Origin of the sequence: Pseudomonas sp. B19125, assembly GCF_044218855.1 — a bacterium.
GTDB classification, from domain to species: domain Bacteria; phylum Pseudomonadota; class Gammaproteobacteria; order Pseudomonadales; family Pseudomonadaceae; genus Aquipseudomonas; species Aquipseudomonas edaphica.
Window position 1 is genome coordinate 2,872,388 of record NZ_CP162589.1, and the last position, 113,564, is coordinate 2,985,951.

A 113,564-nucleotide genomic window follows, 5' to 3' on the forward strand; every position below is an offset into this window, starting at 1 on the left:
CGGCCCGCGTCTGGATGACCCGGCCGGGCCTCTGAGTGCGGCGCTTATCAGCCAGCGCCAACCGCGCCTGGAGTGCAACCCCGACACCCCTTACCAACTGCGCGTTGACGGCGGCCTGCATGGCGGCAGCGGCGAAGTGCGCTACCTGAGTGCTGCGACGCCCTCGAGCAAACCGATTCCCTATCGTATCTATGCCGATGCCGCGCGGCGTATCGCCTTGCCGGTCAATGAACCGCTGAGCGGGCGTGTGCCCGACTCCGGCAGTGTCGACCTGCCGCTGTATGGGCGCATTGAGCCGCTCAAGGACATCCCGGCGGTCGGTCGCTACACCGACCTGCTCAAGGTCACCGTCACATGGTAAGCCGCAGCTTGGCCCTGGCGGCCATGGGCGGCCTGTTGCTGCTGGCCGATGACGCCCAAGCGGCGGTCGCCGGGCAGATCCACGCTCGGCTGGTCATCACCGCCAGTTGCCAGGTGAGCAAAGACATCGAGAGCGCGCCGGTGAGCCCCGCCGGCGGTAGTGCGCTACTGGATTTCGGCACCCAGGGGCCTACATGGAGCCACCCGTTGGGTGCGGGTGTTACCGATGGCAGCAAGGCGCCGCTGTCGGTGTCCTGCAACCCCTCGGTGGTCAGCAGCTTCACCGTGACCATCGACGGCGGCGCCCATGGTGATGGCACCACAAGGCGCCTGAGTAACGGGCGCCAGACCATTCCCTATCAACTGTCGGCTGACTCGCTCGGCCGGCGCAGCTACAGCATTGGCGAGCAACGCAATTTCGTCGTGACCAAGGGCACACAAGTACCGATCCCGGTATTCGGCTCGGTGGTGGCGAATACCAGGGCCTTACCGGCCGGCATCTACACAGACACCCTGACGGTGACTCTGGATTGGTAAACGATGAGGATGGACATCATGCATGCACTTATAGCAAAGGCGGTTTTTCCATTGATGGCGTTGGCGTGGGTGTCGGGCGCACAGGCGGCGACGGTGGCCGGTACGGTCAGCGCCACCCTGGTGCTCACCAGCAGCTGCCAGGTCAACGGCGCCGCAGCCACCGGCGGGATGAGCTTCGGTAACTTGAACTTCGGTACCGCCAACAGCCTGTTCACCGAAGCCGACGGCCAGGTGCTGGGCGGCGGTGGCGGGGCGTTGTCGATCCTGTGTTCGGCGGGTACTTCACCGACGTTGACGGTGTCTGCCGGTGCCCACGACGGCCAGTCCGTGGGCGGTGGTCGCGCGCTGTATGACGGGGTGGCCAATTACGTGCCGTATGACCTCTACACCGACAGCGGCCACTCGACGCTGCTGGCCATCGGCGGGGTGATCAACCTGGCGCCGAGCACTGGCGTGGCCCAGGCCGTGAATATCTACGGCAAGGCCAATGGCAAGGCGGGCTTACCGGCCGGTACTTACACCGACACGGTTAACGTGACCCTGACGTTCTAAGGGCCATGGGCCGGGCAGGGTGTGCGGCGTTGGCGGTGTGCATCGGCTGGGGAATGCCGTTGTCGCTGTTGGCGGTGACCAGCCAGTCGTTCCAGGTCAGCGCGACGATCACGCCAGGTTGCCTGGTGGTCGGCGGCGGTACCAATTACGGCAGCCTGGCGTTCGGCACCTATTCGGCGTTGGCCACCAGCACGGCGTCTGTCGCGCTGACGGGCGGCGTGACCCTGCAATGCACGCCGGGGGTGGCGCTGAGCATGAGTGTCGATGGCGGGTTGCATAACAACAGCGGACGGCGGATGCAGCTCAATAGCGGCACCGCCCAGGTGGTTTATCAGTTGTTTCGGGACGCGGCGTTCAGCCAGAGCCTGGGGATCAGCCAAAGCGTGAGCGTGGCCTACAGCGACGCCAACAACATCACCTTGCCGATTTATGGGCGAGTGCAATTACCGGGTAACCAGCCTGGGGGGACGTACAGCGACACGTTGCAGGTGCAGCTGTCGTGGTAAGGCGATCGGTATAAGGAGTGAGATCTATGTGTGCAGCTTCCCGGCACGGGTGGGCAGCGGGTTTGAGCGGGTTGTTGATGTTGGCGGCGGGGCAGGCCCAGGCGGCCAGCTCGGTGCTGATCTGGCCGATTGACCCGGTGCTGGAAGCCGATCAACAGGCCAGCGCACTGTGGCTGGAGAACCGCGGCACCGAGACCGCCAACCTGCAGATCCGCGTGTTTGCCTGGACCCAGAGCGGTTTTGATGAGCAATACCAGAACCAGCGCGATGTGATTGGCAGCCCGCCGGTGGCGAAAATCGAGCCTGGGCAAAAGCAATTGGTGCGCCTGACTCGAACCAAAGAAGTGCCGCCCGGCCAGGAGCTGGCCTATCGCATCATCATCGATGAGATCCCTTCGGCCACACCACCGCCGGCTCCGGCGGATGGCAAGACCGCCGCTGCTATCCGCTTCCAGATGCGTTATTCGGTGCCATTGTTTGCCTACGGTCCAGGCCTGTGGAGCAAGGTCGACGGCACCCGTGACCGTGACCCGAAAACCGCCGGCAAGCCGGATTTAAGCTGGAAAAAAGTCACCGTGGGCGGGCGCAACTACGTCGAGATGCGCAACCAGGGCGCCGTGCATGCGCGCCTCACCGATGCCACCTTCAAGCAGGGCGGCCAGCCGCGGCCCTTGGTAGAGGGCTTGATGGGCTATGTGCTGCCGGGCGCGACCATGCGCTGGCCGGTGCCGGATGGTTTGCCGGCCGATCAGCCGCTGCAGGTGCGCATCAATGGGGCAACGCAAGTGGAGAATCTCGTGCCAGGACGCTAACTCAGTGTGGCAGGGCATGGAGTAGGCCCTGGTGTTAACAACGGATGGAGATGTCCATTGATGGGCACAAAGCCTTGGTGAGCCAGGATCGGGCTCGATGTCTATGGCGATCGGTGTGGGTGGTGGGCGGCTTGTCTGGCTGGGTGCTGGCGCCGCCGGGCTTCGCTGCGCCGTTGCCGCCCCCGCCCAGCAGTATGGAGGCTGTTGCCGATGCGCAGTTGTTCCTGGAACTGGTGGTCAACCAGATGGACACCGGCCGTGTGGTCGCCGTCAATCAGCGTGCCGGGCAGTTGTTTTTGCCTGCGTCGGTGTTGCAGGAAGTCGGTGTGAAGCTGCCTGGTGCCGTGCCTGGCGAAGTCGCGCTGGAAAGCTTTCCTGGCCTGCACACCGATTACGACAGCCAGGGCCAGCGCCTGGTACTGAGCGTGCCGCCGGCCTGGCTGCCGGAGCAATTTATCGGTAGCCGCAACAACTACCCACGCACCCAGGCGCTGACCAGCTTCGGCGCGTTGCTCAACTATGACGCCTACCTGAACAACACGGACGATGCGGGCACCTACCTCGGTATCTTCAACGAAGTGCGGCTATTCGATACATGGGGCACGTTGTCCAACACCGGCCAATACCGCACCACCATTGGCCGGGAAACCGCTGGCAGTTCGCTCGACAACGGCTATCGGCGCTATGACACCACCTGGCGGTTCTCCGACGATGAGCGCCTGTTGACCTATGAAGCCGGCGATGTGATCAGCGGCGCCTTGCCCTGGAGCACCTCGGTGCGCCTGGGCGGTGTGCAGCTGTCGCGGGACTTTGGCGTGCGCCCGGACCTGGTCACCTACCCGCTGCCGCAGTTTGCCGGGGAGGCGGCGGTGCCGTCTTCGGTGGACCTGTTTATCAATGGCTATAAATCCAGCAGTGCTGATCTGCAGCCGGGGCCGTACACCCTCACCAACGTGCCGTTTATCAACGGCGCCGGCGAGGCGGTGGTGGTCACCACCGATGCGCTGGGCCGGCAGGTGTCGACCACGGTGCCGTTCTATGTCACCAGTACCTTGCTGCAAAAGGGCTTGTCGGACTTCTCGGTGGCGGCGGGTAATTTGCGCCGCGACTACACCATACGGGACTTTGGCTATGGCCCTGGCGTGGCCAGCGGCACCTTTCGCTACGGCATCTCGGATGCATTTACCCTCGAAAGCCATGCCGAAGCCTCCAGTGACCTGTCCCTGGGCGGTGTCGGCGGCAACCTGCGGGTCGGTAACTTCGGCGTGCTCAATACCGCCGTCAGCCAAAGCCAGTACGACGGCAGGACCGGCCAGCAACTGAGCCTGGGCTACCAATACAGCAACCAGCGCTACAGCCTCTCGTATCAACGGGTCGAGCGCCGTGAGCAATACGCCGACTTGAGCCTGATCGACACGCCTTACGCCAGCCTCAGCAAGCGCAGCCAGCAGGCGACCTTGAGCCTGAACCTGAACAATTTTGGCAGCCTGGGCGTCGGCTATTTCGATGTGCAGGCGGCGGATGATTCGCGCACCCGCCTGGTGAACCTGACCTGGAGCAAGCCGTTGTGGCGCAACAGCAGTTTTTACCTGTCGGCCAACCATGAAGTGGGTGATAGCAGCTGGGCGGTGCAGGCGCAGGTGGTGGTGCCGTTCGACGTCTACGGCAGCCTCAGCGTGGGCACCGAGCGCAGTAAAACCGGCGCGAGCCAGCAGCGCGTCAACTACAGCCGAGCAGTGCCGGCCGAAGGCGGCGTGGGCTTCAACCTGGGTTACGCCAGCGGTGATGGGCCGGCTTATCGCCAGGCTGACCTGACCTGGCGCCTGCAGTCGGTGCAGTTGCAGGCCGGCGTGTACGGCAGCAGCGACGCGGAAACTCGGTGGGCGGACGCCAGTGGTTCGTTGGTGTGGATGGACAATCAAATGTTTGCCGCCAACCGCGTCAACGATGCGTTTGTGGTGGTAAGCACCGATGGGGTCAGTGGTGTACCGGTGCGCTACGAGAACCAGGTGGTGGGCGAAACCGACCGCAACGGGCACTTGCTGGTGCCGTGGACCAGTGCTTACTACCGCGCCAAATATGAGATCGACCCACTGAACCTGCCATCGAACGTGCAGGTGCCCAACGTCGAGCAACGGGTGGCCGTGCGCCGTGGCAGTGGCTACTTGCTGGAATTCCCGGTGCGCCAGGTGATCGCGGCGAGCATCACCTTGGTCGACGCCCAGCACCAGGACTTGCCACTGGGCAGCCAGGTGCGACACGAGCAAAGCGGCGCGCAGGCGGTGGTGGGGTGGGACGGCCTGGTGTACCTGGAGAACCTGGCCGCCCATAACACCTTGCAGGTCACCTTGGGTGACGGCCAGACCTGCCAGGCAATGTTCGAGCTGGATACCACCCAGGCCCAGGTGCCACTGATCGGGCCACTGGTGTGCCAATGACATAAGGAGTGTGCGTGTGCGGGTCAAGGAATGGCTGTTGCGGTGCCTGTTGCTGGCAAGCCTGGGCGTGTCGGCGCAGGTGCAGGCCGTGTGCTCGGTGGTGGCCAGCGTACCGGCCAGCTTTGGCACGACGGTGAGTTCGATGACCGTGCGCACCACCTCTCAGCCCAGTTCGACCACCAATGCCGGCTTCAGCTGCACGCCGGCGCTATTGTCGGTGTTGGCCTCCAATGACCATTTTTACGCGACCGTCAGTGGTTCGCCCCAAGGTGGCCTGGTGGGGCCGACCGGTGATGTCATCAACTATACGATCTATGCCAACAACACCACGGCGTTCCCGATGACACGCGGCACCGCGTTCGATTTTGGCGGCAGTGGCGGCATTGCCGCCTCCCTTGGCCTGGTGTTCGGGCCGGGCACCAAAGTCGTGCCGCTGTACTTCGCCACCACCCTTGGCAGCAACGTGGCGTCGGGGGTGTACAGCGAAACCCTGAGTATTTTCTGGAACTGGAACTATTGCTCGGGCATTGGTATTGCTGGGGCCTGTCTGGGCCGTGAGATCAACAACGGCACCACGACCTTGAACGTCAGCATGACGGTGGTCAACGACTGCCAGATCACCACGCCGCCGATTGCCTTCGGCAGTGCGCCGGTGGTCAGCGCCTTCGCCACCGTCAACGGCCAGGCCAGTGTGGCCTGCACCAAGGGCAGTGCCTACACCGTCGGCCTCAGTGATGGGCAGAACCCGGTGAGCGTGGGCGGACGGCGGCGGATGATTTCCGGCGGTAGCTTCCTGGCCTACGACATCTTCATGAGTGCCGGCACCACACGCTGGGGCAGTGTGGGCGCAGCACGGCGGGCCAGTTCCTCGGCCGAGATCAACCCCGGCAACGGCCTGGGCACCGGCAGCCAAGTGTTCAACTACAACGCCAAGATCTACACTGACCAAGCCACGCCGCCGGGCGGCACCTACATTGATAATGTGGTGCTGGATGTGGGCTTTTAACGCCGCGTCCGTTGAAGGTCCACGCGGTCAAAATGTGGGGGCTTGCCCGCTCCCACAAAAGCCGGTCTTGATCCTCTAGAACTTGAGCAAGTGCGTAGCCGCCTGATCCACCGGGCTGACCATCGCATAGTTGTACCCTCCACCGGACCAGTAATCGGCCTGCAACCCATCTTCGCTGCGGCTGCCGCGCGGCAAAAAGCCGTTTTCCGGTCCCGGTGGGCGGATGTAAAAGCTGATGCGATGGCCATGCTGATCCTCGTACAACACCATCGCCGCCGCACCTTGCTCAGTGGTGAGCAGGCGCCCGCTCACGGGCTTGAAACCGGCCTGGCTCAAATCGGGCAGGCGATGGGCCTGGTTGAAATAGCGATCCAGCCAGGCTTGCATAGTGCCGCCATCTTCGGTGCTGAAGTCGGCGGGCATGATGCCGTCCTGGGCAAACAGGCGAAACGCCTGCATGGCGTCGGCCATCGGCAACATCGATGGTTGGGTCGCTTCGCGCGCGTGCCAACCGCCAAGCCCGCCGAGGCAGACTGCGATCAGCAGCACGGCGGCGCTGGCCAGGTGGCGGCGCGATTGATGCCGAATGCGTTGGCGAATCAGTGCCGGGTCGAGGTCGGGGTTGGCCGGTTGCTGCAAGGTTCCGCTCAAGGCGGCGCGCAGGGCTTGTGCATCCTGTTGCCAGGCATGTACCTGGGCGGCCCTTTCAGGGTGGGCAGCCAACCAGGTTTCAAGCACACGGCGGTCGCTCTCGGGCAGTTGGTGATCGACGTAGGCATGCAAATCGTGTTCGCTGGGGGGCAGGCTGATCATTTGAGTATCCGCAGGGCAGGGCTGGTAATTTCGCCTTCGCTGAGTTGACGCAAGGCCTGGCGCGCACGGGACAGGCGCGACATCACGGTGCCTACCGGTACCGCCAGGATCTCGGCGACTTCCTTGTAACTTAACCCTTCGACCGACACCCACAGCAGCAGTGCACGTTGCTCGGTGTTGAGTTGGTCGAAGGCGTGCAGGGTCGATTGGGCCATCACTGTGCGCTCCACCGAGGGTTGTGCATCGTCACGGCCGGTGAAGAACTCGAGCATGCGTGCATAACGGCGGCTGCGCCGGTGGGCGTCGAGGAACTGGCGGTAGAGGATCGAGAACAGCCAGGCGCGCAGGTCGCCTTCCAGGCGTTTGTCGGCCCAGCTGATGAGCGCCCGCTCGAGCGTGGACTGCACCAGGTCGTCGGCGCTGCTGGCGTTACGCGTCAGGGACACGGCAAAACGTCGCAGCCTGGGGATGAGTTCACGTAACGGTTCGTCGAGTTCGTGCATGGGCGTGGGTTCTGGTCAATTGTGCAGAGGAAGACGCCGGCCGACGTAGGTTATTCCATCAATAACTATAGGAAGATTGCGCTCTTTTGTAGGGGATATCTGCAATGCACTCGGGCCTGTAATACCGCTCCCACACCTCAATCAACCCTCGTAACAACCGCGAACAATTTCTGCGGTTAATTGATGAGGGTGCAGGCATGACCATTTCTCCGACCGATAAACAGTTTTATCGCCGCCCCGCGCTGGCTCACTTACCTGCCGCGCAGCGGATCGTGTTTGAACAATGGGGGGGCGGGCCATCGGCCAAGCCGGGCCACGACCGCGTACACCAGGCCATCGAGGTGCAAGCGGCGTTGACGCCACAAGCGATTGCGGCGGTGTGGGCGGGACAGCGTATCAGTTATGAACAACTCAACCGTCAAGCCAATCGATTGGCCGTGCGCCTGATTGATCTGGGCGTGAAGCGCGGCGACACAGTGGGGCTGTTTGTCGAGCGTTCGATTCCCATGCTGGTAGGGCTTCTGGCGGTGTTGAAGGTGGGCGCTGCGTATGTGCCTCAAGACGCCAGAATCGTGCCGACGCTGCAATTGGGCATGGTGCTGGAGTCGTTGACCAGTCCGGTGATTATGACCTTGTCGAACCTGGCCGATCGCCTGCCGGCCGATGCGACGCAGCGCAGTGTATGCCTGGACACGTTCCTGGCCGAAGAGCCCTGGGTCGCCGAGGACAACACTCAGGTGTTCGCCGCTGCCGACACCGATGACCTGTGTTTCGTGCTGTTCACCTCCGGCACGACCGGGCGGCCCAACGGTGTGTGTGTCAGCCACCGCAACGTGTGCAATATCTTGCTCACGCAGCCGGGGCAGATGGGCATGGCGCCGGGTCGTAACGTGGGGCAAATCCTCAATATCGGTTTTGATATGGCCGCCTGGGAAATCCTCGGTTGCTTGGCCCATGGGGCGACCTTGCTGATTCGTGATAAAGACATTGCGCAAACCGCTGCGCAATGCCACGTGCTGATCGCCACCCCCTCGATACTGGCGAACCTTGACCCGGCGCAGTGTCCTGACCTGAAGGTGGTTGCGGTGGCAGGTGAGCCCTGTTCTCAAGCGCTGGCCGAGCGTTGGGCCGAACATTGCACGTTCTACAACGGCTGCGGGCCTACCGAAACCACCATCGTCAACACGTTGCACCGGCATGTGCCCGGCACGTTGTTGACCATCGGCAAACCGACTCCGAATAACACCGTGTATGTCCTCGACGAACACGGTCGCGCCTGTGAACTGGGTGAGATCGGTGAAATGTGGGCCGGCGGCGTCGGGGTAACGGCCGGTTACTTGAACAATACCGAGCTGACCCAGGAGCGCTATCGCCCGGACCCTTTTATGGGCGGTGACGCAATGATGTTTCGCACGCGGGACCTGGGGCGCTGGACGGCAGACGGTCAACTGGAACACTTGGGGCGCGTCGATGATCAGGTGAAGGTGCGTGGCTTTCGTGTGGAACTGGACGCTGTGTCTACGGCCCTGGAGGCGGGCGATGGCTGCATGCGGGCGGTCACTTTGAAGCTGGACAGCCGTAACCTGGTGGCTTTCGTCTCGCCCGTCAGTGCCGACGTCGAGTCGTGCCGAGCCCGCTGCCAGGAGCGCCTGGCCTACTACTGCGTGCCGACATCCATCTACGCGGTGGAGGCTTTTCCGCTGACCGCCAGGGGCAAAATCGACAAGGCCTTGTTGCTGCAACAGGCATTCGCGGCCGAGGTGGCTCGCCATGCTTGATGCACTGACCCGTGCCGTTGTGCCACCCAAACCGGCGTTGTGGCGTCGCTGGACTGCACTGCCGGTGTTTTCCTACTACAACCGCCTGGTGGCACTGGTGTTGTTGGTTAATGCCGTGTTTGTACTGTTGGCGGTCGATTTTGCTGCCATTACGGTTGAAAGGCTTTCGGACATGGTGCTGATCAACCTGTCGCTGGCCATCCTGATTCGTCAGCATTACCTGATCAATGCACTGTTCTGGCTGGCAACCCGTGTGCCAGTCACCTGGCCGTTGCGTGTGCGGCGCAGCGCGGCCAAGGTTTACCACTTCGGCGGGCTGCACAGTGGCGCGGCCCTGGCGGCGACCGCGTGGTTTATAGCGATGGTCGGCGTTCAGGTTGCACGCTATCTGCGCCAGCCCGATAGCGTGTCGTCAGCCTGGTTGTGGCTCACGGGTGTGTTGCTCGGGCTGTTGCTGTTGATGGTGAGCATGGCGCAGCCGTGGATTCGCAGCCGATTCCATAATGGCTTCGAGCGGGTCCATCGGTTTGCCGGCTGGAGCGCGCTGCTACTGTTCTGGGCGTTGACTTTACTGGCGTCCAGCGAGACTTCGACCAGCTTATTACACAGTGGATCATTCTGGATGCTGGTGCTGCTGACGTTGAGTATTGCCCTGCCATGGTTGCGTCTGCGCAAGGTCGCCGTTGAACACACACGGCCTTCCGGGCATGCGGTGATTACGCGCTTCAAGCACACCACGCCGTTCGCCGGTTCATCCACTGCGATCAGCCGCAACCCTCTGCTGGAGTGGCATTCGTTTGCCAATATTCCTGCACCAGAGGCGGCGGGGTTTCGCCTGATCATATCGCGTGCGGGCGATTGGACTGGGCGCTTCATCGAAGACCTGCCCAGCCACGTGTGGGTCAAAGGCATCACCACGGCGGGCGTGGCTAATGTGGAAACCCTGTTCAAGTCAGTGGTGTATATCGCCACCGGCAGTGGGATCGGCCCGGTCATGCCGCATTTGCTGGCCGCCCAAGTGCCGATCCAGTTGATCTGGTCTACCCGCAGCCCGCGCAAAACCTATGGCGATGAACTGGTGGACGAAATCCTGCGTGCTCAGCCCGGGGCATTGATCTGGGACACCGATGAGCGTGGTAAACCGGACTTGGTGCAATTGGCCTACGGCGCGGTGCAAACCTTCGGTGCAGAAGCGGTGATCTGTATCGCCAACCAGGCGTTGACCGAGCGCGTGGTGCATGAAATGGAAGCCCGTGGCATACCGGCTTATGGCGCGATCTGGGATTCCTGAAACCGCGGCATTGAGGCACAACATTAATCAGCAGAGGTTTTTATGAATGTATTAATAGAACGTCATGGCCGAGTGGTACTGGTCAGGCTTAATCGCCCCCAGGTCAAGAATGCGTTGAGTTCGGCGCTGATGACGGAGTTGATCAGCCGTCTGGAAGTGCTGGACCAGGACCCGCAGGTCGGCTGTTTCGTCATCACCGGCACGCCTGAATACTTCGCCGCTGGGGCCGATATTAAGGAGATGAGTACCAAGTCCTACCTGGACATGCTCGATGAGGATTACTTCGTCGGCTGGGAAGCCTTTACCCGCCGGCGCACGCCAACGATTGCCGCAGTGGCCGGCTATGCGTTCGGCGGCGGCTGTGAGCTGGCGATGATGTGCGACATGATTTTCGCCGCCGATACGGCGACCTTTGCCCAGCCGGAAATCAAACTGGGCGTTATTCCGGGCATGGGTGCGACCCAGCGCTTGACCGGGCTGGTCGGCAAGGCCAAGACCATGGACATGGTGTTGACCGGACGGCCGATGATGGCTCAAGAGGCGCTCCAGGCCGGGTTAGTGTCGCGTGTGTACCCGGCGGCAGACTTGATGGAGCAGACGCTGGCGGTGGCTGCACAGATTGCCGGGTTCTCGCGCACCGCCACACGGGCGGCGCGGGAGGCAGTTGAGCAAGCCTTGGAACTTGGGTTGCACGATGGCGTGCGCCTGGAGCGCCGACTGTTTCATGGGCTGTTCGCGACGCCGGATCAGCAGGAGGGCATGCAGGCGTTTATAAACAAGCGCCCGGCAGTCTTCAACGCGGTTTAGAAGAACGCTCGGTTTGGCAACGCATCTGCTCTGAAAAAACTACAGTGAAAAGGGAATAGACCTACGTGGGATTCGTCTCATAGTTCATTTTCCCTGTGGCCACGTGCCCTGGAGTTTTTCATGGTAGATCACTCATCGCCGCCACGTACGCCCCTCAGTACCGCCAGTTTGTTAGTCAGGCTGGCGTGTATTGGCAGTGTAGTGGCGGTTGTTGCCGGGGCATTCGCCTACGTCAACGGCACGCTTGACCCACAGCGCCTGCGTCCCAAAACCCTGGTCAATGCCCTGGAAACCAACAACGGTGTACACCCTGGGTTTCGGCGTAACCATGCCAAGGGCGTGTGTGTGGCCGGTTACTTCGAGAGCAGCCCCGAGGCGCGCGCTTACTCCAGTGCCCAGGTGTTCAGCGCGGCGAAAACCCCGGTGATCGGCCGATTCGCCTTGCCCAGCGGCAACCCCTACGCGCCGGACAGCAGTGTGCCGATCCGCAGTTTCGCGGTGCAGTTCAGCCAGGCCAACGGCCAGCAATGGCGTACGGGGATGAACAGCATGCCGGTGTTCCCGGTGGGCACGCCTGAGGCGTTTTACCAGATGCTCAAGGCCGGCGCACCCGAGCCGGCCACCGGCAAGCCGAACCCGGCCAGTATGCCGGCGTTTTTTGCCGCGCACCCCGAGACGGCGCCGTTCCTGGCGTGGGTCAAGACTGCCAAGCCCTCGGCCAGTTACGCGACCGAAACCTACAACGGCATCAATGCCTTTTACCTGGTAAACGCCGATGGCCAGCGCCAGGCGGTGCGTTGGGGCGTAGTGCCACAGAGCCAGGATGCGACGGGTGACACCGCGCCGCCTGGCGCTGACTTTCTCGAAAAGGATTTGGTGCAGCGTCTGGCTTCCGGGCCGCTGCGTTGGCAGCTGAACCTGACCCTGGCCAACCCCGGCGATCCGCTGGACGACGCCAGCAAAGCCTGGACCGGCGAGCACAAGGTGCTCAACGCCGGCACCCTGGTGCTGCAAAGCAGCCAACCGCAGGCTGACGGCGATTGCCGCGATATCAACTTTGACCCGCTGATTCTGCCCAGCGGTATCCAAGCCTCCAATGACCCGCTGCTGGCTGCACGCTCGGCGGCTTATGCCAGTTCCTACGTACGCCGCGCTGGCGAAGTCAGCCCGCTGCACAGTGCCCCTCAGGAGTCGAAACCATGAATGCCCAACCACGGTTTTTCGCGCCTCTGGCTCGCCTGCTGCATTGGCTGATGGCGTTGATGGTCATTGCCATGTTGTTTATCGGCGCGGGCATGGCGGCGTCGGTGTCGGAGCGTCACGAGTGGCTGATTCATCTGCACAAGCCACTGGGTATCGCGATTCTGGCGTTGGTGATCGTGCGGCTGGTGGTGCGCTTTTCCACCCGTCAGCCGCCGTTGCCGGCTGACCTGCCACTGTGGCAAGTGCTGGCCGCCAAAGCGTCCCATGTCGTGTTATATGCGTTGATGCTGGTGCTGCCGCTGCTGGGCTGGGCGATGATTTCGGCGGCCGGTGACCCGGTGATGCTCAGCAGTTCGGTGCAATTGCCGGCGTTGGTAGCGGCCAATGCACCGTTATTTGCGCTGCTGCGCAAGGCCCATGGCTACCTGGCCTACCTGTTGTTCCTGACAGTACTGTTACACCTGGCGGCGGCGCTGTTTCACGGGTTGATTCGTCGCGACGGTGTGCTGCAAAGCATGACCGGCACCAAAGGCTGATGCCGGGGGGGCAGGGCGGGTCAGCGCAGGGTGGTGACGATATCGGCCACGGTGCTCAACACGTCCTTGCCCAGTTGCCTGGAGCGCTCACCGGACCAACCGGTTTTCGGGTTGGGGGCGTCGTCGTTGTCCTTGAAGGGCATCTCGAGGGTCAGCGACAGGCAGTCGTATTGCTGGCCAACGGCATTGCAGGCCAGGGTCATGTTGGCTTCGCCCGGCAGGTCGCGGGTGTAGCCGTGGGTGGTCTGGAAATCGCGGGTCAGGGCGCTCAAGTGCCTGCGGAAGTGTTTTTCCAGCGCTTCGATACGCGGGGTGTAACCGGGGTTGCCTTCGCAGCCTGCGGTGAAGACGTAGGGGATTTCTTCATCGCCATGGATATCGAGGAACAGGTCGACGCCGTATTTCTCCATCTGCTGCTGGGCGAACAGCACTTCCGGGCTGAGCGCCTCGCTGGCGTTCTGCCAGGCACGGTTGAGGTCCTGGCCCATGGCGTTGGTGCGCAGGTGCCCGTGAAAGGCGCCATCGGGGTTCATGTTGGGGATCAGGTACAGGTCGGCGACGGCCAGGAGTTTTTTCAGCTCGGCATCACCGTCCTGTTGCAGGCGCTCGATGACGCCTTCCATAAACCATTCAGCCATGTGTTCGCCGGGATGCTGCTGGGCGATGATCCACACCTTGCGCTGGCCTTCGCCACCTTTGCCGCGGCGTAGCAGCTGGATATCACGGCCCTCGACGCTTTTGCCGGTGGCGAGCAGTTGGGTACCGGCGCGGTTCAGGGCCTGTTCGATCAGCCAGTCGTGACGCTCACGGCTATACGGTTCGAAGTAGGCGAACCAGGCTTGCTTCTCGCGGGTTTGCAGGCTGATGTGCAATGTATCGCCATCAAAACGCGTGGGCACGCGGAACCAGTTGACGTGGTCGTAGGACGCCACGGCGTTGTAACCACTCCAGGCATTTTTATATGACGAATGGCTGGCGTTGCTCAGGCGGAAGGTGTGGGTATGGCCCACATGCATGCCTTCGGCCTTGAAGTGGAACCATTGGAAATGTGCGCTGCGAGTATCGGGTTTGATCGCCAGCAACAACTGATAAGCGTCGCTGGCATCCAGGACCTGGATGTTGCCGCTGTCGAAGTCGGTGCTGATCTTGATGGAGGTCAAGGCCACTGTCATGGGCTGGCTGCCTGCGTAGGATTGTTGTGGCAGATATCTTACACAGGAGTGAGGCAAAATCTTGGTGCAAAATTGTTGCACGGGGAAGGGGGCGTCGTCCTTGACGCCGAGGCAGCTTAGATTCTATGAGATTGATTCTCAAGCGCTATTTCGCAAAGATCCGGGCTAGAGCGTTCGATCGGCTTTCTTTTGGCGATGCTCTTTTGCTACCATGCGCGCCATCAAGCAACACACAGTCTTCATTAGCCTGAAGCCACGCCAGAAAAACTGGCAAAAAAAAGACCCGGCCAAAGAGCCGGGTCAAAAACCGTGATTAGCCTGATGAGGAGATATTCCAAGAGTCCGACCTAAGGTCCCTTGGTCTATCGACTGATCTCGCGATCAGCTGAGCCCAATAATAATCATTATCATTTGCAAGTCAAATGTTTTTATCCGTGTGATAGAAATATTTTTCTTACGTGCCTGTCAGGCGTCCGCCTGGGCAGCAGGCACCTGCACTGCCTGTTCCACCATCGCTTTGGCCATATCAATCAAATACACCACCGAAAAGGCCAGGTCCCGCTGGTTGCCCTGCCGGTTGCTTGCCGATTCATAGGCGGCTGCCGCCGCACTGCGTAGCAGGTCCGATGCGTGCACCAGGGCGTCTTCCTGGCTGATGCCGGGCCTGATGTCGAAAAACGCGGCGTCAGGCGTGGGCGCCCACACATCTTCTTTCAGGTAATAGTCGAGTGCCCGTTGCGCGGCGCCACTGCTGCGCAGGGTCAGCAGTTCGTCGGTTTCGGGCGTGCAAGGCAGGTGATTCGGGAGGGTCATCATGAGGGCGATTACTCTGGCTGGACGTTGAAAACCTGCACCTGATAGTAATACGAATCGTATTTATGTCATTTGATGGATTACTACAAACTGTTTATTGTCGTGGCAATTGCGCAACGTATGGTCAGGCTCCATGGACAACTGGATAGCGTTGGTCAAAGCCAACATGAAAGACCGCAAGGTCACGCAGGATGAACTGGCCGAACGCTTGGGCATGTCCCAGGGCGGCGTCGGTCATTGGCTCAATAAGCGCCGCGTGCCCAGTCTTGCGGACATGAACCGGGTGCTGGACGAGCTGGGGCTCGGCTATCTGGAAGTCGCGCTGGAGATTCGCGAAAAGGCCGACCCAACACCCGCGCTGGAAAAACACTACAACCCGTATTTCCGCTACCCGGTCAGCGACTGGAAAGGCGTCTGCGAAATCCGCGAAGAGCGCCCGACCTACGGCGCGGCCCGTTTTGAACTGAGCGATTACCATGCCCAGGGCGAAGCCTTCTGGCTGCCCGTAACGGGCGATGCCATGACCGCGCCCAGCGGCCTGAGCATCGGTGCGGGCATGATGATTCTGGTGGACCCGGCCATCGAGCCCGAACCCGGCAAGCTGGTGGTTGCGCAATGGGCCGACAGCACCCAGGCGACCTTTCGCCAATTGATGGAAGAGAGCGGCCAGCTTTACCTGGTGCCGCTCAATCCGACTTATCCCAAGCAGCTTTTCACCGATGCGTGCCGAATCCTCGGGGTAGTGGTGCAAGCCACGGCGAAGTTCTAGTCCGTGGTCTCAAGTTCCACCAGGGCGCTGCCTTCGGCGACCATTTCGCCTTCCTGGCAAAACACTGCCTTGACCGCCCCGGCGTGAGGCGCGCGGATACTGTGCTCCATCTTCATGGCCTCGAGCACCACCAGCTGAGTGCCAGCCTCCACGTGTTGACCGACTTCTACCAGCACCCGCACGATGCTGCCGTTCATCGGCGCTGTGAGGCCGCCTTGAGGAGTCTGGTTGGCCTCGACTGCAGCAATCGGGTCATACAAGCTGACGGCCTGCATCTGGCCGTCCCAGCGCAGATACAGGATGCCTTCGCTGCGTACCGCCAGATAAGCGCGGCGCACGCCATGGTGTTCGATCAGTAGTTGCTCGCCGCGCAATTGCGCAGTGCCCGCTACCAGCTTCACCAGCCGGTCCTGCCCGGCGCAACTCAAGTGCAACGACACGTCGCTCGGCAACCCGGCACGAAAGCCTCGGTTATCCGCCCACGGGCCTTCACCGGCGGGCTGGCTCTGCATAAACGCCGCCCCTGCCGCCTGCCAGAACTCATCGCTCAAAGCACCAGGTGCTGGCAGCAGTTCATCCTGATAGCGCGGAATAAACCCGGTATCGAGTTCAGCCGCCGCAAACGCCGGATGGCCGATGATGCGCCGCAAAAAGCCGAGGTTGGTCTTGACTCCGCCGACCGCAAACTCATCGAGCATGCTCAACAACCGCAGGCGCGCCTGTTCGCGGTCTTCACCCCAGGCAATCAGTTTGCCGAGCATCGGGTCGTAGAAGGGCGAAACGTTGTCGCCTTGTGCTACGCCACTGTCCACACGGCGCCCCGGGCCTGGAGTAGATTCGCGGTACAGCGCCAGGTGCCCGGTGGCTGGCAGGAAATCATTGGCCGGGTCTTCGGCATACAAGCGCACTTCAATCGCATGGCCCACCAACGGCACCTGATCCTGAGTGATCGGCAGCGGTTCACCCTGAGCTACACGAATCTGCCAGGCTACCAAATCAAGGCCGGTAATCGCCTCGGTCACTGGATGCTCCACTTGCAGCCGCGTGTTCATCTCCATGAAGAAGAACTCGCCACGCGCGTCCAGCAAAAACTCCACGGTGCCGGCGCCCACATAGCCGATTGCCTGGGCCGCACGCACGGCCGCCTCACCCATGGCTCTACGCTGCTCGGCACTCAAGCCCGGTGCGGGTGCTTCTTCCACCACCTTTTGATGGCGACGTTGAATAGAACAGTCGCGCTCATTGAGGTACAGGCAATGGCCGTGTTGGTCGGCAAACACCTGAATCTCCACGTGGCGTGGCTTGAGCAGGTACTTCTCCACCAGCATTTGCCCATTGCCGAAGGACGACAGCGCCTCACGCTGGGCCGAGGCCAGGGCTTCGGCCAACTGGCTGACGTCCTCGACCACCTTCATGCCCTTGCCGCCACCACCTGCCGTGGCCTTGAGCAGTACCGGGTAACCGATACGTTCGCAGGCATCGCGGAAAGTTTCCAGGTCCTGGTCCGCGCCGTGATAACCCGGCACCAACGGCACCCCGGCAGTTTCCATCAACGCCTTGGCCGCCGATTTGCTGCCCATGGCATCGATGGCCGAGGCGGGCGGACCCAGGAAAACAAGACCGGCGGCTTCAATCGCACGAGCAAAGCCGGCGTTCTCCGACAGAAAGCCGTAACCCGGATGGATCGCCTGGGCGCCACTGGCTTGGGCGGCGGCGATCAGTTTGTCGATTTGCAGGTAACTGTCGGTGGCCTTGCTGCCACCCAGGTCAACCCGAATGTCGGCCTCGCGGCTATGGCGCGCATCGCGGTCGGTGGCGCTGTGGACCGCCACGGTGGTCAACCCCATCGCCTTGGCGGTGCGCATTACCCGGCAGGCGATTTCGCCACGGTTGGCCACCAGCACAGTGGTCAGTGTGCTCATGAACGTGGCTCCTGCGCTTGCCAGCTGGGCGGGCGTTTTTGCAGGAACGCGCGCAAGCCTTCCTGGCCCTCGGCGCTGACGCGAATCCGCGCGATAGCATTTTCGCAATACCGACGCAGCGCCGGGGTGAGGGCGCCGTTGCCGACTTCGCGCAGCAAATCCTTGCTGGCGCGCATGGCAGCCGGGCTGTTTTGCAACAGGTTGGCGATCCACAGTTCCACTTGCGCATCCAGCTCGGTGGCCGGGTAACTTTCCGCCAGCAGGCCAATGTCGCGTGCACGCTGGCCGCCAAAACGCTCGGCCGTCAGCGCATAGCGCCGCGCGGCCCGCTCGCCGATGGCCTGTACCACGAACGGGCTGATCACCGCCGGTGCCAGGCCGATGCGCACTTCCGACAGGCAGAACTGCGCGTCATCGGCGCCAATCGCCATGTCGCAGCAACTGATCAAGCCCAGCGCGCCCCCGTAGGCTGCGCCTTGCACCACTGCCAGGGTCGGGATTTTCAGCTTGGCCAGGTTGTACATCAACTCGGCCAGCTCGCGCGCGTCGTCCAGGTTGGTGTGGTAATCCAGCTCGGCCGATTGCTGCATCCAGGCCAGGTCTGCGCCGGCGCTGAAGTGCTTGCCACGTGCGCGCAACACTAAAAAACGCAGGGACGCATCGGCCTGCACCTGGTCGAGGGCGATGATCAACTCGCGGATCATCTGCGCATTGAACGCGTTGTTCTTGGCTTCACGACTGAGCCACAGCGTGGCAAAACCACGGCTGTCGGTGACCAGTTCGAGGGTGTTGAAATCGCTCATGGGGTACAGCTCCATTTACATGCGGAACACGCCGAAGCGGCTCGGCTCGATGGGGGCATTCAGCGCGGCGGACAACGCCAGCGCCAGCACGTCACGGGTCTGCTGCGGGTCAATCACACCGTCATCCCACAAACGTGCGCTGGAGTAGTAGGGATGGCCCTGGGTTTCGTACTGGTCGAGAATCGGCTGCTTGATCGCGGCTTCTTCTTCGGCACTGAACGCATTGCCCGCGCGCTCGGCCTGTTCACGCTTGACCTGCACCAGCACGCCGGCGGCCTGTTCGGCACCCATCACGCCGATGCGTGCATTCGGCCACATCCACAAAAAGCGCGGGTCATAGGCGCGGCCGCACATGCCGTAGTTACCGGCACCAAAGCTGCCGCCGATGATCACCGTGAACTTGGGCACCTTGGCGCAGGCCACCGCCGTGACCAGCTTGGCGCCGTGCTTGGCGATGCCGCCGGCTTCGTATTTCTGGCCGACCATAAACCCGGTGATGTTCTGCAAGAACAGCAACGGAATCCCGCGCTGGCAGGCCAGTTCGATAAAGTGCGCGCCTTTTTGCGCGGCTTCTGCGAACAGAATCCCGTTGTTGGCCAGGATCGCAATCGGGTAGCCGTGCAGGTGCGCAAAACCACACACCAGCGTGGTGCCAAACAGCGCCTTGAACTCATCGAATACCGAGCCATCCACCAGCCGCGCGATCACTTCGCGCACATCAAATGGCTGCTTGGCATCGGCCGGGATCACGCCATAAAGTTCTTCGCTGCTGTACAACGGCGCCACCGGCGGGCGTTGCACTAACTGACCCTGCTTGCGCCAGTTGAGGTTGGCCACACTGCGTCGGGCCAGGGCGAGCGCATGTTCATCGCTGTCGGCATAGTGGTCGGCTACGCCGGAGATCTTGCAGTGCACATCGGCACCGCCCAGGTCTTCGGCGCTGACCACTTCGCCGGTCGCGGCTTTTACCAGCGGCGGCCCGGCGAGGAAGATCGTGGCTTGCTGGCGCACCATGATCGCTTCGTCGGCCATGGCGGGTACGTAGGCGCCACCGGCGGTGCAGGAGCCCATCACCACGGCGATTTGCGGGATGCCCTGGGCGCTCATGTTGGCCTGGTTGAAGAAGATCCGCCCGAAGTGTTCGCGATCAGGAAATACCTCATCCTGACGCGGCAGGTTGGCGCCACCGGAGTCCACCAGGTAAATGCACGGCAGGCGGTTCTGCTCGGCGATGGTCTGGGCCCGCAGGTGTTTTTTTACCGTGAGCGGGTAGTACGAGCCGCCTTTGACCGTGGCGTCGTTGGCGACAATCATGCATTCGACGCCTTCCACACGGCCGATTCCGGCGATCACGCCAGCGGCGGGCACGTCCTCGCCGTACACCTGGTGAGCCGCCAGTTGGCTGAGTTCCAGGAACGGTGAGCCAGGGTCGAGCAAGCGGTTGATACGCTCACGGGGCAGCAGTTTGCCGCGCGAGGTGTGCCGTTCCTGGGCCTTGGCGCCGCCGCCTTGCTGCACATGGGCGAGCAGGCTGTGCAGGGCGTCGACCTGTTGGCGCATCGCCGTGCTGTTGGCGGCGAACTCCGCTGAACGCGGGTTTAGCTGGGTATGCAAGGTGGCCATGGGGGCGCTCCTTCAGCGGGTTTCGTTGAAGAGTTCGCGACCGATCAGCATCCGCCGAATCTCACTGGTGCCAGCACCGATTTCGTACAGCTTGGCATCACGCAACAGGCGCCCGGCGGGGAATTCATTGATGTAGCCATTGCCGCCGAGAATCTGGATCGCGTCCAGGGCCATTTGCGTGGCGCGCTCGGCACTGTAGAGGATCACCCCGGCGGCGTCCTTGCGCGTGGTTTCGCCACGTTCGCAGGCCTGGGCCACCGCGTAGAGATAGGCGCGGCTGGCGTTGAGCTGGGTGTACATGTCGGCGACCTTGCCCTGGATCAGCTGGAATTCGCCGATGCTCTGGCCGAACTGCTTGCGGTCATGGATGTAGGGCACGATCAGGTCCATGCACGCTTGCATGATCCCGGTCGGGCCGCCCGAGAGCACCACGCGCTCGTAGTCCAGGCCGCTCATCAGCACTTTGACGCCGCCATTGAGCACACCAAGGATGTTTTCTTCGGGCACCTCGACGTCATCGAAAAACAGTTCGCAGGTGTTGGAGCCGCGCATGCCCAGCTTGTCGAACTTGTTGCTGCGGCTGAAGCCTTTGTAGTCGCGCTCGACGATAAACGCGGTGATGCCGTGAGGGCCTTTTTCCAGGTCGGTCTTGGCGTAGATCACGTAGGTGTTGGCGTCGGGGCCATTGGTGATCCAGGTCTTGCTGCCGTTGAGCACGTAGTGGTCACCACGTTTGTCGGCGCGCAGCTTCATCGAGACCACGTCGGAGCCAGCATTCGGTTCGCTCATGGCCAGGGCGCCGATGTGCTCGCCGCTGATCAACTTGGGCAGGTACTTGAGTTTTTGTTCGTGATTACCGTTGCGGTTGATCTGGTTGACGCACAGGTTGGAGTGCGCGCCGTAGGACAGCGCCACTGACGCCGAACCACGGCTGATTTCTTCCATGCTCACCACGTGCGCCAGGTAACCCAGGCCGGCGCCGCCGTACTCTTCCGGCACGGTGATGCCCAAGAGGCCCATGTCCCCGAACTTGCGCCACAGGTCGGCAGGGAACAGGTTGTCGATGTCGATCTGCGCCGCGCGGGGCGCGATCTCCTTCGCCACGAACGACTGCACCTGGTCGCGCAGCATGTCGATGGTTTCACCGAGGGCGAAGTTCAGGGACGGGTAACTCATGGACAGGCACCTTAATGTGAGCTTTGTTGTTGTGTGGGTGGGGCGCGGAGGAGGGCGCTCACCTTTACGTTAACGTAAGCTTGCGTTACGGCGCTGTCAATCGTAGTTTACGTTTACGTCAACCTACAAAAAAGACAACAGGGGTCGTTATGGATCAACCGCACCCGAGCTACAGCCGTGGCTCCCAGGACAAGACCTTGCTGGCCATGACCATCGGTCAGGCTTTCGATCGCACCGTTGCGCACTACCCCGATGGCGAAGCCTTGGTGGTGCGCCATCAGCAACGCCGTTACACCTGGCGGGAGTTGGCCGAGACGGTGGATTTGCATGCCCGCGCCTTCATGGCTTTGGGCATGCAAACCGGCGATCGCCTGGGCATCTGGGCGCCGAATTGTGCCGAGTGGTGCATCACTCAAATAGCCAGCGCCAAGCTCGGGGTGATCCTGGTGAATATCAACCCGGCCTACCGCAGCAGCGAATTGGACTACGTACTCAAACAGTCCGGCTGCGCATGGCTGGTGTGTGCCGGCTCATTCAAGAGCTCCGATTACCACGCGATGTTGCAGGAACTGCACCCCGACGTGCGCGGCCTCATCAGCCTGGACCCCAGCCCGCCAGCGGAATTTATGCCCTGGTCGCAGTTGGCGGCCCTCGGTGCTGGCATCCCGCCCGAGCAGCTTTATAGTCGCCAAGCCAGCCTGCACTTCGATCAAGCCGTCAACATCCAGTACACCTCCGGCACTACGGGCTTCCCCAAGGGCGCCACCCTCAGTCACCACAACATCCTCAATAACGGTTACATGGTCGGCGAAAGCCTGGGCCTCACCGCGCAGGACCGCCTGGTGATCCCGGTGCCGCTGTACCACTGCTTTGGCATGGTCATGGGCAACCTCGGCTGTATCACCCACGGCACCACCATGATTTACCCCAATGACGGTTTCGACCCGCTGCTGACGCTCACCGCCGTCGCGCAAGAACGCGCCACCGGCCTGTACGGCGTGCCGACCATGTTTATTGCGCTGCTGGATCACCCACGTCGCAGCGAATTCGACCTGGCCACCTTGCGCACCGGCATCATGGCCGGCGCCACGTGCCCCATCGAAGTGATGCGTCGGGTCATCAGCGAGTTGCACATGGGCGAAGTGCAGATTGCCTATGGCATGACCGAAACCAGCCCGGTGTCATTGCAGACCGGCGCCGATGACGACCTGGAGCGGCGCGTCACCACCGTTGGCCGCACCCAGCCCCAGCTCGAAAACAAAATTATCGACGAGGCCGGTAACACCGTGCCCCGTGGCCAGATCGGTGAACTCTGCACCCGTGGCTACAGCGTGATGCTCGGCTACTGGAACAACCCCGAAGGCACCCGCGACGCGATTGATGACGCAGGCTGGATGCATACCGGCGACCTGGCGAGCATGGATGAACACGGCTACGTGTGCATCGCCGGGCGCAACAAGGACATGATCATTCGTGGCGGTGAGAACGTGTACCCGCGCGAGCTGGAGGAGTTTTTCTTCACTCACCCGGCGGTGGCCGATGTGCAGATCATTGGCATTCCGGATGAGCGTTACGGCGAAGAGATCGTTGCCTGGGTCAAATTCCATCCCGGCCATGTGGCCAACGAACTGGAGCTGCAAACCTGGTGCAAGGGCCGCATTGCGCACTTCAAGACGCCCAAGCACTTCAAGTTCGTGGATGAGTTTCCGATGACAGTGACGGGCAAGATCCAGAAGTTTCGCATGCGCGAAATTTCGATCGAGGAGCTGCGAACCCAATCCAACTGACAGCACAGGCTTATGTGGGAGCTGGCAAGCCAGCTTCCACAGAAAGCACAAAGGGGACCCGAAGGTCCCCTTTAATTTGTCGTTGCGTGCTCTTTTTTTATTATTGAGGGGCGGTCTATTGTTGTTTTTGGCAACCGTTACCCTTTACCGCTGTTTTTTTGCGACCCCCATCCGGGATCAAGAGCAAACGTATTTTTTTGAACGCTGATCTGCTTCTTCGTTAACGATCCAACCAGTGGCAGCTACCTGAGGTAGTTTTATTTTTCTCTAACCGGTTGCGGGTGTCGGCACGCCGTACCCTGCGAAGCACATCTTCTTCAAAAAAATCTGTTAGCTGCGTCTCTGCCGTGTTGTTTTTGTTATGTCAGAGTCGTTTCGTCTTATTTTTATTAGGTTTGGCGCTTTTTATTCTTGTTATGCCATAGAGATAGCAGGAGCCGTGCCAACTTTTAAAAGTCATTTAAAATCAATGGTTTAACTTTTGTGTAGGGTTTTGCCTACGGCAAATTCGACAAAATATGTTCCCGTGTTACTCGATGTGTATGCGTGCGGTAACACATTGTCACGGCTAAGCTACTCAACCGGCGTTACGTGCCTTGGCGACTCGCGAACCCGTCGGCCGACCCAGCACGTTACTGATCTGCAGGCCTGCACGAATCAATGCCTCCAGATCGATACCGGTGTCGATACCCAGACCATTGAGCAGGTACACCACATCTTCGGTGGCGACGTTACCGCTGGCGCCCTTGGCGTAAGGGCAGCCGCCCAGGCCCGCAATAGAGCTGTCGAACACCGTGATGCCTTCGAGCAGGCTGGCGTAGATATTCGCGATTGCCTGGCCATAGGTGTCATGGAAATGCCCGGCCAGCTTGTCCCGTGGCACCTGCGCGCCGACCACTTCGAACAACCGTCGTGTGGCGCCTGCGGTACCGGTGCCGATGGTGTCGCCCAGCGACACTTCATAACAGCCCATGGCATACAACTCACGTGCTACTGCGGCGACTTGTTCCGGCGCAATCTGGCCTTCGTAAGGGCAACCCAACACACACGACACATAGCCGCGCACGCTGATGCCGTGTTGCTTGGCGGCCGTCATGATCGGCGCAAAGCGCTCCAGGCTGTCGCTGATGGAGCAGTTGATATTGCGCTGCGAAAACGCCTCGGACGCCGCCGCAAATACCGCGACTTCCTTTACGCCAGCCGCCAGCGCATCTTCAAAGCCGCGCAGGTTTGGCGCCAGCGCGCCGTAGGTGACGCCGGGCGTGCGCTGGATCTGCGCAAACACCTCGGCGGAGCCAGCCATCTGCGGCACCCATTTGGGCGAGACAAAACTGCCGACTTCGATATAACTCAAGCCGGCTGAGCTGAGTGCGTCCACCAGTTGAACCTTGTCGGCCACGCTGATCGGCTGGGCTTCGTTCTGCAAACCGTCGCGCGGGCCGACTTCCACCAGGCGCACATAAGAGGGGAGAGACATGGGCAGCTACCTTGTGTTTATGGACCAACCGGGTTCATGGTCTGCGCCAGCGCCTGGGTGCAGCGCTCTTCGGCGGTGTCCAGTTCCAGCTTCATCTGTTCGATATCAAGCATCTGTTGCTCGAGCTGCTCACGGCGCTCGGCGATTTTCGCGAGCATGCTGTTGAGCTGGATGTGGTTGCCGCTGGTGGGGTCGTAGAGTTCGATCAGCTCACGGCATTCGGCCAGGGAAAAACCGATGCGCTTGCCGCGCAGGATCAACTTGAGGCTGACCTTGTCGCGCGCCGAGTAGATGCGCTCCTGGCCCCGGCGCTCCGGGGCCAGCAGGCCTTGTTCTTCGTAGAAACGAATGGCGCGGGTGGTGATGTCGAGCTCGCGGGCGAGGTCAGAGATGCTGTAGGTCGTGCTCATGGTGGCGCTCAAGAAGGTCTTGGCGCTAAGCTAAAGGCAGGTTGACGTTTACGTCAAGCAAATAGCCTGGATTGACTCACACCCTGTGGCGAGGGAGCTTGCTGTGGCAAGCCTGCTCACCAGAGCTTAGGCTTGCTTGCCATCCAGTTTCTTTTCGTGCGCGGTGACTTGCTGGCACAACTCGATCATCTGCTCACGCATCCAGCGGTTGGCCGGGTCCTGGTCGGTGCTTTCGTGCCAGTACAGGTGGGTTTCCACCGGCGGCACATCGTTGACCGGCAGGTTGAACCAATGCAGCTCATGGCGGCGGGCAAAGCGTTCGGGCACGGTCATCACCATGTCGGTCTGCTGCAACACTTGCGAAGCCATCAGGTAATGCTGGGAACGCAGGGCGATCTTGCGCTGGATGCCCATCTTGCCCAGCGCCAGGTCAACGTGGCCCAGGCCGTTGCGGCGGCTGGAGATATGAATGTGAGTCAGCGACAGGTAGTCATCCAGCGTGAACTTGTCCTTGCCCGCCATCGGATGGCCCTTGCGCATGGCGCATACATAGCGATCTTCCATCAGTTTGACGTGGCGCACTTGCGGGTCGGTGTTGAGCGGTGCGTCCACGGCAAAGTCCAGGCGCCCGGCGGCCAGTTCCTTGGTGGTTTCGCGGCGTTTGGACAAGAAACTCTCGATCACCACGGTCGGCGCCAGGCGGCGCAGGCGCTGGAACAGCAGCGGCAGAATCACCGCCTCGGTGAGGTCGGTCATGCTGATGCGATAAGTCTTGGCCGCCTGTTGCGGGTTGAAAATTCGGCTTTCCTGCACCGACACCCGCAGCAACGACAACGCGTTGCGCACCGGGCCGATGATGTTCTGCGCCATGGGCGTGGGCACCATGCCCTGGGCGGTGCGCACGAACAGCGGGTCGTTGAAGGTTTCGCGCAAGCGTGCCAAGGCGTTGGAAACAGCTGGCTGGGTGATACCAACGATCTGCCCGGCGCGGGTCAGGTTGGCTTCGGTGTAGATCGCGTCGAAGACGATAAATAGGTTGAGGTCGACCTTGCTCAGATTCATTTCGTTGCGCTCTTATTTTCAGGTGGCGATTTATCAGGTGCTCATACGCCGATCATATATCGGTGATGAATGTTAATACACGCCGAGAATAGGCTAGGTAAATTATCAGCGCTGTTCTAGCATCGATTGCATGACCTAAACAACCTCTCAGAGAAGGGAGCTGCTCATGGATTTCGCCTATTCGCCCAAGGTTCAGGAACTGCGTGAACGCGTCACTGCGTTCATGGACGCTTACGTTTACCCGGCCGAGCCGGTGTTCGAACGCCAGGTCAGCGAAGGTGACCGCTGGCAGCCCACCGCGATCATGGAAGAGCTCAAAGCCCGTGCCAAAGCCGAAGGCCTATGGAACCTGTTCCTGCCCGAATCCGAGCTGGGCGCCGGGCTGACCAACCTCGAATATGCGCCATTGGCCGAAATCATGGGCCGCTCGCTGTTAGGCCCGGAGCCGTTCAACTGTTCCGCCCCCGACACTGGCAACATGGAAGTGCTGGTGCGTTACGCCAATGAAGAACAGAAGCAACGCTGGCTCGAACCGCTGCTGCGCGGCGAGATTCGCTCGGCGTTCGCCATGACCGAACCGGACGTGGCCTCATCCGACGCCACCAACATGGCCGCCCGCGCCGAGCGTCAAGGCGATGAGTGGGTGATTAATGGCAAGAAGTGGTGGACCTCCGGCGCCTGCGACCCACGCTGCAAGATCCTGATCTTCATGGGCCTGAGCAACCCGGACGCGCCGCGCCACCAGCAGCACTCGATGATCCTGGTGCCGGTAGACACGCCAGGGGTAAAAATCGTACGACCACTGCCGGTGTTCGGCTACGACGACGCACCCCACGGCCACGCTGAAGTACTGTTCGACAACGTGCGTGTGCCGTATGAAAACGTACTGCTGGGTGAAGGCCGTGGCTTCGAAATCGCCCAGGGCCGCCTTGGCCCAGGCCGCATACACCACTGCATGCGCTCCGTCGGCATGGCCGAGCGTGCGCTGGAACTGATGTGCAAACGCTCCGTCAGCCGCACCGCGTTCGGCAAGCCATTGGCGCGCCTGGGCGGTAATATCGACAAGATCGCCGACTCGCGGATGGAAATCGACATGGCGCGCCTGCTGACCCTGAAAGCGGCGTACATGATGGACACCGTCGGTAACAAAGTGGCGAAAAGCGAAATCGCGCAGATCAAGGTCGTGGCGCCGAACGTGGCCTTGAAGGTGATTGACCGGGCGATTCAGATCCATGGTGGCGCCGGTGTTTCCAACGACTTCCCGCTGGCCTACATGTACGCCATGCAACGCACCCTGCGCCTGGCCGACGGCCCGGATGAAGTGCACCGTGCGGCGATTGGCAAGTTTGAGATTGGCAAGTATGTGCCTAAAGAGCTGATGCGCAGCGGGCAGTAACACCGAGGCGCCTGCATCGCAGGCAAGCCAGCTCCCACACTGGAATGCATTCCAAAGGTGGGAGCCGGGCTTGCCCGCGATGAGCATAGGTATCTACACAACTTTTGAAGGCAGCCAATTTCTCCTGTGGCGAGCAGGCTTGCCCTGCGTTGGCTGCGAAGCGGCCCAGTAAAGGCACTGCAATTTTCCTGAAAGAACTCAGCGACTGGGTTTGGGGCTGCTTCGCAGCCCAACGCAGGGCAAGCCTGCTCGCCACAACAGCCCACTTACAACACGAAACCCGAGGGGTCAGTACACCCAAACCTCCACCCGCCGATTCTTGATCCGCCCCTCATCCGCCGTGTTCGCCGCCACCGGCATCTGCGCGCCGAAGCCGCGAATATCCCGCAGCACCACGCCGCTCTTGACCAATTCCCGGCGCACCGCCATTGCCCGCAACTTTGACAACAGCGCCGCCCGCTGCGGGTCATTCTTGGCATCGCCAAACCCCACCAGCGTCACCTGCTTGTCGAGCTTGCCGTGGCTTTTTATATACGCCACCACCCGCTGCAAGTCCTGGCGCGCCTTGTTGTCCAGGCTGGCGCTGCCTTCTTCGAAACGAAAATTCACACTCAAGCGCTGGGCGTCACGGACGATGTTTTGATAGTCCTCGGGCATCGACGCCCGTGGCTCCACGGCAATCGCCTGCACCTGCTGGGCGATAAAGCCATTGGCGGCGACGATCGCCTGGCCTTTGCCACTTTGGGTAAAGTCCACCAGGGCTTTGGCCCACGGGTTGCGGTTCGACGGCGGCAGGTAAAAATACAAGCGGCGTGACAGCGGGTAATCCTCGGTGGCGATCAGGCTGGTCACCGGTAACATCGGCTGTGAGTCACCGTCGACAATTGCCAGCGCCTTGGCCTGGCGCACATACGGCAGGCCGATAAAACCAATGCCTTGCGGGTCATGGCTCACCGCATCGGACAACGCCTCGCTGGATTCGAAGCGCTTGGCGGCCACGGCCAGCGGTTTGCCGCGCCGGTTCAGCACCAGCTCTTTAAAGGTGTCATAGGTGCCGGACTGATCATCCCGGGCATACAGATGAATGGCGCCGTCGACGCCGCCCACATCCTCCCAGTGGCTGACTTCACCATTGAAAATCTGCGCCAGCTGCTCGGTGTTCAAGGTATTCAACGGGTTTTGCGGGTTGAGGATAATGGCCAGGCCGTCGATGGCAATCACGTGCTCGGCCTCTGGGCTTTTCAGGTCGCCCAGGGGTTCAAGGTCCACCAGTTCGCTGTCCTTGATCGGGCGCGAAGCAGCCGCAAGGTCAGCGTTGGATTTTTTCAGTGCGCTGAACCCGGTACTTGAACCGTGGGCTGCGACCTCCACCGTGACGGTTTTGCCCTGACGCGTCTTGCCGATCACCCGTTGTTCATTGGCGCCATCGCCGGGCTCGCTGTGCACCGCCTGCAAGCCCTGGTGCTCCAGCATGCCCTTGACCAACGCAGGTCCAAGCGCCGCACCAATGGTATTGGAACCCTGGATACGCAGGGCGGGGCCTTGGTCGGGAACGGGGAGGGCAGCGGCGGCAGCGTAGAGCGGCAGTATCAACAGGAACAGAACGCGCAGCATCATGCCGGCACCTTCTTAAGCCAAAGGGAGTGCCGCCAGATTAAGTCAGTGGGGTTTCAAAAATATGACTGACGCACAGCAAGTCAAAATGTGGGAGCTGGCTTGCCTGCGATAACGGTGTGTCAGCCAACCATTTGATGACTGGCCCACTGCAATCGCAGGCAAGCCAGCTCCCACATTGAAGTACACAAACCTTGAGGTCAGCTCAGCTCAAGCCAGATCGGCGCATGGTCCGACGGTTTTTCCAGCCCACGCAAGTCGTAATCCACCCCAGCATCCTTGACCCGCGACACCAGGCCGTTGGACGCCAGGATCACGTCAATGCGCAGCCCACGCTTGGGCTCATCTTCAAACCCACGGCTGCGGTAGTCGAACCAGCTGAAGCGGTCGGCCACGTCCGGGTTCAAGTGGCGGAAGCTGTCCACCAGGCCCCAGTTTTTAAGGCGGGCCATCCACTCGCGCTCTTCCGGCAGGAAGCTGCACTTGCCGGTTTTGAGCCAGCGCTTGGCATTGTCGGCGCCGATGCCGATGTCGATATCTTCCGGCGAAATATTGATGTCGCCCATCACTACCAGCGGCTGGTCATTGCTGAACTGGCTTTCCAGCAGTTGCTGCAAATCTTCGTAGAAGCGTTGTTTGGCCGGGAACTTGGTCGGGTGGTCGCGGCTTTCGCCCTGGGGGAAGTAGCCGTTCATCACGGTGATCGACTGGCCATGCTCGTCGGCGAAAGTGCCCCAGATAAAGCGACGCTGGGCGTCTTCTTCGTCGCTGGCAAACCCTTTGTGCAGGCTCAACGCCGGCTTGCGCGACAGCAGGGCCACGCCGTAATGGCCTTTTTGCCCGTGGTAGTACACGTGATAGCCAAGGGCCTGCACTTCGGCCAGCGGGAACTGGTCATCGTGCACCTTGGTTTCCTGCAGGCCGATCACGTCGGGTTGATGCTTTTCAATCAGCGCCGCCAGCTGATGGGGGCGGGCGCGCAGCCCGTTGATATTGAAGGAGACGATTTTCATGGTCGGCAGTCCAGTCTGGCAAAAGGCCGATGCTAGCCGACAAGTCGGACGGGGGCCAGCGTGGCGGTAGGGCGCATGCACTGCTAATGTCTGGGAACGACTGGTGCTGCACAGGTTCGTACCCATAAGAACGCCATCGTTTGAGTGGCGCCCAGGGAGATTGACTGTATGCCGGACACTGCCACTGCCATTGCCGAAATTCGCCTGCTCAACAGCGGCTATTCCCGCGAGGCCCGTTCCTTGTTGTATCAGGCCTATCGGCATGAACCGACCTTTGCCTACATCTTCGAGGCTGAGCGGTCGGGGTACGAACAGCGGGTGCGCGCCACCGTGCGTGAGCTGGTCAAGCAGCATTTTTTCCAGAAGCTGCCTGCCATCGGCCTGTTCGTCAACGACCGGCTGATCGGCATCGCTTTGATTGCGCCACCGCAACGGCGCCTGGGCATCACCGAGAGCTGGGCCTGGCAGTTGCGTATGTGGCTGAGCACCGGCGTACGCGGCACCCGGCGTTACTTGGATTACCATTACGCGGTGCTGGCGTGCCTGCCGAACGAGTCGGTGCATGTGTTGCCGCTGCTGGGTATTCACCCGCAATTTCAGGGCAAACACTACGGCGAGAAACTGTTGCAGGCCGTGCACAACTGGTGTGCCGAAGACCCGCATTCATCGGGCGTGGTGCTCGACACCGGCAACTCGCGCTATCTGGATTTTTACAAGCGCCAGGGCTATGAGGAAATCGGTGAAGTGGCGGTAGGACCTGTCCTGGAACATGTGTTTTTTCATCCCAATCCCCAGGCGTTACATGCTGCAACGGCTTGAGACAGAATTATTCAGACAATTCCGGGTTCAAAGAGTCCCCCCAGCTGTGTAGCATCCGCGCCTATGAAGCTTCCAGGAAGATTTACCAGCGGCTTGGTTCTGCTGTTCACAAGCTGCGGCGTATTTGCGCAAAGCGAATTGGACGTGCGCATCAAGCCATCAAACGACGCGTTGAAAGCCAACATCGAAGGCTATATCGGCGGGGTTGGCGATCGTGATGAAGAAGCCTTGCTGCGGTTCAGCCGTGGCGCCGAGGAGCAGGCCCGCAAGGCGGCCCAGGCTCTGGGCTTCTATCAGCCGCAGATTTCCAGTGACGTGAAGGGCGGCAAGAACCCGCGCCTGACCCTCACCATCGACCCCGGCGAGCCGGTGCACCTGCGCAACGTGACCATTCGGGTCGACGGCCCGGCCGCGAGCCTCAAAGCCTTTCGCGTGCCTGCCAGCGACGACCTCAAATCGGGCGCCGTGCTCAACCACGGCAACTACGAAGACGCCAAGCGGCTGATTCAGAATCAGGCTTCGCGCTACGGTTTTTTCAATGGGCGTTTCAGCAGCCAGAAGCTGCTGGTGGACCCGCAAGCCGGTGTCGCCGATATCGAACTCATCTACGACAGCGGCCCGCGCTACACCTTGGGCAAAGTCGGGTTTACCGGCGATACGCCGTTCGATGAAGACCTGCTGCAACGCATGGTGCCGTTCAAAAGCGGCGCCCCTTACGACTCCGAACTGATCGCCGAACTCAACCAGAACCTGCAATCAAGCGGCTTCTTCGAAGGCGTACGCGTGGACGCCAGCCCAACCGCCTCGACCAACGATGTGATCCCGGTGGCGGTCCAGCTCGATACCCGCAAGCCACGCACCATGGGCCTGGGCCTGGGTTACTCGACCGACGTCGGCCCGCGCGGCAAAGCCAACTGGACCCGCCATTGGGTCAACCCGCAAGGCCACAGCTATGGCTGGGAGGCCGAACTGTCGGCGCCACGCCAGAACGTCGGCCTGTGGTATGACATCCCGCTCGACCCGCCGTTGACCGACAAGTTGCGCTTCGCCGGCGGTTACCAGAACGAAGAAATCGCCAACACCGACACCCTGAGTAAATTGCTCACCCTCGGCCCCGAATGGCACAGCAAGCTGCCCAGCGGCTGGACGCGGGTGATCTCGCTCAAATACCAGCGTGAAGAGTATCGCCTGGGCAATGACTCGGGCTTGAGCAACCTGGTGATGCCGGGCATCAACTATTCCTACCTGCGCAGCGATAACCGCATTGACCCGCACAATGGCTATCGCCTGATGTTCGACGCCAAGGTCGCCAAGGAAGGGCTCGGCTCCGACACCAACTTGCTGTACGGCACCGCCACCATCAAGGGCTTGACCACTTTGTGGGACAACCACCGTTTCCTCGGCCGTGCGCAGTTCGGCGGCAGTGCCACCAATGGCTACAAGTCGGTGCCGCCGTCGCTGCGCTTCTTTGCCGGTGGTGACCAGAGCGTGCGCGGCTACGAGTACCAGACGCTGTCACCCGAAAACGATCGCGGTGACCGCATTGGCGGGCGCTATATGGTGGCCCTGAGCGCCGAGTACCAATATTCCATCGCCGAAAAATGGCGCATCGCGACCTTTATCGACCAAGGCAACTCCTTCAACACCCTGGAAATGCCCAGCCTGAAAACCGGCGTGGGTGTCGGTGTGCGCTGGGTGTCGCCAGTGGGGCCGATTCGCCTTGACCTGGCCCATGCCCTCGAAGATCCGGGCGGCATTCGTTTGCACTTTTCCATGGGGCCTGAGCTGTGATGCGTGGTTTGAAAATAGCAGGGCTGGCCCTTGTGGCGGTCCTCATGCTGCTGCTGTTGGCGCTGTGGACAGTGCTCGGTACTCAAGCAGGCAGCCGTTGGGCCTTGAGCCAGGTGCCGGGTTTGAGCGTGGAAAATTACCAGGGCCACCTGGGTGGCCAATGGAGCGCCGACCATCTGCTATGGCAGCAGGACGCGAGTCGGGTAGAACTCAATGCTCCGAAGTTTGATTGGTCACCAGGCTGCCTGTTGCGCATGACCCTGTGCATCAACCAATTGGACGTGGAGCAGGTCAACCTGCAATTCCCGCCGAGCAATGAACCGAGCAGTGGCCCGATCACGTTGCCGGATCTGAAGTTGCCGGTTGCCATCCAGTTGGGCGACGTTCGCGTCGGCAGCCTGCTGTTTAATGGCAGTGAAGAACTTAAGGGCCTGCAACTGGCGGCGCACTGGACGGCCGCCGGTCTGCAGATTGATTCGGTGCACCTGCAACGCGATGACCTGGTGCTGGACCTCAACGGCTTGCTGCAACCCACCGGCAACTGGCCGCTGAGCGCCACCGGCAATCTGAGCCTGCCGTATGCTCCGGGCGGCGCGCCGTGGCAGATTGCGCTCAAGGTTGACGGCGACCTGCTCAAGACCCTCAAGCTTGATGCCGACAGCAGCGGCTACCTGCCCGCGAAGCTCAGCGGCGAGCTGCAACCTTTGGTGGAGAACCTGCCCGCGCAGTTGCACATCACGGCGGATGGCTTCAAGCCCAGCGCCGATTTGCCCGACACCTTGCAGCTCAATCAATTGGACCTCACCGCAAAGGGCGACCTGAGCAGCGGCTACCAGTTGCTTGGCCGGGCCGTGCTGCCCGCAGAAAAAGGCCCGGTGGCCTTGCTGTTGCAAGGCAAGGTCGACGCCAAGGGCGCACAGATCGCCGGCCTCGACCTGACTGCCGGCGACCAGCAAAGCCTCAAGCTCAGCGCCAATCTGGACTGGCAGCAAGGGTTCAGCGCCGACGCGAAAATCGACTGGCTGGATTTCCCCTGGCATCGCCTCTATCCATTGATTGATGAGCCGCAGGTCGCCTTGCGTACGTTCAACGGTGAAGTTTCCTATAAAGACGGCAACTACCTCGGCAATCTCAACGCTGACCTTGACGGCCCAGCGGGTAAATTCAATCTGGTCACGCCATTCAGCGGCGACCTCAAGCAAGTCTTCCTGCCCGAACTCAAACTGACTGCCGGTCAAGGCAAGGCCGAAGGGCACCTGAACCTGCAATTTGCCGACGGCATCGCCTGGGACACTGCGCTGGACTTGTCGGCACTCAACCCGGCGTACTGGGTCGCAGAATTGCCGGGCACCTTGGCCGGGCCATTGCGCAGCAAAGGCGAGTTCAAAAACGAGCAGCTTAAACTGAATGCCGACCTCGACCTCAAGGGCCATTTGCGCGGCCAGACCGCCGTGCTGGCGGCCAAGGCCGAAGGCGCGGGCGAGCAGTGGACCCTGGCCAACCTGGATATCCGACTGGGCGACAACCGCATCAATGGCAGTGGCAGTCTGCAGCAACGCCTGGCCGGGCAGATTGACATTAAACTGGCGCGCCTGGCCCAACTGTGGCCGCAGTTGCGCGGGCAAATCAACGGCCGCGTGGATGTAGCCGGTACGCTGAAGGCGCCGCAAGGCAAGCTCGACCTCAAAGGCCAGCAACTGGCGTTTGCGGATAATAAACTGCAAAGCCTCACCCTCGATGCGGCCCTTGACAACGCCCAGCGTGCGAAGATCGACCTCAAGGGCAGCGGCATTCAAGCCGGTGAAACCCAGGTCGGCATCCTGACCGCCAGCGCCCAGGGCGACATCAAGAGCCAGAAGGTGCAACTCGATCTGGCCGGGCCGCTGGTCAAACTCGCCCTGGCCCTGGATGGCAACCTCGACAAAGGCAACTGGCGTGGGCGCCTGGCCAGTGGTGATGTGCAGGCCGGCGGCCAGGATTGGAAGCTGCAAGCCCCGGCGAAAATCGAACGCCTGGCCGACGGCAAGCTGACCTTTGCCGCGCATTGCTGGGTGTCTGGCGGTTCCAGCTTGTGCGGTGAAGACCAGCGTCTGATGCCTGAACCCAAGCTGCGCTACCACCTCAAGCAATTCCCGATCGACAGCCTGGCGGCCTTCTTGCCCAAGGATTTCGCCTGGCAGGGCAAGCTCAACGCCGATGTGCAACTCGACCTGCCCAGCAGTGGCCCTAAAGGCGTGGTCGCGGTGGACGCCAGCGGCGGCACCTTGCGCGTGAAGGACAAAAATCAGTGGGTGGATTTCCCCTACGACACCTTGAAGCTGGAAACCACCCTCAACCCCAAGCGCATCGACACACAGCTGAATTTTCGCGGTGGCAAGCTCGGCGAGTTGCTGTTGCAGGCGCAGATCAACCCGTTGCCCAAGGACAAGCCGATTACCGGTACGTTCAGCCTCACCGGCCTGGACCTCGCTGTGGCGCGCCCGTTTGTGCCGATGGTGGAAACCCTCAATGGCAAGCTCAACGGTAACGGCCGTATCTCGGGTGGTCTGTTGGCGCCGCAGGTCAACGGCAATGTGAACCTGGTGGACGGCGAAATTTCCGGGCCTGAGCTGCCGATGAGCCTCGAGGGCTTGAATGTGCAGGCGCTGATTGCCGGTGAAAGTGTGCAGCTCAACGGTGGCTGGCGCAGTGGCAAAGACGGGCAGGGCAGCCTCAAGGGCCGCGTCGGCTGGGGCCAGGCCCTGGCGGTGGACCTGAGCCTGCAAGGCTCGAAATTGCCGGTCACGGTTGAGCCCTATGCCAAGCTGGAAGTGGCGCCGGACCTTAAGATCAGCCTCAAGGACGACAAGCTGGCGATTGCCGGTAAGGTGCACATCCCGCGCGGCGATATCACCGTGCGCGAACTGCCGCCGTCGACGGTCAAGGTCTCGGATGACACGGTGATCGTCGGCAGCCAGACCGAGGAGGGCAAGCCGCCGATGGCGATGGCCATGGACATCGACGTCGAGGTGGGTGAAGACCAGCTTAACTTTGCCGGCTTTGGCTTGACTGCCAAGGTTCAGGGCCATGTGCATATTGGCGACAACATGGACACCCGTGGTGAGTTGTGGCTCAACGACGGGCGTTACCGTGCCTACGGGCAGCGCCTCAATGTGCGGCGTGCGCGGCTGTTGTTTGCCGGTCCCTTGGATCAGCCGTTCCTGGATATCGAAGCGACACGGGTGGTCGTGGAAGACTCAAGGACTGTGACTGCCGGTATTCGCTTGAGCGGTAGCGCTGAGCAGCCGACGACGCAGATCTTCTCCGAGCCGTCGATGCCTCAGGAAGATGCGTTGTCGTACCTGGTGCTGGGGCGTTCGCGTAACAACACGGGCGAAGATAACAATATGCTTGCTGAGGCCGCTCTGGGCCTGGGTTTGATGGGCAGTGCGGGGGTGACTTCGGATATCGCCAACAAGCTGGGGATTCAGGATTTCGACCTTGACACCCAGGGCTCCGGGAACAAGACCGCAGTGGTGGCCAGTGGCAAGATTACCGAGAAGCTCAGCTTGCGCTATGGGGTGGGGGTGTTTGAGCCGGCCAATACCATTGCCTTGCGTTACTTGCTGAGCAAGAAGGTGTACCTGGAAGTGGCCAGTGGCGTGGCGAGTTCGTTGGATATCTTCTACAAGCGGGATTTCTAGGGGTTGTATAAGGTAAGAAGTCTGGGAGCTGGCTTGCCTGCGATGGCGGTTTGTCGGTGTGTATATCCGTTACTGCGGTAACGGCTGCTTATGGTTCCGCTCTTACAGCCATGCCTTTCAAGGTCTTGGTTTAAAATCCCCTAATCAATTCAGTCAGGACGACGAAGCTATGTGGGAAAAGGTTTTAGAACGGTTTGAAAAACAAGCACCAGCCAGTGTCATGACCAAGCTGGTCTTGGAGCAGGCCGTAGATGCCAAGTGGGTAGACAAGGTGTTCGATGATCATCGCCAGCGTCAGTACTCCCGTGAGCTTTTGTTTTCAACCGTTGTTGAGCTGATGTCCCTTGTTTCATTGGGCTTGAGGCCGTCATTACACGCGGCGGCGCGCAAGATGGAGGGCCTTTCGGTCAGCCTTGCAGCCCTCTATGACAAGATCAAGCGAACCGAACCCGAGCTTCTGCGCGCCCTCATTTCGGGCAGTGCCGAGCGTTTGATACCGACCGTAGAAACGCTTGGCCATTCATCGATCCTTCCCGGTTGGCAGTTGCGTATTGTTGATGGCAACCATCTGCCGGCCACTGAAAAACGTCTAGGTGCTCTGCGCAATGAGCGCGGCGCAGCACGCCCAGGATTTTCAGTAGTTGCCTACGATCCGGATCTGGATTTAGTCGTTGATCTTCAGCCGTGGGAAGATGCCTACGCCAGTGAGCGAGTCAGTGTTTTACCGCTACTGGCCCGCGCATGCGCGGGCCAGTTGTGGATGGCTGACCGGCTCTATTGCACGCTGCCCGTCTTGCAAGCCTGCGAGGACACGGGGGCTTCGTTCATCGTTCGCCAACCCAGCAAACATCCACGACTCGTCCAAGAAAGTGAGTGGCAAGATTCAGGAGCAGTCGATAGCGGCACCGTTCGCGAACAAATCATCGAAGTGACCAGTGGCCGCCGCTGGAGACGCGTTGAATTGAGCCTGCAAACAGCGAATGACTCAGGTGATGTGGTGATGTGGTTCTGGAGCAATTTGCCCGACACCATCAGTGCTCAACAGATAGCTGATTTGTACCGTCGTCGCTGGAGTATTGAAGGCATGTTCCAACGCCTTGAATCGGTACTGGAGAGTGAAATCACAAGCTTTGGCAGCCCGAAAGCCGCGCTGCTGGGCTTTGCCTCGGCGGTGCTGGCTTACAACGTTTTATCGGTTCTCAAACGTAGTGTTGAGCAGGCGCACCGGGAAACACAGCCAGAGGGTTGGGAAGCTTCGATTTTCCACTTGGCGGTGCATGTTCGCAGTGATTATCAGGGTTTGCAGATCGCATTGCCTGCGGAAAATTTCCCCCTTGAAAAGACCTCGCAAGGGCTGGCAGAGCGATTACTGGCCCTGGCGAGGTTGATCAAACCCAAGTCCGTCGCAAAGAGCCCTCGCGGCGCCAAAGTCGCTAAACCCAAGGAGTGGCTGGAAGGTAAGGCGGCACGGGCGCATGTCTCAACAGCTCGGGTGCTTAAGGCTGCCAAGGCGGATAAACAGGCCTAAACATGACGTTAAACGGACTCTTAAACATAGACCTTGAAAGGCATGGCTCTTACAGCGGGTCACTTTTGGCAAACGCCCCAAAAGTAACCAAAAGGTCTTCGCCCCACCACTCGGCACCTCGCCTAGGCTCGGTGTGCCCTCACTCCGGCTTGAATCCGTGGGCCGCCGCGATGGGCCATCCTTGGCCCAGCGCGGCTAACCCGGCGTCCTGCCGGGTTACCCACGGATTCAAGCCTGCGTTCGGCCAGCGTGGTTAACGGGGCGCCTCAGATCAAAAGCAGATCAAGATCAAGATCTACAGCACGGCGGCCTGAAAGCCGACCTGAGTGGTTAGATCAAAAGCGAAAGCGGATTTGCATACACCTGGGATCTGCTTTTCTGTGGGAGCTGGCTTGCCTGCGATGCAGACACCTCGGTACATCAGGCACACCGAGTTGATGCTATCGCAGGCAAGCCAGCTCCCACCTTTGACCGAGTATGGCTCTGCTGTTGCTGTTGCTGTTGCTGTTGCTGTTGCTGTTGCTGTTGCTGTTGCTGTTGCTGTTGCTGTTGCTGTTGCTGTTGCTGTTGCTGTTGCTGTTGCTGTTGCTGTTGCTGTTGCTGTTGCTGTTGCTGTTGCTGTTGCTGTTGCTCCGGCCCTTGCATCCTTTTCGATGACGAAGTCAGCGGTCTTTTGATCTGTGCTTTTGATCTTGATCTTGATCTGAAATCGCCCCGTTAAACACGATGGCCGCAATTCGACAGTGATTTGGGGGGTAAACCGGCAGGGATGCCGGTTTAGCCGCGCTGGGCCAAGGATGGCCCATCGCGGCGGCCCCCCAAATCACTGTCGGATTGCGGGCATGCCGAGCCACAGCGAGGCACCGAGTGTTGGGGCGAGGACCTTTTGCTTACTTTTCGGTCCTTCGAAAAGTGAGTCGCTGTAAGAGCGAAACCATAGGCCGCCGTTACCGCAGCAATGGATATGTACCCGACCAAACACCCCCCGGCCAAACCGCTATCGCAGGCAACCCAGCTCCCACAGTTATTTGTGTTTCAAGCCCACCTCTCGCGAAATTACCAAGCAAGCTAATAATTCCATTTGACATTCGCTGCCTAAGCAGTAACATCTTGTCATACATTCACTGCCTAGGCAGTAATAAGGTGACTTTCGATGACCCACTACACCCCTGACAGCTTTCGCAACTGCCACCTCGGCCTGTTGCTGGGCCGGGCGGCGCTGCTCAAGGACCGCATTATCGACACCCATATGGAACCCCACGGCGTCACCGCCGCGCAGTTCAAGGTGTTGATCATCATTGCCCAGTTCGACGTCGATACCCCGGCGGAGCTGTGCCGCCACCTGTCCCTCGACAGCGGCTCCATGACCCGCATGCTCGACCGTCTGGAGCAAAAGGGCCTGCTGGCGCGCAAGCGCTCCGAGCAGGACCGGCGCCAGGTGCAGTTAGTGCTCACCGAAGACGGCCAGCGCCTGGCCGACATGTTGCCGCATATCGGCGCGCAGTCGATGAATGAACTGGCCGGTGCCCTCGAGCCTGGTGAGTTGGAAACCCTGGAAAGAATCCTCAAGAAAATTCTGGTAGCTGCCGGTGACGCCATCGTCCTCCAGCGGGTAGGTAATCAATGAAAACGCGTGCACTCAGCCTGGTGCTGGTGGCGATGAGCATGGCCGGTTGTGCCAACTTCAGCGGCCTCGACACCCAGGGCCAACGTCTCGACGCCAACACGTTGCAAACCGGCAAATCCTTGAGCGGCGTGACCCTGTCCACGGCCGCCTGGCCCACCGCCGACTGGTGGAAAAGCCTCGGCGACCCGCAACTCGACGGTCTGATTCACGAAGCCCTGCAAAACAGCCCTGATATGCAAGTGGCCAGCGCCCGTGCGCACCAGGCCGAAGCCGCCGCTTATGCCGCCGATGCGGCGCGCATGCCAACCCTGGATGCCAGCGCCGGTGTGAGCCGTTCGCGCCTGGCCAAGGACCAGGACCCGCGCGGGCAGGGCGATGCCTATGCCACGGTGCGTAACATCGGCGCCAGCTTCAACTACAACTTCGACCTTTGGGGTGGCCAGCGCGCTGCCTGGGAAGCCGCGTTGGGCCAGGCGCGTGCAGCCGAAGTCGACCAGCAAGCCGCACGCCTGACCCTGGCCGCCAACGTCGCCAAGGCTTACAGCGATTTGGGCCAAGCGCATATCGTGCGTGACCTGGCCAATGACGACCTCAAGCGCACCCGCCAGATGCTCGACCTGAGCAAACGCCGCCTCAGCTCCGGCATCGACAGCGAATACCAGTACCAACAGACCGAAAGCCTGGAAGCCAGCTCCCAGTCGCAGTTGATCGACGCTGAAAAACAACTGCAAAGCGCCAAGATCGCCCTGGCGGTATTGCTCGGCAAAGGCCCGGACCGTGGCGGCGAGCTGACCCGCCCGAACGTATTGAAACCCAGTGCCGTCGCTGTGCCTTCAGTCTTGCCGGCCGAATTGCTGGGCCGTCGCCCGGACCTGATCGCCGCACGCTGGCGCGTGGAGGCCGCGAGTAAAAACGTGGCCGCGAGCAAAACCCGCTTCTACCCCAACCTCAACCTCAGTGCGAGCGCCGGGGCCGAGTCGTTGCTCGGTGATGCGATGTTTGGCTCGGCCAGCCGGTTCTTCAGCATTGCGCCGACCATCTCGTTGCCGATCTTTGACGGTGGCCGCTTGCGTGCCGACCTCGATGCTCGCGACGCCGATTACGACCTGGCCGTGGCCCAGTACAACAAAACCCTGGTGCAAGCCTTGGGCGATATCGGCAACACCCTGATGCAACTGCGCGAAACCGGGCGGCAGATCCAGGCGCAGCAACACGCTGCGGACATCGCCCAGCAGTCTTACGACACCGGCGTACAGCGTTACAGCTCCGGCATCGGTAACTACCTGGATGTGCTCAGCATCGAGCAGCAATTGCTGCAGGCCCAGCGTCAGCTGGCGACCTTGAATGCGGCGCAGATCGACCTGTCGATTCAATTGATGCAAGCCCTGGGTGGCGGATTCAACGCCGATAACGTGGCCGCGACCACGACCAGCCCTGCCACCCGTACGGAATAATTTGAGGTATTTGTCATGGCCACTGCCGAAAACAGCAACGCAACTGAAAAGCCCGATAACAACCCGCGCAAACGCAAAGTCATGCTGATCGGCCTGGCGCTGATCGTCATTCTTGGCGTGGTCGGCGTGTGGGGCTGGTATGAGTTCTACGGGCGCTTCAATGAAAGCACCGACGACGCCTATGTGAACGGCAACGTGGTGGAAATCACCCCGCTGGTCACCGGCACCGTGGTCAGTATCGGCGCCGACGACGGCGACCTGGTCCACGAAGGCCAGGTTCTGATCAACTTCGACCCGAATGACGCCGCCGTCGGCCTGCAAAGTGCCCAGGCCAACCTGGCCCGCACCGTGCGCCAGGTGCGTGGTTTGTACAGCAATGTCGATGGCATGAAAGCCCAGGTCAACGCACAGAAAGCTGACGTGCAAACCGCCCAGGACAACTTCAACCGCCGTAAGACGCTGGCCCAGGGCGGTGCGATCTCCCAGGAGGAACTGTCCCATGCCCGTGACAACCTGACCGCCGCCAAGAACGCCCTGACCAACCTTGAGCAGCAACTGAAAACCACCAATGCCTTGGTGGATGACACGGTGATTTCGTCCCACCCGGATGTGCAAGCCGCCGCCGCGCAACTGCGTCAGGCCTACCTGACCAACGCGCGCAGCACCTTGATCGCACCGGTCACCGGCTACGTGGCCAAGCGCACCGTGCAACTGGGCCAGCGCGTGCAACCCGGCACCGCGTTGATGGCGGTGATCCCGCTGGACCAGTTGTGGATCGACGCCAACTTCAAGGAAACCCAGCTGCGCGATATGCGCATTGGCCAGCCGGTGGACATCGAAGCGGACATCTATGGCAGTGACGTGAAATTCAGCGGCACCGTCGACAGCCTCGGCGCCGGCACCGGCAGCGCGTTTGCCCTGCTGCCTGCGCAGAATGCCACCGGCAACTGGATCAAGATCGTGCAACGGGTGCCAGTGCGCATCCACATCAACGCCGACGAGTTGGCCAAGAACCCGCTGCGGGTGGGCTTGAGCACTGTGGTCAACGTCGACCTGCACGACCAAAGCGGCCCGGTGCTGGCGCAACAGGCACCGCAAAAGGCCTCGTTCACCACCAACGTGTATGACCGCCAACTGGCCGAAGCCGATGCCATGATCACGCAGTTGATCCATGACAACAGCCTCGCCGCACCCAAGGCTGTGCAACGCTGATGAGCGCTAACGCCCCCGCGTCCTTTACGCCGCCAAGCTTGCTGATGGCCACTATTGGCCTATCGCTGGCGACCTTTATGCAGGTGCTCGACACCACCATCGCCAACGTGGCGTTGCCGACCATTTCCGGCAACCTGGGCGTGAGTTCGGAGCAGGGAACCTGGGTGATCACCTCGTTTGCGGTGAGCAACGCCATTGCCTTGCCGCTCACCGGCTGGCTGAGTCGCCGGTTTGGCGAGGTGAAGCTGTTTTTGTGGGCGACCATCCTGTTTGTATTGGCGTCGTTCCTCTGTGGTATTTCCACCTCGATGCCCGAGCTGATTGGCTTTCGGGTGCTGCAAGGCCTGGTCGCCGGGCCGTTGTACCCAATGACCCAGACGTTGCTGATCGCGGTTTACCCACCGGCCAGGCGCGGCATGGCCCTGGCGTTACTGGCGATGGTTACGGTGGTGGCGCCGATTGCCGGCCCCATCCTCGGCGGCTGGATCACCGACAGCTACAGCTGGCCGTGGATCTTCTTTATCAACGTGCCCATCGGCATCTTTGCGGTGATGGTGGTGCGTTCGCAATTGAAGAAACGCCCGGTGGTCACCAGTTACCAGCCGATGGATTATGTCGGGCTGCTGAGCTTGATCGTCGGTGTCGGCGCTTTGCAGATCATCCTCGACAAGGGCAATGACCTGGACTGGTTCGAATCCAACTTCATCATCATCGGTGCGGCGATTTCGGTGATTGCCCTGGCGGTGTTCATCATCTGGGAGCTGACCGACAAGCACCCGGTGGTTAACCTGCGGTTGTTTGCCTACCGCAACTTCCGTATCGGCACCATCGTGTTGATTTTGGGCTATGCGGGCTTCTTCGGGATCAACCTGATTCTGCCGCAATGGCTGCAAACCCAGATGGGCTACACCGCCACCTGGGCCGGCCTGGCGGTCGCGCCGATCGGTATTTTGCCGGTGCTGATGTCACCCTTTGTGGGCAAGTATGCGCACAAGTTCGATTTGCGCTTGCTGGCGGGCCTGGCGTTCCTGGCGATTGGCTTGAGCTGCTTTATGCGCGCAGGCTTTACCAATCAGGTGGATTTCACCCATATCGCTTTGGTGCAGTTGTTCATGGGGATCGGCGTGGCGTTGTTCTTTATGCCGACCTTGAGCATCCTGATGTCCGACTTGCCGCCGGCGCAAATCGCCGACGGCGCGGGTCTTGCGACCTTCCTGCGGACCCTGGGCGGTAGCTTTGCGGCCTCGCTGACCACCTGGATCTGGATTCGCCGCGCCGATCAGCACCACGCGTACATGAGCGAGAACATGACCACCTACGACTCCGCCACCCGCGATGCATTGCAGGCGCTAGGCGGGGCAGGGCACAAGGCCTATGCGCAGTTGGACCAGATCCTCACCAGCCAGGCGTACATGATGTCCACCGTGGATTACTTCACGTTGCTGGGGTGGATGTTCATGGGCTTGATGTTGCTGGTGTGGCTGGCCAAGCCGCCGTTTGGTGCGAAGGCCGGGCCGGAGGCATCGGGGCACTGACCGACTGGACTCAGTCAATGTGGGAGCTGGCTTGCCTGCGATAGCATCACCTGGGTATGCCTGATGTACCGAGGTGCTTGCATCGCAGGCAAGCCAGCTCCCACACAAGCCAGCTCCAACACAAGCCAAACCCCACACAAGCCAGCGTTCTGTGTCTCAGGGTTATGCGCCGGGCAACGCCAACTGTGGGTTGACGAAGTCAAACGCCGCCAGCGCAAACCCTTGCTCATCCACCTGCAACGCCCAACCCTGCTTGTCCCAATCCCCCAGCACAATACGCTTGGCCGCCTGGTCACCAATCTGCAGTTTATGAATGGCGGGGCGGTGCGTATGGCCGTGGACCAGGGTGCGCACGCCGAACTGCTGCATCACCCGTGGCACTTCCTCGGGCGTCACATCGACAATATCGTTGGCCTTCATGCGCGTTTGCGCACGGCTCTCGCTGCGCAGCTTGCGCGCCAGCTTGTGGCGGGTGCGCAACGGCAAGTGCCGCAGAATGAACAAAACAATCGGGTTGCGCAGAATGCGCCGCAGCTTCATATAGCCGACGTCGCGGGTGCAGAGGCTGTCGCCGTGCATCAACAGCACGGGCTCGCCATGTAACTGCACGACACTCGGGTCCTTGAGCAAGGTAGCGCCTGCGGCTTTGCAGAACGCCTTGCCGATCAGGAAATCGCGGTTGCCATGCATGATAAAAATCGGGGTGCCGCTGTTGCTCAGCTCGCGTAAAGCCTCGCAGATGGAACGCTGGAAGGCGGTCATCCCATCGTCGCCAATCCAGGCTTCAAAGAAGTCCCCCAGAATGTACAACGCCTGGGCGCCACGGGCGCGGCCGTGGAGCAGATCCAGAAACGCCCGGGTGATATCCGGGCGCTCCTCTTCCAGATGCAAGTCTGAAATCAGCAATATCACCCAACGATCTCGGCTTTCTGGACGATCACGTCTTCTGCTGGAACGTCCTGGTGACCGGCCTTGGAGGTGGTGGACACGCCTTTGATCTTGTCGACCACGTCCTGGCCTTCGGTGACTTTACCGAATACCGCGTAGCCCCAGCCCTGCACGTTCTTGCCGCTGTGGTTGAGGAAGGCGTTGTCGGCGACGTTGATGAAGAACTGCGCGGAGGCCGAATGCGGCTCCATGGTACGGGCCATGGCGACGGTGTACTTGTCGTTGGAAAGGCCGTTGTCCGCTTCGTTCTGGATGCTTGGACGCTTGTCTTTCTTTTCTTTCATGCCTGGCTCGAAACCGCCGCCCTGGATCATGAAGTTGCCGATGACACGGTGGAAAACGGTGTTTTCGTAGTGGCCGGCGTTCACGTACTCGATGAAGTTGGCGACGGTGATCGGCGCTTTCTCGGCGTTCAGCTCGATGACGATGTCACCGTGGTTGGTGGTCAGTTTGACTTGAGTCATGTTCACTACTCTTTTCAGGGAATTCGTGGGTTTGGACGCCAAGGCGCCGCTACCGGTTTGGCTAAATGTGTGCCAAGGCGCGCAGTTTAGCGTGCCCGGCAGGAATTTCGAGGTGGTTTTTTACCGCCGGTGCATTAAATGCAGCAGTTTTCGGTGCTGCTCTGTCAGGTACTTGACAGCATCGGCTATGATATCGCCTTTGTTTTATCTGGCCCCAACCGGCCACGAACCTGTCTGTTCAAGGATCCTATGAGCAAGCCCACTGTCGACCCTACCTCGAATTCCAAGGCCGGACCTGCCGTCCCGGTCAATTTCCTGCGCCCGATCATCCAGGCGGACCTGGATTCGGGCAAGCACACGCAGATCGTCACCCGCTTCCCGCCAGAGCCCAACGGCTACCTGCACATCGGTCACGCCAAGTCGATCTGTGTGAACTTCGGCCTGGCCCAGGAGTTCGGTGGCGTCACGCACCTGCGTTTCGACGACACCAACCCGGCCAAGGAAGACCAGGAATACATCGACGCCATCGAAAGCGACATCAAGTGGCTGGGCTTCGAATGGTCCGGTGAAGTGCGCTATGCGTCCAAGTATTTCGACCAGTTGTTCGACTGGGCCGTCGAGCTGATCAAGGCCGGCAAGGCCTACGTCGACGACCTGACCCCGGAGCAGGCCAAGGAATACCGTGGCACGCTGACCGAGCCGGGCAAGAACAGCCCGTTCCGTGACCGTTCGGTAGAAGAGAACCTCGACTGGTTCAACCGCATGCGCGCCGGTGAGTTCCCGGACGGTGCCCGCGTGCTGCGTGCCAAGATCGACATGGCCTCGCCGAACATGAACCTGCGCGACCCGATCATGTACCGCATCCGCCACGCCCATCACCACCAGACCGGTGACAAGTGGTGCATCTACCCGAACTATGACTTCACCCACGGTCAGTCGGACGCCATCGAAGGCATCACCCACTCCATCTGCACCCTGGAGTTCGAAAGCCATCGCCCGCTGTATGAGTGGTTCCTTGACAGCCTGCCGGTTCCGGCGCACCCGCGTCAGTACGAGTTCAGCCGCCTGAACCTGAACTACACCATCACCAGCAAGCGCAAGCTCAAGCAGTTGGTGGACGAAAAGCACGTGCATGGCTGGGATGACCCGCGCATGTCCACCCTGTCGGGTTTCCGCCGTCGCGGCTACACCCCGGCGTCGATCCGCAGCTTCTGCGACATGGTCGGCACCAACCGCTCCGACGGCGTGGTCGATTACGGCATGCTCGAGTTCAGCATCCGTCAGGACCTGGACGCCAACGCGCCGCGTGCCATGTGCGTATTGCGCCCGTTGAAAGTCGTGATCACCAACTACCCGGAAGACAAGGTCGACCACCTCGAACTGCCGCGTCACCCGCAGAAAGAAGAACTTGGCGTGCGCAAGCTGCCGTTCGCGCGTGAAATCTACATCGACCGTGATGACTTCATGGAAGAGCCGCCGAAAGGCTACAAGCGCCTGGAGCCTAACGGCGAAGTGCGCCTGCGCGGCAGCTACGTGATCCGTGCCGATGAAGCGATCAAGGACGCCGATGGCAACATCGTCGAACTGCGATGCTCCTACGACCCGGAAACCCTGGGCAAGAACCCTGAAGGCCGCAAGGTCAAAGGCGTCGTTCACTGGGTGCCGGCTGCTGCCAGCATCGAGTGCGAAGTGCGCCTGTACGATCGTCTGTTCCGTTCGCCGAACCCTGAGAAGGCTGAAGACAGCGCCAGCTTCCTGGACAACATCAACCCTGACTCCCTGCAAGTTCTCACGGGTTGTCGTGCCGAGCCATCGCTTGGCGACGCACAGCCGGAAGACCGTTTCCAGTTCGAGCGCGAAGGTTACTTCTGCGCGGATATCAAGGACTCGAAACCTGGTGCACCGGTATTCAACCGTACCGTGACCTTGCGTGATTCGTGGGGCCAGTGATTCTCTAAGGAAGCCGTTGTGCTAACGATCTACAACACACTCAGCAAGACCAAAGAAGTCTTCAAGCCGCTGGACGGCAACAAGGTGCGCATGTACGTGTGCGGCATGACCGTGTACGACTACTGCCACATCGGTCACGGCCGCAGCATGGTTGCCTTCGACCTGGTGACCCGCTGGTTGCGTTTCAGCGGCTATGACTTGACCTATGTGCGCAACATCACCGACATCGAAGACAAGATCATCAACCGGGCGCGCGAGAACGGCGAACCGTTCGATGTGCTGACCGAGCGCATGATCACCGCGATGCACGAGGATGAAGCGCGTCTGAACATCCTCAAACCGGACATGGAGCCGCGCGCCACGGATCACATTCCGGGCATGTTGAGCATGATCCAGACCCTGATCGACAAGGGTTACGCCTACGCCCCAGGCAATGGCGACGTGTACTACCGCGTCGCCAAGTTCATGGGCTACGGCAAGCTGTCGCGCAAGAAAATCGAAGACCTGCGCATCGGCGCACGTATCGAAGTCGACGAAGCCAAGCAGGATCCACTGGATTTTGTGCTGTGGAAAGGCACCAAGCCCGGCGAGCCGAGCTGGGAATCGCCGTGGGGCGCCGGGCGTCCGGGCTGGCACATCGAATGCTCGGTGATGTCCACCTGCTGCCTGGGCGAGACCTTCGATATTCATGGCGGCGGCAGCGACCTTGAGTTCCCGCACCACGAAAACGAAATCGCCCAAAGCGAAGCCGCCACCGGCAAGACCTACGCCAACGCCTGGATGCATTGCGGCATGATCCGCATCAATGGCGAGAAGATGTCCAAGTCCTTGAACAACTTCTTCACCATCCGCGATGTGCTGGAAAAGTACCACCCGGAAGTGGTGCGCTACCTGCTGGTGTCGAGCCACTACCGCAGCGCCATCAACTACTCGGAAGACAACCTCAAGGACGCCAAAGGCGCCCTGGAGCGTTTCTACCATGCGTTGAAAGGCCTGCCTGCCGTGGCGCCGGCCGGCGGCGAAGCCTTCGTGGCACGCTTTACCGAGGTCATGAACGACGACTTCGGCACGCCGGAAGCCTGCGCGGTGCTGTTCGAGATGGTGCGTGAGATCAACCGTCTGCGTGAGAGTGATCTTGATGCAGCCGCTGGTCTTGCTGCGCGCTTGAAAGAGCTGGCCAGCGTGTTGGGTGTACTGCAGATGGAAGCCGATGACTTCCTGCAAGCCGGCGCCGAAGGGCGTGTAGATGCCGCTGAAGTAGACGCGTTGATTCAAGCGCGCCTGGCTGCCCGTGCAGGCAAAGACTGGGCGGAGTCCGACCGTATCCGTGACCAACTGACCGCGATGGGTGTGGTGTTGGAAGACGGGAAGGGCGGCACGACGTGGCGGTTGGCTGATCAGGCTTGATCGGTAAATCCTGAATAAAAAACGCCCCGACTGGTTCGGGGCGTTTTTTATTGTGCAAGCGTGGCTCGTTCCCACGCTCTGCGTGGGAACGCCGCCCTGGACGCTCTGCGTCCTGCTTTTGGCAAACACCTCAAGCCCTGTGCAAGGTGACGCGGAGCGTCAAGGGATGCATTCCCACGCAGAGCGTGGGGACGATCAATGTGGGCTGTAACGCTAATGTTAATTTAATCCTCCGGTGTAATAAGCGAGTATTGCCAAATGTTACCCTGGGTTTTCCGGCGGCTGTCTGCGCCGCTTTTTTAGTGCGAGGCTGTATGCGAAGTTGGTTGAGCCGCTACCGTTACGTCATCCTTTTCTGGCTGTGCTTCGGCGTGTTCCGCACCTCCCTGGCCGACTGGAACCCCATCCCATCCGGGTCGATGCGCCCGACGTTGCTTGAGGGCGATGTGGTGCTGGTCAACCGCGTGGCGTATGACCTCAAGTTGCCGCTTACGGATATATCCCTGGCCAAGCTGGATGACCCTAAGCGCGGCGATGTGGTGACTTTCTCGTCACCCAAGGACGGCATGCGCTTGATCAAACGCATCGTCGGCATTCCCGGCGATACCCTGGAAATGAAAGATGAAGTGCTGTGGGTTAACGGCACGCCGGCTACCTACAGTGATGGCCAGGACATCAGCGAACCGATCGTGCCAGGCCAGACAGTGCCGGGTATCAAGCTGATCGAGCATGCGAGCAACAGTCAGCGCAGCATTCAGTTCATGCCCACGGTTCGGGCATTGCGAACTTTCGGCCCGGTCACTGTGCCGGCCGACAGTTATTTCATGCTGGGTGACAACCGCGACAACAGCGATGACTCGCGCTACATCGGCTTTGTGCCACGCCGCTTGTTGATCGGGCACGCGCATCATGTGCTGGCATCTGCGCAAATCCTCGATCATTGGATGCCGCGCTTGAACCGCTTCGGCGCGCCGATCCTGTAATTACGCCTTGGCGCCCAGTGCGCGAACTGCAAACCCTGCGATGTTAGCCAACTGCTCGACGCTAGCGCCGCCCTTACCGGCAATCTTCATGCCGCTAAGGGTGGCCATCAGAAAGTCGCAGGCGGCCGGCAAATCGGTGCCGGGAACGAGTTCACCCTGTTCCTGCGCACATCTCAGGGTCTGCTCAAATGCACGGCGCAAACGCTCGGCGCTGTGTGCGGTGAGCTGATTGATTTCCTCATCTTCCTGGCCAAACTCACAGATCGCATTGACGCCCATGCACCCGGCCGTGCCTTCGCGAAGGGCGCGGGTGGCGAAGGAGTTCAGGGTGTCGTGCAGGCCTTGCAGCGGTGTCGGGCCTTGGCCCAGACGCTCGATCAGGTCGTCGACGCCCGTGCGCTGATACTCGGCCATGGCCTGCAGGTACAACTGGCGTTTGTCGCCAAAGGTGTTGTACATGCTCTGGCGGCTCAGCCCCATGGCCTGCATCAGTTCTTCGGTTGAGGCGGCGGCAAAACCCTTGTCGCAAAATACGCGGATGGCGTGTTGCAGCACCTGGTCGCGGTCGAAGGCTCGGGGTCTTGCCATGGGGTACCTCTGGAAAGTGAAGGGTCAGGCCAGGTAGCCACCGTCGATGCTCAGGCTGGCGCCGGTCACAAAGGCAGCTTCTTCAGACGCGAGGTAGGCGACCATGCCGGCGATTTCGTCAGCCGTGCCTGTACGGCCCAAGGGCACCAGGCTTTTGATCAGGTCGGCATGCGGCGCGTCTGCCGGGTTCATGTCAGTGCTGGTCGGGCCGGGCTGGACGTTATTGACGGTGATGCCGCGCGGGGCAAAATCAATCGCCAGGCCGCGGATCATACCGGCGATCGCCGCCTTCGTCATGCTATAGACGCTGGAGCCCGGAAAGGCTGAGCGCTGCGCTACGACGCTGCCCACGCTGATGATCCTGTCACCACTGCGCATCACTGCTGACGCGGCTTTCGCGGCGGCGAATGTCGCGCGTACATTCACGGCGAACATGCGGTCGAAGTCTTCCAGGCTGAATTCGTCCACGCTGCCGAGCTGCAAGATCCCGGCATTGTTAACCAGGATATTCAGCGTGCCGAAATGCGCAACGGTAGTGGTCACGGCTCGGGCAATCGCCACCACATCGGCGCTGTCCGCCTGAATGGCCAGGGCTGTGCCGCCTTGGCTTTGAATCTGGCCGACCAGTGCCTGCGCCTTGTCAGCCGACGCGGAATAGGTGAAGGCCACTGCCGCGCCTTCAGCCGCCAGGCGCCGTACGATGGCTTCGCCGATGCCACGGGAGCCGCCGGTTACCAGGGCGACTTTGTCAGTAAAACGTGCGAGATGAGCGGTCATGGGTGTGCCTGTTTTTAGTGGATTAATAAATCCACTAAACCGTATCAGGCCAATTCCAATGCGCCAAGCTATTTATGGATTATTTAATCTTTAACTAGGGCGCGACATTTTTGCCTTACCTTTGGAGGCTCGGCTCGCACACTGAAACTGACGGTGAATTGAATGGATTGTATTTTCTGCAGCATTGTCCGCAAGACGTCCCCGGCCCATATCCTCTGGGAAGACGACCAGCATATGGCGTTCCTGTCGATCTTCCCCAATACGCCTGGTTTCAGCGTGGTGATCCCCAAACAGCATTACGGCAGCTACGCGTTCGCGCAGTCGGATGCGGTGTTGTCCGCGCTGATTGTGGCGACCAAGAAAACCGCACTGCTGATTGATCGGGCGTTTCCCGATGTGGCGCGCACGGGGATGATGCTCGAAGGCTACGGCGTGGACCATCTGCATGCGAAGCTGTTTCCCATGCACGGCACGGGGCAGGACAGCGCGTTCAAGCCCATCAGCTCCAAAGTCGACAAGTTTTTTGCGGCGTATGAGGGTTACATCTCATCCCACGATTTTGTGCGGGCCGATGATGGGGAACTGGCAGCGTTGGCGACGCACATCCGCTCGTTCGCCTGACGCAAAAACCAATGTGGGAGCTGGCTTGCCTGCGATGGGGGCCTATCAGTCACAGCAACATTGACTGATACACCGCTATCGCAGGCAAGCCAGCTCCCACAGATCAATCAGCGGCGGCTGCTGACCTCGGCAGGCACATCATCACCGGCCATGCGCTTGCGAAACAGCGCCGTGCGCGCCAACAGCAGTGTGGTAACAGGCACCGTGATCGCCAACAAAATCGGAATCAACCAGCCATGCAGCACCGGCCCGGACTTGAGCACCGAAAAGTAGATAATCGACGCCAGCGCCACGCACCACGCGCCCAGTGTGGAGGCCAGTGCCGGTGGGTGCATGCGCTGGAAGAAGTCCTTCATGCGCAACAACCCGATCGCGCCAATCAGCGCAAACAGGCTGCTGAGCACCAGCAACACGGCCACGATCACTTCAACCCATAACGGCATCATTCAATCACCTCGCCACGCAGCAGGAATTTCGCCAGGGCGAACGACCCGACAAAGCCAAACAGCGCAATCAGCAGCGCCGCTTCAAAGTAGGTGTCACTGGCATAACGAATGCCGAGCACCAGCATCATCAGCATCGCCAGGATGTACAGGTAGTCCAGCGCCAGAACCCGGTCTTGCGCGGACGGGCCTTTGAACAGGCGCACCAGCGTCAGCACCATCGCCAGCGAGAACAGGAACAGGCTGACCAGGATTGCATTGGAGAGCAGGGGGCTCATTCGAAGATCTCCATCAGGGGCCGTTCGTAGGCGCGTTTGAAGTGCTCGATAAACGGTGCTTCATCGTCCAGGTCGAACACGTGCAGCAGCAGGATGCTGCGGTCCAGGGCCAGTTCCGACCACACTGTGCCAGGCGTCACGCTGGTGATCATCGACAGGACGGCCAGGCCGTTGGGGTCACGCAGGTCGAGCGGGATTTTGATAAAACGTGAACGCGGCGGGCGGGATCCGCACGTCAGTACGCCCCAGGCCACGTGCAGGTTGGACACGATCACGTCGCGACCCACCACGAAGAACAAGCGAATGATGATGCCGGGGCGACGAATACGCACCGGCAGCGGGCGCAGCGGCGCCATCAGCAGCGGCGCGAGAAAGCCCAGCACCGCGCCCAGCAACAGGTTGCCGGGGCTGACCGACAGGTTCAACACCAGCCACAGCACCCACAATGCCAGCGATAGCCATGGGGCAGGGAACAGGCGCTTCATGGCTGCACCTCCAGGGCGGCGGCTCTGGACTCAGGGCTCAGCACCGGGCGCGTGGCCATCACCGCCATCACGTAATGCTCCGGGTTATTCAGGCTGTCGGCAGTGGCCTGGGTGTAGCGCATCAACGGTTCGGCCTTGAAGGTCAGGAGAATGCTCAGGCCGAGCAGGAAGAAGATCGGCACACATTCGTAGCGGCGCAGCAGCGGCGATGGGCGCTCCTCCGGCGTCCAGAAGCGCTGGATACCCAGGCGGGCGAAGGCGATCAGCGAAGCCAGGCCCGACAAGATCAACAGCGCCACCAAGCCCCAGGCCGCCGGGCGGATCGGCTCATCCACTGCGTTACCCAGGCCCATTGGGTTGACCAGCGCGCTCAACAGGCTGAGCTTGCCGATAAACCCGGACAACGGCGGCATGCCGATAATCAGCAGTGCGCAGGCGATAAAGCTCAAGCCCAGGAAGGCCATGGTCCAGGGGATCACCTGGCCGACCACGGCTTTCTGCTCGTCATCCAGGTTGACGCCGGGGCGTGGGTGCAACGACTCCATGGCCTTGGGCAGCGCGTCGATTTCTTCATCCAGCGGCAGATCATTGGCCGAGCGCGAACGCTCGATCAGCTCGGCCAGCAGGAACAGCGCGCTCAGCGCCAGGGTCGAGCTGACCAGATAGAACAGCGCCCCGGCGGTCAGGCTTGGCTGGGCAAAGCCCACCGACGACAGCAGGATCCCGGCCGACACCAGGATGCTCAGGCTGGCCATCCGCTCCAGGCGCTGCGCAGCCACCATGGCCAGCGCCGCGCAGACTATGGTCGCCATGCCGCCGTACACCAGCCAGTCGCCGCCAAACAGCGCCGATGCACCGGCTTGCCCGGAGAACAGCAAGGTCCACAGACGCAGCACGGTGTACACGCCGACCTTGGTCATGATCGCAAACATCGCCGCCACCGGTGCGCTGGCCGAGGAGTAGGCGGGTGCCAGCCAGAAGTTCAGTGGCCACATGCCGGCCTTGGCCAGGAATGCAGTGGCGAGGATCGCCGCGCCAGCATGCAACAGGCCGCGATCGGCTTGCGGTACCAGCGGGATTTTCAGCGCCAGGTCAGCAAAGTTCAGCGTGCCGGTGACCCCGTAGATCATCGCCGCGCCAATCAGGAAAAGCGACGACGCCAACAGGTTGATCGCAATGTAATGCAGCCCCGACGACACCCGCGCGCGGCCAGAGCCGTGCAGCATCAAGCCATAGGACGCCGCCAGCAGCACCTCGAAGAACACGAACAGGTTGAACAGGTCCGCCGTCAGGAATGCACCGTACAAACCCATCAGCTGGATCTGGAACAGCGCGTGGAAACTGGTGCCGGCGCGATCCCAACGGGCCATGGCGAACAGCAGCGCGCTCACACCGATAATGCCGGTGAGCACCAGCATCATCGCCGACAGTTGGTCCACCACCAGCACAATGCCGAAGGGCACCTGCCAGTTGCCCGGCAGGTACACGCCAATCGAGCCGGGGCCGCCTTGTTGCGTCCAGTACAGCAGCAGGATGGCGACACCCAGGCCGATGATGCTGGAGAACAGGTTGATCCTGGCTTTCAACGGGCGGCGTTTTTCGCCGAGCATCAGCATCAGCGCGGCGGTCAGCAACGGCAGCAGGATCGGCGCGACGATCATTTGATTCATCCACGTCATTCCTTTGGCTCCCGACCGTCCACATGGTCAGTGCCGGTCAGCCCACGGGAGGCCAGCAGCACCACCAGAAACAAGGCCGTCATGGCGAAGCTGATCACGATGGCCGTGAGTACCAGGGCCTGGGGCAGCGGATCGGTGTAGTTGAGCAGGTCTTGCGGCACGCCGTCCTTGATGATCGGCTCTTTACCGATGAACAGGCTGCCCATGCTGAAAATGAACAGGTTGACTCCATACGACAGCAGGCACAGGCCCATGACGACCTGGAACGTTCGTGGGCGCAGGATCAGCCAGACGCCGGAGGCCGCCAGCACTCCAATGGCAATTGCGATGACTTCTTCCATCAGGCGGCTCCTTCGGTTGCGGCAACGGCCTTGGGCTGGTTGCTCGGTTTATGCGCTCGCACCGACTGGTGACCGAGGGCGGTGAGCATCAACAGCGTGGAGCCGACGACCATGGCGTACACGCCAACGTCGAAGAACAACGCGCTGGCAATGTGGATATCGCCCAGCAGCGGCAGGCTGAAGTGCCAGGTGTGGGTGGTGAGGAACGGGTAACCGACGAACAGCGCGCCGAGCCCGGTCAAGGTGGCCGAAAGCAGGCCGAAGCCCATCCAGCGCATCGGCCTCAGGCTCATCTGCGCTTCGACCCATTGGGTGCCGGCGACCATGTATTGCAGGATAAACGCCACCGACATCACCAACCCCGCGACGAAACCGCCGCCCGGCTGGTTGTGGCCGCGCATGAACAGGTAGAACGACACCACCAGTGCAATCGGCAGCAGCAGGCGCACCAGTACCGCCGGCACCATCATAAAGCCCAGGGCGGTATCGCTGGCCTGGCGCGGGTTGACCAGGTCGGTGGCCACGTCCGGCGCCAATTGGCGCTGTTGTGGCGGCAACTCCATGCTTTCCTTGGACGGGCGGAAGCGGCGCAGCAGGGCGTAGACGGTCAGCGCCACGGCGCCGAGCACGGTGATTTCGCCCAAGGTATCAAAGCCCCGGAAGTCCACCAGCATCACGTTCACCACATTGCTGCCGCCACCTTCGGGCAGGGCGCGGCTCAGGTAAAACGAGGAGATATCGTTGGGCGTCTGGCGGGTCAGCATTGCGTAGGAGAGCAGCGCCATGCCGCCACCGACCACGGTGGACAACAGGAAGTCGCGCAGGCGACGGATGCGCGCCTTGCGCAACGAGCTCGGCAGTGGCGAGACTTCTTCGATCCGTCGTGGCAGCCAACGCAGGCCCAGCAAAATCAGCACGGTGGTGACCACTTCGACCACCAGTTGCGTCAGGGCCAGGTCCGGCGCCGAGAACCACACGAAGGTCACGCAGGTGACCATGCCGCACACACTGACCATGGTCAGGGCTGCCAGCCGGTGGTACTTGGCTTGCCAGGCGGCGCCCAGCGCACAGGCGATGGCCAGCAACCACAGGGTCACGAACACGATGGAGCCGGGGATCTTCGGCCGGTCGCCCCAACTGAGGCCGCTGTTGAGCATCGGGATCAACCCGGCAACCACCGCTGCCAGCACCAGCAGGAACAATTGGGTTTGCAGGCGTTTGGTGCTGATGCGTTTTTCGATACGGCGCACGCCGCGCATCATTACCACCAGGCTGCGCTCGAACATGCGCTTGCCGTTGAAGTAACTGATGATCGGCGGGTATTTGAAACGGCCACGCTTGAGCTGTTTGCGCAGCAACAGGTACAGCACGATGCCGCCAGACATGGCCACCAGGCTCATGATCATCGGCGCGTTCCAGCCGTGCCAGATGGCCAGGCTGTATTCGGGCAGTACCCCGCCGACCACCGGCAGTGCAGCGGCGGCGAGGATCGAACCGACCACCTGGGCCGGGAAGATGCCCACCAGCAGGCAGGTAAACACCAGCAGCTCGACCGGCGCGCGCATCCAGCGCGGTGGCTCGTGGGGCGTGTGGGGCAGGTCGGTCGCGGGCGGGCCGAAGAACACGTCGACGGTAAAGCGCAGGGCATAGGCCACGCTGAACGTACCGGCGATGGTCGCGATCACCGGCAGGGCGATTTCTACCCACTTTGTCGCCGAGATAAATACCGTTTCGGCGAAGAACATCTCTTTGGACAGGAAACCATTGAGCAACGGCACGCCGGCCATGGACGCACTGGCCACCATCGCCAGGGTCGCAGTAAACGGGATCAGCCGCACCAGGCCACTGAGCTTGCGGATATCCCGCGTGCCGCTTTCGTGGTCGATGATGCCGGCGGCCATGAACAGCGAGGCCTTGAAAGTGGCGTGGTTGAGGATATGGAACACCGCAGCGACGGCGGCCAGCGGGCTGTTGAGGCCCAGCAGCAGGGTGATCAGCCCGAGGTGGCTGATGGTGGAATAGGCCAGCAGGCCTTTGAGATCATTCTGAAACATGGCGCAGTAAGCGCCGAGGAGGAGGGTGAGTGCGCCGGCACCGCCGACGATCCAGAACCATTCTTCGCTGCCGGACAACGACGGCCACAGGCGGGCCAGCAGGAACACGCCGGCCTTCACCATCGTCGCCGAGTGCAGGTAGGCCGAAACCGGCGTGGGTGCCGCCATGGCGTGGGGCAGCCAGAAGTGGAAAGGGAACTGCGCGCTCTTGCTCAAGGCGCCGATCAGCACCAACGCGAGCATCACCGGGTACAGCGAATGCGCGCGAATCTGATCGCCCGCCGCCAGCACCAGGTCCAGGTCATAGCTGCCGACGATATGCCCCAGCAGCATCACACCTGCCAGCAGGCACAAGCCGCCGGCGCCGGTGACCATCAGCGCCATATAGGCGCCGCGCCTGGCATCGGCGCGGTGGTGCCAATAGCCGATCAGCAGGAACGAGAACAGACTGGTCAGTTCCCAGAAGAACACGATCTGGATCAGGTTGCCGGAGATCACCAGCCCGAGCATGGCGCCCATAAACGCCAGGAAAAACGCAAAGAAGCGCGGCACCGGGTCATCCGGCGACATGTAATAGCGCGCATACAGCGCCACCAGTGTGCCGATGCCCAGCACCAGCATCGAGAACAACCAGGCAAACCCGTCCATGCGCAGCACGAAGTTGAGCCCGAGGCTGGGCAACCACATGAATTCTTCGCGGATCACGCCACCGTGGGCGATCTGAGGGTAGAGCAAAGCGACTTGAATGGTGCCGACCAGGGCCACAAGGCCGGCCAACAGGGATTCGGTGTTACGTGCATTATGCGGCAGCAAGGCCGCCAGACAGCTGCCGATAAAAGGCAGAAGCAGTAGAACTATCAGGGACATAGGCTTCTAATCTGCGGGAGTTTGGGATGCATCATACGTGCCGCTTTCTCGATCACCAAACGGCAAGATGTGGCAGGATCCTACAAGGTAGGCCGAAACCTCCCGTTTGGCATTGTTTCGGGCCTGATCATTCCCACGCTCTGAGTGGGAATGCCGCCCTGGACGCTCCGCGTCCCAACTGCTTATGCAGCCGTGAGCCTTGCGCAAGGGTGACGCGGAGCGTCACAGGATGCATGCCCACGCAGAGCGTGGGAACGATCGGACCTGACGGGTCAGGGGGCTTCCTGTTCCAGTTCGATTGATTTTTCAGCTTCTCGCTGATTGCGTGTCTTCATCTCACTCACAATCACCGCCGCCACAATCAACGCCGCACCGACCATCGCAATCGGCGGAAAACGCTCCCCGGCAATCCGCCCGATCACGCCGGCCCATACCGGTTCGCCGGCATAGATCAACGTGGCACGGGTTGGCGAAACACTCTGCTGCGCCCAGTTCATCGCCACCTGAATCACCGCACTGGTCAAACCCAGGCCCACTGCACTGAACAACAGTAACCAGGAGAAGCCCGGCAGCGCCTCGCCCATCGGCACCACCATCAGGAACGACAGCAACGAGGCCGTGGCCAGTTGCACCACGGTCACTCGCCGCACATCCACCTGCCCGGCATAGGCGCCAATGAGGATAATTTCGGCGGCCACCGCGATTGCGCAGATCAGTGTGGCAATTTCACCGGGGCTGAAGTTCAGAGAGGCACCCGTCGGGCCTGTAAGCAGCATCAACCCGGTAAACGCCAACATGATGCCAATGCTCGGCATCAGGCCTGGGCGACGCCCCAGCACCAGCCACTGCAACAGCGGTACGCAAGGTACATAAAGCGCTGTAATGAACGCCGACTGGCTGCTTGGAATGGTCTGCAGGCCAATGGTCTGCATGCCGTAGCCGAACATGATCGAGGTGCCGATGAATGCGCCGGCTTTCAACTCGAATAAGGTCAGGCCACGCAACGTGCGCAACGAAAAGAACCCCACCACAATCGCCGCCGCCGCAAACCGCAGGCCCACGAAAAACATCGGCCCGCTGACGGTCATGGCGTGTTGCACGAGCAAAAACGTGCCGCCCCAGATCATGGTGATCACCACCAGGATGCATTCGGCTTTGCTGAAACGGTTGAAACGTGGGGCGGCGTTCGGGGCGGTCATGGCGGCTCGGTCTTGCAAGGGAAAGGCACGGACCGCACAATGCGCCGCACGCTGGGCAGTATACTGCGCACACCCACCCATTGAGCAATATAGTGCACAAAGAAAATCCACAACGGGCCTCGGTCCTGCAACACGTCAGCCAGAACGTCCGCCGGCTGCGCCATGCTGCGGATCTGAGCCAGACCGCACTCTCGGAAAAGTCCGGGGTCAGCCGGCGCATGCTGGTGGCCATCGAGGCGGGCGAGAAGAATGTCAGCCTGTCCACGCTGGACCGCGTCGCCGAAGCCTTGGACGTGGCCTTCAGCGACCTTATCCAGGCCCCGGATGCCGGTGATCACAGCCGCATCAACGAGCTGGCCTGGGCCGGCGATATCCCCGGCAGTAAAGCGGTGCTACTGGCCAAGGCCACGGCGCGGCGTGAAGTCGAGTTGTGGGAGATGCACCTGGAACCGGGTGATCGCTACAGCCCCGACCCCGACCCGGACGGCTGGAGCGTGCAGCTGTTCGTGTTCGAAGGCTGCCTGACCTTGCTGGTGGGCGAGGAACAAAAACACGTGGCGGCCGGTGAGTTCTACATGTTCGCCAGCCGCAACGTGCACGGCTATCGCAATGACGGCGACGTGGCCGTGCGGTTTGTGCGTAACGTGGTGATCTAACTGTTGGCCTGGCAACAGTGGATGCACACTTTGTTGGTTTGAAACGCGTTCAACAACCTCTTAAAGCCAGCAACCGCCTGATTTTGCTGACGATTAAATTCAGGCATGACTCCTGCAATTGCTCCGGTAACCCATCGGAGCCTGGAGTCGGCCCATGTCAGCCCACCCTCAACAACCTGCCCATATCATCCGCTCGGATGCCGAAGCCATTGAAGTCGCGACGCGCTTGGCCGCGCGGTTTGCCGTTGACGCCAGCGTGCGCGACCGCGAGCGGCGCCTGCCGGTGGCCGAGCTTGATGAGTTTTCTGCCAGCGGCCTCTGGGGCATCACTATTCCCAAGGCCTACGGCGGCGCCGAGGTGTCTTATGTAACGGTGGCCGAGGTGATCAAGTTGATCTCCGCCGCCGACCCGTCGCTGGGGCAAATCCCGCAAAACCACCTGGGCGTGGTGGACATCCTGCTGCAAACCGCCAGCGAGGAACAAAAGCGTCACTATTTCGGCAAGGTTCTGGCCGGCTATCGTTTCGGTAATGCCTTTTCTGAAGCCAAGAGCAAAAACGCCGGCACCTTCGACACTCAGATTCGTTTTGACGGCGACACGGCCTCTATCAACGGCGAGAAGTTCTACTGCACCGGCGCGCTGTTTGCCCACCTCGTGCCCACGGTCGGCAACAACGAGAACGGCCAGGCGTTTATTGCCTTTGTCGAACGCGATGCGCCGGGCCTAACCGTGATTGATAGCTGGGACGGCTTCGGCCAGCGCACCACCGCCAGTGGCGGCGTGACCCTCGACGGCGTCAGTGTGCCCCTTAGCGCGATCATTCCTGCGCACCAAGCCTTCGACCAGCCCACCGCCAACGGCCCGATCTCGCAGATTATCCAGGCCGCCGTCGACACCGGCATCGCCCTGGAGGCCCTCGAACAGGCAAAAATCTACGCACGCCAAGCTCGCCCCTGGATCGACAGCCAACAGGACCACGGCTGGCAAGACCCGTTCACCATCGCCGCCATCGGCGACCTGCAATGGCGCGTGCATGGCACCGAAGCGATCCTCGCCAAGGCCGGCAAGGCCGTCGACCTGGCCCTGGCCGAGCCCAACGAAGACACCGTCGCCAACGCCTCGCTGGTGGTTGCCCAGGCCAAAGTGCTGTCGGCCGAAACCGCCTTGCTTGCCAGCAGCAAACTGTTCGAACTGGCCGGCACCCGCTCGGTCACCGGCAAGCACAACCTCGACCGCTTCTGGCGCAACGCGCGCACCCACACCCTGCACGACCCGGCCCGCTGGAAATACCACCTGATCGGCAACTTCGTGCTCAACGGCGTGAAGCCTGCGCGCCACGCCTGGAACTGAGGATATTTATTCATGACCGCCCTGAATCAAGCGCGCCAACTGCTGGAAAGTACCCGACGGTTTGTACACGCCAGCGATGACCCGTACGTGATCAGCCGCTTTGGCGACTTGCAGATCCGCGTCGACGTAGCCGCCGCCTTGTTTGAACGCGCTGAAACCCACCCAAGCCCGGTGGCGTTGACCGAAGCACAAATCGCCGCTGCCGAAGCCTTGATTGCCGCCAGTAATGCCGAATTTGAACTCACCGGCCAACGTACCGCGCTGGCGTCGACCCTCGACGACCCACTGCGGCGCAAATATCAGATCGTCGGCAACTACCACCTCAACGGAGTGCTTTGATGTCCCGTGAAATCCGCTTGAATGCCTTCGACATGAACTGCGTAGGCCATCAATCTCCCGGCTTGTGGGCGCACCCGCGTGACCGCTCGTGGCAGTACAAGGATCTGGAGTACTGGACGGACCTCGCCAAAATTCTTGAGCGTGGCAAGTTTGACGGCCTGTTTATCGCCGACGTGCTGGGCATCTACGACGTGTACAACGGCAATGGCGACGCGGCGATTCGCCAGGCTGCACAAGTGCCGGTCAACGACCCGCTGTCGCTGATTGCGCCGATGGCGTTGGTCACCGAACACCTGGGGTTTGGCCTGACCGCTTCTTTGTCATTTGAACATCCGTATCCGTTCGCCCGCAGGCTCTCGACCCTCGACCACCTGACCAAAGGGCGTGTCGGCTGGAACATCGTCACGTCCTACCTGGAAAGCGGCGCCAAGAACCTCGGTCAGAAAGCCCAGACCGAACACGATGCGCGCTACGACTATGCCGAGGAATACCTGGAGGTTTGCTACAAACTCTGGGAAGGCAGTTGGGAAGAGGGCGCCGTGCTGCGTGATCGCGAGCGTCGCATTTTCAGCGACCCGAGCAAAATCCACGAGATACGCCATGTCGGCAAACACTTCCAGGTGCCCGGCATTCACCTCTGCGAGCCGTCGCCGCAACGCACGCCGGTGTTGTACCAGGCTGGTGCCTCCAGCCGTGGCAAGCAGTTTGCCGCCGAACAGGCCGAGTGCGTGTTCGTGGCTGCACCGTCCAAGGTGCTGCTGAAAAAAACCGTCGCCGACATCCGCCGCCGAGCCGCTGAGGCCGGGCGAGATCCGAAGAAAATCCTGATCTTCAACTTGCAAACGGTGATCGTTGGCGAGACCGATGCCAAGGCCAAAGCCAAGTTTGACGAATACAAATCCTACGTCAGCTACGAGGGCGCAATGGCGCTGATCTCCGGCTGGACCGGCATCGACTTCAGCCAGTTCAAGCCCGATGAGCCGCTCAAGCATGTACACACCAACGCGATTCAATCGGCGGTAGAAGCCTTCTCCACGGCGGACCCGAACAAGGTCTGGACGCCCAATGAACTGGCCGATTGGGTTGGCATCGGCGGCTTTGGCCCGTTGTTCGTGGGCGGCCCGGAAACCGTGGCCGACCTGTTGCAGGAGTGGGTCGAAGAGACCGACGTGGATGGTTTTAACCTGGCCTACGCGCTGACCCATGAAACCTTCATCGACGCCGTGGACCTGCTCGTGCCGGAGTTGCAAAAGCGCGGCGTATACAAGACCGAGTACGCCCAGGGCACCCTGCGCGAAAAGTTATTCGGCGACGGTGCGCGGCTGGCCCCAAACCATCCGGGTGCAAGCTACCGCGACCTCAAAGCCACTGCAATCTAACTGAAGCACCTCGGTCAATGTGGGAGCTGGCTTGCCTGCGAAAGCGCTGGGTCAGCCAGAAATGAGCCAGCTGACACGCCGCCATCGCAGGCAAGCCAGCTCCCACAGTTGATTGCTGTTGATCCACCTGACTAGGCCAGCGGACCACCGCGACCTCAAAGCCAGCGCAATCTAACTGAAGCACCTCGGTCCATGTGGGAGCTGGCTTGCCTGCGAAAGCGTTAGATCAGTTAGAGATGAGCCAGCTGACACGCCGCCATCGCAGGCAAGCCAGCTCCCACAGTTGATTGGTGTTGATCCACCTGACTAGGCCAGCGGGCTACCGCGACCTCAAAGCCACTGCAATCTAACTGAAGCACCTCGGTCCATGTGGGAGCTGGCTTGCCTGCGAAAGCGGTGGGTCAGCCAGAAATGAGCCAGCTGACACGCCGCCATCGCAGGCAAGCCAGCTCCCACAGTTGATTGGTGTTGATCCACTTAACCTGGCCAGCGGACCACCGCGACCTCAAAACCAGCGCAATCTAACTGAAGCACCTCGGTCAATGTGGGAGCTGGCTTGCCACAGTTGATCGGTTTTGAACCACCTGACCTGGCCAGCGGACCACCGCACGCACACTACTTGAATAGGAGCGTTACCCCTATGAGCGTGCACGAACTCAAACGTCCGCAGGCGCTGGAATGGCCTGCCGAACTGCTCGGCAACCTGCCCGAAGCCCTGGAGCATTTGCAGCACTGGGCGCAGCTCACCCCGCTGCACATCGCCCTGCGTCACAAGCGCCAGGGGCAGTGGTATGCCTGGCGCTGGATCGACGTGTTGCGCGACGTCGAGCGCCTGGCCGATGGTTTGCGCCAGCAAGGTTTCAGCGCGCAATCACGCTTGGCCTTAAGCGGCACGTTCGAGCCTGACCTGCTGCTGTTGGCGCTGGCCGCGCAGTCTGCCGGCGGGCAGGTGTTGACCCTGGCCGATGACCTGGAGCCAGAAGCCCTGTACCAACAGCTATGGCGCATTCACCCCAGCCATTCGTATACCCAGGGGCGGCAGCAGGTGCGGCACTGGCAGTCTGCCAATCTGTTGGATTTCACCCAATTGCTCGGCCCGGCAGACCCGGCGCAACACCTGCAGCGCTGGTGGCAACCGAGCGGTGAAACCGTGTTGTGGAGCGAGGAGGGCACCCACTGGCAAGGCGGCCTGGCGGTAGTCCTGGAGCAATGGTTGAACAGCGGCCACGGCCTGGCTTTTCCGGAAAGCCCGGCCTCGGCCCGACGTGATCGCGGTGAGGTCGCGCCGACCGGCCTGCTGCTGTCCCCCGAGCGTTTACAGCACCTGGCCGACGATATCGAAAGCCGCCTGGCGCCCCACGGCACCTGGCGCCGACGCGTGTGTGAGTGGGCCATCGCTCACCCGCAAAGTGGCCTGCGGCGCCTGTTGAAAAATCGTGTACGCAGGCTGCTGGGCTTCCAACGGTTGACCTATATCTGGCAGCCAGCCAGCGCGCAAAAAACCAGCCGCGATCCAGCATGGCTGGCTGAATTCAAACGGGACATCGCATGAGCCAGACCATTCTCCAGGTGCGCGAGATCTCGCTGTCGTTCAAAGGCGTCAAGGCCATCAATGCCTTGTCCTTTGAGGTGCAGCGCGGCGAAATCTGTGCGCTGATCGGCCCCAACGGCGCCGGTAAAAGTTCGCTGCTCAATGTGCTTAACGGCGTGTACCGCTTCGATGCCGGTGAGATTGTGTTTGAGCAACAACACTTGCACCGCATCGACCCTTTGGGTGCGGCGCGTCGAGGTATCGGGCGTACTTTTCAGAACAACGCACTGTTCAAGAAAATGAGCGTGCTCGACAACATCCTTACCGGCCTGTCGCGGCATATGCGCACCAGCTTTATCGAGCAAGCCCTGGGCTTGCCCCGCGCCCGCCGTGAGGCCGAAGCCTTTCGCCTGCGCGGCCAAGGCATCCTCGAGTTCCTCGAACTGCAAGCGCACCGCGATGTGCTGGTGGGCAACCTCTCTTACGGTTTGCAAAAGCGCGTAGAGCTGGGCCGTGCCTTGATCGCCGGCCCCAGCCTGTTGCTGCTGGACGAGCCCATGGCCGGGATGAACGCCGAGGAAAAACAGGACATGGCGCGCTTTGTCGCCGACGTCAACCGCGACCTCGGCACCACCGTGGTGTTGATCGAACACGACATCGGCGTGGTGATGGGCCTGTCCGACCATGTGGTGGTGCTCGACTACGGGCGCAAAGTCGGCGACGGCACACCTGCGCAGGTACAGGCCGACCCCGAGGTGATCGCGGCGTACCTGGGAGTCGCACACTGATGACGTTCTTCTTTGAAACCCTGCTCGGCGGCCTGCTCGCCGGCACCATGTACTCGCTGGTGGCCATCGGTTTCGTGCTGATCTACAAGGCCAGCGGCGTGTTCAATTTCGCCCAGGGCTCGATGCTGCTGTTTGCCGCGCTGACCTTTGTCAGCCTGCATGACCAGGGCGTGCCCTTTGCCCTGGCGTTGCTGCTGACGGTAATCGTGATGATCATCGGCGCCTTGCTCATCGAGCGGCTGGTACTGCGCCCGCTGGTGAACCGCTCGCAGATCACCCTGTTCATGGCCACCTTGGGCCTGTCGTTCATCATCGAAGGCCTGGCCCAAGGGCTGATGGGCTCGCAGGTGCGTGCGCTGGACTTGGGCATCGACGACGTGCCGCTGTTTGTCGGGCCGCTGATGCTCAGCCAGTTTGATTTGATCGCCGCGGCGGCTGCCGTGGTGCTGGTAACCGTGCTGGCGTTGCTGTTCAACAAGACTCGCATCGGTGTGTCGTTGCGCGCCGTGGCGGATGACACCACGGCGGCGCTGTCCATCGGCATCAACCTCAACCGTATCTGGCAGATCGTCTGGGCCGTGGCCGGCATTGTCGGGTTGGTGGCGGGGTTGCTGTGGGGCGCACGCCAGGGCGTACAGTTTTCCCTTTCGCTGGTGGTGCTCAAGGCCTTGCCGGTGTTGATCATCGGGGGCTTTACCTCGATTGGCGGGGCGATTGTCGGCGGGCTGATTGTCGGTGCGGCGGAGAACCTCGCCGAGGTGTATGTCGGCCCCCTGATCGGTGGCGGTATCACGCCGTGGTTCGCTTATGTATTGGCCCTGGCCTTCCTGTATATCCGTCCCGCCGGCCTGTTCGGCGAGCGCGCCATCGAGCGAGTCTGAAACCATGTCGATACCCGTTGTTCAAGAAACCGCGCCGTTATTACTGATTCAGCGGCGTTTGCCCTGGGGTCTGATCGGCTTATTGGCCGTGGCCTTTATCGGGGTGCCGCTGTGGGGCAATGACTATTGGCTCAATGCGATCCTGATCCCGTTTCTGGTGCTGTCGCTGGCCGGGCTGGGCCTGAATCTGCTCACCGGCTATACCGGGCAAACCTCAGTGGGCGCGGCGGGTTTCATGGCCGTTGGCGCGTTTGCCACCTACGGTTTTCTGCTGCGTCTGCCCGAGCTCGGCCTGCCGGTGGCGCTGCTCGGCGGTGGGGTGATCAGCGCGGTCGTTGGGCTGCTGTTTGGTTTGCCCAGCTCGCGGATCAAAGGCTTCTACTTGATGGTCACCACGCTGGCGGCGCAGTTCTTTTTGGAGTGGCTGTTCGTCAAATTCCCGTGGTTCTACAACTACGGCTCCTCCGGGACCATTTCGGCGCCGAAGCTTTCGCTGTTCGGCCATGACCTCAATACGCCGCTGGGCCGTTACTGGCTGACGTTGGTCACGGTGCTGCTGTTGACCTGCACTGCCATCAACCTGGTGCGCAGCCAGGTAGGGCGTAACTGGATGGCAATCCGCGACATGGACACCGCCGCCGCTGTTGTCGGCATCCCGGTGGTGCGCTACAAGCGCCTGGCCTTCGCGGTCAGCTCGTTCTACTTAGGCATCGCCGGCGCGTTGTGGGCCTTCGCCTACCTGGGCACGGCCAGCGCCAGCAGCTTTGATATCAACCGCTCGTTCCAGATCCTGTTCATCATCATTATCGGCGGCATGGGCAGCATTGCCGGCAACTTTGTCGGTGCGGCATTTATCAGTTTGCTGCCGATTTTTCTCAGCCACGCCGGACAGGCGCTGTTCGGTGGCTCGGTGGATGCGGGGCAGTTGCAGAACCTGCAGAAAATCATTTTTGGCGTGTTGATCATCGTGTTCCTGATCAAGGAACCCGAAGGCTTGATTCGCCTCTTGCACAACCTGCGTGACCGTCTGCGGCAATGGCCGCTGCGTTTCTGACCTTGATGAGAACTCCTATGCGTACATCCTTGAAACGTTCCCTTGTCGGCGCTGCTTTTGCGTTGGCAGCTTTGGCCGGTGCTGTGCCCCAGGCAATCGCCTCGCCCGACCAGCAATTTATCCCGTTGGCCACCTACCGCGTCGGCGCCTATGCCTCCAGCGGCGTGCAGGTGTGGGCCGGGATGATCGACTACCTGCGTTATATCAACGAGGTCGAAGGCGGCATCAACGGCGTCAAGCTGGTGTGGCAGGAATGCGAGACCGAATGGACGGCAGAGAAGGGCATCGAGTGCTACGAGCGCTTCAAGAATGGCCTGGATGGCGCGCCGGTCGCGGTCTACCAGCCTAACGGCGCACCGGCGGCCTATGCGTTGAGCGAGCGTGCGGAAGTCGACAAGATCCCGTTGATTACCCTCGGTTATGGCCGCACCGAAGCCACCGACGGCACGGTGTTTCCGTATAACTTCCCGGTGATGCTGACCTTCTACAGCGAAGCGTCCACGCTGGTGAATTACATTGCCCAGCGCGAAGGCGGCTTCGACAAACTCAAGGGCAAGAAGATCGCCACCGTCTATCACGATTCGGCTTACGGTCGCGAAACCCTCGGCCCGTTAAAGTTGCTGGCTGAGAAGTACGGCTTTGAAAACATTCAGATCCCGGTGGCCGACCCGGGCAACGAGCAATCAGCGCAATGGCGTCAGGTGCGCCAAGCCAATCCGGACTGGGTGTTTTTGCGCACCTGGGGCGTGTCCACGCCGGTGGCGGTGAAAACGGCAGCGCGTTTCGGCTTCCCGGTTGACCATATCATTGGCGATATCTGGGCCAGCTCCAGCGAAGACGTGTTGCCCGCGGGCGCCGCCGCCAAAGGTTACCTGGCGCTCACGCCTTACCCGGCAGGCGCTGATTTCGAGATCCATAAACGCCTCAAACAGTACATCCTCGACAAGGGCCACAGCGACCTCAAGGACCTGAAAAACTTCGGCAGCGTCTACTACAACTCCGGCCTGGTGAACGCCGCCGTGGCGGTGGAAGCGATCCGTACCGCCCAGGCCAAGTTCGGCAAGCGCCCGCTTAATGGCGAAGAAGGCCGTTGGGGCCTGGAGCACTTGAATATCGATGATGCACGCCTTAAAGACATGGGCTATCTGGGCCTGATGCAGAACCTCAAGCTGTCGTGCCGCGACCACGAAGGCGGCGGCTCGGCGCGTGTGCAGCAGTGGGATGGCGCCAACTGGACGCTGATCAGCGACTGGATCGCCGCCGACCGTGCGCTGCTGCGCCCGCTGATCGATGAAAAGTCCGCCGCGTTCGCCAAGGAAAAAGGCCTGACGCCGCGTACCTGCACCGGGGATGAATAAGCCATGAGCCAGCCCGCCGCTCAACCTGCGAGCCCGTCACTGTTAAACGTCAATGACATCGAAGTGATCTACGACGGCGCCATACTGGCGGTGGCCGGGGTCTCGCTGCACGTGCCCAAGGGCGCCATCGTGGCGTTGCTGGGTGCCAACGGCGCCGGCAAAAGCACCACGCTCAAGGCCATTTCGGGGCTGGTACGCGCCGAGCGCGCCGAAGTCAGCCGTGGCGTGATCGAGTATGCCGGCCGCGACCTGGCCGGCATCGACCCCAGCCAACGGGTGCGCCAGGGCATGGTCCACGTATTGGAAGGCCGCCATGTGTTCGGCCAACTGAGCGTGGAAGACAACCTGCGCAGCGGCGGCTTCGTGCGGCGCCTGAGCCGCCAAGACATGGAGCACGACCTGGAGCGTATCTACGCCTGGTTCCCACGGCTCAAGACCAAGCGCCACACCCGCGCCGGGCTGACCTCCGGCGGCGAGCAGCAAATGGTCGCCATTGGCCGCGCCTTGATGACCCGGCCGACGTTGGTGTTACTCGACGAACCCTCCATGGGTTTGGCGCCGATGATCGTGCAGGAGATTTTCGCAATCATCGCCCAGCTTAACCGCGAGCAACAGGTGAGCTTCCTGATCGCCGAGCAGAACATCAATGTCGCGCTCAACTATGCCTCCCACGGCTATGTGCTGGATACTGGGCGCGTGGTTTTGAGCGGCAGTGCGGCTGAACTGCTGGCGCGGGGTGATTTGCATGATATTTATCTGGGCAAACAGTAAGGGCGAATGTGCATGACTGAATCCATCCGCAACGCTGATGTGCTGATCATCGGCGGCGGCTTGAGCGGCACCATGCTGGCGGTGCAACTGCTGCGCCAGCCTGGCAAGCGGCAGATCCTGGTGATTGAGCCACGCGAGGAGCTTGGCCGTGGCGAGGCCTACAGTGCCGTCGAACTGGGGCACACCCTGAACGGCAATGCGGCGCGCATGAGTGTCGACCCGGACAACCCCGATGACTTGACCCAATGGCTCACCGACTACATCGGTGCTGGGGGCTGGCCGGAGTCGAATCAGCAGCCTGTACCCATCAGTGAGTTGTTCCCGCCACGCGGGATTTTTGGCGTGTATGCGCAACAGCGTCTGGCTGAGGCCAAGGCGCTCTCGGCTTCCACGGTCGAGCATATTCGTGCCGAGGTGGTCGACCTGCAAGTGGATGCCGACTCAACTCGGCTGACGCTGGATAACGGCCAACAATTGCGCGGTGCTCAGGCCGTATTGGCCACTGGCATGTTCCCGGCGGCACGCACGCCGCAGACCGAATCCAGCGGCTTGAATGCAGCGGCAGTGGACCCGTGGGACGTCAAGGCCATGCGCCAGATCGAGCCGCAGTCGACGGTGCTGATCATCGGTTCCGGGTTGACCATGGTGGATGCCGTGGTGTCCCTGGAACAGGCCGGCCATCGTGGGCCAATCGAGATATTTTCGCGCCACGGCCTGCTGCCCCACGTACGCCGGCAACCGCCGAGCTGGGTGGACTTCCTCGCCGACGACCACAACCTGCGCAGCCCTCGACAGTTGCTGCGCGAGGTGCGGCGCCAATGCCAACTGTCGGTGGAGCAGGGCATTGATTGGCAAGCGCCGCTGGACACGGTGCGAGCGCATATCGGCCGCTTGTGGAGCCAGGCCAGTGAGCGCGAGAAACGCCAGTTCGTGCGCCATGTAAGGCCGTGGTGGGAGAGCCATCACCATCGCTCGCCGCCATTGAGCGCGCAGTTGGTGGCGCGGTTGCATGCAGAAGGACGGCTGCGGGTTCAGGCGGCGTCGTTCAGGGGGCTGGTGGCGTCGGACAGCGGCGTGACGATCAAGCTGCGACGGCGCGGCGAACAAGCTGTCACCCAGGTGTCGGGTGCTGCGTTGATTAACTCCAGCGGTATTGAGTACGACTGGCGGCGAGTGGCCAAACCGCTGCCGCAGCAGTTGCTCAAACGTGGGTTGATCAAGCCTGGGCCGTTGGCGTTGGGAATTGCGGCGGATACATCAGGTGCAGTGCTGGATGCTCAAGGCCAGGTCAGCCAACGCCTGTTTGCCATGGGCCCGCCGTTGCGCGGGATGTGGTGGGAGAGCACGGCAGTCACCGATGTGGCGCTCCAGGCCAAAGCCCTGGCCGCCAGACTCACCTGACTCTGAATGTGGGAGCTGGCTTGGCTGCGATGGCCATAGGCATCTACACAACTATTGGCGTCTGGGGTGTCGGGCTGTTTTATCTTGGGGGCATATCCGTTATTTAAGTCACGGCGGCTTATGGTTCCGCTCTTACAGCGGGTCACTTTTGCAAGGACCGGAATGCCGGCCCAGTCAAAAGTAACCAAAAGGTCCTCGCCCCACCACTCGGCCCCTCGCTTAGGCTCGGTGTGCCCTCACTCCGGCTTGAATCCGTGGGCCGCCGCGATGGGCCATCCTTGGCCCAGCGCGGCTAACCCGGCGTCCTGCCGGGTTACCCACGGATTCAAGCCTGCGTTCGGCCATCGTGGTTAACGGGGCGCCTCAGATCAAAAGCAAGATCAAAAGTAGAGCACGGCGGCCTGAAAGCCGACCTGAGTGGTTGAAGCAAGAGCGAGATCAAGTGCAAGGCAAAAGCCTATCTGAATACACTGAAGAGCTGCTTTTCTGTGGGAGCTGGCTTGCCTGCGATGCAGACACCTCGGTGTTTCAGGTACACAGAGTTGATGCAATCGCAGGCAAGCCAGCTCCCACCTTTGACCGAGTATGGCTCTGCTGTTGCTTTGCTGTTGCTGTTGCTCCGGCCCTTACATCCTTTTCGATGACGAAGTCAGCGGTCTTTTGATCTGCGCTTTTGATCTTGATCTGAAATCGCCCCGTCAAACACGATGGCCGGAATCTGACAGGGATTTGGGGGGTAAACCGGCAGGGATGCCGGTTTAGCCGCGCTGGGCCAAGGATGGCCCATCGCGGCGGCCCCCCAAATCACTGTCGGATTGCGGGCATGCCGAGCCACAGCGAGGCACCGAGTGTTGGGGCGAGGACCTTTTGGTTACTTTTGCGTCCTTGTGTACGGACCGGACACATGGTTGACGGGTGTGCGGGGACATGGTGGACACTTCTCGGCGAAGCCAGCTTCGCCGGGAGGCCATCATGCCCTGGAACACGAGAGACGCCATGAGCCTAAAACAAGAGTTTGTTTCCTTAGCAAAGAAACCCGGCAGTAATAAGCGAGAGCTGTGTCGACGATTTGGTATAAGTCCGCAAACCGCCTACAAGTGGCTAAAGCGTTACGAGGCCGGCGGCTCTGCAGGTTTGCAAGAGAAGTCACGCAGGCCCGCCAGCAGCCCCAAACTGACCCGGGCCGAGCTGGAGGCTGAGGTCGTTGCACTTCGCCAAGATCATCCGGCATGGGGCGGACGCACAATTAGCAGCATGCTGGACAAGCGAATTGCTCCCAGTACTGTCACTAATGTCCTGCACCGGCACAGCTTGATTAAGCCTTCAGAGAAAGAACCAGAGGCCCGGCTGAGATTTGAACATCCTGAGCCCAACGATCTTTGGCAGATGGATTTCAAAGGCCACTTTGCAATGCAGCAAGGCCGATGCCCCCCCTGACCATCCTGGACGATCATTCGCGGTTCAACCTGGCCATCCAAGCGTGTGATAACGAGCGAGGCACCACCGTAAAACAGAAGATGAGCGAGGTATTTGAAACTTACGGTTTACCGGCACGTATCAACGTCGACAATGGCGCGCCATGGGGCTCACCGCGTAATCCTGGCGAGATCACAGAGTTGAGTATTTGGCTGGTGCGTTTGGGAATTCGGATAAGTTTCAGTCGTCCCTACCATCCGCAAACAAATGGGAAAATCGAGCGTTTTCATCGATCACTCAAGGCAGAAGTCCTTAACGGGCGTCACTTTTCTACGCTAGCGGATGCTCAATCAGCATTCGATCAATGGCGTGAAATATACAACCTGCAACGTCCTCATCAGGCGCTGGAATACAAGGTGCCCATGGACCGCTATCGCAGCAGTCCTTGGGCTTATCCGCAAAAGCTACCTGAGTTTGAATACGGACCAGACGACGTGTTAGCCAAGGTTTATCACAGCCGTTTTCGCTTCCAAAAACGCTACTTCAGCATCGCAAAAGGCTTGGTAGGACAGCACATAGCAATCCGCCCGAACGCAGAAAGCGATGGTCTGTTCGACGTCTATTTCTGCCATCACTTTTTGCGAACAATCGACATTAGTAAGCCTGATTATGGTCAATAATGTGTCCACCATGTCCCCGCACATGTGTCAACCATGTGTCCGGTCCGTACATGTCTTTACAAAAGTGACCCGCTGTAAGAGCGGAACCCTACTCAGCCGTTACCGCAGCAATGGATATGCACCCCGACCGACCACCCTCCTGGTCAGCCAGCCCGTTAACGTTGTGTAGATACCCAAGCTGCGATGGTGGTGGGTCAGGCACAACTGTTTTAACTGACAGTCCGCCATCGCAGGCAAGCCAGCTCCCACCTTTGGATCTCCGGCTATTTTGATGTTTTTACAAACCCCGGCTTGAGCCCAAACACCTCGACACCTTCGGCGGTTGACTGTCCTGTGGTGACTTTCACCCGCTCAACCGGCTTATCCATCGCGGCCCGATATTCCACGCTCATGTCCGGCTGGATCGCCTGGCTCGGCACCACAATCGCCTGCGCATTGTTGTAGGTGACGATGGTCAACCGCGCACTCATCCCCAGCCGCACCCGCTGCAATTGCTGCGCAGTGAGCGTGGGGATCGACAAGGTGACCGGAAACTGCGCGCTGCCCTGGCTATCGCTGGCAATCGCCAGGCCGCTGACCACGCTGACGGAGCCGGTCAGGCGCTCGCCGTCAAAGCCATCACCCATCACTTCCACGGCCTGGCCCTGATGCAACTGGTTGATGTCCAGTTCCGACACCTTGGCGACAATTTTCAGCCGTTCGATATTGGCCAGCCCGAACAGCACCTGGCCCTGGCTGACCTTGCTGCCGGCCTGCACCGGTGCGTTGTTATTGGCTCCCCCTGGCGAGGAGTTATTGCTGCCCGGCGCCGGCACGACGATGCCGGAGAAGGGCGCCTTGACCTCTTGGCCGTCGAGCAGCTTGTGCAGGGCGTCGTATTTCACCGTGGCGTTGGTCAGCTCCATCTCGGCGATTTGTCGGTATTCGCCTTTGCCCTGATCTTGCGCCTGCTGCAGCTCGCTGCGGGCCGAGGCCAGGTCCAGTTGTTGCTGTTGGGTCTGCTGCTTGAGATCGTCCAGCTCGTTGCGCGGGATGATGCCGCGCTTGAACAGGTTTTCACTCTCGGTGAGTTTGCGCTGGGTGTTGCCGGCGGTCATTTCTGCGGTGCGCAGGCTGCGGCGTGCGCGGCTGACGGCGGGGCTGCTGTCCCAGTCTTGCATCTCTTGCACGGTGCGCCGGGCTTTGAGCTGGGCGGAGAGCGCGTCGCGCAGTTGCACTTCGAGGGTGGAGGGGTCCATGCGCAACAGTACCTGGCCGGCCTCGACGCGTTGGCCTTGTTCAACCAGGTTGACCAGCACATTGCCGTCGAACGGCGCGGTGAGGGTGATGGTGGTGTCGGGTTCGATCTTGCCCACCAGGCCTATCTGGTGCACCAACGGGTCGGGCTTGACTGCCAGCCATTGCTCGGTTGCGGCCGGCTGATCGGTAGCCGGGCTGCGCAGGGCAATGCCTGCGCCCGCCAACAGCACGACGATCACGGCACCCAGCAGGTATTTTTTATTAGTAGTCATTGAGGGCGATTTCCCAACTTTCCAGCGTCATGCCCAGGGTCAAATCGAGCTGGGTCTGGGCGTTCAGATAAGCGATCAGTGCATTGAGCCGCGCGTTTTCGGCGTTGCGCAGGTCAGTTTCGTAACTCAACACCTGGAAGTTGGTGGAGCGCCCGGCACTGAGTTTTTCCCGCTCGATTTCGATCTTGCGCCGCGACAGCTCGACGGCGCGCTGGGAAATTTCATATTGGCGCCAACGCGTGCCCAGGTCGCGCACCACGTCGTTGACACTGCGTTCCAGTTCCTGGCGCGCATCGGTGATACGGATCTCCTGGTCTTCCACATTGACCCGCGCGCGCACCTCGGCCTGGCGGGTGCTGATGTCGCCGATGGGAATCTGCACCTGCACCCCGGCGTAGCTGTTCCAGGTGCGGTTATTGTTGTTGCCGCTGTCATTGTTGCTGTAGGCATCGCGCAGCTGGTTGGCGCCCGCCACCAGGTCCACCTGCCAGCGCCCGGAGTCTTTGGCGATCACCAGGTTGAGGTCGGCCTGTTGGCTGCCGAGCAGGGCGGCGAGGTACTCCGGCTGCTGGGTCTGCGCCAGGCTGAAGGCCTGGCGTTTGTCGATGTTCATCGGCTTGGCTTCCAGGGCTTCGCTGGCGCGGATCGGCGTCGACAGGTCCAGCGCCAGCAGGCGCAGCAGGGCCAGGCGGCTGGTGTCGAGTTGGTTCTGGGCCTCTTCCACGCCCAATTGCTGGGTGGCGATATCGGCTTCGGTCTGCACGATTTCGAACTCAGCCATGCGCCCCGCGCTGATCAGCGCCTTGTTCACGTCCAGCAAGGTGTTGGAGCGTTTGAGTGCGTCCTGGACGATGCTCAACTGCTCTTGGGCGCGCAGCAGTTCGCGGTAGGTGGCGATGATCTGGCTGATGGTCTGCGCCACGGTGGCCTTGAGGTTCAGGCGGTTGGCCTGCTCCGACAGGCGCGACAGGCGCAGCGGCGCGGTGGTGGCGTCCCAGCCGCCGCCACGCATCAGCGGTTGGATCAGCGTGAGGTCGAGGCCGTCGCTGCGGTAGCGGCCGGCGCGGTCGGCGTTGTTCAGTTGTTGGGTCCAGGCCATGCTCAACTGGGTGCCGTACTCACTGAGCAAGGTCGCTCTCGGTGCCAGGTTGGCATTGCGAGCGTTGTCGGCCGAGCCGCGACTTTGGCGGTAGTAACTGTTGAGGGAGAGCTTGGGGTTGAAGGTGTCTTCGGCCACCCGCAGGTCGAACTTTTGCGCCACGCGTTGCAGGTACGCGCTGCGGATCGCCGGGTTTTTGCGCAGGCCCAGGTACACCGCATCACCCAGGGTCAGCGTCGTGACCTGGTTATTGAGCGACACACTGCGGTCATAGCCACTGCGGGTGGTGCTCGGCGCCGATGGGTTGATCACCACATCGGCGGCCATGGCTGGCAGGCTTGCCAGGGCGAGTAACCACAGCCATTTATTCATCGCGCAGGGCCTCCACCGGCTGCAGCCGCGAGGCCGAGACCGCCGGGTAGATGCCAAAGAACAAGCCCACCAGCAAGGTGCTGCCCACGCCCAGCGGCAGGGCGGCGGCGGCCAGGGCAAATTCCCAGCCCGACAGCCAGGCGTAGAGCCACGCGGCGGTCATGCCCAGCACCGCACCGCACAGCGCACCCACCGCCGTCAGCGTGACCGCTTCGAGCAAAAACAGATTGCGGATGTCACGCTGGCGCGCGCCCAGGGCCATGCGGATGCCGATTTCGCGGCGGCGCTCCGAGACATTCATCAGCATCACGTTCATCACGCCGACACCGCCACCGACCAGGGAAATCGCGCCCAGCGCCAGCAGCAAGTAGGCGAACGTGCGGCTTTGCCGGGTCATGCCATCGATCATTTGCTGGGGCACCTGAATGTCGACATCGTGGTCGGTGAGCTGGCTTTTCAGGGCAATCGCGGCCTCACGGGCGATGCGCTCCATGTCCTGGCCGGGTGCGGCGCGGATGATCACATTGCCGATCTGCGGCGTCGGGTAGATGCGCCGCATGCCTTCGGCGGGGATAAACAGCGATTCGTTGGCCTGCACCGGCATCAGCATCGCGCGGGGTTGGTTGTGCAGGATGCCCACCACCAGGAACAGGTAATCGTTGATACGCACACGGTCGCCCAGCTTCAGCGGGTTGCCCGGCGTGCCCAAGGCCTGGGCGACTTGATCGCCGATCACGCCGTAGGTTTCGTTGGCATCGAAGGCGGACAGAAATCGCCCCTCGCGCAGGGCCAGGCGCATGGCGTCCTTGATATCCGCGGTGCTGCCGACGAAGTTGGCGTTGGCCGTGCGGCCTTGGAACACCAGCGGCCCGCTGAACAGGCTGAGCGCGCCGATATGAGCAATGCCCGGCACCGCCTGGCGCACCGCGTCCAGGTCAAGGCTGGCGCGCATCGGTGCATTGCTGTTGCCTTTGGGCGGGAACTGGACGATCAGGGTGTCGGTGCCCATGTCCTTGAAAATCATCGCAGCGTCCACCGCCGCGTTATGGCCGATATTGATCAGGGCCACCACCGATGAGCTGCCGATCACAATGCCCAGCAACGCCAGGATCGAACGTTTGCCCAAGGTGCGCAGGCTCACAAAGGCTTCATGCAGCAGTTGGCTCAGGCTCTGTTCGACCCGCTGGCTCATAGGCGCCCAGCCTCATGCACCACGCCATTGCGCACGAGGATCTTGCGCTCCAGGCGCTCGGCGATGTGTGCATCGTGGGTGACGATAATCAGCGTCACCTGCTGCTCGCGGTTCAGGGCCAGGAGCAGGTCCATGATCTCCTGGGCAGTGGTGCTGTCGAGGTTGCCGGTGGGTTCGTCGGCGAGGATCACCGACGGCTTGCCGACCAGCGCGCGGGCGATCGCTACGCGTTGGCGCTGGCCACCGGAAAGATCGGCCGGGCGGTGGTGGGCGCGCTCGGCCAGGCCGACTTGCGCGAGCATGCGCAGCGCCTGTTCCACCGACTCATGGCGCGACACGCCACGGTAACTGAGGGGCAGGGCGACGTTGTCCAGGGCACTGAGGCGTGGCAGCAGGTTGAAACTCTGGAACACAAAGCCGATCTGCTGGTTGCGGATCGCCGCCAGCTCATCGGGTGTGGCGCTGAAGATATCGTGGTCGGCAAAGTGGTACTGGCCGCCGTCGGGCAAGTCCAGCAGGCCAAGAATATTGAGCAGGGTACTTTTGCCGGAGCCTGAGGCGCCGAGAATGCCGCAGCTGTCGCCGGGGGCGATGGACAGGCACACGTCATTGAGAATCGACAGGTGTTGCCCGGCGAGCTGATAGCTCTTGCCGATGCCTTGCAGGGAGATCAAGCCTGGGTGCGCGGGGGTATCTGTCATCATGACTACGCCTGCAGTCTCGACGCTATCGCCACGCCCCCGGCAAAGCCTTGTAACAAGTTCGGGAACTGCCTGATACGCGCCACGGACTGGTTTTATTTCTTGTTTTTAAAATATTGTTTGAATAGTAACCGCGATCAACGCGCTTCGCCAGCCATGGATGTAGAGCGGTTTCACCTCTTGTGACGATTTGCCGGTCGTTCGGCTGCGGCGCCTGAAAATCCCTTCGGCTACCCTCGACAGGCCTGTTTATACAGGCCTTTCGTAGCATGGCGCAGTGTCACTACTTGCTTTCGAAGGGCTGCCCCGGTATAAAAAATCAAATTATTTTTTAAAACAATATTTCCCACGTGGAACCTTTCATGGTCGCGAAGAAACTCAGCGCTCCAAACGTTACCAAGACTCGACTGCTGGATGCGACAGAGGCTCTTTTCATCAAATACGGCTATGACGCCGTGTTGCTCCGGCAGATTACCGAGCGCGCCCAGGTGAACCTGGCCGCCGTGAACTACCACTTCGGGGACAAGGACTCCCTGATGAAAACCCTGCTGATGCAACGCCTGGAGCCGCTCAACGAGCAGCGCCTGGAACTGCTCGCGCGCTGCGAAGCCGAGGCCGATGGCCCGCTCGACTGCGACACCTTGCTCGGCGTGCTGTTCGCCCCGGCCATGGGCCTGGAACGCAGTGACCCGGCCAGCGGGGAAGGGCGATCATTTATCCGTTTCCTGGGCCGGGTGTACAGCGACACCTCGCCGTTTATCCAGGAATACCTCAAGGTGCATTACCAGCCGGTGTTCCAGCGCTTCTTCGAAGCCTTCGCCCTGGCCCTGCCGGATCTGCCACGCAATGAGCTGGGCGTGCGCCTGCAATTTGCCCTCAAGGCGATTTCCGGGGTAATGGCCGGCACTGAACTGCGCCTGCTGATGAACTCCATGAGCCTGGGCCGCCCGGCCACGGATGCCGAGGTCATGGCCAAGCTGATCACCCTGGTCTCGGCCGCAATTCGCGTACCGCAGCAAAGCCCCGAAGCGGAAACCGCACTGGCCAAAGTGCTCGACACCCAGCGCGCCATTCGTGAACAAGCCGCACCGCCTGCCACCAAAGCCGCGCGTTAAATCCCTAAATCCAAAGCAAAAAAAACCCGCTGGGGCGGCGGGTTTTGATGTGCAGCGTTTGTAACGGATGAGGCTTCACCCTACGGCTGCGGATGTGAATAAATCGTGAAAAAAATGTAAGAAAATGGCTGGGGTAGACAGATTTACGCTGGTCGCGTGGTCTGTCGGATTTTACCTACGCGCCAGCCACTCGTCGCCACTGTCAGTTCTGACAGTAGATTTGCCGATTGCTCCAAGCGCCTTATTTACCTTGCTCGTCGCGCTATTCCTGCGCGGCCTTAATCCAGCAAGGTGATAGTTATGTCTACCCCTCCAGATAACTTCGATAGGCTAGATGTTGGCCCCTACCCGCCGTCCGACGGAATAAACCTGAGCAATACGAAGTATAAGGAACTGGCCCGTATAGGCCTGGGGCGTAATGAATTACTGCCCATCTGTTATTGGATTTTTGAGCCGTGGACAGACTGGGCTCAGTTTGACCGCTGTGCCGTTCAGTTGGGTCTGCCTAATCCAATGAAGGCCGAAGCCGTTACCGTGGAGATAAAAAAACGATATTCTGTTAGCTTCGATGGATACAAGATTTCCGACGGAAACCATAGATTCTATGGGCAGGTCTTTCGAGCGGGTTCGGGGCAAGAAGTTCGTTCGGACGAAGATTTGGTTTTTTGCAAACAGAGTATACCGGGCGGTAATGATCCCAACCCCGGGGAACCGTGGCATAGCGGCCTGTTGATGAAAGTTGTAGATCTTCCGGAAGGCTCGAGCATCACGAAAAAAATTGCTGAAAGTGGCATTCAGATCTGGGTGTATCCTTATTTGGACATCCGCCAGAATGACAGCAATATATTCTATTTCGGTACGTTTTCGTATACGCATACGGTCAGTCCGACAGAGGCGTCCCAAAAGGGCGGCTACCCTGTGTCAGTTCCCTACGAGGGCTACCTGGAAAAGCTTCCACCGCGCGGAACTTTCACTGTTCGCATGGGCGTGAAGGACGTAGTGGGGAATGAGCCTCTGGGGGCGTACACCCTTTCCAAGCCCTATATGTTGCGCAGCGAAATAGATCCCAACTTGCTCAACGCCCCCGTGGTGATGAAGAACAGCGATGAAATTACCGTCGTTGATCTGGATGTCCCATTTGATGCTGAAGTTATAGTGTTGATCCACCCCCCCAAATCAAAACCGGCACCCAAGCCGCTCAACAAAATCGTATTGGTTGTGGAAGCTTCCCCGGAGGGCGGTTCACCCGTCATTACGCGCTTCGACGCCATCACGGACAGAAATTTTGAATCAGAGACGATCTCACTCCCCAGTAAATTTTTCCATGACATAGGCCGCGGCACGATACGCCTATGGTGGGAGTGGAGGACTGCTAAGGATGTCTTCATTAAAGAATCGGGTAGTTACTCGCTCGATATAACCGGTACACCGACACGGATGCCGGCGCTGAAACTTCTCCACCCTTTTAACGCCGGGCTGATTTCAGCAGATGTGAATGGAGTCGCTGAGGTTCCGATATATTCACCTTATGCAGCGAACAACCTCGAGCTTATACAAGCGGTGCACAAAGGCGGCCAAAACGGTGCGACACTCGTTACTTTGAGTAGGCAGCGCGCCGGTGCTGAGGGCGGAACACAGGTATTGCCGGCAGACCTCTTGAAACAGTTCGATGGGCTGGGGCCGTTTGATGTTTTTTTAGACGTAAGAATGTTCAATGGGAACAGTCCTCGTCAATCAGAAGTCGTGATGGCTGAGGTGGGCAAGGCGCTTCCAGTATTGCCTGAAGTGTATATTAAAGAGGCTAAAAAATTCTACGGTAACTGGAACCTTGACCTGAAGGATTTGAATGGCTATTCGGTTGGGGTCTACTTTAATTATGCCAATACAAAAGTCGGGGACACGATAGTCCTTACCCTTGCAGGGGAATCGCCGAGAAACTATCTTCAAATTGAAATTGATATCTTTGAGGATATTGCAGGGGAGGCCTTGTTGGAACTTGAGACACCCATTGAGCAAGCGTTTATTGAGCATAACCTAGGCAAGAGTCTCGATATCTATTACAGCGTGATGAGCCCAGGGGCGCCGCCCGTCACCCTGCGCTCGGAAGTGCTCAAGCTTAGTATCGGTGAGCCGGTGAACCTCGAAAGCTTTAAACTGCTTGAGGCGAACGCCACCGCGATGACGATTAACCCGGTGGCTGTCATCAACGGCGCGAATGGCGAGGTGAGGTACTCGAAGGCCGCAAAAGGTGACCGCCTTCTTATTTCCTGGCTTGGGCAGTATGGTATCAGCCAACATAAGCTAGAAATAACGGTTGATCCGAAGCTCGGTGTTTTCACATTTAAAATTCCGGTTGAAGTGATCACACTGGCGGTGCGGCCTGATGGCAATAATATCCTGATGAATTGCACGTTGCTTCGCGGGTCATTCAGCTACGCGTTCGAGCCTTTGCAGTTATTGCTGTTGCCTCTCGATGCACTGCCCAGGCCGTATATCAGCAAATACGCACATACCACGGTGCTGCCGGTCTACGAGCTGGATGCGCCTCGCTGGATTATTGATGTATGGAAATTTATCAGCGTGGGTCAGTTCATGTTCATGACGATCACTGGCGAATTCGCTGATGGCGGACTTTACGAAAATAAAATTTTTACGCCGAACGAGGTCATCGCAGATCACCTTGCCAAGGGCGTCTCCGTTCCTTTGGCGATGGATAAAATACCTCTGCTTAAGGACGGCTCATTGTTAAAAGTTTCGTTCTCGGTCAGTTTTGTAAAAATTCCTCTTATGCAGACGGCGATACCTTTTGGCGAAACAGCCTATGTGATCCAGCAACTTCCTACCGTGCTGGCCTTCCCGACCCTTATTGGCGCCGCCACGATCGCACAAGAAACAACGGTTGACCCACTGGCCATTGAGAAAAGCGTTGTCGTCAAAATAGTACTTAAAGGTATGCGCGCCTCGGACATTTTATTGTGTAAATGGATACAGGAAAATGGAGAGGTTGTAGAGTTGGAGGTTCCAGGCAGTGCGACGGGCTCAGTGTTGGCCGATTTTACTGGGGAGCAGGCGCTGCACAATGGTGTTGGGCGCAGGGTACAGTTGATGTACGTACTCGTGCGTGATGGAAAATCCACGCCCTCTGAAGTTCAAACAGTATCGGTTGCTGCGATTGCGCCCGCTAACCTTCCGAAGGCAACGATCAATAATCAAGCTGCTGGTACCACTGTCGATTTGAATACCTTTGCCGGTAATACACGAGCGGACATGGTCAAGGTCCCGCTGTGTAAAGCAGGGCAAACAATATGGATAACCCTTATTGGTGGTGGCAGGTCGGTGGAAATATTACCCGCTCATACCATCAATGTGGATGAAGTAAAAAATGGTTTTGTAAATATACCCGTATTGCGTGGCACGCTGACGGCACTGCCTAATGGTACAACGTTTCAGCTGGAGGTGAGGGTTGCCTTCGATGGCGGTGTGGACAAAGCCCGAGCGTTGGTGTTTCCGTTAGTGCAGTACACTAAGTCTGATTCATTTGCGACACTGGGTACTAACTTTGTCTACGGGTTAGGCCCTTGGACGCCAGGCAATGGAGCAGATCGATATAAGTTTTCGGGATCAGGACTTGATTTGTCTACTATTGCAGATAGACCGCCCACTTATGCGGGGCCGGTAATCACGACCTATCTAAATCTTAACGCTGTTCATATCTATCAAGTTTCATTTACTATATTTAATTATTCGCCGTCAGGTGGATGGAACTTGGATCCTTCTCTCGCAATACATGTAGGAGGGCGATTGATTTCTGGCGTGGTCTCGCCGCCCAAGAATACTTGGTACACGCTAGCCGCTAACGTTAAGGTTCCTGCAAACGGGGTAACGGCCGTTACCCTTCATAACTATCAGAATAGTGGCTTAGGTAACGATTTCATCGTCAACTCCGCCAGCATCATTCGCCTGACATGATCCTTCCTCGCTGAACAATCGGGACAGCTCTACCTAACCGTAGGCTGTCCCTTTTTGCACCACTCAAATCTTCCAATGACTTGCCGTCTTCGCCAGCAATTGCCGCATCGCCTCCACATTGCCGACCAGTTGCAACGTCAACAACCGATACCCATCCAATGCACTTTGCACCGGTGCATCCAACCCAGCTTCATCCGCTGCGTGCACCGCAGGCCGCTCCAGGCGCTCGGTAAACCCGGATTTCAGTGCGCGCGCCATCCCCACCAATTGCACGCGAATCTGCCGGTGCTCGGCCTTTAACATCACTTGCATCCGCGCCATTGCCTGCTCATCACGCGGGTCCGGCCGGGTGTTGCCAAGAATCTCCAGGGTACTGATGCACATGCGCAGGTGCCGTTGAATCATATCCAACTCGGTCATCGAGATACGCACTTCCTTGGACACCGAAGGCATCAGCGAGCGCAGTTGCAGTATGGCGGCATTCAGGCGGTTGAGCAGCTTGAAGTGTTCATCGTCAGTGACTGACTGGCCGTTGATGATGCGGCTGTAAATCGCCGCACAGTCGCGCAGTGCGCTGGCCATGTTGTAGCGCCACGAATACACCGCGTACAGCGGCAGGGCAAAGGAAAACGCCAGTGCCAACACGATGCCGATAAGGATATCGACGGTGCGCCACAAGCCATCCGAGATCGGGTTGTCGCCGTGGCCGGCGACGATAAACACCGTGATCGCCGACAGCAGCGCGATGTAACCGCCCTTGCCGATGGCGTGATAGGAAAAGAACCCGCACACCACCGACATCAGCAGATAGGTCAGCAGTGGTATGCCGAAATAGGCCTGTTGCACCACCAGCAGCAGGCCGACGCTGGCACCGATCAGGGTGCCGTAGGCGCGCTCCACGGCTTTTTTGCCGATATTGCCGTGGTGCTGCAAGCCGCCGATCACGATCAGCATGGTCACCGAGGCCCACTCGCCGTGGGGCAGGTTGATGCCGGTGGTGAGCAGGATGGTCGCCAGCAGGCCGATGGACACGCGCACGGCGTGGATCAGCTTGGCGTGGCGGTAGCGGCGGTAGGGGTCGAGCAAAGGGCGCAGCAGGCGCCGGGCGAAGAAGGGCAGGTTCATCGGTATTAAAGTGGCCTCATTATGCAGGGTGGACCGGATCGCGTGTGGGAGCCGGGCTTGCCCGCGATGCAGGCACTTCGGTCTTTCAGTCAGACCGCAGTGATGCTATCGCAGGCAAGCCAGCTCCCACTCTGACCTGTTTATACAGGGAGCGGCGCTGTCTTCAGAAAATGTAATCCGTGGTCAAGAAACTCGAATCTCGATTACGCAAAATATCGCTGACCAACGCCTTGTTGCTCTCCTGGAACTTGGTCGCCACCAACGTGCGGATCGAGAACACGCGCAGCGCGTCATGCACCGACAGCGTGCCCTCGGCCGAGTTCTTGCGCCCGTTGAACGGGAAGGTGTCCGGCCCGCGCTGGCACTGGGCGTTGATGTTGATACGCCCGACCTGGTTGGCAAAGGTGTCCACCAGCCGCCCGACTTCCACGGCGTTGGTGCCGAAGATGCTCAACTGTTGGCCGAAGTCCGAGTCCAGTACGTATTCGATCACGGTCTCCAGGTCACGGTACGGCACGATCGGTACAACCGGGCCGAACTGTTCCTCGTTGTAAACGCGCATTTGCGGGTTCACCGGGTACAAAACGGCGGGGTAGAAGAACGAACCGCGACTTTCGCCGCCATTGGGGTTCACCACCTTGGCGCCGTGCTGCGCGGCGTCGGCCACCAACGCGTTGAGGTAATCGACCTTGCCGACTTCCGGCAACGGCGTCAGCGATACGCCGTCTTCCCAGGGCATACCGGGTTTGAGCGTCGCCAGTTTGCTGTTGAATTTCTGGATGAAGCTGTCGACTACCGCTTCGTGCACAAACAGGATCTTCAGCGCAGTGCAGCGTTGGCCGTTGAACGACAGGGAGCCAGTGACCGCTTCGCTCACGGCATTGTCCAGGTCGACCTCGGGCAGTACGATGCCGGGGTTTTTTGCGTCCAGGCCCAAGGCTGCGCGCAGGCGGTGTGGCTTTGGATGCAGTTTTTTCAGGTCGCTGGCGGCCTTGTTGGTGCCGATAAACGCAAAGATATCGATTTTGCCGCTGGCCATCAGCGCGCTGACGGTTTCGCGGCCGCTGCCGTAGATCACGTTGATCACGCCGGCCGGGAAGCTGTCGCGGAACGCCTCCAGCAGCGGGCGAATCAACAGCACGCCGAGCTTGGCCGGCTTGAACACCACAGTGTTGCCCATGATCAACGCGGGGATCAGCGTGGTGAAGGTCTCGTTGAGCGGGTAGTTGTAAGGGCCCATGCACAGCGCCACGCCCAGTGGCACGCGGCGGATCTGGCCGAGGGTGTCCTGTTCCAGCTCAAAGCGGCTGCTGCGGCGATCGAGTTCCTTGAGGGCGTTGATGGTGTCGGTGATGTAGTCGCAGGTGCGGTCGAATTCTTTCTGTGAGTCCTTGAGGTTCTTGCCGATTTCCCACATCAGCAGCTTGACCACCGCGTCGCGCTGTTCGCGCATGCGTCGTAAAAAGGCTTCGACATGCTGGATACGTTCGGCCACGCGCATCGTCGGCCATTCACCCTGGCCGCGGTCATAGGCGCGCACGGCGGCGTCCAGGGCGGTGAGGGCGGTGTCGGCATCCAGCAGCGGCGTGCTGCCGATGTGTACGCGCTCATCGCCCAGTTGCACCGGGCTTTGCACCTTGGCCAGCGGGCCGTTCCACACCTGCAACTGGCCGTCGACCAGGTAATCACGCTGTTCGATGGGCGCGGCCAGGCGGAATTGCTCGGGAATTTCGCTGGCGGCGGTGGGAAACAGCTGGGCGAGCAGGTTACTGGTGGTCATGTCGCTACCCCTGGAATAGTTGCAAAACATGACTAGAGAGTCACCCATCCAAGGGCTGTGTGGCAAGCGCCAGACGCGTTACGAAGGCGCGCACGCACTCGCCGGCCGTCAGGCTGCCGATGCTCACCAACACCGTCAGTGGCAGGAACGCCACGCCGGTGCGCAGCGGCGAGACGCCCAGAAATACAGGCTGAGTACAAACAGCAGGCCATACAGCAGGCCGTGGCGCACGCCTGATTGATCAGCGCCAGGGATTCGCGTACGGTGCGGGTCACGCCCAAAGGCTGGGGCGCAGTTCAAGGCGCAATTGGGCCTGGAACCGCGTGATCTGGAAAACCTTGAGCAAAAGCCCGCGCTGGCCGGTTAAACTGCGCGGCTTTTCAGAAGGAGTTCACATGAGTCACTACCAGCCGGGCATTCTTGCCGCACCGGTGCCGTTGCAGGCACGCCATCTGTTTTTTGCCGTTGATGCACTGGCAGCCGTACCCGCCGCGTTAGACGCGCTGGTGCAGTTGGCGGACGCGGGCGCAGTGGTCGGTGTTGGCGAGCCGCTGGTAACTTCGCTCGGCGCGCACATTGAAGGGCTGCGCGCATTCCCCGCCGTTACTGGCCCAGGCGCCCATAACCCGTCCACCCAGCAGGCGTTGTGGGTGTGGCTGCACGGTGTGGATCGCGGTGAACTGCTGCTGCGCAGCCGCGCATTTGAAAAGGCCCTGGCTCCGGCATTCCGGCTGGTGCAGATGACCGAAGGCTTCCGCTACAAAACCGGCTTCGATTTGACCGATTACGAAGACGGCACCGAAAACCCCCACGACGCCGCCGCCGTCGAAGCCGCCCTGACCGACAGCGGCGCCAGCTTTGCCGCGATCCAGCAATGGCAACACGACCTCGACGGTTTTGCCGCGTTGCCCGCCCAGGAGCGTGACCACATCATCGGCCGCCGCCATGGCGATAACGAAGAGCTGGACGACGCCCCCGAATCCGCTCACACCAAGCGTACCGCCCAGGAAAGTTTTACCCCGCAAGCCTTTGTGGTGCGCCGCTCGATGCCGTGGGCCGAGAACGGCCAGGCGGGGTTGATGTTCCTGGCGTTTGGGCATTCCTTCGATGCGTTCGAAGCGCAACTGCGGCGCATGAGCGGGTTGGAAGACGGGATTGTGGATGGGTTGTATCGGATCAGTACGCCGCTGACCGGTGGCTATTACTGGTGCCCACCGGTGAAGGATGGGCATTTGGACGTGAGCGCACTCGTCTGATCCCCCAGATCTGAAACAGTGTGGGGGGCTGTGGCGAGGGCGCTTGCTCCCGTTCGACTGCGCAGCAGTCGCAGCTATCCTGGGGGCGCTTCGCACCCCAGCGGGAGCAAGCTCCCTCGCCACACAAGCCAGCTCCCACAGTTTGATTGTGTGGGGGCGTAGATCACGCCACCCACTGGCGCTTATCGTCACCATCCACCGACGGTTTCATCACCTGCACCGGCTCGGGTTCCAACCAGGTGGGCGCGACGAACCGATAACCCAGGCCCGCTGCGGTGGCGATGTAGAACGAGTCATTGTCGCCCAGCGCGCGGCGCAGGGTCTTGATCTGTGTGCGCAGGTTGCATTCCTCCACCACCAGCCTGGGCCAGGCGATGTCGAGCAATTGGTGTTTATGCAGCAATTCACCAGGCCGGGAGGCGAGGGCGATCAGCAAGGTCAGGGCGCGGTTGCCCAGGTTCACGGGTTGCCCATGCTTGAGCAGCAGATAACGGTGGGGCAGCAGTTGGAACGGGCCGAAGTGAATGCCGAAAGAGGCGTCATCGGTGAGGTGGCTGCGAGTCGAGTACGTCATGTCAGTTAACCTTTGTGCGTGGACATTGCAGCCCGACGCGGCTCCTTTTTACGCCGGGTTGCCAGGGAGAGTCAGGTGTTGATCGCCGGGATCGGGTCAGCCGGATAATCGCCATCCATCGTCGGGCCACCGGTGAGGCCGTATTGCTGCAGCACAGGTGTCAGTTGCCCGTAGAAGGCGTCTTGCGCCTTGCCATGGGCATCGGCCAGGGCGAACGGCAGGAACGCGCTGCCGATACCCCCGAGAATCGCCGTGGCGCCGCCAAGGATGCCGCTGATGGTGCCGGCCACTGCACCGATTTCGGTGGCGCCATACAAACCGGCACCGGCTTCCACCAGGCCGGCGACGGCCGCACCTGTGCCGAGCACACCGGTGGCCACCGAGAAACTGCCGGTGAGGTAGTCGCCTTTTTTCAAGGAGTCGACCCCGCCGATAATCCCGATCACGCCGCCGATAATGCCGCCGGCCGAACCGATGATCTTGCCCGCCGCGCCGATATTGGCGATCTGTTGCGCCGACAGCGGGCCTTTGCCCAGCGGCACTTTGCCGGGGAAATCGCCAATGGTACCGCCGTCCGGGCGGTTGACCCAGGTGACGCCATAGCCGGCTTCCTTGGCGTATTTGGTCCCGCCTTCGAGCAGCAACCCGGCAAATTGCAGGCCCGCCGATACGCGGTTGGCATCCGCCACCGGGGTGGTGCTGCCGCTGGCCGAACGCGCCATCAGCACGCCGCTCATCAACACCGCGCTGCCAATGTGCAGCAGGCCTTGCTTGAACGCCGGGCTGACATCCCCGAATTTCATACCTTCGATAGCCTTGGGCAAGGCATCGGCAATCTTGTTGCCCTGACGGCCGATGTCCCATACCGACCGCAGCATCGACACCACCTGTGCCGGGTCGATCTTGCCGCCGTCGGAGGTGGTGAACATCTCGGGGTCTTTTTGCTGCGCGTCGTTGATCGCAGCGGTGACTTTGGCGTCGTCGAAGTTGCCGTTGCCATCGCCGAGCGTGACGTTCAACGTGTCGGTGGTCGCACCGCCGAGCAACGCATCGCCGAGGTTTTCGTTGAAGTTGACCTGCAAGGTCGCCGCGTCATCCGCCGTGGCCTTGTCACCCAGAAAGGCCTGGGCCGACGCGGTGCTGGCGGCGAAACTGCTGGCCGCTACGGTCGGGTCCAGGCCACCGGCTACCGCATCGGTGAAGGCTTTGCCGGTCACCAGCTGGTTCTTGTAGTAGCTGAGGATCGCGTCACTTTGCCCGGCGTTGGCCGCCACCTTGGTCAGGTCCACATGGCCGTTGCCCCCCAGTGCGAGGTTGGCGATCGTCGCGTCGTTGGCGGCGTTTTGCAGGCCCATGCCCATGTCGATCTGTTTGCCGTTCTGGTCCTTGGCATTGAGGTTGTCGTTGAGGTTTTTGCCCGACTCGATGCCACCTTCAAAGTAGTTCTGCATCGCGACCTTCATGCTCGGGTCGCTGCTAACGATATCCCTGAGCGCGGGGCCGCGATTGTTCTGCAGGAAGCTTTGCACATCCGGGTCTGCCGACAGGGTCTCGATGCCGCTTTGCAGCTGCGCCTTGATCTTGTCTTCGTTGGGGTTCAGGCCCCAGTTGGGCGAGGTGTACTTGTCCATCAAGCCTGCGTTGCCGACGTAGTCGCTGACCAGCAGGCGCGTTTGTGCATCGGTCAGTTGCACCATCACGGCGGCTTTTTGTTCGCCGGTGTAGTTCTGCGGGTTGGCCAGGATATCGGCGGTGAGCTTGGAGGTATCCACACCGGCGACGGCATCGCGGGTGGCGGCGCCGTCGAGGAAGGTCAGGGTGTCACTGTCGGTTTTCGGCGCCTGTTTCTCCAGCCACGCGCCGATGTTGTCGCGGGTGCCGATGTTGTCGGATTTGCCGGTGGCGGGGTTGTCACCGCCGGTTTCCAGGGCGTGGAACAGGCCGGGGCGCGACCACATTGCTGCAGCGCCGGTCAGCTCGTTGCTCAAGGCCGAATCACTGCCCAGGGCTTGCAGGTTATCGGGGCGGATCATGCCGTCGTTGCTGCGCTGGTTATCACCTGGACGCATGGCAGTGCCGGAACTGGCGACCAGGCTTTCGTTGGCCATCACGATGGCGGCGGACTTGGCGTTGGCCTTGGCCAAGTCGCCTGGGTGGCTGCCCATAAAGCTGCCATAGGACTTCGCCGCCGCGCCGATATCGCTGTTGGTGTTGCTGATGAAATGGTCAACGTCGGAATGGGTAATCACATTGTCAGCTTTGCCGCGACCACCGCTGTCCAGCGCAGCCATCAGGTTCGGGCTGCTGGCCACGTACTTGAGCACGGCCTGGGCTTCGGGCGGCAAGCTGGTCGGCGGGTTGGCAAAGTCGATCGGCGCGCCGTGCAGGCCCCAGGCGTCCCAGTTCTGCGAGAGCAATTGCGCAGCGGCGCGCGGGCGGTTCAGGTCGAGTTCTTCTTTGGTCGGCGTGCCGCTGGTGTTGCCGGTGATGCTGTTCCAGTCCTTGGCGCCGGACACGCCGAACGACGAGTTGTCGATCCACGAAGTATCGGAGGCGCCTGCGGCACCGGTAGTACCGGCGTAAAGCTTGGCGACTTGGTCGTACAGGCCAGGGGTGATGTCCTGGGACACGATCACTTTGTCGCCGGACGCGGTCTGGTAGCGGATCAACCCTGGCCCGACTTCCTCGGGCGGGCCGATATGGGTGGCTGGGTCGATGCTCTCGTTGGCACCGGCCAGGCGATAGCCTTCGGCGCCGCTGGCATTGATCGCCGACAGCTTGGTGAAGTCGCCGCTGACCTGATCGAACAGCTGCGGCGTGTCTTTCTGGCTGACCACCACCTTGTCACCCGAGGCGGTCTCATAGCGGATCAGCCCGGGGCCGAGTTCAGTCGGGCTGCCGATGGCCGTGTAGTTGCCCAGCCCCGGCGCCACGGTGCTCGCATCGGCCTGGGTGTAGCCGGCTGCTTTACTGTCACTGAGGTTTTTTTCGAAGCTCGCATCGTTCTGTTGGGTGTTGTACTGGTTGACCAGTGTTTCGTAGAGACGCGGGTTGTCGCTCTGCTTGAGAGTGACTGGCTTGTCGCTGCCCAACGGTGTGTAGGTGATGCTGTTGTTCACCGGCGCCTGAACGTTTTGATAGGGCAGTGGGATCGACGGGCCGCGGATCTTCGACGGGTCGAAGGTCGGCTGGTTGACGGCGGTGTACAACGCGGTTTCGAATTTTTTCTGCGAGCCGTCTGTGCCCGGTGTTTGCGCAGGGTCACGACTACTTGGGATCGCTGGCATACATGCTCACCTGGAAGTTGTTTCATATATCAGGGCCTGCACACTGACTATTTAGCTATTAGTGCATCTGTACTAATCAGGCGCAGGAAATTAGTTGCCCACGAGCATTAAGGTCGCTCGCGCCGAGCTATGAAACGCGATGAGTAAGTCGCTTCTGTTACAAATGGAAATATCTGCGAAGTTGGGCAAAAGGCTATTAGCGAAAAATGTGAAGTCGATACAAAAAAGACGTCGACGTCGTGACGGACTGCGCGTTTTTACGCTGTAAACCTGCCGCCTATTGTTCAAGAGAATGTCGGGGTGTGCGTGCAACGCCGCGTAATAAGGGGCTTTGGCCTTGTTTGAACGTTTCGCTAAAAGTTCCGCGGGCGAACCGGCATGAGTTTTTTTCAACGCCGGGTTGAGCCAAACAATTCACACCTTGTAGCCGAAACGTTTCACAAGCTTTCACAACGAAGGCGTTTTGTTCGTGAGTAGTATGGCCCCCATGCAAACCAACGACGGTTCAAACGCTCACTGTCTGACGTTTTGGGCATTTACCGGGTTTGCATACTTTCAGCTTGCTGTTGCGCAACTGAATAACTTCCCTATCGATGCAAGGAGATGAACATGGCTGATGTCCCACCAGTAAAAGCCGGCGGCGCCGACGACGCTATCGCGAAGATGGAAGCGACCTTCAACATGGCTATCGAGAAGTCGGCCAAGATCACCGAAATCAGCACCGCGAAAAAAGCTGAGCTCGACGCCACCAAACAGCGTCCGCAGAACTGATTTGCCAAACGGGCGGCGCTGGCGCTGCCCGTTTACCTGCTGATTCTTGACCCCGTTGCACATTTTCAAGGGGGCAAACCCACACATGACAGCCTTGATTTCTTTGGGGCCGGTGGCTGCGACTGGCGCACCGACCCTCACTGTGACCGCCGGTTTGCACCAGGGCAGTTCCCTGGTGCTTGATCAGCCTGTCTACACCATCGGCGCGGACCTCGCGGCCGACCTTGTGCTCAGCGACCCCGGTATCGCCGGCCTGCACCTGCGCCTGCGTTTTGAGGGCGGCCATGTGGCGGTCGAAGCCTTGGGCGGTGAGGTGCTGGTCGCCGGCACTGTGCGAATTCCCCGGGGCAATGGCCATCGCGCGCGACTGCCTTTGCAACTGCGCATCGGCACCGCCGGTGTGAGCCTGGCGCTGCCTGAAGAGGCAGAACAACCCTCCCGCGCTCCGCGCAGATTAACGCCTTGGATTGTCGCGCTCGGCCTGCTGTTTATCTGTGCAGGGGCACTGGCCTTTCGAAGTGACCCGCCGTTGGCGCAGGCGGCGGCAGTGGTCGATGTGCCGGCGATTAAACAGCCGTCTCGTGAACAGGCCAAAGCCTGGCTGGAGCAACAGTTGCAAGCCGCCCGCCTGGATGCAGTGAGCGTCACCAACAGCAACGGCCAGCTCAGCGCCGAGGGCAGTTTAGAACAGTCACAAAAGCCTCAATGGCTGGCCCTGCAACAAGCCTTCGACCAGCGCTACGGCCAGCAGATCGTGCTCAACCCCCGCGTTGCCGCGCGTGCCGATGCCGCGAGCCCACGCGTGCGCTTCCAGGCCGTGTGGTTCGGCGCCCACCCCTACGTGATCAATGACAGCGGCAAGCGCCTGTACCCCGGCGCTGCGCTGGCGGACAACTGGGTGCTGGAACGCATCGAGAACAACCAAGTGATCCTCGCCCGTGGCGATGAGCGCTTTACCTTCACCTTATGAGTCGGTCTATGGGACGTATACACATGATCGTTCCCACGCTCTGCGTGGTAATGCCGCCCCGGACGCTCCGCGTCCTGAAATCAGCGCAATGCGTGACCCCTGCGCAAGGTGACGCAGAGCGTCACAGGATGCATGCCCACGCAGAGCGTGAGAACGATCAACAGGCCCCGGCATGAAAGTCGAACCCCGCCCGTTAATTCCCAGTGATGTGCGCAGCGCGCCTATCGAAGCGATTCACCCGGTCAATTCACGCCAGGCCACCGCCTTCGAAGCGGTGCTCAAGACCCGCAAGACCCAAACCCGCCGCTCGCTGCGCAGCGACCTCGAAGCCCTCACCAGCGCCGCCGGGGTGGACTCCCTGCTGTTCGGCAGCGCACGTTCCCTGGAGCTGTTGGAGCATGTGATGGAACACATCCTGCCGAGCCTGGACGCTGAGCCCGAGATCAAGGCCCTGGCCCATGACCTGATCAGCGAAGAGATAGAGATGCGCCGCAACCTCGACCAGCAGCGCTCACAGGTGCATGCCTGATGGCCCGCGATAACGAGGACGCCGTGCAACTGCTCAAGGGCATTGGCGAGCTGTACCGGCGCAATGGTCAGTCCCAGCGCGCGCTGGTGATGTTGCTGATTGCCGTGAGTGTCGCGCCCCACGACTGCGTGCTGTTGCGTGCGCTGGTGCTGGCGTTCACCGACAGTGGCGATGCCGCGCGGGCACTCGGCGCCCTCGACCGCCTGGTGGCGCTGGAAGGTGAGTCCGCCAGCCTGTTGCTGCTGCGCGCGCGTGCGCTGTGGTACGGCGAGCGCAAGGACGAAGCGCGCCAGTGCTTCAAACGCTACTTAGCCGCACGCAGGGCCAACCCATGAGCGTACTCAATCGTCTGAACAATGTGGCGCGCATGGCTGCGCAGCGCACTGACGTGATCATCGTCGCGTTTATGCTGATGGCGATTGTGATGATGATCATCCCGCTGCCCACCTACCTGGTGGACATGCTGATCGGCCTCAATATTGCCCTGAGCATCCTGATCCTGATCGTAGCGTTCTACATCGGCCACTCCGTGGAATTCTCTGCGCTGCCGCCGCTGATTCTGCTCAGCACCTTGTTTCGCCTGTCGCTGTCGATCACCACCACGCGCCTGATTCTGCTGCACGGTGACGCCGGGCATATCGTCAAGGCGTTCGGTGACTTCGTGATTGCCGGGCAAGTGGTGGTCGGCATGGTGGTGTTCCTGATCATCACCGTGGCGCAGTTCGTGGTTATCACCAAAGGTGCCGAGCGCGTCGCGGAAGTGGCGGCGCGCTTTACCCTGGACGCCATGCCCGGCAAGCAGATGAGCATCGACAACGACCTGCGCAATGGCGATATCGACCAGGCCGAAGCTCGCCGTCGGCGCTCGCGCCTGGAGCGGGAAAGCCAGATGTTCGGCGCAATGGACGGCGCGATGAAGTTCGTGAAAGGCGACGCCATCGCAGGGCTGGTGATCCTCGCGGTCAACCTGCTGGGCGGCATGCTGATCGGCATGCTTGAACGCGACATGCCGTTCGGCGTGGCGGTGCACACCTATTCGCTGCTGACCGTGGGTGACGGCCTGATCGCCCAGATCCCGGCGCTGTTGATTTCAGTCGCGGCGGGCACCGTCGTGACGCGCGTCAACAGCGACGGCGAGGCCGGCGACCTGGGCAGCGAGATCATCAAGCAACTGGGCACCAGCTACCGTGCGCTGGGCCTGACGGCGCTGATCATGATCGGCGTAAGCCTGCTGCCGGGTTTTCCGACCTGGGTATTTATCGGTTTGTCCTTAGCCTTTGGCAGTGCGGCATTTTTGATGTATCGCCGGCAGGCCCGTCAGCCCCAGGGTGAACTTGAAGCGTTGGTGCAAGCACCTGAGCCGGTGGTCGAGGTGCCGGCCGAACAGGATGACAACCTGCTGCCCGACACCCGTGTACTGCTGACCCTCGGCAGCGGCCTGTCCCAAAGCGCGCCGCGCCAGATGCTGCGCCAGCGTGTCGAAGCGCTGTGTCACGACATTCGCACCGAGCTTGGCGTGGACGTACCAGTGCCAGGCATCTACATGGAAGCCAAGGCCACGCCGGGCAGTTTTCGCGTGTCTTTGGAAGGCGTGCCGGTGAGCGAGGGCGAATTGCCGATCAACTGCCTGCTGTTGCAGGACGACCCGGTGCATGTGCAGTTGCTCGATATCGCTACCGTACAAGCCGATTCGCCGCTCAATGGCCGCCCTGCGCACTGGATCGAGCGTCAGCACGAAGACACCTTGCGCAATGCCGGCGTCGGCTTTTTGCTGCCTGACGAAGTGCTGCGCGGTGTGCTGGAACGCAGCCTGCGCCGCTATGCCGCGGACTTCCTCGGCATCCAGGAAACCCGTCTGTTGCTCGAGCGCACCGAAGCCACTTACGGCGAGCTGGTCAAAGAGGCCCTGCGCCTGGTGCCGCTGCAACGCGTGGCCGAAACCCTGCGCTTGCTGGTCGGCGAAGGAGTGTCGATCCGCAACCAGCGCGCCTTGCTCGAAGCCATGGTGGAGTGGGGCGCGCGTGAAACTGATGCCGGGCGCCTGGCTGAGCATTTGCGTGCAGCGCTGGCGCGGCAGATCAGTCATCAGTATGCGGATCGCAACCGGGTGATCGGCGCACTGGTACTGGCGCCGGGCCTGGAAGACCAGCTTCGTGCGTCCTTGCGTCGCCAGGAGCCGCAGCGCGAGTTGATCCCCGAAGACGTCAGCCGCGCCTTGCTTGCGCAACTGCGTCAGGCTTGCGAGAACACCCGTGAGGCCAACAGCGCCGTGTTGCTGGTGCACCCGGAACTGCGCCGCAGCTTGCGTCGCCTGGTACTGCGCGGCGAGCTGGAACTGGCGGTGCTGTCGTTCCGCGAATTGGCCACCGAGTACAACCTGCAAGCGCTGGTGACCATTAGCCTCACCGATATTTCCAATCGCCGCGCGCCTGCTGCGGCTTCTGTCACTCCCCTGGCGTCTGCCTCATGATGCGTTTTTGTGTGTTGTTGCTCGCTTTGATTGCGTGTGCCAGTCAGGCCCAGGACATTGCCCGAGGTGCTGGCGGCTCGATCAACCTGGCGTCCGGTGAAGGGCGCATTTTGCATTTCGTGGCGCCGGTGGATTCGGTGCTGGTGGCCGAACCCAATGTGGCCGACCTGCAAGTGGTGTCGCCCGGCACTATCTATATCTTCGGCAAGGCGCCGGGCAACACCAGCCTGATAGCCCTGGGCAACGACGGCAAACAACTGGCCAGCCTGACGCTTTCGGTCAGCAGTGACAGCCAGGCGGTGACCACGCCGATGCAGACCCTGCACCCCGGCAACGGTGCGCAGATCAGCGGCGCCGGCAACCGCCTGATTGCCAAGGGCACGCTCGGTTCGGTGGCCGAGGCCACCGACCTCAACGCGCTGCTCAACCCTCAGGGCCAAGGTTTCCAGAGCGCGATCAACACCAGCGAATATGCCGGTGCCGCCCAGGTCAACCTGCGGGTGCGCTTTGCCGAAGTGTCGCGTTCCGAGTTGCTGCACTACGGCGTGAACTGGAACGCGATGTTCAATAACGGCACGTTTTCCTTCGGCCTGATCACGGGCGGCCCATTGGCGGCAGCGACGGCCGGTGGCTTGGCGACGGCGGGCACCGGTTCCGGCAATGTGAATATCGATGGCATGCTCGATGCGCTGCAAGCCAATGGCATCTTGCAGATCCTGGCCGAGCCGAATATCACCGCCATGACCGGCCAGACCGCGAGCTTCCTCGCTGGTGGCGAAGTGGCGATCCCGGTGCCGGTCAACCGCGACCTGGTGGGCATCGAATACAAGTCCTTCGGTGTGTCGTTGTTGTTCAACCCGACCTTGCTGCCTAACGGGCGCATCGCCCTGCAAGTGCGCCCGGAAGTCAGCAGCGTGGTCAGCGGCGGCACTGTGGACTTCGGCAATTTCCATGTGCCGTCCTTCAGCGTGCGCCGCGCCGACACGCGGGTGGAAGTCGGCAGTGGGCAGACGTTCGCCATCGCCGGGTTGTTCCAGCGCGAGAGCAGCCAGGACATCGAAAAACTGCCATTGCTGGGCGACCTGCCGATCCTCGGCAACCTGTTTCGCTCCAAGCGCTTCCAACGCAATGAAACCGAACTGGTGATCCTGATTACCCCGTACCTGGTCGAGCCGGTACGCGGTCGCGGTCTGGCCACGCCCCTGGACGCCTTACCGACCACCGCCGCAGCCAGCGGACCGCGCAGCGGCGGGGCGTTCGGTTTCTACATGAATTGACTAAGGGGCCTGCCATGACTGTTTTGCGTGTGTTGATGCTGTTGCCCTTGGTGTTGGTGGGCTGCAAGACCCATTTGGCGCCGACGTATTACTCGCCCGAATACCGCGCCGATGGCGTGCCGAGCCAGTGCCAGCAACCGGCGGCCAAGGATGAGATTGGGTTGGATGAAGACTTCAAACCGACCTTGCCGTTGGGCTGCGCGAACAATTTGAACCTGATGCAGATGGTCGAGCGCAAGCAGGACCTGACCCAGGGCCGCGCGACCGGGCCAGCAATGGCCGCGCCGGTGGGCCGGGCAGCGCAGGTGTATATTGAAGGGTTCGACCGCGAGCAGTTGCAGCGGCGCAAGGACCAGCAGGAAGCCAAGGCCGGCGCTGCAGGAGGCCAGCAATGAGGCCCCAATGTGGGAGCGGGCTTGCTCGCGAAAGCGGCCTCATGGTCTACCACTACCCAACTGAAGCTACCCGGTCTAACTGTGGGAGCTGGCTTGTCGGATCGCCGCACCGCTGCGATAGCGGTGAGTCGGCGTACATATCCGTTGTTGTAGTAACGGCCACTTATGGTTCCGCTCTTACAGCGGCTCACTTTTGGAAAGACCCAAAAGTAAGCAAAAGGTCTTCGCCCCACCACTCGGCACCTCGCTTAGGCTCGGTGTGCCCTCACTCCGGCTTTGGAGCGTGGGCCGCCGCGATGGGCCATCCTTGGCCCAACACGGCTAACCCGGCGTCCTGCCGGGTTACCCTCGCTCCAAAGCCTGCGTTCGGCCAGCGTGGTTTAACGGGGCGACTCAGATCAACATCAAAAGCAGATCAAAAGCCAGATCACAAGCCAGATCACAAGCCAGATCAAAAGCGGGTTGGTCGTGTATCAGCGCGGGTCCACCAACCCCAGCTCCTTGGCTTGCGCCACCGGATCACTGATCGCTTTGATGCGCTTGGCTTCGGTTATCAAACGTGCCCGCTCAGCCGCCGGAATATCATCCAGCGCCAGCCCGGCAACCTTTTGTTCATACCCCGCCAACACCATCACCAACAGTTCATTACGCTGATGCCGTGGCAAGGCCCGGGGCGATTGGGTGACGGGGGCGATGGTGTCCAGCGCCTGTTGCGATTGCCCACCCAGCGCATAAGCCAGGGCCAGGTTGCAGCGGCTGTCGAGGTTGTCGGGTTGCAGGCTGAGGCTTTGGGCGAAGGCGGTTTGTGCGGCGACGGCCTGGCCGTTCAAGACCTGCGCGATGCCCAGGCGTGTGTAGGCGACCGGCAGGTGGTTGATCTCGGCGGCCTGGCCCAGCGCCGTGACGGCGCGTTGGGTCTTGCCCAGTTGCAACTGCGCGGTGCCAAGGCCGAGCAGGGCGTCGGCGTTGCGGGCGTCCAAACCCAGGGCTTGCTGGAAGGCGCGCTCGGCGCCCGACGCGTCCTTGGCGTCGAGCCTGGCCTGGCCGAGCTTGAGCCACAGGTCGATGCCGGCGCCGGGTTGCTGGGTGGCGCGCTCGTACAGCGCAGCCGCGCTGGCGTAATCGCCGCGCTTGTTCAGGTCGTTGGCCAGTTGCAGGGACTTGTCGGAATCGGTCGCAGGTTTGCTGGAGCAGGCAGCCAACAGCAGGGTACTGGCAAGCAGGAAATTCTTGGTCATCGTCACAACTCGTCGGGCGAAGGCGCAGGCCATGTAAGCATATTTTTCATGGCCATCCTATGCCTGTTCGGCGCCAGTTTGGCCCACGCGGCCGAAGCGCCCGAATGGTTTTCCAAACCCTATGCCTACGTGTTGGTCGACCAGGATGTGCGCGGCGCACTGGAAGAGTTCGGCCACAACCTCGACATCCCCGTGGTGCTCTCGGACAAGGTGCGCGGCAAGGCACGCAGCACGATTCGCGCCGCCAGCGCCGGTGAGTTCCTGCAAACCCTGTGCAACACCAACGGCCTGACCTGGTACTTCGACGGCAACCTTCTGTACCTCAACGCCAACGATGAGATCGGCACAAAACTGTTCAAGGCCAGCGCATTGAACCTCGACCAATTGCAGGCTTACCTCAACACCCTTGATGTGTTCGGCCAGCAGCTGTCGATGCGCAATGGCCCCGAAGGCGATGAAGTGTTCGTGTCCGGGCCACCGCCGTACCTGGCGCTGGTGCAACAGCACGTCGATCACCTGCAACCCAACGCCGTGGCCGCCCCGGTGGCCCGCGAGCGGGGTGTGCGGGTGTTTCGCGGCGCGCAAGTCAGTACCGAAACCCCAACCCAGTAAAGGAGCAGCACCATGTCCGTAACGGCCGTAGACAGCAACCTCGCCCCCGGTGGCGCCAGCCCTGAAGCCAAGTTCAATGCCGCGGTGGATAACGCCAAGGCCGCCGACAAACCGGCGGACACCTCGGACGCCGACGACGCCAAATTCAACGATGCGTTGATCACCCAGGCCGTCACCATCGGCGGCCAGTTCATCATCATGCCGAAGATGCAGGAACTGCTGAACGACGCCATGTCCGATGACGACGACGAGTAGGAGGCCCCTATGACTATCAGTCTCGCCGCCGGCGCCACGGCCTTGCCGCCGTCCGCCGGTGCGGGGCCCGCCGGGGCCTCGCAGAACCTGTTCGAACACATGGCCAACACCGCCAAGGGCATGCCCGAGGGCGCCAGCCCGCACCAGATCGGTTCGGGCTTGATGGAGCGCATGAACAGCTTTATCGACCGTTCGCGAGCGTTCTCCGAGCGTGCGGATTTGCTCACCAACAACCCCTCGGCGCCGCCACCCGCGCAGGCCGAAATCCGCACGGCCAGTGCTTCTCCCCAGGCTGAGTCGGGAAAAAAAGTCGGCGAGCAGCAGGTCGACCAGATCGTCCATTCCCTGGGCAAGATGTTCGACTACTCCATCGAAACCCAGATGGTGGTGCGCGGTGCAACGCAGATTTCCGGCTCCGCCAACACGCTGCTCAAGGGTCAATAACGCCATGCCAAGCCCAAACCGCGCCCTGCGTCTGTTGCTGATCGGCCTGCTGGCCAGTCTGTTGCAGGCGTGCAACACCGACCTCTATACCAACCTCAGCGAGCGCGATGCCAACGCCATGGTCGCGGTGCTGCTGCGCGGTGGTATCCCGGCGGAGCGCAAGACCCAGGACAACGGCCAGCTCAAAGTGGTGGTCGACGAGGAGCGTTTCGCCGAAGCCATGACGCTGCTCGACAACGCCGGCCTGCCGCAACAGAGCTTTTCCAATATGGGCCAAGTGTTCAAGGGCAACGGCCTGGTGTCGTCGCCGGTGCAGGAGCGCGCGCAGATGATCTATGCGCTGAGCGAGGAGCTCTCGCATTCGGTGTCGCAGATCGACGGCATCGTCGCCGCGCGCGTTCATGTGGTGCTGCCCGATAACGACCTGCTCAAACGCGTGATTTCACCCTCGTCGGCCTCGGTACTGGTGCGTTACGACCCGGGTACCGACATCAATACGCTGATCCCGCAGATCAAGACGCTGGTGGCCAACGGCATTTCCGGCCTGAGCTACGAAGGCGTTTCGGTCACGGCGATCAAGGCGGCTGTCGCCATCAGCCAGAACCCGGCACAACCACGGCTGGCGCGCTTTATGGGCTTGTGGATGCTGGAAGACAACGTGCCTCAGGCGCGTTTCATGTTCGGCACGTTGTTGCTGATTGCGCTTGGCGCCCTCGGTGTATTGGCACGCCAGCAGTGGGCGCGGCGCCAGTCCCAGGCGCTGTATGAGCTCAAGGAGGGTGAATGAGTTTATTCGAACGCTGGCAGGGGTTGATCGCCGAGCCTTTGCAGTTTGTGCGCGGGCCTAGCCTGGGCGCGTGTTTTGCCGCTGAGCTGCCAGATGACGTGTTGCAGGCCATGCAGGCCCAGCCACGTTTTCGCCCGCGCCTGCAGCAGTTGCTGGTCAAGCACTACCAGTTGGCGCCGATCGAGCAATTGGTCACGCCGTTGGCGGCCGACCTGCCGGTGTTGCTGCTGTCGCCCGCGCAATTTGCGCGCCTGCCGAGGTTATGCGGGGCTATCTGGCACGGCGCAACCTTGAGCCGTGAGATCCGCCGCGAGGTGGTCAATGAGCTGCGTGAAGGCCTCGGCGCCGAGGTCTTTGTGGCCGCCCTGGCTCTGCGCCAACTGGGGGGCGCGGCGGATCTGCTGCGTGAACCGGTCGAGTTGATCGAAGCCATCGACCGTGACGGCCTTGGCTGTGTCGCCGCCTGGCTGCAGGCCCAGCACGCTGACTGGCAAGGCTGGCTGCGCTTGCGTTTTGACTTTCCCCAGGGCTACAGCGCACGCGTGCCGCGTGACCTGGAAATCGTCCAGGCCGCCGCTGCTTGCCTGCTGGCCGAGGAGGTTGCCCCATGAATGAACTACCGAGCCGTCCGGCTGCGCGTATTTTGCGGGCCGAAGAAGCCGCGTTGTGGACCGACGGTTTTGCCTTCCTGCAAGCGGCCAAAGACCAGGCCGAACAGATCAAGGCCGACAGCGACCAGTGGCTGCACGCCGCCCGCGCCGAGGGCTTTGAAAGCGCCCGGCAGGCCGGTGCCGAGCAGGTCGCGCAATTGCTGGTGCAGACCCAATCCCAGGTGCAGTACTACCTGAGCAGCCTGGAGACTTCGCTGGCCGATTTGGCGTTGGGCATCGTGCGTGAAGTGCTGGGCGAATTGGATAACGCCGAGCGCGTCGTGCGCTGCACCCGCCAAGCCTTGAGCGCGTTTCGCCAGGACCAGGCACTGACCCTGTGGGTGCCACCCGCCGAGGTCGACGCATTGCGCCAACGCCTTAAGCTTGAAGGCTTGGCGCTTGCAGTGGACGCCGATGAACAGCTTGGCGCCGGCCAGGCACGCCTCAGCAGCCCGGCCGGCTCGGTGGAGCTGGGCCTGGAAGCGCAATTGCAAACCCTGCGCCGCAGCTTGCTGCCCTTTGCCGAAGAAGGTGTGGCATGAACCTGGAGCAGTTGCTGCCACGCCTGACTGAGCGCCTGGCCCAGGCGCGCCCGCGACCAATGCACGGCACCGTGCTGAGCATTCGCGGCGTGCTGCTGCGCGCCAGTGTGGCCGGTGCGAGCATTGGTGAGCTGTGCCAATTGCGCGATCCCGGCAGCAGCCGCAGCTTGAGTGCCGAGGTCATTGGTTTTGATGGTGACGAGGCGATTCTGTCGCCCATCGGCTCGATGGAAGGGTTGTCGACCCGCACGCAGATCACCGCCACCGGCGAAACCCTCGGCGTGGCGGTCGGTGATGCGCAGTTGGGGCGTGTGATCAGCCCTATGGGCGATTTTCTCGACGGTGATGGCCTGCCACCGACTCTGGCCCTGAAAAGCTATCCGCTGCACACCGAGCCTCCGGCACCGTTTTCGCGGCAGCTGATCGTGCGCTCCATGGCCTTGGGCATCCGCTCCATCGACGGCTTGCTGACCTTGGCCCAGGGCCAACGCATGGGCATCTTTGGCGAGCCAGGCGTGGGCAAATCGTCGCTGCTTGCCAGCATCATCCGCAACAGCGAAGCCGATGTGATTGTGATCGGCCTGATCGGCGAGCGGGGCAGGGAAGTGCGTGAGTTGCTCGACGTGCAACTCGATGCCCAGGCGCGCGCGCGCACGGTGGCGGTGGTCGCCACCTCGGATCGCCCGGCGGCCGAGCGTGTACGTGCCGCGTTCGTCGCCACCACCCTGGCCGAATACCACCGCGACCAAGGCCGCAATGTATTGCTGCTAATGGACAGCCTCACGCGTTTTGCCCGCGCCCAGCGCGAAATTGGCCTGGCCGTGGGCGAGCCACCGACCCGTCGCGGTTACCCGCCGTCGTTCTTCTCGGCGTTGCCACGGCTGCTCGAACGCGCCGGCCCCGGCCCTACCGGCAGTATTACCGCGCTTTACACCGTGCTTACCGAAGGCGATGCCGCCAGCGACCCGGTGGCCGAGGAAGCGCGTTCGATCCTCGACGGGCATATCGCCCTGAGCGCCGAGTTGGCCCAGCGCAATTACTTCCCGGCGGTGGACGTGCTGCGCAGTCGCAGCCGCTTGATGGAGCAGGTCGCCGGGGAGGAGCACAAGCGCCTGGCCATGCGAATCCGTGAGCTGATGGCGCGCTACGGCGAAATCGAAATGCTGATCCGTGTGGGCGAGTACTCCGCCGGCAGCGACCCGCTGGCGGACGAAGCCATTGCACGCCACGCCGCCATCGAAGCATTCCTGCGCCAGAACGCGGGCGAGCCCAGCAACCTGGAACAGACCCTGATGCACATGCGCCAGGTGTTGGCATGAGCCGCGCAATCGAGATACACGCAAAACCCTGTGGGAGCTGGCTTGCCTGCGATAGCGGTGGGTCAGTCAGCCCTGTTGTGACTGATACACCGCTATCGCAGGCAAGCCAGCTCCCACAGTCGATCTTCGCTGATCCGGAAACGGTAGTCGCTGGCATTAGAAAGGAGAACGCCCAATGAAAACCGACCAACTGCGCACCCTGCAAACCTTGCGGGTACTGCGCGAACAACGTGCTGCCAGCCAACTGGCCGCCCAGCAGCAACGCTGCGAGCAGACCCATGGCGTGTTGACCGATGCCAAGGAGCAACTGCGCCTGCACCGTGAGGCAATTGCCGAGGAAGCCCGTCAGGTGTACGCCTCGCTCACCGAGGGCTTGTCGGTAGCCAGTTGGCAGGCGGCTCAGGACCGTTTGCGTGGGTTGTCGGATGACCAGCAGCAGTTGGAAAACGACGTGAGCCACGTGTCCACCACCCTGCAAAGCCAGGAGCGTGAGCGCGACCTGTTCCGCCAGGAACGCCTGAGCCGCCAGCGTCAGTCCGATGCCTGGCAGAGCCTGCTGGAAGGGCGTGAAAGCGATGAGCGCCGCGTCGGTGAACTGCGTGATGAAGGCACCGGCACATGATTGCAGCCCTTGCCGACCCGCTGTCGCCATGGTTGACGCACTACGACCCGGCCTTGCTGGCGCTGCATAACCAACTGCACCGGCGCCGCCGCGCCTGGCGGGGCCGCTGCGCCGGGCAAGACCTGCGCGTGAACTGGGCCGCTGAACCGCAGCCGCTTGATGCGGCACGCGAGGTGCTGCTGTTGCTTGGTCGCGCGCCAGTGCGTTTGCGGCTGTCGGCTGCGGCATTGGAGCAGGTGTTGGTGCCGCTGGCGTTGCAGTTTGACGTGCAACTGCTGCCGGCGCTGCCGCGTGCATTGCTGCTGGAACTGGCGGTACTGGACCTGATCGAGCGTCTCGAACCGCTGCTGGGTCAGCCGCTGCAATTGCTCGAAGCGCCGCAAGACCAACAGCCTTATGCGCTGCACCTGGCGCTGGAATTGTCCTTCGCCAACCAGCCTGCCACGCACGCGCAACTGGACCTGAGCGAAGGCGCCGCCGTGTTGTTGGCGCAGTTGCTGGATCAACACGCCCAGCTTGAGCCGGACCCATTGCCCGACCTGCGCCAGAGCCTGGCGCTGCTGGCCGGGCAGCAGCACTTGAGCCTCGGTGAGCTGCGCAGCCTGCGCCCCGGCGATGTGCTGATGCTCGAACCCGGCCCGGGTTTGCTGCTGGAGCTGGCGGGTCGCCTGCAGGCCCGCTGCCAATACCAGGGTGAAGTCTTGCGCTTGCAGGAAGCCTTGCAAGCACCTCTTTTGCAGATGGAGAACACGATGACTGATGTTGATGCGGCTGCGGCCCTGGATGATCTGCCGCTCAAACTGGTGTGCCAGGTCGGCAGCCTGGAATTGACCCTGGCGCAACTGCGTGAACTGGGCGCCGGCAGCTTGTTGCAGTTCAATACACCCGGCGTGGACAGCGTCGATTTGATGGTCAACGGGCGCCGTGTCGGCCAGGGCCAATTGGTGAAAATCGGTGACGGCCTGGGTGTGCGCCTGCTGAGTTTCGCCACCCCATGACCGGTTATCAGCCCAACCTGATCGAGATCATCCTGGTCGTTGCGACGATCGGGCTGATCCCGTTGGCGGTGGTGACACTCACCGGTTTCATGAAGATCTCGGTGGTGCTGTTCCTGATCCGCAACGCCCTCGGTGTGCAGCAGACCCCGCCGAACCTGGTGCTGTACGGCATCGCGCTGATCCTCTCGGTGTATGTGACCACGCCGTTGATTGGTGACATGTACCGGCAAGTGGAGGGCCGCGACCTTAATATCGAGCATGTGGAGCAGCTCAAGGATCTGGGCGATGCGCTGCGCCCGCCCTTGCAGGCGCATTTGAAGCGCTTTGCGAACGAGTCCGAGCGCGGTTTTTTTGTGCAGGCCACCGAGACCATCTGGTCGCCGGAGGCGCGGGCCGACTTGCGCGACGATGACCTGGTGGTGTTGATTCCGGCGTTCGTCAGTTCGGAACTGACGCGGGCCTTCGAGATCGGCTTTTTGCTCTATATCCCATTCCTGGTGGTGGACTTGCTGGTGTCCAACGTGCTGATGGCGATGGGCATGTCGATGGTTTCGCCGAACCTGATTTCGATCCCGCTGAAGATCTTTTTATTCGTGTCCTTGAGCGGCTGGTCGCGCTTGATGCACGGTTTGATTCTGAGTTACGGCTGAGGCACGACCCATGGGCCAGGATGTGTTCCTGTCATTGATGAAACAGGCACTGATGACGGTGCTGATGCTCTCGGCGCCGGCGCTGGGCGTGGCGATTATCGTGGGTTTGAGCGTAGGGCTGTTCCAGGCGCTGACGCAGATCCAGGACCAGACCCTGCCGCAGGTGGTAAAGCTGGTGGCGGTATTGCTGACCATCGTGTTTCTCGGCCCGGTATTGGCCGGGCAAGTCGCGGAACTGGGTGGCCAGGTGCTGGACAACTTCCCGATGTGGACGCGCTGACCGCCCATGGATGCCAGCCTGACCGCGCAGTTCCTGGAAGTCGCCTATCCGGTGATCAGTTCTGCCTCGCTCGCCGCCTGTCGAGCCATGGGCGTGGTGGTGATCACCCCGGCGTTTAACCGCCTGGGCCTCACCGGCATGATTCGCGGCTGTGTGGCCGTGGCGATTTCCATCCCGATGTTCTTTCCGGTGTTCGATGCGCTGACCCACATGCCCGAACACAGCAGCGTGTTTATCGCCGGCTTGCTGATCAAGGAGTTCTTGATCGGGATCCTTATCGGCCTGCTATTCGGCATTCCGTTCTGGGCGGCGGAAGTGGCGGGGGAGTTGATCGACCTGCAACGCGGCTCGACCATGGCGCAGTTGGTGGACCCGCTGTCCACCGGCGAGTCGAGTGTGATGTCGACCTTGCTCACGGTGATGCTGATCACGCTGTTCTTTATGTCCGGCGGTTTTATCCTGATGGTCGACGGCTATTACCACAGTTACCAGTTATGGCCGGTGACCGCATTTACGCCGGTATTTGCCAGCTCCGCGTTGCTGGCGGTGCTGTCGATCCTCGACCAGATCATGCGGGTTGGCGTGCTGATGGTCTCGCCGTTGCTGATCGCGATGCTGGTCACCGACTTGATGCTTGCGTACCTGTCGCGGATGGCGCCGAACCTGCATATTTTCGACTTGTCGTTGCCGGTGAAAAACCTGTTTTTCTCGATTCTGATGGTGATCTACATCGGCTTTTTGATCCCGCTGATGCTCGACCAACTGGCCGAGTTTCGTGGCACCGTCGAGCTGCTTAAAACCCTGGCGGGCATGGAGTAGCCCATGGCCGATACCAGCGAAGAGAAATCCCAGCCGGCAACGGACAAAAAACTCAGCGACGCGCGCAAGAAAGGCCAGGTCGCCAAGAGCCAGGACCTGGTGTCGGGCATGGTCATTTTGTTCTGCACCCTGTGCATCTCGATTCTGGCGCCACGGGCCATGGCCCAGGTGACGGCGCTGATCGACCTGACCGCGCAGATCTATATCGAGCCGTTCGCCACCGTGTGGCCGCGGGTGCTGGACCATGCCGAGCAGTTGATCATCGGTATTACCCTGCCAGTGATGGCGGTGACCACCGGGGTGGTGATCCTGACCAATATCATCACCATGCGCGGCTTTGTGTTCTCGGTGGACCCGATCAAGCCGGAGTTCAAGCGCATCAACCCGGCAGAGGGCATGAAGAAGATCTTCGCCCTGCGTAACCTGGTGGAGTTCATCAAGGGGTTGGTCAAGGTGCACGTGTTGGCGATTGCGTTCTATGTGGTCGGCAAGCACGCGCTGCAGGCGCTGATGGAGTCTTCGCGCTGTGGCGCCGAATGCATGGAGTCGACGTTTTTCCTGGTGCTCAAGCCGCTGGTGTTTACCGTGCTGTGCGCCTTTATCACCGTGGGCGCCGTTGACGTGTTAATGCAGCGTTGGCTGTTCGGCCGCGACATGAAAATGACCCGCAGCGAAACCAAACGTGAACGCAAGGACATCGACGGCGACCCGCTGATTAAGAGCGAGCGCCGGCGCCAGCGCAATGAAATGCAGGCACTTGCGACCAAGCTGGGGTTGGGCCGTGCGTCGATGATGATCGGGACTACCGATGGCTGGGTGATCGGCGTGCGCTATGTGCGCGGCGAAACGCCGGTGCCAGTGATTGTCTGCCGCGCCGCGCCGGAGGAGGCGTTGCTGATGTTGCAGGAGGCTTACGATTTAGGCATCCCGCATGCGCCGGACCGGGCCTTGGCGGCGGAGATTGCGCGCAGAACCGTACCCGGTGACCCGGTGCCCGACGCCTCATTCCAGGCCGTGGCGGATTGGCTGGTCGCCGCCCGCCTGATCTGACCCAACACACCACTCAGCCGTTACCCAAATGACGGATATATACCCACCCCATCACCGATGCTGAAACCGCGGCAACGCAGCAATCCGCAACTTAGGTTCCTGCAACCGCGCCAAGTCAGCAGCAATCTGCGCCCGCCAAAAATGCGCCCCCGCCAACTGCGCATCCACCCACGCCTGGCGCAGTAGCACCTTGGCCTTGTCAACCGAACCATAGTGACCTTGGCGCAAGATCAGTTGCGCCTTGATCCGCAACATCTGCGGCACAAACCAGCGCTCATGATGGCCAATCGCCAATTGCAGCGTATCTTCCAACACCTCCAAAGCCAGTTTTTCCAGGCCCAGGCGCGCCAGGCCCAAGGCGTATTCACAGCGCAGCAGGCTGTAGAGCTGGCTGTCGCCCTGGCTTTGCAGGTGTTGCAAGGCTTCACCCAGTTGCGGCACGCCCGTTTCCGGTGAGCCCTCGCGGATCAGCAGGATGTTCTCGAAGCACAGGCGAAATTGCCGCCAGATCGGCAAGTCCTGGAGCGTAGTGCTGCTTTGCAGCAGGCCCAGGTAATAGCGCACCTGCGGCAGGTTGGACGCCAATAGCGCCAGCGGCAGTGCGCCCAGGCACAGGGTGTACCAGAGGGTGGCGGGGTGGTCGAGGCTGATGGCATCGTCGACGCAGCTGGCGATCAGGCGCAGCGCCGGGTCGACGTCGCCTTCGAGCAATTGCACCTTGGCCTTGAGACAACGGGCGGCAATGCGTTGGTCAAAATGCACGTCGATGATGTGCGAGCGCGGTGCCGACGGCGAGCCAAGCGCTTCATCGATGTTTTGCCGCGCGCCCAGCAGGTCGCCCATATGAAACAGCGCCACGGCGCGCATGCGTTTGCCGAGCAATTGCTGATTACCGCCGCTGTTGAGGGCGATATAACGCTCGGCCAGTTCCAGGGCTTCAGTGTATTGGTTGCAGCCGCAGCGGTCGGTCCACAGGCCCCACAAGGCGCGCATTTTGTGTTCGGCATCGCCCAGGTCGCGGGCATCATCGCGGACTTGGCGCCAGGCTTCGCGCATTTCCGCGCCGGTGCCGTAGGTCAGCATCAGTACGCTGGCCAGGGCGGTTTGCAGCAGCATGCGCTGACGCACGGCCAAGGGTGCAACGGCGTCGCTGGCCAGGCCCTTGTCGACCCAGGTTCGGCATTCACTGACCCGCGACAGGCGCAACCATAACGGCACGCCGCCCAGGGTCAGTTCGATGGCCAGGGGCAGCTCGCCGCTGGCGGAATAGGCCCAGTCCAGAGCCGAGCGAATGGTGCTGCTTTCGGGGCCGTAGAGGGCGATCCAGGTGTCTGGCGACAGGCCGTCCAGGGTTTGCCCGGCTTCTTGCAATACGCCGAGGGCATAGTGGGCGTGGCGTCGGCTGGTGGCATTGACTTCGCCGTGTTCTTCGAGCTTTTCCAGGGCATAGGCGCGGGTGGTTTCCAGCAGGCGATAGCGTTTGAGCAACTGCGCCTCACCGGCGATCAGCAGCGATTTGTCCATCAGGCTTTCGAGCAACGGCAGGGCGTTGCGTGGGTCCAGGCTGCTGCTGGCGGTCATGGCCTTGACCGCATCCAGGGTGAAGGAGCCAGTGAACACCGCCAGTTGGCGCAACATGGCCTGCTCGTCACCACTGAGCATCGAGTAGGTCCAGTCCAGCGTGGCACTGAGGGTGCGATGGCGGGCGAGGGCGGTGCGTCGGCCGGTCATTTGCAGGCGGAAACTGCCGTCAAGCAGGCCGACCAGGTCCTGGACGCCAAAGGTCCGTACCCGGGCCGCGGCGATTTCGATGGCGAGCGCGTTGCTGTCGAGTTTGCGGCAGATGGCGCAGACGGCTGCCACGTCGGTGTCGTTGAACACAAAGTCGGGGTCGAGGGCGCGCACGCGCTCGACAAACAGGCGCACGCCGGACCAGGCCATTGCCTCACTGGCGTTGAGGCGGGTGCCTTCGTCGGGCACTTCCAGTGGCGCCAAATCATGCACCCGCTCACCGTCGGCGCGCAGTGGTTCGCGGCTGGTGGTCAGTACATAACATTGTGGGGCGCAGCGCAGCAGGGTCTCCACCGCGTCGGCGGCGGCCGGCAGTACGTGTTCGCAGTTGTCCAGTACCAGCAGCAGACGGCGTTCGGCCAAGGCGGCGGCGATGGTCGGCAGCGGTTCAGTGCTGACGGTCTGGATCCCCAGGGCGCTGGCGAGCATACCGGCCACCCATTGCCCGCTGGTGGCGGGCGCCAGGTCGACGAAGCAGGTTTCGAGCTTGGATTCATGCGCCAGCCGCTGCGCCACGGCGGTGGCCACGGTTGTCTTGCCGATGCCGCCGGGGCCGGTGAGGGTGACGAAGCGCTGGCTGAGCAACTGCTCGGCAAGGCTTGAAATCAAGCTGTCACGGCCGATGACCTCGCAGGACGGCACTGGCGGCGCGGGCTCCTCGGTGCGTGCGCAGAGCACCGGCAGGCTTTCTTCGCCGGCGGTTTGCACGGTCACCGGCGCCACAAAGCGATAACCACGCCCCGGCACGGTGACGATATAGCTGAAGTTGCCATCGTCGCCCAGTGCCCGGCGCAATGCGACGATCTGTGCACGCAGGTTGCATTCCTCCACCACCACCTTGGGCCAGGCGAAGGCGATCAGCTCGGTCTTCTCCAGCAATTCACCGGCGCGGGTCGCCAGGGCGATCAACAGGTAGAGGGCGCGACTCCCCAGGCTGACCGGCTCGCCGTTACGCAGCAGCACGTGCTGCCTGGCCAGTAACAGGAAGGGGCCAAAGCCCAGGACATTCTCGGCGGCTGCCGGGGTCGGGTGATCGGCGTCCATCAAGGACACCGCGTGGTTCTTGCTCGAGCTCATCAAATCGTCCTTTTTATAGTCGGGCTTGTTATTGGCGATCAGGCCATTCGCCCTTTTTGGGGTACAGATGTGCAGCAGCAGTCTTGGAAAGTTGATGTCGATCAAAACGTTGGAAAGGCCGCCCTCCTTTGGGGCGTAGTCGTTGTTATGGGCGTATCACAGCGCATGTCCCGGAGGATGAGACTGTCGCAAAGCTGAAACATTTTATTACCAGAAACCCTGATAAAGCAGAATGTATGCCAGTTGGCATGTACCAAAGATGACAACAACCATATGAAATTTATGGTGATTTTTAGGGTCGTTGGCGACCAGCGAATGCCTTCGTTCGGAAACACGAATATTTCTAATTGTGTCGTTCGGGATGCCGACTAAAACGCTGGCGATTTGGCGGTGGTTTATTGGCTTTGTATTACAAAGTATCCCCGCACCACCTTGATACATCGGCATGACGTTCTGGCGTGTCGGCGACACAGAGCGGATACACGCCTGGCTTTAACTCTGTTCACCAGCTGGCGCAGGCGGTCACCCACCGCCACACGCGCCCTGGCCACACTCAGTCAAGCCAGGAGATCCACCGATGAAGCGACCCTACGCGGCCCTTGCGGCCACTTTCGCCCTGTCCCTCAGCGCCTTTGCGGCGATGGCCCATGCCGACGACGCCAAGCCCCAGGAAAAATGCTTCGGCGTCGCCCTCGCCGGTGCCAACGACTGCGCTGCCGGTAAAGGCACCTCGTGCGCCGGTACCGCCACCGCCGATTACCAGGGCAACGCCTGGGTATTGGTCGACAAGGGCACCTGCACCCAGATCAAGACGCCCAAAGGCTTCGGCAGCCTGACGGAACAGCCGTGATCCAGCGCCTGTTGCCCCAAGCGCTGCTGTTGCTGGTGGCCCGGCTGGGCATCGCAGCGGTGTTCTTCCTGTCGGGACGCACCAAGGTCAGCGGATTTATGAGCCTCAAACCGTCGACCTACACCTTGTTCCGTTCGGAATACGCCTTGCCGCTGATCCCGTCGGACTGGGCCGCGCACCTGGCGACCTACGCCGAACACCTGTTTCCGCTGTTGCTGCTAGTGGGCCTGCTGACGCGCCCGGCGGCCGCCGCGCTGCTGGGCATGACCCTGGTGATCGAGGTGTTCGTATACCCCGCCTGGCCGACGCACCTGACCTGGGCGGGCCTGTTGCTGCCGCTGCTGGCCTATGGCGGCGGGGCGTGGTCGCTGGATCGCCGGCTGTTCGGCAAACCTTAACAACCCTGATGGAGATACCCGATGCGCATGCTTTCTTCTTTGGCCATGGCCATGGCCCTGACTGTCCCCGTGCTGGCCCAGGCGGCCGATACACCGCAGCCCGGCACCGGCAAAAGTGTGGTGATCGTGCCCGGCTCGTTTGTCGACGGTTCCGGCTGGCGTGTGGTGCACGACATCCTGATTCACAAGGGCTACAAGGTCACCGTGGTGCACCAGGGCCACGAAAACCTCGCGGCGGATGTGGCCGAGGCACGTGAAGTGCTGGAGCAACAAGTCGGCCCCGTGGTGTTGGTGGGCCACAGTTCCGGTGGCGCGGTGATCTCGATTGCCGGCGACCGCGACAAGGTCAAGTCGATGGTCTACGTCTCGGCGCTGCAGCCGGAAGTGGGCGAGAACATGGCCCAGTTGATCGGCTCGATGCCGGCGCCCAGCGATGACATCAAGCAGAGTCGCGACGGCCACCTGTTCTTTGATCGCAGCAAATACAACGCCGATTTTGCCGCCGACCTGACCCCCAACCGCACCGACTTCATGGCCGCCTCCCAAGTGCCGGCTACCACCGCCTTGTTCGGCGGCACCGTGTGGGCGGCGGCGTGGCACAAGAAGCCGACGTATGCCGTGGTGTCCACCGAAGACCGTGCGCTCAGCCCCGCGCTGCAACGCTGGATGTACCAGCGCGCGGGTTCCAAGGTCACCGAAATCAAGGCTAGCCACTTGGTGTACATCTCCCAGCCTGAGGCTGTGGCGAAGGTCATCGAAGACGCGGCTTCCGTTATCAAATAATCCCTCTCACCCCACACAAGACCTCAAAAGGAAATAACCATGAACACTGCACTTAAATCCCGTCTGAGCCTCGCCGCCGCCGCCGCCCTGATTGCCATGGCGTCGGCGTCATTCGCCAGTGCCGCCAGCGCCGCCGACCAGCAGGAAAAGCCCGGCCGATGCTACGGCGTCAACAGTTGCAAGGGCGAAAGCCTGTGCGCCACCGCCAAGCACGACTGCAAGGGCCTCAACAGTTGCAAGGGCGAGGGCGTGATCGTCAAGACGCCGTCTGAATGCCTCAAGGCCGGTGGCACGTTGACTGAGCCGAAATAACGCCTTCCTGTGGCGAGCAAGCTTGCTTGTGCAGCGCCTCCAGAAACGGGCGACTGCTGCGCAGCCGAGCGGGAGCAAGCTCCCTCGCCACAGTTTTTGCTGGAGTACCGATGATGCCGACATTTAACCCGCGCTTTTCCGGCTATGGCCTGGGGCTGCGCAAGGAGCATTACTGCGACTTCCTGGAAACCTTGGTGCCCGTGGATTTTGTCGAAGTGATTTCTGAGAATTTTATGGTCGCAGGTGGGCAACCACGGCACATCCTGCGCCAGATTCGCGAGCGTTACCCGGTGGCGCTGCACGGGGTGTCGATGTCGATCGGCACGGCCGAAGGGCTGGACCCGGAGTACCTGCGGCGTCTCAAAGCGCTGGTGGATGAGGTGGAGCCGCTGTTTGTCTCCGACCACCTGAGTTGGTCGCGCAGCGGGGGGTTCAATGCCCACGATTTGTTGCCGGTGCCCTATACGGACGAGGCTCTGGACCGCGTTTGCGCCAATATCCACCAGGCCCAGGAGGTGTTGGGCCGCACGCTGCTGGTGGAAAACCCGTCCAGCTACCTGGCGTTTGACGGTGCCAGCATGAGCGAATGCGCATTTATCGCCGCTATGGCCGAGCGCACGGGGTGCGAGTTGCTACTGGACGTCAATAATGTGTTTGTCAGTGCCAGCAATCATGGCTTTGATGCCCTGGCCTTTCTCGAAGGCATTCCCGCTGAGCGCGTGCGCCAGATTCACTTGGCCGGCCATAGCCAGGGCCGTGAGCTGTTGATCGACAGCCACGACAGCCCGGTGTGCGCCGGGGTTTGGGATTTGTATGCCAAGGCCATAGCGCTAATCGGGCCGGTGGCCACGATGATTGAGCGCGATGATGCCATCCCGCCGCTGGCCGAATTGCTTGAGGAGCTGTCAATGGCGCGGGCTTTGGGGCTGGCGCAATGAACCTGGCGCAGTGGCAGCAGGCATTTCACACGTGGCTGGTGAGTGCGTCGGATGATTCGGCCCGACTGTTGGGCGACCGGCACGCAGGCCTGGCGGTGTACCAGAACAACTATCGCGCGCAGCTGGTGGGTTGCCTGGAACAGGCGTTTCCGATTGTGCGACGTTGGCTGGGCGAGGAGGCGTTTCTGGCGGCCAGCATTACCCATATCGACCAGCAACCCCCGCATGCCTGGACCCTG

The 113,564-nt window shown here is 61.1% G+C and carries 102 protein-coding genes and 1 pseudogene (2 of these 103 running past the window's edge); 69 read left to right on the plus strand and 34 right to left on the minus strand.

Annotated elements, in window-relative coordinates; translation table 11 throughout:
* The 7 genes in view from AB4P96_RS13140 to AB4P96_RS13170 are tightly spaced (at most 44 nt apart) and all read left to right on the plus strand, a layout consistent with a single transcriptional unit that may run on beyond the window.
* Positions 1-361 carry the 3' portion of a spore coat U domain-containing protein gene (locus AB4P96_RS13140; RefSeq protein ID WP_169988243.1) on the plus strand. 131 nt of this gene lie to the left of the window's left edge, so only the last 361 of its 492 coding nucleotides appear in the window; its start codon lies beyond the left edge, outside the window; it ends in the stop codon at positions 359-361.
* Entirely contained in the window at positions 355-897 is a 543-nt protein-coding gene (locus AB4P96_RS13145) for a spore coat U domain-containing protein (RefSeq protein WP_099550034.1), read from the plus strand. Before AB4P96_RS13140 ends, AB4P96_RS13145 begins: the two co-directional genes overlap by 7 nt.
* Positions 898-915: 18 nt before the next feature.
* Positions 916-1,449: a spore coat U domain-containing protein gene (locus AB4P96_RS13150; RefSeq protein WP_026013648.1), complete on the plus strand. Its 534-nt coding sequence runs from the start codon at positions 916-918 to the stop codon at positions 1,447-1,449.
* Positions 1,450-1,454: 5 nt separating this feature from the next.
* Positions 1,455-1,955, plus strand: a complete 501-nt coding sequence (locus tag AB4P96_RS13155; RefSeq protein WP_026013649.1) for a spore coat U domain-containing protein — start codon at positions 1,455-1,457, stop codon at positions 1,953-1,955.
* 26 nt (positions 1,956-1,981) lie between these two features.
* Positions 1,982-2,767 (plus strand): molecular chaperone, encoded by a 786-nt coding sequence (locus AB4P96_RS13160; RefSeq protein ID WP_138452056.1) that lies wholly within the window; start codon positions 1,982-1,984, stop codon positions 2,765-2,767.
* Positions 2,768-2,811: 44 nt separating this feature from the next.
* A complete protein-coding gene (locus AB4P96_RS13165) occupies positions 2,812-5,205 on the plus strand; it encodes a fimbria/pilus outer membrane usher protein (RefSeq protein ID WP_032865533.1) in 2,394 nt (797 codons plus the stop codon).
* A 16-nt stretch (positions 5,206-5,221) separates the two neighbouring features.
* Entirely contained in the window at positions 5,222-6,211 is a 990-nt protein-coding gene (locus AB4P96_RS13170) for a spore coat U domain-containing protein (RefSeq protein WP_099550036.1), read from the plus strand.
* A 75-nt stretch (positions 6,212-6,286) separates the two neighbouring features.
* Here AB4P96_RS13170 and AB4P96_RS13175 read toward each other — a convergent pair whose 3' ends face one another.
* The gene (locus tag AB4P96_RS13175) at positions 6,287-7,024 is read right to left on the minus strand and encodes an anti-sigma factor family protein (protein ID WP_395600854.1); all 738 of its coding nucleotides are present in this window, start codon (positions 7,022-7,024) and stop codon (positions 6,287-6,289) included.
* On the minus strand, positions 7,021-7,527 hold the full coding sequence (locus AB4P96_RS13180; RefSeq protein WP_017136497.1) for a sigma-70 family RNA polymerase sigma factor: 507 nt from the start codon (positions 7,525-7,527) through the stop codon (positions 7,021-7,023). Before AB4P96_RS13180 ends, AB4P96_RS13175 begins: the two co-directional genes overlap by 4 nt.
* A gap of 197 nt (positions 7,528-7,724) precedes the next feature.
* Here AB4P96_RS13180 and AB4P96_RS13185 point away from each other — a divergent pair, with 197 nt between their 5' ends.
* The 5 genes from AB4P96_RS13185 (at position 7,725) to AB4P96_RS13205 (ending at position 13,142) form a co-directional block, all read left to right on the plus strand.
* Positions 7,725-9,305, plus strand: a complete 1,581-nt coding sequence (locus tag AB4P96_RS13185) for an amino acid adenylation domain-containing protein (RefSeq protein ID WP_017136498.1) — start codon at positions 7,725-7,727, stop codon at positions 9,303-9,305.
* Positions 9,298-10,596, plus strand: a complete 1,299-nt coding sequence (locus AB4P96_RS13190) for a hypothetical protein (RefSeq protein WP_236462591.1) — start codon at positions 9,298-9,300, stop codon at positions 10,594-10,596. The genes AB4P96_RS13185 and AB4P96_RS13190 overlap by 8 nt, the downstream gene beginning before the upstream one ends.
* Before the next feature lie 42 nt (positions 10,597-10,638).
* Complete coding sequence (locus AB4P96_RS13195; protein WP_017136500.1) at positions 10,639-11,403, plus strand: enoyl-CoA hydratase-related protein; 765 nt, start codon at positions 10,639-10,641, stop codon at positions 11,401-11,403.
* A gap of 120 nt (positions 11,404-11,523) precedes the next feature.
* The gene (locus tag AB4P96_RS13200; protein ID WP_138453619.1) at positions 11,524-12,606 is read left to right on the plus strand and encodes a catalase family peroxidase; all 1,083 of its coding nucleotides are present in this window, start codon (positions 11,524-11,526) and stop codon (positions 12,604-12,606) included.
* Positions 12,603-13,142 carry a cytochrome b gene (locus AB4P96_RS13205; protein WP_099550040.1) on the plus strand — a complete coding sequence of 180 codons (540 nt, stop codon included), beginning with the start codon at positions 12,603-12,605 and terminating at the stop codon, positions 13,140-13,142. Before AB4P96_RS13200 ends, AB4P96_RS13205 begins: the two co-directional genes overlap by 4 nt.
* A gap of 20 nt (positions 13,143-13,162) precedes the next feature.
* Here the strand turns inward: AB4P96_RS13205 and AB4P96_RS13210 are convergent, their stop codons facing one another.
* Together AB4P96_RS13210 and AB4P96_RS13215 are read right to left on the minus strand one after the other, a co-directional pair.
* Entirely contained in the window at positions 13,163-14,314 is a 1,152-nt protein-coding gene (locus tag AB4P96_RS13210) for a M14-type cytosolic carboxypeptidase (protein WP_099550041.1), read from the minus strand.
* A 465-nt stretch (positions 14,315-14,779) separates the two neighbouring features.
* Positions 14,780-15,130, minus strand: a complete 351-nt coding sequence (locus tag AB4P96_RS13215) for a DUF6124 family protein (protein WP_395600855.1) — start codon at positions 15,128-15,130, stop codon at positions 14,780-14,782.
* A gap of 130 nt (positions 15,131-15,260) precedes the next feature.
* On the opposite strand from AB4P96_RS13215, the gene AB4P96_RS13220 reads away from it, so the two are divergent.
* The gene (locus AB4P96_RS13220; RefSeq protein WP_017136506.1) at positions 15,261-15,896 is read left to right on the plus strand and encodes a LexA family transcriptional regulator; all 636 of its coding nucleotides are present in this window, start codon (positions 15,261-15,263) and stop codon (positions 15,894-15,896) included.
* Here AB4P96_RS13220 and AB4P96_RS13225 read toward each other — a convergent pair.
* From AB4P96_RS13225 to AB4P96_RS13240, 4 genes are read right to left on the minus strand one after another with little or no spacing between them, the layout of a single operon-like run.
* Complete coding sequence (locus AB4P96_RS13225; RefSeq protein WP_395600856.1) at positions 15,893-17,818, minus strand: acetyl/propionyl/methylcrotonyl-CoA carboxylase subunit alpha; 1,926 nt, start codon at positions 17,816-17,818, stop codon at positions 15,893-15,895. The two genes, AB4P96_RS13220 and AB4P96_RS13225, sit on opposite strands and share 4 nt — an antisense overlap.
* Positions 17,815-18,621 (minus strand): gamma-carboxygeranoyl-CoA hydratase, encoded by an 807-nt coding sequence (locus tag AB4P96_RS13230; protein ID WP_017136508.1) that lies wholly within the window; start codon positions 18,619-18,621, stop codon positions 17,815-17,817. The genes AB4P96_RS13225 and AB4P96_RS13230 overlap by 4 nt, the downstream gene beginning before the upstream one ends.
* A 15-nt stretch (positions 18,622-18,636) precedes the next feature.
* Positions 18,637-20,244 (minus strand): carboxyl transferase domain-containing protein, encoded by a 1,608-nt coding sequence (locus AB4P96_RS13235; protein ID WP_017136509.1) that lies wholly within the window; start codon positions 20,242-20,244, stop codon positions 18,637-18,639.
* Between the two features lie 12 nt (positions 20,245-20,256).
* Complete coding sequence (locus AB4P96_RS13240) at positions 20,257-21,420, minus strand: isovaleryl-CoA dehydrogenase (RefSeq protein ID WP_017136510.1); 1,164 nt, start codon at positions 21,418-21,420, stop codon at positions 20,257-20,259.
* 149 nt (positions 21,421-21,569) lie between these two features.
* On the opposite strand from AB4P96_RS13240, the gene AB4P96_RS13245 reads away from it, so the two are divergent.
* Positions 21,570-23,207 (plus strand): AMP-binding protein, encoded by a 1,638-nt coding sequence (locus AB4P96_RS13245; protein WP_099550044.1) that lies wholly within the window; start codon positions 21,570-21,572, stop codon positions 23,205-23,207.
* Between the two features lie 577 nt (positions 23,208-23,784).
* On the opposite strand, the gene AB4P96_RS13250 is transcribed toward AB4P96_RS13245, so the two are convergent.
* The 3 genes from AB4P96_RS13250 to AB4P96_RS13260 all read right to left on the minus strand — a co-directional run bounded on the left by AB4P96_RS13250 (position 23,785) and on the right by AB4P96_RS13260 (position 26,156).
* Positions 23,785-24,684 (minus strand): hydroxymethylglutaryl-CoA lyase, encoded by a 900-nt coding sequence (locus AB4P96_RS13250; protein ID WP_017136512.1) that lies wholly within the window; start codon positions 24,682-24,684, stop codon positions 23,785-23,787.
* A 17-nt stretch (positions 24,685-24,701) separates the two neighbouring features.
* Complete coding sequence (locus tag AB4P96_RS13255; RefSeq protein WP_017136513.1) at positions 24,702-25,094, minus strand: MerR family DNA-binding transcriptional regulator; 393 nt, start codon at positions 25,092-25,094, stop codon at positions 24,702-24,704.
* A 126-nt stretch (positions 25,095-25,220) separates the two neighbouring features.
* Positions 25,221-26,156, minus strand: coding sequence for a LysR family transcriptional regulator (locus AB4P96_RS13260; RefSeq protein ID WP_017136514.1), 936 nt, complete (start codon positions 26,154-26,156; stop codon positions 25,221-25,223).
* 166 nt (positions 26,157-26,322) lie between these two features.
* On the opposite strand from AB4P96_RS13260, the gene AB4P96_RS13265 reads away from it, so the two are divergent.
* Positions 26,323-27,552 (plus strand): acyl-CoA dehydrogenase, encoded by a 1,230-nt coding sequence (locus tag AB4P96_RS13265; RefSeq protein ID WP_058420935.1) that lies wholly within the window; start codon positions 26,323-26,325, stop codon positions 27,550-27,552.
* 288 nt (positions 27,553-27,840) lie between these two features.
* Here the strand turns inward: AB4P96_RS13265 and AB4P96_RS13270 are convergent, their stop codons facing one another.
* Both AB4P96_RS13270 and xthA read right to left on the minus strand, forming a co-directional pair.
* Positions 27,841-29,169: a substrate-binding domain-containing protein gene (locus AB4P96_RS13270; protein WP_176991385.1), complete on the minus strand. Its 1,329-nt coding sequence runs from the start codon at positions 29,167-29,169 to the stop codon at positions 27,841-27,843.
* Positions 29,170-29,366: 197 nt separating this feature from the next.
* Positions 29,367-30,179, minus strand: coding sequence for an exodeoxyribonuclease III (xthA, locus tag AB4P96_RS13275; RefSeq protein ID WP_017134623.1), 813 nt, complete (start codon positions 30,177-30,179; stop codon positions 29,367-29,369).
* 168 nt (positions 30,180-30,347) lie between these two features.
* Between xthA and AB4P96_RS13280 the strand changes: the two genes are divergently transcribed.
* The 9 genes from AB4P96_RS13280 to AB4P96_RS13320 all read left to right on the plus strand — a co-directional run bounded on the left by AB4P96_RS13280 (position 30,348) and on the right by AB4P96_RS13320 (position 43,828).
* Positions 30,348-30,998 (plus strand): GNAT family N-acetyltransferase, encoded by a 651-nt coding sequence (locus AB4P96_RS13280; RefSeq protein ID WP_395600857.1) that lies wholly within the window; start codon positions 30,348-30,350, stop codon positions 30,996-30,998.
* A gap of 63 nt (positions 30,999-31,061) precedes the next feature.
* Entirely contained in the window at positions 31,062-32,789 is a 1,728-nt protein-coding gene (locus AB4P96_RS13285; RefSeq protein ID WP_170040869.1) for an autotransporter assembly complex family protein, read from the plus strand.
* Positions 32,789-36,472 (plus strand): translocation/assembly module TamB domain-containing protein, encoded by a 3,684-nt coding sequence (locus tag AB4P96_RS13290; RefSeq protein WP_395600858.1) that lies wholly within the window; start codon positions 32,789-32,791, stop codon positions 36,470-36,472. Before AB4P96_RS13285 ends, AB4P96_RS13290 begins: the two co-directional genes overlap by 1 nt.
* Before the next feature lie 220 nt (positions 36,473-36,692).
* Positions 36,693-38,000: an IS4 family transposase gene (locus AB4P96_RS13295; protein ID WP_170040993.1), complete on the plus strand. Its 1,308-nt coding sequence runs from the start codon at positions 36,693-36,695 to the stop codon at positions 37,998-38,000.
* Between the two features lie 477 nt (positions 38,001-38,477).
* Complete coding sequence (locus AB4P96_RS13300) at positions 38,478-38,657, plus strand: hypothetical protein (RefSeq protein ID WP_395600859.1); 180 nt, start codon at positions 38,478-38,480, stop codon at positions 38,655-38,657.
* A gap of 496 nt (positions 38,658-39,153) precedes the next feature.
* Positions 39,154-39,627, plus strand: a complete 474-nt coding sequence (locus AB4P96_RS13305; protein ID WP_017134700.1) for a MarR family winged helix-turn-helix transcriptional regulator — start codon at positions 39,154-39,156, stop codon at positions 39,625-39,627.
* Positions 39,624-41,081: an efflux transporter outer membrane subunit gene (locus tag AB4P96_RS13310; protein ID WP_099550546.1), complete on the plus strand. Its 1,458-nt coding sequence runs from the start codon at positions 39,624-39,626 to the stop codon at positions 41,079-41,081. Before AB4P96_RS13305 ends, AB4P96_RS13310 begins: the two co-directional genes overlap by 4 nt.
* Positions 41,082-41,096: 15 nt before the next feature.
* Positions 41,097-42,293 (plus strand): efflux RND transporter periplasmic adaptor subunit, encoded by a 1,197-nt coding sequence (locus AB4P96_RS13315; protein WP_017134698.1) that lies wholly within the window; start codon positions 41,097-41,099, stop codon positions 42,291-42,293.
* Positions 42,293-43,828: a DHA2 family efflux MFS transporter permease subunit gene (locus tag AB4P96_RS13320; protein WP_017134697.1), complete on the plus strand. Its 1,536-nt coding sequence runs from the start codon at positions 42,293-42,295 to the stop codon at positions 43,826-43,828. The genes AB4P96_RS13315 and AB4P96_RS13320 overlap by 1 nt, the downstream gene beginning before the upstream one ends.
* Before the next feature lie 162 nt (positions 43,829-43,990).
* Here AB4P96_RS13320 and lpxH read toward each other — a convergent pair whose 3' ends face one another.
* Both lpxH and AB4P96_RS13330 read right to left on the minus strand, forming a co-directional pair.
* Entirely contained in the window at positions 43,991-44,740 is a 750-nt protein-coding gene (lpxH, locus tag AB4P96_RS13325; RefSeq protein ID WP_170040690.1) for a UDP-2,3-diacylglucosamine diphosphatase, read from the minus strand.
* On the minus strand, positions 44,737-45,240 hold the full coding sequence (locus AB4P96_RS13330; RefSeq protein ID WP_017134695.1) for a peptidylprolyl isomerase: 504 nt from the start codon (positions 45,238-45,240) through the stop codon (positions 44,737-44,739). Before AB4P96_RS13330 ends, lpxH begins: the two co-directional genes overlap by 4 nt.
* 249 nt (positions 45,241-45,489) lie before the next feature.
* On the opposite strand from AB4P96_RS13330, the gene AB4P96_RS13335 reads away from it, so the two are divergent.
* From AB4P96_RS13335 to lepB, 3 genes are all read left to right on the plus strand, one after another.
* Entirely contained in the window at positions 45,490-47,190 is a 1,701-nt protein-coding gene (locus AB4P96_RS13335) for a glutamine--tRNA ligase/YqeY domain fusion protein (protein WP_065931057.1), read from the plus strand.
* A gap of 18 nt (positions 47,191-47,208) precedes the next feature.
* Entirely contained in the window at positions 47,209-48,597 is a 1,389-nt protein-coding gene (gene cysS, locus AB4P96_RS13340) for a cysteine--tRNA ligase (protein ID WP_017134693.1), read from the plus strand.
* 314 nt (positions 48,598-48,911) lie between these two features.
* Positions 48,912-49,580: a signal peptidase I gene (lepB, locus tag AB4P96_RS13345; protein WP_169988205.1), complete on the plus strand. Its 669-nt coding sequence runs from the start codon at positions 48,912-48,914 to the stop codon at positions 49,578-49,580.
* Here the strand turns inward: lepB and AB4P96_RS13350 are convergent, their stop codons facing one another.
* Both AB4P96_RS13350 and AB4P96_RS13355 read right to left on the minus strand, forming a co-directional pair.
* A complete protein-coding gene (locus tag AB4P96_RS13350) occupies positions 49,581-50,168 on the minus strand; it encodes a TetR/AcrR family transcriptional regulator (RefSeq protein WP_099550544.1) in 588 nt (195 codons plus the stop codon).
* Positions 50,169-50,192: 24 nt separating this feature from the next.
* Entirely contained in the window at positions 50,193-50,945 is a 753-nt protein-coding gene (locus AB4P96_RS13355; RefSeq protein WP_017134690.1) for a 3-oxoacyl-ACP reductase family protein, read from the minus strand.
* A 162-nt stretch (positions 50,946-51,107) separates the two neighbouring features.
* Here AB4P96_RS13355 and AB4P96_RS13360 point away from each other — a divergent pair, with 162 nt between their 5' ends.
* Complete coding sequence (locus tag AB4P96_RS13360; RefSeq protein WP_017134689.1) at positions 51,108-51,566, plus strand: HIT family protein; 459 nt, start codon at positions 51,108-51,110, stop codon at positions 51,564-51,566.
* Between the two features lie 107 nt (positions 51,567-51,673).
* Here the strand turns inward: AB4P96_RS13360 and AB4P96_RS13365 are convergent, their stop codons facing one another.
* From AB4P96_RS13365 to AB4P96_RS13395, 7 genes are all read right to left on the minus strand, one after another.
* Positions 51,674-52,012 (minus strand): Na+/H+ antiporter subunit G, encoded by a 339-nt coding sequence (locus tag AB4P96_RS13365; protein WP_017137536.1) that lies wholly within the window; start codon positions 52,010-52,012, stop codon positions 51,674-51,676.
* A complete protein-coding gene (locus AB4P96_RS13370; protein WP_017137537.1) occupies positions 52,009-52,287 on the minus strand; it encodes a K+/H+ antiporter subunit F in 279 nt (92 codons plus the stop codon). Before AB4P96_RS13370 ends, AB4P96_RS13365 begins: the two co-directional genes overlap by 4 nt.
* Positions 52,284-52,772 (minus strand): Na+/H+ antiporter subunit E, encoded by a 489-nt coding sequence (locus tag AB4P96_RS13375; RefSeq protein ID WP_099550542.1) that lies wholly within the window; start codon positions 52,770-52,772, stop codon positions 52,284-52,286. The genes AB4P96_RS13370 and AB4P96_RS13375 overlap by 4 nt, the downstream gene beginning before the upstream one ends.
* Complete coding sequence (locus AB4P96_RS13380) at positions 52,769-54,451, minus strand: monovalent cation/H+ antiporter subunit D (RefSeq protein WP_099550541.1); 1,683 nt, start codon at positions 54,449-54,451, stop codon at positions 52,769-52,771. The genes AB4P96_RS13375 and AB4P96_RS13380 overlap by 4 nt, the downstream gene beginning before the upstream one ends.
* Positions 54,448-54,792, minus strand: a complete 345-nt coding sequence (locus tag AB4P96_RS13385; protein ID WP_003192163.1) for a Na+/H+ antiporter subunit C — start codon at positions 54,790-54,792, stop codon at positions 54,448-54,450. The genes AB4P96_RS13380 and AB4P96_RS13385 overlap by 4 nt, the downstream gene beginning before the upstream one ends.
* Complete coding sequence (locus AB4P96_RS13390) at positions 54,792-57,713, minus strand: monovalent cation/H+ antiporter subunit A (protein ID WP_017137540.1); 2,922 nt, start codon at positions 57,711-57,713, stop codon at positions 54,792-54,794. Before AB4P96_RS13390 ends, AB4P96_RS13385 begins: the two co-directional genes overlap by 1 nt.
* A gap of 272 nt (positions 57,714-57,985) precedes the next feature.
* Positions 57,986-58,912 carry a DMT family transporter gene (locus tag AB4P96_RS13395; RefSeq protein WP_017137541.1) on the minus strand — a complete coding sequence of 309 codons (927 nt, stop codon included), beginning with the start codon at positions 58,910-58,912 and terminating at the stop codon, positions 57,986-57,988.
* A 92-nt stretch (positions 58,913-59,004) separates the two neighbouring features.
* On the opposite strand from AB4P96_RS13395, the gene AB4P96_RS13400 reads away from it, so the two are divergent.
* The 12 genes and pseudogenes from AB4P96_RS13400 (at position 59,005) to AB4P96_RS13455 (ending at position 72,517) form a co-directional block, all read left to right on the plus strand.
* Positions 59,005-59,568 carry a helix-turn-helix domain-containing protein gene (locus tag AB4P96_RS13400; protein WP_099550538.1) on the plus strand — a complete coding sequence of 188 codons (564 nt, stop codon included), beginning with the start codon at positions 59,005-59,007 and terminating at the stop codon, positions 59,566-59,568.
* 154 nt (positions 59,569-59,722) lie between these two features.
* Positions 59,723-60,919, plus strand: coding sequence for an SfnB family sulfur acquisition oxidoreductase (locus AB4P96_RS13405; RefSeq protein ID WP_099550537.1), 1,197 nt, complete (start codon positions 59,723-59,725; stop codon positions 60,917-60,919).
* A 12-nt stretch (positions 60,920-60,931) separates the two neighbouring features.
* Complete coding sequence (locus AB4P96_RS13410; RefSeq protein WP_138453846.1) at positions 60,932-61,258, plus strand: acyl-CoA dehydrogenase; 327 nt, start codon at positions 60,932-60,934, stop codon at positions 61,256-61,258.
* Positions 61,258-62,637 (plus strand): LLM class flavin-dependent oxidoreductase, encoded by a 1,380-nt coding sequence (locus AB4P96_RS13415; RefSeq protein ID WP_099550535.1) that lies wholly within the window; start codon positions 61,258-61,260, stop codon positions 62,635-62,637. The genes AB4P96_RS13410 and AB4P96_RS13415 overlap by 1 nt, the downstream gene beginning before the upstream one ends.
* 640 nt (positions 62,638-63,277) lie before the next feature.
* Positions 63,278-64,189: an AMP-binding protein gene (locus tag AB4P96_RS13420; protein WP_186618296.1), complete on the plus strand. Its 912-nt coding sequence runs from the start codon at positions 63,278-63,280 to the stop codon at positions 64,187-64,189.
* Complete coding sequence (locus AB4P96_RS13425; RefSeq protein WP_236447414.1) at positions 64,186-64,956, plus strand: ABC transporter ATP-binding protein; 771 nt, start codon at positions 64,186-64,188, stop codon at positions 64,954-64,956. Before AB4P96_RS13420 ends, AB4P96_RS13425 begins: the two co-directional genes overlap by 4 nt.
* Entirely contained in the window at positions 64,956-65,837 is an 882-nt protein-coding gene (locus AB4P96_RS13430) for a branched-chain amino acid ABC transporter permease (RefSeq protein ID WP_017137547.1), read from the plus strand. Before AB4P96_RS13425 ends, AB4P96_RS13430 begins: the two co-directional genes overlap by 1 nt.
* A 4-nt stretch (positions 65,838-65,841) precedes the next feature.
* Positions 65,842-66,891, plus strand: a complete 1,050-nt coding sequence (locus AB4P96_RS13435; protein ID WP_395600860.1) for a branched-chain amino acid ABC transporter permease — start codon at positions 65,842-65,844, stop codon at positions 66,889-66,891.
* Between the two features lie 17 nt (positions 66,892-66,908).
* Positions 66,909-68,249, plus strand: coding sequence for an ABC transporter substrate-binding protein (locus AB4P96_RS13440; protein ID WP_017137549.1), 1,341 nt, complete (start codon positions 66,909-66,911; stop codon positions 68,247-68,249).
* Positions 68,250-68,252: 3 nt separating this feature from the next.
* Positions 68,253-69,020 (plus strand): ABC transporter ATP-binding protein, encoded by a 768-nt coding sequence (locus AB4P96_RS13445; RefSeq protein WP_395600861.1) that lies wholly within the window; start codon positions 68,253-68,255, stop codon positions 69,018-69,020.
* Positions 69,021-69,032: 12 nt separating this feature from the next.
* A complete protein-coding gene (locus AB4P96_RS13450; RefSeq protein ID WP_395600862.1) occupies positions 69,033-70,421 on the plus strand; it encodes an FAD/NAD(P)-binding protein in 1,389 nt (462 codons plus the stop codon).
* 972 nt (positions 70,422-71,393) lie between these two features.
* Positions 71,394-72,517 (plus strand): annotated as a pseudogene (locus AB4P96_RS13455) (IS481 family transposase).
* A 263-nt stretch (positions 72,518-72,780) separates the two neighbouring features.
* On the opposite strand, the gene AB4P96_RS13460 reads toward AB4P96_RS13455, so the two are convergent.
* From AB4P96_RS13460 to AB4P96_RS13475, 4 genes are read right to left on the minus strand one after another with little or no spacing between them, the layout of a single operon-like run.
* Positions 72,781-74,028: an efflux RND transporter periplasmic adaptor subunit gene (locus tag AB4P96_RS13460; RefSeq protein WP_099550529.1), complete on the minus strand. Its 1,248-nt coding sequence runs from the start codon at positions 74,026-74,028 to the stop codon at positions 72,781-72,783.
* Positions 74,018-75,499, minus strand: a complete 1,482-nt coding sequence (locus AB4P96_RS13465; RefSeq protein ID WP_138449192.1) for a TolC family protein — start codon at positions 75,497-75,499, stop codon at positions 74,018-74,020. The genes AB4P96_RS13460 and AB4P96_RS13465 overlap by 11 nt, the downstream gene beginning before the upstream one ends.
* The gene (locus tag AB4P96_RS13470; protein ID WP_395600863.1) at positions 75,492-76,691 is read right to left on the minus strand and encodes an ABC transporter permease; all 1,200 of its coding nucleotides are present in this window, start codon (positions 76,689-76,691) and stop codon (positions 75,492-75,494) included. The genes AB4P96_RS13465 and AB4P96_RS13470 overlap by 8 nt, the downstream gene beginning before the upstream one ends.
* Positions 76,688-77,395 (minus strand): ABC transporter ATP-binding protein, encoded by a 708-nt coding sequence (locus AB4P96_RS13475; RefSeq protein WP_395600864.1) that lies wholly within the window; start codon positions 77,393-77,395, stop codon positions 76,688-76,690. Before AB4P96_RS13475 ends, AB4P96_RS13470 begins: the two co-directional genes overlap by 4 nt.
* A 359-nt stretch (positions 77,396-77,754) precedes the next feature.
* Between AB4P96_RS13475 and AB4P96_RS13480 the strand changes: the two genes are divergently transcribed.
* Positions 77,755-78,507, plus strand: a complete 753-nt coding sequence (locus AB4P96_RS13480; protein WP_170040700.1) for a TetR/AcrR family transcriptional regulator — start codon at positions 77,755-77,757, stop codon at positions 78,505-78,507.
* Positions 78,508-78,807: 300 nt separating this feature from the next.
* The gene (locus AB4P96_RS13485) at positions 78,808-82,476 is read left to right on the plus strand and encodes a hypothetical protein (RefSeq protein ID WP_395600865.1); all 3,669 of its coding nucleotides are present in this window, start codon (positions 78,808-78,810) and stop codon (positions 82,474-82,476) included.
* Positions 82,477-82,539: 63 nt separating this feature from the next.
* On the opposite strand, the gene AB4P96_RS13490 is transcribed toward AB4P96_RS13485, so the two are convergent.
* Positions 82,540-83,601, minus strand: coding sequence for an FUSC family protein (locus AB4P96_RS13490; RefSeq protein WP_017137558.1), 1,062 nt, complete (start codon positions 83,599-83,601; stop codon positions 82,540-82,542).
* Between the two features lie 163 nt (positions 83,602-83,764).
* Positions 83,765-85,381 carry an NADP-dependent glyceraldehyde-3-phosphate dehydrogenase gene (locus AB4P96_RS13495; protein ID WP_138449200.1) on the minus strand — a complete coding sequence of 539 codons (1,617 nt, stop codon included), beginning with the start codon at positions 85,379-85,381 and terminating at the stop codon, positions 83,765-83,767.
* A 395-nt stretch (positions 85,382-85,776) separates the two neighbouring features.
* Here AB4P96_RS13495 and AB4P96_RS13500 point away from each other — a divergent pair, with 395 nt between their 5' ends.
* A complete protein-coding gene (locus AB4P96_RS13500; protein ID WP_099550525.1) occupies positions 85,777-86,637 on the plus strand; it encodes a Dyp-type peroxidase in 861 nt (286 codons plus the stop codon).
* Positions 86,638-86,800: 163 nt separating this feature from the next.
* On the opposite strand, the gene AB4P96_RS13505 is transcribed toward AB4P96_RS13500, so the two are convergent.
* Together AB4P96_RS13505 and AB4P96_RS13510 are read right to left on the minus strand one after the other, a co-directional pair.
* Positions 86,801-87,211 carry a winged helix-turn-helix domain-containing protein gene (locus AB4P96_RS13505; RefSeq protein WP_017137562.1) on the minus strand — a complete coding sequence of 137 codons (411 nt, stop codon included), beginning with the start codon at positions 87,209-87,211 and terminating at the stop codon, positions 86,801-86,803.
* Positions 87,212-87,282: 71 nt separating this feature from the next.
* On the minus strand, positions 87,283-90,498 hold the full coding sequence (locus tag AB4P96_RS13510; protein WP_395600866.1) for a type III effector HrpK domain-containing protein: 3,216 nt from the start codon (positions 90,496-90,498) through the stop codon (positions 87,283-87,285).
* A 609-nt stretch (positions 90,499-91,107) separates the two neighbouring features.
* Between AB4P96_RS13510 and AB4P96_RS13515 the strand changes: the two genes are divergently transcribed.
* The 7 genes from AB4P96_RS13515 to AB4P96_RS13545 all read left to right on the plus strand — a co-directional run bounded on the left by AB4P96_RS13515 (position 91,108) and on the right by AB4P96_RS13545 (position 96,910).
* The gene (locus tag AB4P96_RS13515) at positions 91,108-91,269 is read left to right on the plus strand and encodes a hypothetical protein (protein WP_016969018.1); all 162 of its coding nucleotides are present in this window, start codon (positions 91,108-91,110) and stop codon (positions 91,267-91,269) included.
* 85 nt (positions 91,270-91,354) lie between these two features.
* A complete protein-coding gene (locus tag AB4P96_RS13520; RefSeq protein ID WP_170040703.1) occupies positions 91,355-92,239 on the plus strand; it encodes an FHA domain-containing protein in 885 nt (294 codons plus the stop codon).
* Between the two features lie 172 nt (positions 92,240-92,411).
* Positions 92,412-92,768: a hypothetical protein gene (locus AB4P96_RS13525; protein WP_017137565.1), complete on the plus strand. Its 357-nt coding sequence runs from the start codon at positions 92,412-92,414 to the stop codon at positions 92,766-92,768.
* A complete protein-coding gene (locus AB4P96_RS13530) occupies positions 92,768-93,103 on the plus strand; it encodes a lipopolysaccharide assembly protein LapB (RefSeq protein ID WP_099550521.1) in 336 nt (111 codons plus the stop codon). The genes AB4P96_RS13525 and AB4P96_RS13530 overlap by 1 nt, the downstream gene beginning before the upstream one ends.
* On the plus strand, positions 93,100-95,238 hold the full coding sequence (gene sctV, locus AB4P96_RS13535) for a type III secretion system export apparatus subunit SctV (protein ID WP_395600867.1): 2,139 nt from the start codon (positions 93,100-93,102) through the stop codon (positions 95,236-95,238). The genes AB4P96_RS13530 and sctV overlap by 4 nt, the downstream gene beginning before the upstream one ends.
* Positions 95,235-96,515 carry a type II and III secretion system protein family protein gene (locus tag AB4P96_RS13540; protein ID WP_138449212.1) on the plus strand — a complete coding sequence of 427 codons (1,281 nt, stop codon included), beginning with the start codon at positions 95,235-95,237 and terminating at the stop codon, positions 96,513-96,515. The genes sctV and AB4P96_RS13540 overlap by 4 nt, the downstream gene beginning before the upstream one ends.
* A gap of 14 nt (positions 96,516-96,529) precedes the next feature.
* Positions 96,530-96,910 carry a hypothetical protein gene (locus AB4P96_RS13545; protein ID WP_017137569.1) on the plus strand — a complete coding sequence of 127 codons (381 nt, stop codon included), beginning with the start codon at positions 96,530-96,532 and terminating at the stop codon, positions 96,908-96,910.
* 473 nt (positions 96,911-97,383) lie between these two features.
* Here the strand turns inward: AB4P96_RS13545 and AB4P96_RS13550 are convergent, their stop codons facing one another.
* Complete coding sequence (locus tag AB4P96_RS13550) at positions 97,384-98,148, minus strand: tetratricopeptide repeat protein (protein WP_236461667.1); 765 nt, start codon at positions 98,146-98,148, stop codon at positions 97,384-97,386.
* Between the two features lie 48 nt (positions 98,149-98,196).
* On the opposite strand from AB4P96_RS13550, the gene AB4P96_RS13555 reads away from it, so the two are divergent.
* The 13 genes from AB4P96_RS13555 (at position 98,197) to AB4P96_RS13615 (ending at position 107,176) form a co-directional block, all read left to right on the plus strand.
* On the plus strand, positions 98,197-98,760 hold the full coding sequence (locus AB4P96_RS13555) for a hypothetical protein (protein ID WP_017137571.1): 564 nt from the start codon (positions 98,197-98,199) through the stop codon (positions 98,758-98,760).
* A 12-nt stretch (positions 98,761-98,772) separates the two neighbouring features.
* Complete coding sequence (locus AB4P96_RS13560) at positions 98,773-99,015, plus strand: hypothetical protein (RefSeq protein WP_017137572.1); 243 nt, start codon at positions 98,773-98,775, stop codon at positions 99,013-99,015.
* A gap of 9 nt (positions 99,016-99,024) precedes the next feature.
* The gene (locus tag AB4P96_RS13565; protein ID WP_017137573.1) at positions 99,025-99,459 is read left to right on the plus strand and encodes a hypothetical protein; all 435 of its coding nucleotides are present in this window, start codon (positions 99,025-99,027) and stop codon (positions 99,457-99,459) included.
* A 4-nt stretch (positions 99,460-99,463) separates the two neighbouring features.
* Positions 99,464-100,246 carry a type III secretion system inner membrane ring lipoprotein SctJ gene (gene sctJ / locus AB4P96_RS13570; protein WP_395600868.1) on the plus strand — a complete coding sequence of 261 codons (783 nt, stop codon included), beginning with the start codon at positions 99,464-99,466 and terminating at the stop codon, positions 100,244-100,246.
* Positions 100,243-100,857 carry a type III secretion protein gene (locus AB4P96_RS13575; protein ID WP_236461672.1) on the plus strand — a complete coding sequence of 205 codons (615 nt, stop codon included), beginning with the start codon at positions 100,243-100,245 and terminating at the stop codon, positions 100,855-100,857. Before sctJ ends, AB4P96_RS13575 begins: the two co-directional genes overlap by 4 nt.
* Positions 100,854-101,438 carry a type III secretion system stator protein SctL gene (gene sctL / locus AB4P96_RS13580; protein ID WP_395600869.1) on the plus strand — a complete coding sequence of 195 codons (585 nt, stop codon included), beginning with the start codon at positions 100,854-100,856 and terminating at the stop codon, positions 101,436-101,438. Before AB4P96_RS13575 ends, sctL begins: the two co-directional genes overlap by 4 nt.
* Entirely contained in the window at positions 101,435-102,757 is a 1,323-nt protein-coding gene (locus tag AB4P96_RS13585) for a FliI/YscN family ATPase (RefSeq protein WP_138453891.1), read from the plus strand. The genes sctL and AB4P96_RS13585 overlap by 4 nt, the downstream gene beginning before the upstream one ends.
* A 175-nt stretch (positions 102,758-102,932) precedes the next feature.
* Entirely contained in the window at positions 102,933-103,379 is a 447-nt protein-coding gene (locus AB4P96_RS13590) for a hypothetical protein (RefSeq protein ID WP_017137578.1), read from the plus strand.
* Entirely contained in the window at positions 103,376-104,377 is a 1,002-nt protein-coding gene (gene sctQ / locus AB4P96_RS13595) for a type III secretion system cytoplasmic ring protein SctQ (protein ID WP_176991517.1), read from the plus strand. Before AB4P96_RS13590 ends, sctQ begins: the two co-directional genes overlap by 4 nt.
* Entirely contained in the window at positions 104,374-105,027 is a 654-nt protein-coding gene (sctR, locus tag AB4P96_RS13600; protein ID WP_017137580.1) for a type III secretion system export apparatus subunit SctR, read from the plus strand. Before sctQ ends, sctR begins: the two co-directional genes overlap by 4 nt.
* 10 nt (positions 105,028-105,037) lie before the next feature.
* A complete protein-coding gene (locus tag AB4P96_RS13605) occupies positions 105,038-105,307 on the plus strand; it encodes an EscS/YscS/HrcS family type III secretion system export apparatus protein (protein WP_016969171.1) in 270 nt (89 codons plus the stop codon).
* 6 nt (positions 105,308-105,313) lie between these two features.
* A complete protein-coding gene (gene sctT / locus AB4P96_RS13610) occupies positions 105,314-106,126 on the plus strand; it encodes a type III secretion system export apparatus subunit SctT (protein ID WP_395600870.1) in 813 nt (270 codons plus the stop codon).
* 3 nt (positions 106,127-106,129) lie between these two features.
* Complete coding sequence (locus AB4P96_RS13615) at positions 106,130-107,176, plus strand: EscU/YscU/HrcU family type III secretion system export apparatus switch protein (RefSeq protein WP_099550512.1); 1,047 nt, start codon at positions 106,130-106,132, stop codon at positions 107,174-107,176.
* A gap of 51 nt (positions 107,177-107,227) precedes the next feature.
* Here the strand turns inward: AB4P96_RS13615 and AB4P96_RS13620 are convergent, their stop codons facing one another.
* Positions 107,228-110,044: an ATP-binding protein gene (locus AB4P96_RS13620; protein WP_395600871.1), complete on the minus strand. Its 2,817-nt coding sequence runs from the start codon at positions 110,042-110,044 to the stop codon at positions 107,228-107,230.
* Positions 110,045-110,621: 577 nt separating this feature from the next.
* On the opposite strand from AB4P96_RS13620, the gene AB4P96_RS13625 reads away from it, so the two are divergent.
* The 6 genes from AB4P96_RS13625 to AB4P96_RS13650 form a co-directional block, all read left to right on the plus strand.
* Positions 110,622-110,894, plus strand: a complete 273-nt coding sequence (locus AB4P96_RS13625) for a DUF2282 domain-containing protein (protein WP_017137583.1) — start codon at positions 110,622-110,624, stop codon at positions 110,892-110,894.
* Positions 110,891-111,292 (plus strand): DoxX family protein, encoded by a 402-nt coding sequence (locus tag AB4P96_RS13630; RefSeq protein WP_395600872.1) that lies wholly within the window; start codon positions 110,891-110,893, stop codon positions 111,290-111,292. The genes AB4P96_RS13625 and AB4P96_RS13630 overlap by 4 nt, the downstream gene beginning before the upstream one ends.
* Positions 111,293-111,313: 21 nt before the next feature.
* Complete coding sequence (locus tag AB4P96_RS13635; protein WP_017137585.1) at positions 111,314-112,075, plus strand: alpha/beta fold hydrolase; 762 nt, start codon at positions 111,314-111,316, stop codon at positions 112,073-112,075.
* 39 nt (positions 112,076-112,114) lie between these two features.
* Entirely contained in the window at positions 112,115-112,387 is a 273-nt protein-coding gene (locus tag AB4P96_RS13640; protein WP_017137586.1) for a hypothetical protein, read from the plus strand.
* Between the two features lie 113 nt (positions 112,388-112,500).
* On the plus strand, positions 112,501-113,325 hold the full coding sequence (locus tag AB4P96_RS13645; RefSeq protein ID WP_170040719.1) for a DUF692 domain-containing protein: 825 nt from the start codon (positions 112,501-112,503) through the stop codon (positions 113,323-113,325).
* Positions 113,322-113,564: the start of a DNA-binding domain-containing protein gene (locus AB4P96_RS13650; RefSeq protein ID WP_176991514.1), read on the plus strand. 543 nt of this gene lie beyond the right edge of the window; the window shows 243 of its 786 coding nt (coding positions 1-243); its start codon is at positions 113,322-113,324; its stop codon lies off the right edge, out of view. Before AB4P96_RS13645 ends, AB4P96_RS13650 begins: the two co-directional genes overlap by 4 nt.

What these genes read in the sequence shown, in the direction of transcription:
- AB4P96_RS13495 (WP_138449200.1), bottom strand. Translation starts at nt 85,381, where the DNA reads ATGACCACCAGTAACCTGCTCGCCCAGCTGTTTCCCACCGCCGCCAGC.
- AB4P96_RS13435 (WP_395600860.1), top strand. Translation starts at nt 65,842, where the DNA reads ATGTCGATACCCGTTGTTCAAGAAACCGCGCCGTTATTACTGATTCAG.
- AB4P96_RS13405 (WP_099550537.1), top strand. Translation starts at nt 59,723, where the DNA reads ATGTCAGCCCACCCTCAACAACCTGCCCATATCATCCGCTCGGATGCC.
- AB4P96_RS13245 (WP_099550044.1), top strand. Translation starts at nt 21,570, where the DNA reads ATGGATCAACCGCACCCGAGCTACAGCCGTGGCTCCCAGGACAAGACC.
- AB4P96_RS13300 (WP_395600859.1), top strand. Translation starts at nt 38,478, where the DNA reads ATGGCTCTGCTGTTGCTGTTGCTGTTGCTGTTGCTGTTGCTGTTGCTG.
- AB4P96_RS13510 (WP_395600866.1), bottom strand. Translation starts at nt 90,498, where the DNA reads ATGCCAGCGATCCCAAGTAGTCGTGACCCTGCGCAAACACCGGGCACA.
- AB4P96_RS13465 (WP_138449192.1), bottom strand. Translation starts at nt 75,499, where the DNA reads ATGAATAAATGGCTGTGGTTACTCGCCCTGGCAAGCCTGCCAGCCATG.
- AB4P96_RS13470 (WP_395600863.1), bottom strand. Translation starts at nt 76,691, where the DNA reads ATGAGCCAGCGGGTCGAACAGAGCCTGAGCCAACTGCTGCATGAAGCC.
- AB4P96_RS13620 (WP_395600871.1), bottom strand. Translation starts at nt 110,044, where the DNA reads ATGAGCTCGAGCAAGAACCACGCGGTGTCCTTGATGGACGCCGATCAC.
- AB4P96_RS13205 (WP_099550040.1), top strand. Translation starts at nt 12,603, where the DNA reads ATGAATGCCCAACCACGGTTTTTCGCGCCTCTGGCTCGCCTGCTGCAT.
- sctR (WP_017137580.1), top strand. Translation starts at nt 104,374, where the DNA reads ATGACCGGTTATCAGCCCAACCTGATCGAGATCATCCTGGTCGTTGCG.
- AB4P96_RS13195 (WP_017136500.1), top strand. Translation starts at nt 10,639, where the DNA reads ATGAATGTATTAATAGAACGTCATGGCCGAGTGGTACTGGTCAGGCTT.
- AB4P96_RS13640 (WP_017137586.1), top strand. Translation starts at nt 112,115, where the DNA reads ATGAACACTGCACTTAAATCCCGTCTGAGCCTCGCCGCCGCCGCCGCC.
- AB4P96_RS13480 (WP_170040700.1), top strand. Translation starts at nt 77,755, where the DNA reads ATGGTCGCGAAGAAACTCAGCGCTCCAAACGTTACCAAGACTCGACTG.
- AB4P96_RS13420 (WP_186618296.1), top strand. Translation starts at nt 63,278, where the DNA reads ATGAGCGTGCACGAACTCAAACGTCCGCAGGCGCTGGAATGGCCTGCC.
- AB4P96_RS13180 (WP_017136497.1), bottom strand. Translation starts at nt 7,527, where the DNA reads ATGCACGAACTCGACGAACCGTTACGTGAACTCATCCCCAGGCTGCGA.
- AB4P96_RS13380 (WP_099550541.1), bottom strand. Translation starts at nt 54,451, where the DNA reads ATGACGTGGATGAATCAAATGATCGTCGCGCCGATCCTGCTGCCGTTG.
- AB4P96_RS13225 (WP_395600856.1), bottom strand. Translation starts at nt 17,818, where the DNA reads ATGAGCACACTGACCACTGTGCTGGTGGCCAACCGTGGCGAAATCGCC.
- sctL (WP_395600869.1), top strand. Translation starts at nt 100,854, where the DNA reads ATGAATGAACTACCGAGCCGTCCGGCTGCGCGTATTTTGCGGGCCGAA.
- AB4P96_RS13555 (WP_017137571.1), top strand. Translation starts at nt 98,197, where the DNA reads ATGGCCATCCTATGCCTGTTCGGCGCCAGTTTGGCCCACGCGGCCGAA.
- AB4P96_RS13235 (WP_017136509.1), bottom strand. Translation starts at nt 20,244, where the DNA reads ATGGCCACCTTGCATACCCAGCTAAACCCGCGTTCAGCGGAGTTCGCC.
- sctJ (WP_395600868.1), top strand. Translation starts at nt 99,464, where the DNA reads ATGCCAAGCCCAAACCGCGCCCTGCGTCTGTTGCTGATCGGCCTGCTG.
- AB4P96_RS13355 (WP_017134690.1), bottom strand. Translation starts at nt 50,945, where the DNA reads ATGACCGCTCATCTCGCACGTTTTACTGACAAAGTCGCCCTGGTAACC.
- AB4P96_RS13210 (WP_099550041.1), bottom strand. Translation starts at nt 14,314, where the DNA reads ATGACAGTGGCCTTGACCTCCATCAAGATCAGCACCGACTTCGACAGC.
- AB4P96_RS13415 (WP_099550535.1), top strand. Translation starts at nt 61,258, where the DNA reads ATGTCCCGTGAAATCCGCTTGAATGCCTTCGACATGAACTGCGTAGGC.
- AB4P96_RS13190 (WP_236462591.1), top strand. Translation starts at nt 9,298, where the DNA reads ATGCTTGATGCACTGACCCGTGCCGTTGTGCCACCCAAACCGGCGTTG.
- AB4P96_RS13315 (WP_017134698.1), top strand. Translation starts at nt 41,097, where the DNA reads ATGGCCACTGCCGAAAACAGCAACGCAACTGAAAAGCCCGATAACAAC.
- AB4P96_RS13425 (WP_236447414.1), top strand. Translation starts at nt 64,186, where the DNA reads ATGAGCCAGACCATTCTCCAGGTGCGCGAGATCTCGCTGTCGTTCAAA.
- AB4P96_RS13240 (WP_017136510.1), bottom strand. Translation starts at nt 21,420, where the DNA reads ATGAGTTACCCGTCCCTGAACTTCGCCCTCGGTGAAACCATCGACATG.
- AB4P96_RS13505 (WP_017137562.1), bottom strand. Translation starts at nt 87,211, where the DNA reads ATGACGTACTCGACTCGCAGCCACCTCACCGATGACGCCTCTTTCGGC.
- AB4P96_RS13565 (WP_017137573.1), top strand. Translation starts at nt 99,025, where the DNA reads ATGACTATCAGTCTCGCCGCCGGCGCCACGGCCTTGCCGCCGTCCGCC.
- AB4P96_RS13375 (WP_099550542.1), bottom strand. Translation starts at nt 52,772, where the DNA reads ATGAAGCGCCTGTTCCCTGCCCCATGGCTATCGCTGGCATTGTGGGTG.
- AB4P96_RS13370 (WP_017137537.1), bottom strand. Translation starts at nt 52,287, where the DNA reads ATGAGCCCCCTGCTCTCCAATGCAATCCTGGTCAGCCTGTTCCTGTTC.
- AB4P96_RS13260 (WP_017136514.1), bottom strand. Translation starts at nt 26,156, where the DNA reads ATGAATCTGAGCAAGGTCGACCTCAACCTATTTATCGTCTTCGACGCG.
- AB4P96_RS13280 (WP_395600857.1), top strand. Translation starts at nt 30,348, where the DNA reads ATGCCGGACACTGCCACTGCCATTGCCGAAATTCGCCTGCTCAACAGC.
- AB4P96_RS13550 (WP_236461667.1), bottom strand. Translation starts at nt 98,148, where the DNA reads ATGACCAAGAATTTCCTGCTTGCCAGTACCCTGCTGTTGGCTGCCTGC.
- AB4P96_RS13445 (WP_395600861.1), top strand. Translation starts at nt 68,253, where the DNA reads ATGAGCCAGCCCGCCGCTCAACCTGCGAGCCCGTCACTGTTAAACGTC.
- AB4P96_RS13460 (WP_099550529.1), bottom strand. Translation starts at nt 74,028, where the DNA reads ATGACTACTAATAAAAAATACCTGCTGGGTGCCGTGATCGTCGTGCTG.
- AB4P96_RS13615 (WP_099550512.1), top strand. Translation starts at nt 106,130, where the DNA reads ATGGCCGATACCAGCGAAGAGAAATCCCAGCCGGCAACGGACAAAAAA.
- AB4P96_RS13255 (WP_017136513.1), bottom strand. Translation starts at nt 25,094, where the DNA reads ATGAGCACGACCTACAGCATCTCTGACCTCGCCCGCGAGCTCGACATC.
- lepB (WP_169988205.1), top strand. Translation starts at nt 48,912, where the DNA reads ATGCGAAGTTGGTTGAGCCGCTACCGTTACGTCATCCTTTTCTGGCTG.
- AB4P96_RS13305 (WP_017134700.1), top strand. Translation starts at nt 39,154, where the DNA reads ATGACCCACTACACCCCTGACAGCTTTCGCAACTGCCACCTCGGCCTG.
- AB4P96_RS13475 (WP_395600864.1), bottom strand. Translation starts at nt 77,395, where the DNA reads ATGATGACAGATACCCCCGCGCACCCAGGCTTGATCTCCCTGCAAGGC.
- AB4P96_RS13410 (WP_138453846.1), top strand. Translation starts at nt 60,932, where the DNA reads ATGACCGCCCTGAATCAAGCGCGCCAACTGCTGGAAAGTACCCGACGG.
- AB4P96_RS13540 (WP_138449212.1), top strand. Translation starts at nt 95,235, where the DNA reads ATGATGCGTTTTTGTGTGTTGTTGCTCGCTTTGATTGCGTGTGCCAGT.
- AB4P96_RS13145 (WP_099550034.1), top strand. Translation starts at nt 355, where the DNA reads ATGGTAAGCCGCAGCTTGGCCCTGGCGGCCATGGGCGGCCTGTTGCTG.
- AB4P96_RS13385 (WP_003192163.1), bottom strand. Translation starts at nt 54,792, where the DNA reads ATGGAAGAAGTCATCGCAATTGCCATTGGAGTGCTGGCGGCCTCCGGC.
- AB4P96_RS13605 (WP_016969171.1), top strand. Translation starts at nt 105,038, where the DNA reads ATGGGCCAGGATGTGTTCCTGTCATTGATGAAACAGGCACTGATGACG.
- AB4P96_RS13625 (WP_017137583.1), top strand. Translation starts at nt 110,622, where the DNA reads ATGAAGCGACCCTACGCGGCCCTTGCGGCCACTTTCGCCCTGTCCCTC.
- AB4P96_RS13440 (WP_017137549.1), top strand. Translation starts at nt 66,909, where the DNA reads ATGCGTACATCCTTGAAACGTTCCCTTGTCGGCGCTGCTTTTGCGTTG.
- AB4P96_RS13500 (WP_099550525.1), top strand. Translation starts at nt 85,777, where the DNA reads ATGAGTCACTACCAGCCGGGCATTCTTGCCGCACCGGTGCCGTTGCAG.
- AB4P96_RS13560 (WP_017137572.1), top strand. Translation starts at nt 98,773, where the DNA reads ATGTCCGTAACGGCCGTAGACAGCAACCTCGCCCCCGGTGGCGCCAGC.
- AB4P96_RS13585 (WP_138453891.1), top strand. Translation starts at nt 101,435, where the DNA reads ATGAACCTGGAGCAGTTGCTGCCACGCCTGACTGAGCGCCTGGCCCAG.
- AB4P96_RS13635 (WP_017137585.1), top strand. Translation starts at nt 111,314, where the DNA reads ATGCGCATGCTTTCTTCTTTGGCCATGGCCATGGCCCTGACTGTCCCC.
- AB4P96_RS13485 (WP_395600865.1), top strand. Translation starts at nt 78,808, where the DNA reads ATGTCTACCCCTCCAGATAACTTCGATAGGCTAGATGTTGGCCCCTAC.
- sctV (WP_395600867.1), top strand. Translation starts at nt 93,100, where the DNA reads ATGAGCGTACTCAATCGTCTGAACAATGTGGCGCGCATGGCTGCGCAG.
- AB4P96_RS13350 (WP_099550544.1), bottom strand. Translation starts at nt 50,168, where the DNA reads ATGGCAAGACCCCGAGCCTTCGACCGCGACCAGGTGCTGCAACACGCC.
- sctQ (WP_176991517.1), top strand. Translation starts at nt 103,376, where the DNA reads ATGATTGCAGCCCTTGCCGACCCGCTGTCGCCATGGTTGACGCACTAC.
- sctT (WP_395600870.1), top strand. Translation starts at nt 105,314, where the DNA reads ATGGATGCCAGCCTGACCGCGCAGTTCCTGGAAGTCGCCTATCCGGTG.
- xthA (WP_017134623.1), bottom strand. Translation starts at nt 30,179, where the DNA reads ATGAAAATCGTCTCCTTCAATATCAACGGGCTGCGCGCCCGCCCCCAT.
- AB4P96_RS13390 (WP_017137540.1), bottom strand. Translation starts at nt 57,713, where the DNA reads ATGTCCCTGATAGTTCTACTGCTTCTGCCTTTTATCGGCAGCTGTCTG.
- AB4P96_RS13220 (WP_017136506.1), top strand. Translation starts at nt 15,261, where the DNA reads ATGGACAACTGGATAGCGTTGGTCAAAGCCAACATGAAAGACCGCAAG.
- AB4P96_RS13230 (WP_017136508.1), bottom strand. Translation starts at nt 18,621, where the DNA reads ATGAGCGATTTCAACACCCTCGAACTGGTCACCGACAGCCGTGGTTTT.
- AB4P96_RS13530 (WP_099550521.1), top strand. Translation starts at nt 92,768, where the DNA reads ATGGCCCGCGATAACGAGGACGCCGTGCAACTGCTCAAGGGCATTGGC.
- AB4P96_RS13590 (WP_017137578.1), top strand. Translation starts at nt 102,933, where the DNA reads ATGAAAACCGACCAACTGCGCACCCTGCAAACCTTGCGGGTACTGCGC.
- AB4P96_RS13155 (WP_026013649.1), top strand. Translation starts at nt 1,455, where the DNA reads ATGGGCCGGGCAGGGTGTGCGGCGTTGGCGGTGTGCATCGGCTGGGGA.
- AB4P96_RS13365 (WP_017137536.1), bottom strand. Translation starts at nt 52,012, where the DNA reads ATGATGCCGTTATGGGTTGAAGTGATCGTGGCCGTGTTGCTGGTGCTC.
- AB4P96_RS13265 (WP_058420935.1), top strand. Translation starts at nt 26,323, where the DNA reads ATGGATTTCGCCTATTCGCCCAAGGTTCAGGAACTGCGTGAACGCGTC.
- AB4P96_RS13360 (WP_017134689.1), top strand. Translation starts at nt 51,108, where the DNA reads ATGGATTGTATTTTCTGCAGCATTGTCCGCAAGACGTCCCCGGCCCAT.
- AB4P96_RS13450 (WP_395600862.1), top strand. Translation starts at nt 69,033, where the DNA reads ATGACTGAATCCATCCGCAACGCTGATGTGCTGATCATCGGCGGCGGC.
- AB4P96_RS13185 (WP_017136498.1), top strand. Translation starts at nt 7,725, where the DNA reads ATGACCATTTCTCCGACCGATAAACAGTTTTATCGCCGCCCCGCGCTG.
- AB4P96_RS13270 (WP_176991385.1), bottom strand. Translation starts at nt 29,169, where the DNA reads ATGATGCTGCGCGTTCTGTTCCTGTTGATACTGCCGCTCTACGCTGCC.
- AB4P96_RS13330 (WP_017134695.1), bottom strand. Translation starts at nt 45,240, where the DNA reads ATGACTCAAGTCAAACTGACCACCAACCACGGTGACATCGTCATCGAG.
- AB4P96_RS13290 (WP_395600858.1), top strand. Translation starts at nt 32,789, where the DNA reads ATGCGTGGTTTGAAAATAGCAGGGCTGGCCCTTGTGGCGGTCCTCATG.
- AB4P96_RS13200 (WP_138453619.1), top strand. Translation starts at nt 11,524, where the DNA reads ATGGTAGATCACTCATCGCCGCCACGTACGCCCCTCAGTACCGCCAGT.
- AB4P96_RS13335 (WP_065931057.1), top strand. Translation starts at nt 45,490, where the DNA reads ATGAGCAAGCCCACTGTCGACCCTACCTCGAATTCCAAGGCCGGACCT.
- AB4P96_RS13295 (WP_170040993.1), top strand. Translation starts at nt 36,693, where the DNA reads ATGACCAAGCTGGTCTTGGAGCAGGCCGTAGATGCCAAGTGGGTAGAC.
- AB4P96_RS13150 (WP_026013648.1), top strand. Translation starts at nt 916, where the DNA reads ATGCATGCACTTATAGCAAAGGCGGTTTTTCCATTGATGGCGTTGGCG.
- AB4P96_RS13525 (WP_017137565.1), top strand. Translation starts at nt 92,412, where the DNA reads ATGAAAGTCGAACCCCGCCCGTTAATTCCCAGTGATGTGCGCAGCGCG.
- AB4P96_RS13175 (WP_395600854.1), bottom strand. Translation starts at nt 7,024, where the DNA reads ATGATCAGCCTGCCCCCCAGCGAACACGATTTGCATGCCTACGTCGAT.
- AB4P96_RS13160 (WP_138452056.1), top strand. Translation starts at nt 1,982, where the DNA reads ATGTGTGCAGCTTCCCGGCACGGGTGGGCAGCGGGTTTGAGCGGGTTG.
- AB4P96_RS13520 (WP_170040703.1), top strand. Translation starts at nt 91,355, where the DNA reads ATGACAGCCTTGATTTCTTTGGGGCCGGTGGCTGCGACTGGCGCACCG.
- AB4P96_RS13215 (WP_395600855.1), bottom strand. Translation starts at nt 15,130, where the DNA reads ATGATGACCCTCCCGAATCACCTGCCTTGCACGCCCGAAACCGACGAA.
- AB4P96_RS13575 (WP_236461672.1), top strand. Translation starts at nt 100,243, where the DNA reads ATGAGTTTATTCGAACGCTGGCAGGGGTTGATCGCCGAGCCTTTGCAG.
- AB4P96_RS13320 (WP_017134697.1), top strand. Translation starts at nt 42,293, where the DNA reads ATGAGCGCTAACGCCCCCGCGTCCTTTACGCCGCCAAGCTTGCTGATG.
- AB4P96_RS13310 (WP_099550546.1), top strand. Translation starts at nt 39,624, where the DNA reads ATGAAAACGCGTGCACTCAGCCTGGTGCTGGTGGCGATGAGCATGGCC.
- AB4P96_RS13545 (WP_017137569.1), top strand. Translation starts at nt 96,530, where the DNA reads ATGACTGTTTTGCGTGTGTTGATGCTGTTGCCCTTGGTGTTGGTGGGC.
- AB4P96_RS13430 (WP_017137547.1), top strand. Translation starts at nt 64,956, where the DNA reads ATGACGTTCTTCTTTGAAACCCTGCTCGGCGGCCTGCTCGCCGGCACC.
- AB4P96_RS13285 (WP_170040869.1), top strand. Translation starts at nt 31,062, where the DNA reads ATGAAGCTTCCAGGAAGATTTACCAGCGGCTTGGTTCTGCTGTTCACA.
- AB4P96_RS13250 (WP_017136512.1), bottom strand. Translation starts at nt 24,684, where the DNA reads ATGTCTCTCCCCTCTTATGTGCGCCTGGTGGAAGTCGGCCCGCGCGAC.
- AB4P96_RS13395 (WP_017137541.1), bottom strand. Translation starts at nt 58,912, where the DNA reads ATGACCGCCCCGAACGCCGCCCCACGTTTCAACCGTTTCAGCAAAGCC.
- AB4P96_RS13490 (WP_017137558.1), bottom strand. Translation starts at nt 83,601, where the DNA reads ATGAACCTGCCCTTCTTCGCCCGGCGCCTGCTGCGCCCTTTGCTCGAC.
- AB4P96_RS13165 (WP_032865533.1), top strand. Translation starts at nt 2,812, where the DNA reads ATGGAGATGTCCATTGATGGGCACAAAGCCTTGGTGAGCCAGGATCGG.
- AB4P96_RS13515 (WP_016969018.1), top strand. Translation starts at nt 91,108, where the DNA reads ATGGCTGATGTCCCACCAGTAAAAGCCGGCGGCGCCGACGACGCTATC.
- AB4P96_RS13645 (WP_170040719.1), top strand. Translation starts at nt 112,501, where the DNA reads ATGCCGACATTTAACCCGCGCTTTTCCGGCTATGGCCTGGGGCTGCGC.